The organism is Acetobacter sacchari, assembly GCF_017377715.1.
Lineage (GTDB): Bacteria > Pseudomonadota > Alphaproteobacteria > Acetobacterales > Acetobacteraceae > Acetobacter > Acetobacter sacchari.
Window position 1 is genome coordinate 1 of the sequence record NZ_JAFVMF010000016.1, and the last position, 107,631, is coordinate 107,631.

Below are 107,631 nucleotides of genomic sequence, written 5' to 3' on the forward strand. Positions count from 1 at the left end.
TGGGCGCCAATCTCATGCGCAGAAATGCTCACCCGTGATTTTCCAAACAGGCTCTAAAAGAAGCGAACCATTTACCTGCTCGAGCCACTCCGGAGATACAGCCTTGTTTTTAGTAACCGTCGCTCGACTGCGCTACGCGGCATAGTCGGCTGAGTAGCTATAATGTAGCAGCGACAATTCGATGCAAGACCAGTCGCAACGACAGATCTACAGTCTCAGCAACGTCTCCAATCGACGAAACAACCGTCGCCGTATCGGCATTCAATATCTGAATCCTTACAATCCGCGGAACGAGACCCTCTCCATGTAAAAGCGCGCGATCTCCCGAATGCAAAGCAGCGTCGGGCGCCATGACGAGCAAACTGTTGTCACGGAACACCGGTTCATAATCTGCTGTATCGAGGCGCACTGCATAGTCGTGCGGACCGCAACCAGTGATCGGCGCAGCGATCTCACCCCATGGATACGCAGAGGCGTCATGCCGACGCCGCGCTACGACATTCCCGCGAGGTCTCCCTACAGGCAGAAATGCGCGATCAAAAAGTCCTGTGACCGCGAGATGCGAGAACGACGTCGCGCGCAGCAAGGCGTATTCCGGCAACGCGGTCTGCACGCCTGGCTTGACGTTTCCTCGCGCCGCACCTTGCTCCATTGCTTCGGCGAACCTCGCCAAGGATATCTCCGCGATATCGAGCAAGCGAAACACCGTATCCATCCGCAGCCAGCGTCGACGGCCATCAGGGGCGAAGCGCTTTGACGGATTCAACGCAGTGGAGTCCAACCCTGCGGCCTTCGCCAGACCCGACACACTCAGCCCCCGCTCAGCCGCCGCCAGATCAAGCAGTTCCCAGAACGCCTGCCAGCGTACGTCTTCGTCCGCTCGCGGAGTCTCATCTCTCTCGTCACCTCCGGCGCTTCTCCCGAGCCGGCGTTCCGTCATGAAGCGAGTTTCAGAATTTCTGAGCGGCGCCGGGCTTCGCCCTCAGGCGTGGCATGAAATCGTCCATCCGCGCCCGTACACGCGAATCCAAGCCCCTCAAGCCGCTCGAGGCATGGCTGGTCCCTCAGCCCGGTCGGCCTGCCCAGAGAACCGGAGAGGCAGAGCCGATGCAGCGCCGATCGACAACAGGTTTCAAGGTAAGGTTCGTCCCACATGTCCGGAACATCCGAAATCATGCGGCGATAGGCAACTGGCAATCTCGCAGCGACAGCTTCCAACACGAAGCTCGTCTCAAAATTAAATATAAATTACAACAAAACATGTCAAACTTGGCTCAGAAATAGCAGTTGATAGTGTGAAACCGCCAACAGACCCCTGGCATCGATCCGTCGCAGAAGGAAGGGAGCCACTCTCCGTGCTTTCAAAAACATCTATCAGAACTGTTCGCCCTGGAGCCGTCGCAGCTCTGATGCTGGGCCTCGCCACGCTCGCGGCCTGCGCCTCACCTCAGGAGATCGTCTCGTCCAAGGAAGATCACCTCTCGGCCGCAGGGTTCGTCGACCAGCCTGCAAACACGCCCGAACGACAAGCGATGCTGCGCTCATTGCCGAGCCACCGGTTCGTTCGCCGCACCAAAGGTGATTCAGTATTTTACGTGTATGCCGACCCGACCGTCTGCGCCTGCCTGTATGTAGGCAGTCAGGATGCTTACGGGCGTTATCGCCAGTTTCAGCAACAGCAAAATCTGGCCGATGAGCAGGCGATGTCGGCGCAGGAATACGACAACGCGAGCTGGAACTGGGGCGCGTGGGGACCAGGATTTGGTCCGGGGTTCATGTATGGCCCCGGCTTTGGCTGGTAAAAGCGACTGGGCGTCCGTCATGCCCGACGGGCGCCGTCAGACGTCTCCGGCGATATCCCGCCAGGCCTGCTCAAGCTCCTTCGCGAAGCGCCTAAGCACGTAACGCTCGGTTAGAAGGCCAACAATCTCTCCACCACACGGCCCGCCCAATACCACGAGCGCGGGCGCGCGGATGCTTTAAAAAGTCGCAAGCGCGTCGCGAACAGATTCATATGGTCTGAGCACGGTGCCGGGGTCCGTACGCAAAAGCCCCAGCAACTCGTCTTCCGGCAGGCCGATCGCGTTGTAGGCGTCCGCTGCGACAAGCCCAGCATATTTTCCGAGTTCATCCGTGACGATGACATACCGGGGCTGAAGCCCCTCAAAACGTCGACGCGCTTCGCCAACAGACGCGGTCATGGCGATAACCGGCGGGACTTTCTGCATGACGTGCTCGACAGTCAGACTGCGCACCCGCCCCACGTCCACGGCGGAACGGATGCGCTCGCCACGCAGATGAAACCGCCAGGTCGCGAATGAATAACCAAACCAGCGCCGGGTCGCGAAAGACGACGTCAACGCCGAGATCAGCACGGCGACCGTCAGGGGAAAGCTGCCGGTCGTCTCCAGAGCCAGAAAGATCATCGTCATCGGACCGCCGATGACGGCCACGGCCAACGCGCACATCCCCGCCATTGCACAGACCTGAACCGACACCGGATCGATCCCGATCAACGCCAGAACATCGCCGTACATCGCGCCATTCAGCACGCCCAGATAGAGCGAGGCGAAAAACAGGCCGCCGCGGAACCCCGAACCTATGGACACCGCCGACGCCAGAGCCTTCAGAAGAAACAACCACGACGCCCGCCCGAGCGTCAGGCTCTCCATCAATCCGGCGCGCATGGCCATGTGACCAGACGACAGCACCGTTGGCGATAGCAGCGCCAATCCACCGATGACCGCGCCGCCCAGCGCGGGGCGGCTCCAGACGGGCAAACGGGTCCGGTTGAACCCGCTCTCGATCAGCGTAACCACACGCATCAGCGCAATGCCAGACAGCGCACAGAACGCGCCCAGACCGGCGATAGGCAGGCAATCACGCAACCGCAGCGCCGACGGAGGCGCTAAATGTAGTGGTGGAATCACGCTGCACGCGACCGTCGCAACGCCTGTCGCGCATATCGAGGCGAGCGCCACCGGAGCGAGATTGGCCATCGTGTAGCTGCCGATCACCAATTCGAACGCATAAAACGCGCCAGCCAGCGGCGCGTCGAATGCGGCGCCTATGGCGCCAGCCGCGCCGCACCCGACCAACAGCCGCATGTCCGCCCGATGCACGCGTAAAAAGCAGCCCAGCCGCGCACCTGCTGCAGAAGCCAGTTGGGTGAAACCGGCCTCCAGCCCGATCGAGGCGCCCGCGCCATTGGAGATAATTGTCTGGATCGCGATCAGCACACTCTGTCGAAGCGACATCCTGCCGCCGTGAAGCGCGTTCGCTTCGATCGGATCGACCGGGCGCGGCGGCAGGCTGCGCCTGATCGCCACGCCGAACAGCCCCAGAGCCAGCCCTCCGATCGCCGGGACAACGCAACGCCACGACGCCAGAGCCGTCAGCCCGGATAGCCGCCCTCTGGGGGCCCCGAACAGAACGGCGTGCGCCAGCAACGTCGCATGGGTCATCGCCGCCACGACCAGCCCGGCCAACGAGCCGACCAACGCCGCAAGAGCAAGCAACCAAAGAGAATCGACGCGCACCAGACATCGGATATTCCGGAGCGTGCGAGCGCCGGGGACGAAGTACCCACCAAGCACTCGCCGCAGCGCGCCTGAAAGCCGGTGGCGGCGGCCAACTGGACGTCCATCCGAACTGTCCTGGCTCTCCTCTTCAGGCAGAAGATTAGCCGCCTCGCCTGCCTCTGTTCCAGCCTTCGCGGCCATACCCGCTGCTTCCCCGCACTGCGTTCGCGGGCCATCTCAACCGGAGTTCGTAATGACGGCTCCGCCCGGCTTCCAGCCCAGCACGCCACCCCTGACATACACTCTCACTCTGACACACGCACCTTTTGTTGATCAGAAGTGAGTCAACGTCTCGACGAATGTACAATGTCGCTCCGGTTATGTGACGTGACAGACGCTCCCGGAGAGGCACAATCGCATCTTCGCCCGAACGAGAGCTCCGGGTTTTCGACGATTCCTTACCGCTGAACGGCAGGACGCCTGATCATGACAGCCACCCCCATCATCCCCCCGACCATGCAAGCCATCGTGCTCGACCAACCCGGCGGCCCCGAGGTCCTGCATCTCGGAGAGGAGGCTGTTCCAACGCCCCGCTCCGGCGAAGTATTGGTGCGCGTGTTCGCCAGTGGCGTGAACCGACCGGACGTCATGCAACGTCAGGGTATTTATCCGCCTCCGCCGGGCGCCAGCCCCTTACTCGGCCTCGAAATCGCTGGCGAAGTCGTGGCGCTCGGGCCGACTGCGGACGATGCCCCTCCCCCAGTGCTTTCCATCGGCGACCGCGTCTGCGCCCTGACCAATGGCGGCGGTTATGCCGACTACTGCGCCGTTCCGACCGGTCAGTGCCTGCCCTGGCCGAAAGGGTTCGACGCCGTGCGTTCCGCCGCCCTGCCAGAGACGTTCTTTACGGTCTGGACGAACTTGTTCATCACAGCAGGGCTTCGCGCTGGAGAGCGCGTCCTGATCCATGGCGGCTCCAGCGGCATCGGCACCACGGCGATACAAATAGCGCGCGCTTTCGGCGCTGAGGTCTACGCCACCGCTGGCAGCGCTGAAAAATGCGCCGTGTGCGAAACGCTGGGGGCTAGAGCAATCAATTACCGCAACGAGGACTTCGTCGAGCGCATCGGCGCACTGACGGCTGGAATAGGCGTGAACGTCATTCTCGACATTGTCGGCGGCTCGTATCTCGATCGCAACCTGCGCTGCCTGTCAGAAGAAGGGCGGCTCGTAATCATCGCCCTTCAGGGCGGGCCAAAGGCGTCGGAGGTCGGGCTCGCCCGTCTGATGACAAAACGTCTTACCATCACCGGCACGACGCTTCGTCCCAGAGATTCGGCGTTCAAGGCGCGCGTGGCGCAGGAACTGCTGAAAAAAGTCTGGCCCAAACTTGACGCGGGCGAAATCGCACCGCTGATACATGCGACATTCCCGCTCGCTCAGGCGGCGACGGCGCACAGGATGATGGAGGACGGAACGCATTCCGGAAAAATCGTCCTGCTGCATGAAACGGAGTCCTGAAAACCATGCTGCTTGACGTCATCGAACGGAAACCTGAATCAGACGACGGCTTGTCCAAGCCTCCGGTCGTGTTTCTGCACGGGCTGTTTGGGCGCGCCAGAAATTTCGGATTTTTTCAAAGACGGATAGGGGAATTCAGACGAACTCTGGCGCTCGACCTGCGCAACCACGGCGACAGCCCCCACGGCCCCGCAGATTATCCCACGATGGCCGAAGACGTCTACGAGACGTTGAAGGCGCACGACGCAATACCCGCCGCGATCGTCGGGCATTCGATGGGTGGCAAAACGGCCATGATGTTGGCGCTTCGCCATCCAGCAGCCGTCGAGCGCCTGCTTGTGGCGGATATCGCCCCAGGCGCCGGCGGCTTTCAACAGAGCCACACGCTGGCTGCGGATCTGGCCGCCCTGCCCTTCCCCGCATCGCTGAACCGCACCGAGGCGGACGCGCTTCTGTCCCGCGTCATTCCGGAAGCCGACGTTCGGAACCTTATGCTTCAAAATCTCCGTCTGGGTGAAAAGCCGGGATGGACGATAGGAATACATGAGATCGCGTCCGCCATGCCCGAGATCGTAGGATGGCCGCCCGTGCCGCAAGAAACGAACTTCACCGGGCGCACGCTTTTTGTTTCTGGCGGCAAATCCCGGTATATACAGCCGTCGAATTACCCGGAAATGAAGCACTTGTTTCCGCACTATCATCTGGAAACCATTCCTGATGCGGGGCACTGGCTTCATGCCGAAAAACCAATGGAATTTTTGAGTATTCTTGAAGGTTTTCTGAACGAACTCACTCTCTGAGGTTTCACGTATTCAAAAATCGAAACTCCCGATCGTTCGGGCTATACGCCTTGCGCCGCGTCATCCGGTCGCACGCTCAAGCTGAGCCGGACGATCGCGGCGCCGCGCCTAACGCGACATCAAACCTCTTGAGCTAAGTTCCTTCCAAAGCACTCCGATGAAGCTAGTGACGCCGCTTTTCAGCGATCTAACACAAATCCGTCCATATCGATGAAAGCAAAGCCTTACTCAAGGCGAGCATAGCCCTTGCGTGGACGAAGAGTATCCGCGGACGCGACCGGTTATCGTCTTTTCGCGTGGCTTCGTGGTCTAGGACACGACGCCATGCAGGCAGCTTTCATTCTTTTGGGAGAGAAAACCCTCTATTTTTTCATCAAATACATGGATTTTTACGTTGTTTCGACCGGCGCGTTTTGCTTCATAAAGAGTGCTGTCAGCTTCTGTATACAGACGCTTTATATCACCTGATAAGGTGCCCAGCGTCAGCCCCATGCTGACTGTCGCCCGAAGTCTTCCGGACATATTGTCGCGGCAGTGAATTTCAAATTTTCTACGAATTTTTTCGGAGATTCCGTAAGCTTCCGAAGGGGTGACGCCGTACATCAAAATCGAAAACTCTTCTCCGCCGAATCTCGCCGCGATCCACCGGTCGTACAGAGTATCACGCACGACGCAACCAAACGCCGCTATAACAGCATCGCCAACGCCATGGCCAAATGTGTCGTTAATGCGCTTAAAATGATCGAGGTCGGCTATCACCAGTGCGATTGGCTCATTCTTGCCTCTCTCTGCGTTCCTCAGCGCCTGCAAAGCGTGATCAAACCCGTCTCGATTCAGGAGACCAGATAATTTGTCGGTATGAGCCTCCCGTCTGAGTTCCATCATCTGATCAACTGCGATGGCAATAAGGAGATTAAGCGCCACTGCAACTGAAATCATAATTTGGGCAAAAATAGTCGTCGCCCAGTATAAGGACTCATGAAACGCCGAGAAATTGTCGGAAAACAGCACCCTCAAAAGAATTGGTCGAATAAAATAATTAGCAGAAACCAAAAAGCACAAAACAAACAATATATTGTCTATGACATGCTTTCTTTGAGCTTTACTCATTTTGAAAGCCGTCAACAGAGAAACAGAACCTAACGCAAAGTTCACATTATAAAGCCTGCAAGTCAAACAATTATCAACAAATGACGCCACCGAATAAGAAATGACCATCAACGAAAATATCAAAGAATATATAAGAAAAGGTATTCCAACTTCGTATCGAATTATTATAGACGCCGACATGAGTATAGAAGAAAGAAGAAATCCTATATTTGCGATAAGAGACAGTGCGCGATACTCTGGGCCAATCAGCTCCGCCAAAACAAACGCAGCCGTCATTACCGCGTAACAATAAGCCGCCAGCTTTGGGTACACCTGTGAGCGGTTATGTCTCCACAAGAGACCGAACGCCACGGCAAGCAGGAGACTTACGCCTGGGTTCAAGAGTGACGCGAAGAAATGCGCCCCAAGGCTAGGTGGCATGACCTGATTGTGCTCCTGCAGAACAAACCTTAGACACACGCTTCACGTCCAAAGCGCAAGACCGAAAACAACACGGAATGTCAATATGCCACAATTTAAAATCTAAAAATTCTAGATTTATATAATAAACAAATTACTTAACCGTTGATGCGATGGCGTTTTATTTTCGATTATCGTGAAAATAAATACGAACAGAAAAACAGTCGGTATAGCGTGGTTTCACTGCGCTTTGTTCGAATAAAACTACACGCGTAAATCGGAGAATTTCAATATAAAAAAAGCGGCGCATCGTAATGCGCCGCTCCAAAATCAAGGAAAAACAAAGAAAACGCCATCACACGAACATTAAAAATGAAGTGCTCCGTCGTATGCCGCCAGCACCGCCTCATGCATGGATTCGGAAATAGTCGGATGCGGAAACACCGTTTCCTTCAACTCAGCTTCCGTCAACTCCCCGCTCCGGGCGATCACATAGCCCTGAATCATCTCGGTGACTTCCGCGCCGATCATGTGCGCGCCAAGAAGCTCTCCCGTCTTCGCGTCGAACACCGTCTTCACCAACCCGTCGACTTCCCCCATGGCAATTGCCTTGCCGTTACCAATGAATGGGAAGCGACCCACCCGGACCTCATACCCCGCCGCCTTCGCCTTTGCTTCCGTGTAACCCACTGAAGCGATCTGCGGTCGGCAATATGTGCAACCAGGAATTTTTGTCGCGTCAATCGGGTGGACGTGGCGACCGGCAATAGCTTCCACACACATCACCGCTTCATGGCTGGCCTTGTGCGCAAGCCATGGCGCGCCTGCGACGTCGCCGATGGCGTACACGCCTGATTCGCCAGTCCGACACAGTTCGTCGGTGACGATGTGTGTTTTTTCGACCACGATCCGGGTGCCCTCAAGGCCGATATTCTCGACGTTGCCGACAATTCCAACAGCAGAGATCACGCGATCGAAGGTCAGGCTATGCGTCTTGCCGCCCGCTTCGATATCGACGCTGACTTCAGAAGCCCCCTTCTTCAAAGGCCCAACCTTGGCGCCCGTGAGAACCTTCATTCCCTGTTTTTCGAAGGCCGTGCGGGCAAGCTTGCTAATCTCTTCATCCTCGACAGGAAGAATACGATCAGCGACCTCGACCAGCGTCACCTCGGAGCCCATGTTGCGATAAAACGACGCGAATTCCGTGCCGATCGCACCTGAGCCGATGACCAGCAACCGCTTGGGCAACTCTTCCGGAACCAGAGCCTCTCGGTATGACCAGACGAACTTGCCGTCGGGCTCCAGCCCCGGCAACGCGCGCGCGCGCGCGCCTGTCGCAAGAATTACGTTGGTCGCCGTCAGAACGGTTTTCGCCCCATCCTTCAACGTCACTTCAATCTTGCGCTTTTTACCCGAAACGCCGGAGAGCTTCGCAAGTCCGTCGAAAACGGGAACCTTCGCCTTCTTCAGCAGATGCGCCACGCCCCCGGAGAGTTGCTTCGACACGGCACGAGAGCGCGCAACGACCTTCTGGAAGTCGAAGCGAGGATTGTCCGCAGCGAACCCGAACTGCCCGAGATCATGCAGCAGGTGGTTGATTTCCGAAGCCCGTAGCAGCGCTTTTGTCGGAATACAGCCCCAGTTAAGGCAAATACCCCCGAGGTGATTGGCCTCCACAACGGCGACCGACAGTTTCAGTTGCGCTGCGCGAAGGGCCGCGACGTAACCGCCGGGGCCGCCGCCGATGACGACAAGATCGAACTCGGTGGTGCTCATGCCTGTTTCCTGGCTGATTCTTGAGAAAACGGGATCGATTGAGATCCCCGCCCCGGGCGTCGACTACAGCACGACGCCCGGGGCCACTTCATGTTCAGATGACGAGCGCGATCGGATTTTCGACGATCGAACGCAACGTGGACATCCATTGCGCTCCCAGCGCCCCGTCCACCACGCGATGGTCCGCAGACAGGGTCGCCGTCATGACCGTCGCTACAGCCAGAGCGTCTCCCTTGACCACGGCGCGTTTTTCACCGGCGGCAATCGCCAGAATTCCAGCTTGCGGCGGGTTGATGATCGCAGAGAACGACGTGACGCCGAACATGCCCATATTGGAGATCGAGAACGAGCCTCCCTGAAACTCTTCCGGTTTCAGCTTGCCTGCACGGGCGCGGGCGACAAGATCCTTGGTCTCGTTGCTGATCTCGCGAAGCGTCTTCTTGTCAGCCTGCCGTATGATCGGGGTGATCAGACCGTCGGGAATCGAAACCGCGATCGAGATGTCGACGTCGTTGTATTGAATCAACGCGTCTTCCGTGAAGGACACGTTCAATCCGGGAACACGGCGGAGCGCGAGAGCCGCCGCCTTCACCAGCATGTCGTTGACCGACAGCTTGAACGCATCCGGCCCATCCTCCGGAGAGGCCTTGTTCAACTGCGACCGCAGCGCAAGGAGCGCATCCAGTTGCATGTCGATCGACACATAGAAATGCGGAACCGTTGTTTTCGATTCAGTAAGTCGTCGCGCAATCACCTTACGCATCGACGACAGTGGCGTGCTGGTGAAACCACCAGGCGCAGCAGGAGCAGCAGCCCCTTTTGATGCCGCGGCTGGCGCTGTTTTCGCAGCTTCAACGTCACGTTTCACGATGCGTCCGTTCGGACCGGAGCCCTTCACGTTCGCAAGGTTGATGCCAGCGTCTTTCGCAATCCGCTTCGCCAATGGCGACGCAAAGACCCGCCCTGCAGGAGCAGATTTCGTGGGCGCGTTCGACGCGACCTGCGGAACCTTGGCTGCAGGCGCCGCAGCCGCCTGCTCAACGACAGGCTTTTCCTTCGGCGCCTCGACCACAGCGTTACCCGACGCCGTAACATCAGGAACAGCTTCGCCGTCGTCTACGAGAATAGCGATCGGCGCATTCACAGCCACGCCTTCGGTGCCGGCCGGCACAAGGATGCGTCCGAGCACGCCCTCGTCAACCGCCTCGACCTCCATCGTCGCCTTGTCGGTTTCGATTTCCGCGATCACGTCACCGGAGGAGACTTTGTCGCCCTCCTGCTTGAGCCAACGCGAAAGCTTGCCCTCCGTCATAGTCGGCGAGAGGGCCGGCATCAGGATATCGGTAGCCATGATGTCTCCTCAGACCAGCTTGCGGACGGCGTCCACAACCCAGTCAGGCTGCGGCAGTGCGAGTTTTTCCAGATTGGCGGCGAAAGGCATCGGCACATCGACTCCCGCAACGCGCACCGGTGGCGCATCCAGCCAGTCGAACGCGTGCTCGATGATCTGCATGACGATTTCCGCGCCGATACCTGCGAAGGGCCAACCTTCCTCCACCGTCACCAGACGGGAGGTCTTCTTCACGCTCTCCACGATGGTCGCGATATCCAGCGGACGGATGGAACGCAGGTTGATGACCTCCGCATCAATCCCCTGTTCAGCCAGAATATCCGCCGCAGCCATGGCTGTTCCAACGGAGATCGAGAAACCGACCAGCGTGACGTCCTTGCCGGGCCGCTCGATTTTCGCCTTGCCGATCGGGAGAATGAAATCTTCATCGACGGGGCACTGGAATTTGTGCCCGTAGAGCATTTCGTTTTCCAGCACGATCACCGGGTTCGGATCGCGAATGGCCGCGCGCAGCAGACCCTTCGCATCCGCCGCCGACCATGGGGCGACAACTTTCAGGCCGGGAACGTGCCCGTACCAGCTCGCATAACATTGCGAATGCTGTGCGCCGACGCGCGACGCAGCGCCGTTCGGGGCGCGGAAGACGATGGGGCAACCCATCTGCCCACCGGACATATACAGCGTCTTCGCTGCGGAATTGATAATGTGGTCGATGGCCTGCATCGAGAAGTTCATCGTCATGAACTCGACGATCGGACGCAGCCCCGTAAGCGCGGCGCCCGTCGCCATGCCCGTGAAGCCGTGTTCAGTGATCGGCATGTCGATGACACGCCCTTCGCCGAACTCGTCAAGCAGTCCCTGCGACACCTTGTAGGCGCCCTGATACTGACCGACTTCCTCACCGATCAGGAACACGTCCGGATCGCGTCGCATTTCCAGCGCCATGGCGTCGCGCAGCGCTTCGCGTACGGTGATTTCGCTCGTCTCACCCCAGTCCTTTTCAGGTTCAGGCGCAGACAGCGCAACCGGAGCGGCTGCAGGTTTGGACGCCGTGGCGGACTCTGCCGCTGCTTCGACTTTTTCCGGCGCGGCAGAGGGCCCAGCCGACTGTGCGGCGCCACCCGCTTCGGGAACGCTCTCCCCGTCAGCAACGAGAACGGCGATCGGCGCATTCACAGCCACGCCTTCGGTTCCCTCAGGCACAAGAATACGACCAAGCACGCCTTCGTCGACAGCCTCGACCTCCATCGTCGCCTTGTCGGTTTCGATTTCCGCGATCACGTCGCCGGAGGACACTTTGTCGCCCTCTTTCTTGAGCCAACGGGCGATCTTGCCCTCGGTCATGGTCGGCGAAAGCGCCGGCATCAGAATATCGGTGGCCATTACGCTTACGCCTCTACCAGCACGTCTGTGTACAGTTCCGCCGGATCAGGCTCCGGGCTCGTTTTCGCAAATTCCGTGGCGTCAGCGACGACGGCCTTGATGCCATCCTCTACGGCCTTCAGTTCGGCTTCCTCGACGCCCGAGGCGAGCAACTGGCTACGAACGTGATCGATCGGATCATGCTTCTGACGAATTTCGTCGACTTCGCTGCGCTGACGATATTTCGCCGGATCGGACATGGAATGACCGCGATAGCGATACGTCGACATCTCCAGCAGGTACGGCCCGTTGCCTGCGCGGCAGTAGGCGACGGCTTCCCGTGTCGCTGCGTTGACGGCGGAAACATCCATGCCGTCAACCTGCTTTCCCGGAATGCCCCAAGGTTCGCCATTGCGCCAAAGATGCTGAGACGCCGCCGAAGACCGCTCGACGCTCGTCCCCATGCCATAGCGGTTGTTTTCGATCACGAACACACAAGGCAGTTTGTGCAGGGCGGCGAGATTGAAGCTTTCGTACACCTGTCCCTGATTGGATGCGCCTTCGCCGAAATAGGTCATCGAGACCTCATCCGTGCCACGATACTTGTTGGCGAAAGCGAGACCTATGCCCAGCGCAACCTGCGCGCCCACAATGCCGTGGCCGCCGTAAAAATTCTTCTCACGCGAGAACATGTGCATCGAGCCGCCCTTGCCGCGCGAATACCCGGTCGCTCGACCGGTCAGCTCCGCCATGACGCCGCGCGGGTCCATGCCAGCCGCGATCATCTGACCGTGGTCGCGGTACGACGTGATGATCTTGTCGCCTTCCTTGAGCGCCATCTGCACACCGACGACGACCGCTTCCTGCCCGATATACAGATGGCAGAACCCGCCGATGAGTCCCATGCCGTAGAGCTGGCCGGCCCTCTCCTCGAAACGACGAATCAGAAGCATGTCGTGAAAGGCGCGCTTGAGGCCTTCCGTGTCGAGCGAGGGGTCGTTCCGTCCCGCTGCCAGGTTGGACGTGGGGGTATCAGCCATAAAAAACGCTCCACTCGTCAAAATACATCGTGCGGGCGACGCAGCACGCCGCCCGCCTGTCGGGATTTTCAGGAACCCGTAAAATCGCCGGACCGTCCGCCAGATTTTTGCACAAGACGTATATCGCCGATACGCATTGAGCGATCCAGAGCCTTGCACATGTCATAAACTGTTAGTGCGCTGACGCTTACGGCAGTCAACGCCTCCATCTCGACCCCGGTTTGGCCGCAAGTTTTAGCCGTTGCTTCGACTTCGACAGCTCCAGGCGTTACCTCAAGCGTCACCTTAACCGAGGTCAACATTATGGGATGACAGAGCGGAATCAGGTCCGAAGTGCGCTTCGCAGCCATCACACCTGCGATACGGGCCGCCGCGAGCACGTCACCTTTCGGCATTTCGCCAGAAGACAAAAGCCGCGCGATTTCCGGCGCCATGCTCACGCGACCACGGGCCACCGCAACGCGCACGGTCTCCCGCTTCCCCGAAACGTCGACCATGAGGGCCCGCCCACGCGCATCGAGGTGCGTGAATCCATCGGGGTCAACCCCGGATTCCAAATCATCTGAAGACATTACGCCAGCGCTCCGCCTGACAGGACGTGGGAAACGTCGCGCCGGTCAGCCCTGACCAAGCAACGCTCGTGCGGCGACGCCTGGATCCTCGTGACGCAACAACGATTCACCTACGAGGAAACCGCTGGCTCCGACCGATCCAAGACGGACGACATCCTCATGCGTGCCGATGCCACTTTCCGACACGATAATCTTGTCAGGCGGCACCAACGGCGCGAGCCGCATCGTCGTTTCCAGATCCGTGCGAAGCGACTTTAGGTCTCGATTGTTGATCCCGATCAGGGAGGTGTCGAGAGCCAGAGCACGCGTCAACTCCTCCTCGGAGTGCACCTCGACCAGCACATCAATGTCGAGGCCGCGCGCATGATCCACAAGTTCGGCAGCCTCCACGTCCGTGAGGATCGCCATGATCAGCAACACGCAATCGGCGCCGATCAGTCGCGTCTCGTAGATTTGCCATGGATCGAAGATGAAGTCCTTCCGCAACACCGGAAGGTCGCAGGCCGCGCGGGCCGCCTTCAGATCCTCCAAGTCACCGTGAAAGCAGGAGCTTTCCGTGAGGATCGACAGGCAGGCGGCGCCCGCCGCTTCGTATGACTTCGCGATGGCGACCGGGTCGTACGGGTCGCGCAACAGCCCGGCCGACGGCGACGCCTTCTTGATTTCAGCGATCAAGCCCGGAAGCTGGTCCGCCGTCTTCTCCTTGAGAGCTCGACCAAACCCGCGAGGCGCAAATTCCGTCTCACGCGCCTTCGCCGAGATGTCCTTCAGAGACATCAGTGTCGAACGATGCGCCACTTCGATCCGGGAGCGCGCGACAATGCGGGCCAGAACGTCTGGCAGCGAGGAATTACCCTCCCCCGACGCCTCAACAGGCACCTCATTCGGCGTCTCGTTCATCATGTCCCTGATCTCGCATTTGAAACTGTAATTCGGGTCGAACGCAGCTCGAAGCCGCTCCCACCCATAGCGAAAGTCGCGTCACCAACTGTCACGAACCGCTCCCGCTCCGGTCGCTCGCAACCTCAGTTCCGCCCCTACGGGCAGCCTGAAGACTGGATAGCGCCGCGCCATTGTCGATCACATGCGCCGCAAGCGCAACGAGTTCCCGTAAAGCCTCCGGGACTATGCGGCCTGCCTGCAGCACCACGCCGCGTCCCGCCACATGCAACGCGCACGCCGCGTTGAGCAAAACAGTGTCCCTGTAAGGTCCATGGGCGCCCTTTAGCAACGCCAACAGCGCTTCCGCGTTTTCGACCGGACCACCGCCTGCTATCGCTGATATAGGCGCAGAAGGCAGGCCCGCCATATCCGGAGTGAGAATCGTGCGAATAATTTCGCCGTTCTCCAGAGCTGCTATCTCCGTAGGGCCAGACAGCGTGACTTCGTCGACGCCCCGGGACGGAACACCCGGCCCAACACCGGGAACGTCGCCGCAAACAGCCCACACACGCTCGGACCCAAGGTCACGCAGCGTCGTCACGACCGGCTCGAGCCACACAGCCTCGGGAACCCCGACGAGCTGCCGCGTCACGCGCGCCGGGTTGGCCAGAGGCCCGACGAGATTGAATAAGGTTCGCACGCCCAGCGCCCGCCGAGCGCCTGCGGCATGGCGCATAGCCGGGTGATGGGATGGCGCCGCCATGAAGATGAGTCGCCGATCACGCAGCTCCGCCCCGAGGGTCGCGCAGTCGCTTTCAAGCGGCACCCCGAGCGCGCCCAACACGTCTGATGCTCCAGACAAGGAGGACAATGCCCGGTTGCCATGTTTGGCGACGGGAACGCCCAGGGCCGAGACGACGAACGCCACAGCCGTCGACACGTTGAGCGTCCCGTGACCGTCTCCGCCTGTGCCGCATACGTCGATAGCGCCCGGCGGCGGTTCCTCGATCGCCAACATGCGGGAACGCACCGCGAGAACAGCGCCGAGCAGTTCCTCCTGTCGCTCCCCCCGCACCCTGAGCCCCATCAGGAACGCTGCGATCTGCGCCTCGCTGGCCGCGCCATCCATGATCAGACCGAAGGCGTTTCGCGCCTCGTCCACGGAAAAGGGGCGCCCGGTGGCCACGGCGGCCAAAACCGGGCGAAAGGGATCGGCGTCCGTGGCCACAACATGAGTCGCGCCGCTCATGCAGGTTGCACGATGACGGTTCGCCGGGATCGAAACTCTGACATTACCCGCGCAGCCTCACGCCGCCTTCCGCGTCGCGCGCCATCCGCGCGCAGACGCGAGAAAATTCGCCAATATGTCGCGGCCATGTTCCGACGCGATGCTTTCGGGATGGAACTGCACGCCATGGATTGGCAGCACGCGATGGCGCAATCCCATGATGACGCCGTCGTCAGTCCACGCGGTTTTTTCAAGCGCGTCGGGGAACGTAGCCGGATCGACGGTCAGGCTGTGGTAGCGGGTCGCAAGGAAGGGGCTGGGCAGGCCTGCGAACACATCGGCCCCGTCATGAAACACCTTGCTCACCTTGCCATGCACCGGGCTCGGAGCCCTGACGACGTCTCCGCCGAAGACCTGACCAATCGCCTGATGGCCCAGACACACGCCGAATATGGGAATCACGCCCCCGGCCTGACGGATCAGGTCGCAGCAGACGCCCGCTTCGTTGGGGGTGCACGGACCGGGAGACAGCACGATCGCCTCCGGCGCCAGCGCAATCGCCTGCTCGGCGGTTAGCGCGTCGTTGCGGCGGACGTCGCAGACTTCACCCAGTTCGCCCAGGTAATGGACGAGATTGAAGGTGAAGCTGTCGTAGTTGTCGATCAACAGGATCATGCCTTTATGATGGCGATCCGTCGGCTTCCGGTCAAACCCCTCCCCAACGCAGCGCACGTCATGCCAGAGGTTGACAGAATCTGATCAGGCGATCGCATTGATTGGGATCACCTGCTTCGGAAATGAGTCCCCCCCCCGCCGTGCCGACGAAACCTAAATCCACCAGTCACCGCCCCCGCGTGTACCTTGCAGGCGATCTCGTCTTCCGCCCCGACCCGGAGAGCCTGTTCGCCACCCTGAAGGCGGTATGCGCAGCGCACGGTCTGGAAGGCGTGGCGCCGCTGGACGGACAGATCGACCTCAGCGGACTACCGCCCGGACTGGAAACGACGCTGTCCATCGTCACAGCCGATCGCAATCTCATGGATTCATGTGATGCGGGGATATTTTGCCTCGACCCGTTTCGCCGCGCCGCCGACATGGACCCCGGCACCGCCGTCGAGATCGGCTACATGGCGGCGCAGGACAAAGCGCTGGAAGGCTATACCGTCGACGGCAGATCCTATCCCGATAAAGTACGGGACTACTGCGCCCGAGCATGGGGCGAAGGCCTGCGCCTGCGCCAGACCACGGGGGGCAGCGGGTCATTAGAGGATGCTGACGGCCTGATCGTGCATTCGGAAGGGATGGTTCAGAACGGCATGACGGAAGGCTTCATTCGCCTCTCCGGCGGCTCCGTCCATGTCGCCACAACGCTTCCGGAAGCGCTGGCCCTTGCTGCCGCGGCCTTGGCGAAGCGCCTTGCAGACTGACCAAGCGTCGATACGATCTTACAACAGATTATAGCCGGTATGTATAAACCGATTATCTGTCATTGAAAAATTTCATATAAATCCTGATGCTCCTGCGCCGTCGGCTGGCGGAGGATCAGCGCGGATTTTTAACAAATGACCACCGCTCAGGACGACATCCCAAGAGGCCTGACGCTCTGCGCCCTTGGCTATCTGTGTTTTTCCATGCAGGACGCGACCGTGAAGTGGTTGGTCGCCACATACTCGGTGCCGGAAATCCTGCTCTTTCGAAGCTTCGTCGTCGTGGCGATCGCCTGCATCATCGGACGACGGCAAGGCCTAGCGCTGCTCAAGCCCCGCAACCCGAGCGCCATCCTCGCCCGCGCATCGCTTATGCTGATGGCGTGGTTCTCATACTACTCGGCAGCACGATCGCTTGGGCTCGCGGAACTGACGACGATCTACTTCGCCGCGCCAGTCATCACGGTCGCGCTGTCGGTCTTTGTGCTACGCGAGCATGTCAATGCAGGGCGATGGGCGGCCGTGCTCGTCGGCTTCGCCGGGGTTTTGACGGCGGCTGCGCCGCACGGCGACATCTCCGGCCTGAAGCCAGCGCTGGCTGCGTTTTTCGCAGCGATCTGCTGGGGCATGAGTTCGATTTTGATCCGCGTCATCAGCCGCTCTGATTCGACAGCAAGCCAGATCGCCCTTACGAACGGCTTCTTCGCAGTCACATGCGCACTTGCACTGCCATGGATGTGGCGGACGCCGGACCTTGCGGCTCTCGCCATGATGCTGGGCCTTGGCGTTGCTAGCGGCTTCGGCCAATTCCTTCTCTACGAAGGCTTCCGCTACGCGCCCGCGTCCGTGGCCGCCCCTATGGAATACACGGGACTGATCTGGGCGTTCATCTACGAGTATCTGATCTGGAACGACGTTCCTCACGCCAACGTATTTGGCGGCGCACTGTTGATCGTCGGCGCGAGCCTGACGCTGGTATGGTCAGAGCGCCAGCGCAAGCGCGGCTTTCGCGGCGCGGCGGTATCCAGTCCTGACGCGGCGCCTCAATGAGGCGCTTTTGTTTCATCCGGGAGCGGCGAGGCGCAGCGTCTGATCGGCTGCAGGCAACTGATCGGACGCCCCTTTCGCATCAGCGAACTACGGCCACGCGTCAACCAAACTCTACTTTTTCGTGAATTGATGCTGAAAAACTTGCGTGCATAGCGCACTATAAGGAGGTGAACGCCCATACCAGAACCGCATAAGGAGCCAACCTAGCCCACCTTCGCAGGGCACACACAAGCACGCACTCCCAATTCAGGACACTCTTTCGTCATCCAGCATGGCCGCCAACATTTCCATCTGCGGGGAACGGGGAGCAACAAGCCGAAACTCGTTTTTCAATTTTCTTACTCTTATATCATATAATTTCTGAACGTTACTATTGGCCTGACGAATTGCGGCAACGCCCAGCAGTCGTTCATGCTCCTGAAGGTTCAATGGAATTTGTCGCTGCATCATAACGCCACCATCCTCCTCGCCTATTTGATCGAATGAGCTTAAAAAAACATCTAAAAACGCCGACATGTCTACAATATTAACAAATATATCTTCGGAAATAGCTGGAAAATCACCTCTGTTTCTAGAGAATTTCCACAAAAACTCCTCAGCGGATTTGAGAAAATAATGATAAATTTGTGCGTGTGATGCAAGAGGCGATTCAGATAATGCGTTCCCCGAAGCTCTCTCCAACGGGATGTAAGGTTTTTTGTTCGCAGCAACCATTACGGAATTTCGACGCGGATCAGAGACAGGTTCATGTGGGCATGCCCCATAGAAATTTCGTGGTTTAAATATTGATTTTATATGAGGGTCTATCGCTCCCCAGCTGAAAAACCGACTGTAAATCGAAGCATTGTTCCGTTTTTTTTGACCGGACGAACCAACAAAACGCCAATTCACCGCGATGACATCCTCTCGTGACAGAGAGTGCCAGTCGAGAAAATCATTTACATCAGAAAACATATTTTTATCGAAACACAAAAATTCATCCATATCCACAAATATGGACCATTCGTAATTAAGAATCTCTTTATTCAGCATAAGGCAGTGCGAATAGCTCTTCCCCTGGGCATTATCGCCCTGCTTCACATGTCCATCGCACCAAGTTATCAGACCAGTATCGCTCAACGCTTTAAGAATTTCTTCAGATCCATCCGTATTATTATTGCTGTAGATAATTATCTTATCAACGCCAATTGCCCGATAATGTGCAACCCAGTCCAGTATATATATCCCTTCATTGCGGATCGTGGTCACAACGCAGGATTTCTTTATAGGCTTCACGCAACACCTTGCCGCAAAGCGTAAAAATTCTTCTGTATCCAATTTGTATTGAGGCAGACTCGTTCGCGAAATCTCTGATGACGCCGCCCTCAAGTCATAATATCCGCTCTCTGGCCTTCCCTCCCCAAGCCACCGAGCCAAATCTTTTATGTCAGACTCAAGGTCATTGTCGAACAATTGTGAAATCAGGCTCAAAAATGACGGATCGACAAGGAATCTCTGTGCAATTTCCTTGACTAAAACGTCCCGACAGTTACTCAACACGCAGGAAAAGATTGCTCGTTTCTCCAACAGATCAAGATCAGACAGGAGAAGTTCTTTGACGGCGTCGATATCATTCTCTCTGAAATCGAAGTCGTACATTGAGCGGGCGTCAAAAACCACACCTGCGGTCGAGCGGTACAACTCCCAGGCGCTGACGCTCGCTCTCGGCTCAATGTAACTGCAACCATCATGTCCACCCGTGGGCGTCGCACAAAGAAATTTCCTATCTTCTAAATACAAGATAGAGAAATTACCATCAATATGATGAACCACTTCGACTAAATGTCCATAAGACATTCGGCCGGAATCAAATATTTTTAATTTTTTACCTCTCTCACCATCATAAATAACAAAAAATTTTCCTACTTTTACACAGCCAATTTCTGACGATTTTTCTTTTGTCATCAACCTGCCATCAGAAATGGCTAAAAAAGATCCATGCTCCGTTGTAATAATCATTAACAATCCCCCCCCTAAAAACACCACCTCTTTATCGCATCAATCGGAAACTTCATTATCGGAATGAATATTGACTACACAATATTCATCAGCGAATAACGATATTAATTCCAGATAATCGTATTGAAAATATCCCGAAAAAGATAGAATTCAAAAACCGACCACGCAGCCTTGCATACATACGCCCCGTGCAGCGTACCGCCGAACATGCTTTGACGATGCTGGCTTCCCCGGCACGACAGCATTGATATTGTTCTTATTATTAGAAGCTCACCCGACCGCGTGATCGACGCCGCCCAATTAATAAGACACAGAGAAGCACGGCCAGCCTCTCCCTCTAACCTGCGACGCCACAAGCTGCCCGGCCAGCCTGTCACAACAAAAAACATTACCCGGCGAGCGCCTTCGTCCGCGACAAGACCCTCCGCAGCAATCACCCAGACTCAGCGGCGCGAGCCGGGCCTTACCCCTCGGAAACAGCACTCGGCGCGCGTTCCAGAACGGCGGCGAAGAACCCGTCGGTTCCGTTCCTGCCCGGCGACAGCGACAGGATCGGCGAACCCGCCAAGACCTCAGGCACATCGCGCATATCGGGCGGCGCGAGATAAAACGCCGGATTGCGTGCGAGAAATGCATCGATCTGGTTCTGGTTTTCAGCATCCAGAACCGAGCATGTGGCGTAGACCATACGCCCGCCCGGCTTCACCAGAGCCGCAGCGCGATCAAGAATCTCGCGCTGTTTCACAGTCAGCTCGGTAAGGTCCGCCTCTTCCAGCCTTACGCGAGCATCCGGATTGCGCCGCCACGTCCCCGTCCCGGTGCATGGCGCGTCCACCAGCACGCGGTCGAAACTCGCGGCCCGACGTTTCGCCCACTTGTCGCCCGGGACAAGCAGATGTCTCTCGACATTATGCACGCCGGCGCGACGCAGTCGACGCACCGCCCCCTCCAGCCGTGGCTCGGAAACGTCGCACGCCACGATATGCCCCTTGTTCGCCATCGTCATGGCGATGGCCAGCGTCTTGCCGCCCGCGCCCGCACAGTAATCGAGCACGCGCATGTCCGGCCCGGCGCCGAGCATCGCCACGACAAGCTGGCTGCCTTCGTCCTGAATTTCGACAAGGCCGTCCTTGAAAGCGGCGCTGCTCGTAACCGGCAGACGGCCCGGCAGGCGTAGACCCCACCGAGACAGTTCGGTCGGGTCGGCATGCAGCCCGTCTCGCGCCAGCGCCTTGCGCGCGGCCTCCCGATCGCCCCGTAACGTATTGACGCGGAGGTCGAGCGTCGCCTCCCGCGCCATCGCTGCAAGCTCCGCCTCAAGCGTATCGCCGAATCGCTGCTCCAGATGCGGCAGCAGCCAGTCCGGGATCTCAAGCCTTACGGCGCGCGGCGCACCCTCAAGTGAAGCGGCGTCGGACTGTGTCAGCTTGTCCAACGCGTGACGTTCGTCCGCGCTCAAGGCGCCAGGCGCGAACCGTCCCTCAACGAAGCCCTGGGACAATGCGCCGAGGCTATCCCCCTGTTCCATCCGCCGGGCGGCGACGCGCAAGCGCGGCGTCGCAGAAGCCCCAACCTGTTCCAGGCGCCATGCGACGCGCCGCCAATGCCGCAGCACGTCCCACACGATCACGGAAATGGCGCGTCTGTCTCCCCCGCCGATAAAGCGACGTTCGCGAAAGAACGCGTTGGCGACGGCGTCCGCCGGACGGCGCGGTGTGGCGTCCATGGCGGTCAAAAGATCAATGGCGGCGGCGAGCCGGGCGGAGGGGGTCATGAATATCCTGAAACAGAAACTGGCGCCGACGCCACAAGCGTCAGGAACGCGGCCAACGCGCGTCCCGCAAAATCCGGTTCGTCCGCACGCGCCTTACAAGACGCCGCGCGCGGACGCGCAGATCAGTCGCGCCGGTAATTCGGCGCTTCACGTGTGATGGAGACATCGTGGACGTGGCTCTCGCGCAGCCCCGCTCCGGTGATCCGGCGGAACCGCGTGCGCGTCTGCAGGTCGCGCAGGTGGGCTGAACCCGTGTAGCCCATGCCCGCCTTCAGGCCGCCGACGAGCTGATGCACCACCGCGCCCATCGCGCCCTTGTAAGCGACCCGCCCCTCGATGCCTTCCGGCACCATCTTGTGGGTGTCCTTGACTTCCTGCTGAAAGTAACGGTCTGCGGATCCCCGCGCCATGGCGCCGAGGCTACCCATACCGCGATAGGATTTGTAGGAACGCCCCTCATAGAGGAACACTTCGCCTGGCGCCTCTTCCGTGCCAGCGAGAAGCGACCCTACCATCACCACGTCAGCGCCCGCGCCGATCGCCTTGACCAGATCGCCCGAATTCCGGACACCGCCGTCGGCGATGGCGGGCGTGTCGCGCCCATGGCAGGCTGCAGCCGTCTCAAGCACCGCAGAGAACTGCGGCACACCGACGCCTGCGACAATGCGGGTCGTGCAGATGGAGCCCGGCCCGATGCCGATTTTCACGCCGTCAGCGCCGACGTCGATCAGGGCTTCAGCCGCTTCCGGCGTTGCAACGTTCCCCGCAATGACCTGCACCGAGCCGTCAACGGACTTGATCCGCTCGACCGCGCGCAGCACGCCTGAGGAGTGACCGTGCGCGGTGTCGACCACCAGCACGTCGACGCCAGCCTCTATCAGCAGGCGCGCACGGCTGAAGCCGTCCTCGCCCACGCCCGTCGCGGCAGCGCAACGCAGGCGGCCGAGGCCGTCCTTGATCGCCAGCGGATGAGCGACCGCCTTGTCCATGTCCTTCACGGTGATGATGCCGACGCAACGGTTGGAATCGTCAACCACCAGCAGCTTTTCGATCCGATGCTTGTGCAGGAGCTGACGCGCAACGGCTGGGTCCGCGCCATGCCGCACCGTGACCAGATTTTCATGCGTCATCAGCTCGGCGACGCGTTGCTTGGGATCAGTCGCGAAGCGCACGTCGCGGTTGGTCAGAACGCCGACCAGAACCTGCGTGCCGGGCTCAACCACCGGCAGGCCGCTGATTCCGTTGCGCGCCATGATCGTCCGCACTTCTGCGAGCGTCTGTTCAGGACCAACCGTAACCGGGTTGACGACCATGCCGGACTCGAACCGCTTGACGCGGCGGACATGCTCGGCCTGCTCCTCGGGGTCCAGATTCTTATGGATGACGCCAAGGCCGCCTTGCTGCGCCATCGCGATCGCCATGGCCGACTCCGTGACCGTGTCCATCGCGGCGGAGATCAGCGGGATGTTCAGATCAATGGTGCGGGTAAGGCGTGTGCGCGTGTCGGCGTGCGCGGGCAGCACGTCGGAGGCCGCCGGAACGACGAGCACATCGTCGAACGCCAGCGCTTCGGTGATACGGTCATAGAGTGAGCCGAACTGTGTGCCTCTAGTCGCCATGGCGCGGGAACCCCTCTGAGTGAAGCGGGCGACCCAACTGCATGACAGGCCCAAGCCTGCAGCCCTGTGCGTTCGGAAAATCGACAGCGCAAAACACGCCGCTCGTTTCCGGACGTCTCCTCAAGGGCAGGCCGTTTTGGCGGCTCGCCTCGGGTCCCCGACCGTTGGCGCACCCTCATAAGAGCAAGCGGGACGCCTGACAAGCAGAACCGTGCTGATGACTACGTAGCAGAGCCAGAAATGTAGAAGCCGGAGCCGGAATAAATAACAAACCGCAAACAAAGCCACTTGCGGCGCGCCCCTCGGCGCTGAACTTCACCGGCGTCGCTTTTACCGACCGAGCAACTGTCGCGACAGCTCGACGTGACGTTCTGCGTAAACCTGCGAATTCACGACCGTCTTCATCCGCGCCTGCGCATTGGCCACCATGCGCACTCGCAACCCGGGATCGGCCGCGATCTCGTTGATCGCAAGAGTGAGTTCATGCGCGTCGCCTGGCTGCACATAACGAACTGCGGTCTCGTCGAAATATTCGCGCAGGCCGCCAACATCCGTCGCAATGACGGGGAGACCCATCAACGTCGCCTCCTGAACCACCGTACAACCGGAGGCGTGCAGGTTCGGCAGCAGTGGCACGACGACGATGTCCGCCCACTCGTACTGGGCCCACAATTCGTCGTTGTTCTGCACAGTCACGACCGACGCGCCCGTTGCCCCGACGACCGCGTCGTTGGCCGCCTTCGCCCGCGATATGATCCTCACCTCGCCATGGATGCGACGTCCTGCCGCAACGAGCGTTTTCCAGTCCCTGTGCTCATCGTTGCCGAGAGAGAGGATGCGCACGTCGCGCGCAACCTCCCTGAACGGGTGCGAGCGCACCGTGTCGGCGTTGATGCCGAAGAGAACCACCTCCGTGCGGCGGGTCGGAAACATCCGGGCCGCAACGGTGCGGTTGTCCGGAGAATGGAAGGTCAACAGGTCCGCCTTGTTGAGCAGAAACCGATACAGAGCTTTCTGAAGGCTATTGCGCCGCGGCCATCGATCCACGAGCCACACCGACTGGGCGAGCAGACGCGGCTTACGTCCACGCGACAGCAGCAAAACCATCGCCGTGGCAAGACTCTGGGCCTCCGTGTGGGTCCAGACTATGTCCGCCTTGCGTATCCCGTGACGATTGCGCCAGGCGTGCACAAAATCGAAGCCGAGGAGCAGCCGCACTGCATAGCGGACCGCCTTGGACGGTAACGGCTCGACCAGATCCTCGGACTGCTCGATGACGACGTTCGGCCCAGCTGCGCGGTAATATCCATAGGCGTATTTCTCGTTGACGCCGATGACCTTGCCCCGGGTCCAGAGGTCGTGCCAAACCCGCGCCCCGTAACCGTAACTCAGCTGGACAAAAACCTGCATCGCGCTCTCGATCATCTGCCACGCGCCACGCCGGTTGCACCGTAACGTCGCGCATAGGTAACGTCGCGAGGTCAAAAAAGATCAACAAGGCCAATAATTAGACTTACCTTCGAGCAGCATCGGGATTTTCCGCGAGATTTAAACCGCATGCTATGCCAGATTACCGGCGATCGACCCCGAACGACGAAGAAAAATAAAAGCAGCCACAAAACGATAACCCGGGGCGCCAGCCCGAAACGGGGCGGAGATTTCAGAGTGACGAAGCTCTTTCACGATCGGAACCGCAGCAACGAACCAACGCTGCCGCCTGACAGGCCCGACGCCCTGATCGGCGTCGTTCTCGCATCTGCGCTGGACACCGCCGCCGACGCAAATCCGGCGCGTCAACGCGACCGTGAACAGGCGATCGTGGACCTCTGCCAGACCGCGCATTTCCGGCCTGTTGGACTTACCGGACCGTTCATTCTGCACCTTTCCGTCAGCGGCCATCAGGGACTGGTCTTCGACGTCCGCAGCGAGGAAGATCAACCGCTACACGCACAGCTCATATCCCTGACGCCGTTCGGGCGGCTTCTCAAGGATTACGCGCTGATGATCGACAGCTTCGAAGCCGCCATGGAAGAAGGCAATCGCAGCAAGGTGCAGGCGATCGACATGGGGCGCCGCGGTATCCATGACGAAGCCGCCGATCTTCTGATGGAGCGCCTCGACGGGAAAATCGCCATGGACCGACCCACCGCCCGGCGGCTTTTCACGCTGATCTGCCTGTTGACGCAGCGCGGCTGATTTCCACGTTCGGCCTGGAACGGTCGGAACGCCACGCCAGCGGTTCCTAGACCTGATGGCTGCGCCGATCGGGCTGGATCGGACTGCGCCAATTCGCTAGAGCATCGTCCGATCGGACGGAAACATCTGACAAGACAACGATATTCGTCAAAACAACAGTTTTAAGGCGTTGTCTGCGTAGACGGACGAGACTCTGACGCCGCTTTGCCGGTTGCGTCGGCCAGACCTGAACCCGGCGGAGGAGCTTATGACAGTGCAACGGCCTGAAGGGCTTTCCGATCCGGACAAACAGGAAATCCCGTATGAAGAGGCGCTCCACGACGACGCCGAGGCCGAGACGCGGGCCTCCGAGGCGGACGCCGAAGACGACGCATGGTTCCCCCTTGTCCTGCGTCTTGGCGGCGGCGCCCGCGCCCTAGTGGTCGGTGGAGGCGCCATAGGCGCGAACAAGACTGCGCTGCTCGTCGCCGCCCGCGCGCATGTCGTCGTCCTGGCGCCTGAACTCTGCCCGGAGCTCGCGAGACTGCATCGGGACGGACGCATCGAGCACGTCGCGCAGGCGGTGAGCGAGACCCTGCTGGAATCCCTGCTCCCCGGCGCCCGCGTCGTCTTCGCCGCCACCGATGATCGCAGTGTAAACCGTGCGGTCGCCCGGATCGCCGGTGCCGCGAACATACCGGTCTGCGCCGTGGACGACCCGGAGGCGTCAACCTTCATCACGCCCGCCATCGTGCGGCGGGGACCGGTGCAGGTCGCGATCTCCACCTCCGGCGCAGCACCCGTTCTCGCGCGACGTCTGCGCGAAAAGATCGAAGCGATGCTGCCCGGTCGCCTCGACGCGCTCGCGCGCTTCATGCGCGCCCGCAGGCCCGAGATGAACGCCATCCATCCCGGAGCGGATACGCGACGACGTGTCTGGGAGGCGTTTCTCGACGGGCCGGGAGCCGAACAGGCGCTCGCCGGACAGGAAGACCTCGCCACGCAAACACTGGAGCGACTGGCCCGTGGCCAGGGCGAGCGGATGGGCGAGGTCTGGCTTGTCGGCGCCGGGCCGGGGGACCCGGACATGCTCACCCTCGGCGCACTGCGACTGATGCAGAACGCCGACAGCGTGCTCTACGATCGTCTGCTTCCACCCGAAATCCTTGAACGCGTGCGACGCGACGCCGAGCGAATCTTCGTCGGCAAGGCGCGTAGCGACCATGTGCTGCCGCAGGACCAGATCAACGAGGAACTCGTGCGGCGCGCCCGCGCCGGAGAGCGCGTCCTTCGCCTGAAAGGCGGCGACCCGTTCATCTTCGGACGCGGGGGGGAGGAAGTTGAGGCGCTTATGGCGGCTGGCGTCCCGTTCAGGATCCTGCCCGGCGTGTCGGCTGCGAACGGATGCGCTGCGACCGCCGGCATTCCCCTCACCCATCGCGATTGTGCGCAGTCCTGCCTGTTTCTGACGGGACACGCCCGCGCCGACGGCGAACTGGATCTGCCATGGGACACAATAGCCCGGCATGGACAGACAGTCGTAATCTACATGGGCCTCGGCGGCCTCGCCTCTCTCTCAGCGCAGTTGCAGACGCACGGCCTGCCCGCAAACTGGCCCGCCGCGCTGGTGGAGAACGGCACACGTCCCGAACAGCGCGTGATCGCCGGCGACCTAGCCACCCTTCCTGCGAAGGCTATTACGGAAAATGTGAAGAGTCCTGCTCTGATCATCGTCGGTGAGGTCGTGCGCCACCGCGTCATCTCGCCGCGCGGCGAGAGCAGTCGCGCATCCTGAAACCAGCCGCCCGCGCGCACGACGAGCCGCCGCGCGCCCCCTTAATCTTTTCCAGGTGGTTAGCTAAAGTATGGCGTCTGCTCCGATGGAGCGGAGCCAGCACCGGAGCACGATTATTTCCGACATGTTTTCCCTCGCCGCCATCACCGCTCTCGCTCAGGTGGTGCTGATCGACGTCACGCTCGCTGGCGACAACGCCATCGTCGTCGGCCTCGCCGTTCGCCGCCTCGCCGCCGAACAACGACGTATCGCGGTCATCGTCGGCGTCGCGGCGGCCGCCATCATTCGACTGGGCCTGGCGCTCATCGCCACGCAGATGCTTGCGATCATTGGCCTGCGGCTGGCGGGAGGATTGCTGCTGTTATGGGTCTGCTGGCGCATGTACCGCGAATTGCGCGGACCGGATCATCACACTGACGACGCGACTCCGGCGCCCGGCGCACTGCGGGCGGCGATATTCCGAATTATCGTCGCCGACCTGTCCATGAGTCTCGACAACGTGCTCGCGGTCGCAGGCGCTGCAGCGGAGCACACCTGGGTGCTCGTCACCGGCCTTGCTTTCTCGGTCCTGCTGATGGCCGTCGCGGCGTCGCTGATCGCGCGCCTGCTCGAACGTTTTCGCTGGATCGCGTGGCTGGGACTGCTGGTCGTGCTCGGCGTGGCCATTGAACTGATTATCCGTGGCGGCAACGACGTCTGGGGCGTGATGCATTGAAGAAATCGTTCCTGCACGCCGGGGTAGCCAGCGCAGTCCTTCTGTCGTCCTGCGCCGGAGCGCCCGACCCCGCTGATCCGCCCGCCTACTCCGCTCCCGCCATAACGACCGCGCCGACGGTTCCGACACAGCCAGTCGCTGTCGTGTCGATGAAGCTGACAGATCGGCTAACCGTCTGGCGGCAGCTCGTCGCTCCGTCTCCCGGCGAGATTCCCGCGTCGACATATGCGCAGTTTCTCGCCACCAAACCGGTCTGGCCGCACTGGAAGCTGATCGAAACGCGTTTCCAGAAAGCGCTGGCCGACGAACCTGACGACGGCGTCGCCCGCTCGCTCTGCGCTTCGGCCTCGCTCAACGCTGCGCGCGCCCTGTCGCGGTGTGTCGCGGTGCTCGGCGCGACGCCCTCATTGCGGGCGGCCGGACGTGCGGCGTGGCGCGATGCGAACGACGGCGCGCAGGACGCGGCCTTGCTGCGCTCCCTCTTCGCGGCCGATCTGTCCACGCAGGATAACTGGGCTCGGTTTCAACGCGAGGAAAGATCCGGCCAACTGACGGCGGCGAGCCAGACGGCGCAGCTTCTTCCCGCCGATCTGGCGGCGCTTGCGACCGCCCGGGTCGCTTTCCACCGCAACGATCCCGGCGCGGAAGCGCTGCTCGCCAACGTGCCCGCAGCAAGGCGCAGCGACCCGGTTCTCGCACTCGACCGCCTGCGTTGGCTGCGTAAGGCGGAGCGCCTCGACGATGCGCTGGCCCTGTGGAAATCCGAAGGCATGACGGCGGAGCGTCGCGCCAGCGAGGCTGGCGCTGCGACGGCCTTCTGGACTGAACGAGACGCCCTCGCCCGTGCGTTGCTGGCGCAGGGTCGCGACGCGGACGCTTTCGCAATCGCCGACGACGCAATGCCCGCGACGGACGTCCACAGCGCTGACGCCGCATTCCTGAGCGGCTGGATCGCATTGCGACGACTCCACGACGCGACGACGGCCACACAGCACTTCACAACCGTCGCGCAGTCTCGATCGCTGATCGTTCGCAGCGGAGGCTATTACTGGCTCGGCCGCGCGCGTACGGCGGCGGGCGACGCTGCGGGAAGCGAGGCCGCATGGCGGCAGGCTTCGCAATGGCCGCAGACGTTCTACGGACAGATGGCGATCTCGGCGCTGGCCCATGATGGCGCCACCCTGCTTTCTCCCGGCTCAGTGCCCGCGTCCGTCAAGACGGCCCTGCAGCGGTTCGATGCGTCCGGAGATCCGGTTGCGTCGTCCGTCGCCGTGCGGACAATCGCCAGCAGCGATCTGGCGCAGGCCGCGCGCATTCTCGTAGCGTGGGGCGACAAAAGACACGCGCGCGAATTTCTGACGATGCTGCTCGGGCAGACGACGAACGCGGGAGAGCGCAGCGCTCTGGCCGCTTTCGCGACGCGGCTCGGGTTGCAGGACGTTGCCGTCGCCGTGGCGCGGCGGGACGGGCGAGAGGGCCTTGCTCTTCCCGCTCTGGGCTGGCCCGCGCCAGTGACGCCGCCGCCCTCCTCCCTTCCCCCCGGTTTCGCGCTCGGTCTGATGCGGCAGGAAAGCAGCTTCGACCCCGAAATCGCCAGTGGTTCCGGGGCTATCGGCCTCATGCAGCTTCTGCCCGGCACGGCGCGCGACATGGCGCGGCTCGTCTCGCGCAATGGCGGCGGTTCGATCGCCGTCGATGGCGGCACGCTACGCGATCCATCGATCAATATGCAGCTTGGCACGACATATCTCGGGCAGATCTATGACAAGTTCGGCGGGGTCGCGCCTTACGCCGCCGCCGGTTACAACGCCGGTCCGCACCGCGTCAGCCAATGGCTGGAATCGGCCGGAGACCCCGCGCGAACGGGCGGCGATCAGGACGCGATGCTCGACTGGATCGAGACCATTCCTTACACGGAAACGCGCGGCTACGTCATGCGCGTGTGGGAGAACATGACGATATACGCCGTCAAGAACCCGTCATGAAATCGACGCGCAAGACAAGGGCCGCTCGGGAAGCGGCCATGGTGGATGCTGACGTTCATACCGACACTGCGCCGGAAAGCGCGACATCGCGTTCAGGCCAGCGACCATTCGGGCGTCCTTCCGGCCACGACGAGGATCGCGCCCTCGATCGTGCTCCTGAGGACGTCCCACCGGTCGCATACCCTCCCGGACGTCCGAGCGCCGAGGGCGCGTCGCCCGCGATGGCCCAGTGGTTCGCGCTGAAGTCTGAAAACCCAGACATGCTGCTGTTCTTTCGCATGGGGGATTTCTACGAACTGTTCTTCGACGATGCGGCGGCGGCGGCGGCGGCGCTGGATATCGCGCTGACCGCGCGCGGATCTCACGCAGGAACCCCCATCCCCATGTGCGGCGTGCCGGTGGGCGCGGCGCCCGCCTACCTGTCCCGGCTGATCCGGCGCGGCTTTCGCGTCGCCATCGCAGAACAGACGGCGGAAGCGCCAAAAGCCCGCGCGGGCAAAGCCCCTGCCCAGAAAGGCCCGCTGCCTCGCGCGGTCGTCCGTCTGGTGACCCCCGGCACTCTGACGGAAGACGAACTTCTGGAAGCAGGACGCTCAAACCTGCTGGTCTCGCTTGCAACCGTCGCCGGCCGCAAGGGCGCAGTCGCCGCCCAGTGGGGCTCTGCATGGATCGACATCTCGACCGGACAATTCGAAACCGCCGCCTGCGAGGCCACGGATCTGGAACATCTTCTCGCCCGGCTCGACCCGGCGGAAATCCTCGCCCCGGCTGATCTGTCCCTTGGCGATTACGAACCGCGCCGCGCCAGCGCATTCCCGGCTCCCGCCGCCCACACCGCACGGACGCGGCTCGCCGAAGCCTTCGGCGTCGCCAGTCTTGACGCCTTCGGGACGTTCGGAGACGCCGAGGCCGCCGCTGCGATGGCCGCCGTCGATTATGTCCGCCGCTCGCAGGCGGGCGCCCTGCCCCGCCTCGGCCACCCTGTTCCTCAGTCCGAACGCGGCTCGCTCGGCCTCGACCCGGCGACGCGCGCCAGCCTCGACCTGCTGCGCGCACGCGACGGCGGGCAGGAGCATACGCTGTTCGCTGCGGTCGATCGCACCGTCACCGCGGCGGGCGCCCGTCTTCTCTCGCAGTGGATCGCTTCGCCGCTGACCGATGTCGCGTCGATATCCGCCCGACAGGAATGCTGGGACTGGATGCGCCACGCGACAGGCAAGCCCGAAGCATTTCGCGCTGTCCTTCGCGGCGCGCCCGACATCGATCGCGCGCTTGGCCGCCTTTCTGTGGGGCGCGGACAGCCACGTGATCTGGCCGCCCTGCGCGACGGAGTCCGGGCCGCACATGAGGCGGCCGCCTTGACGCCGGAAGGCAAGCACGCAGGCAAGACACTTCCGCCGCTTCTGGCCGAAGCGTTCGAGGCGATGCGCGGATGCGTCGCGCTGTTCGACCGGTTCGAAGCCGCGCTGTCGGACGAACTGCCCGCACGGATCGACGACGGCGGCTTCATCGTCACCGGGTTTGACGGAGAGCTGGACGCCCACCGGAGCCTGCGCGACGACTCACGGCGCGTCATCCTGTCGTTGCAAAACGAGTATGCGCAGCGTTTCGGCGTCGCCAGCCTGAAAATCCGCCACCACGCCCAACTGGGCTACGTGATCGAAGCGCCCACCGCTGCAGCCGCGAAACTGCGCGACGTGCCTGAACTTTCATTCCGGCAGGGCACGGCGAGCGCCGCACGGTTCTCGACCGCGGAACTGGCCGACCTCGACTCCCGCATCTCCGAAGCCGCCGAGCGCGCCGCCGCACGGGAGCGGCAGATTTTCGCCGCCCTGACGCAGGAAGCTCTGATCGATCCGGGCCTGCCAGCACTCGCCGCAGCACTCGCCCTGCTCGACGTCGTTCAGTCCTGCGCCAGCCTCGCTGCTGGCGGCGCATGGAGCCGGGCGAAGGTCGAGGACGGAGAGGCGTTCGAACTCGAAGCGTGTCGCCACCCGGTGGTGGAGGCGGCGCTGGGCTCCGGCGTCCGCTTTACGGCCAATGCGTGCTCCCTTGCCCCGGAACGCCGGGTCATGCTGCTGACCGGCCCGAACATGGCGGGCAAATCGACCTTTCTGCGCCAGACCGCGCTCGCGGTCATACTGGCGCAGGCCGGGTTGCCCGTTCCCGCGAAATCGGCGCGGATCGGCGTCGTCGATCGTCTGTTCTCGCGCGTCGGCGCCGCCGACGACCTTGCGCGCGGACGATCAACCTTCATGGTCGAAATGACCGAGACAGCGGCGATTCTGAATCAGGCAGGCCCACGCTCTCTGGTCGTGGTGGACGAAATCGGGCGCGGCACTTCCACGCTGGACGGCCTGTCCATCGCCTGGGCTGTGCTGGAGGCCATGCATTCCACGCTGCGCTGCCGTGCCATTTTCGCGACGCACTTCCACGAACTGGCCCAGCTCGCGGAGACGCTTCCGCGTCTTTCCCCGCACACCATGGCCGTGCGCGACTGGAAGGGAAACGTCGTGTTCCAGCATGAAGTCGTAGCCGGAACCGCCCGTAAAAGCTGGGGCGTCCACGTCGCGAAACTGGCCGGCGTGCCCGGCCCCGTAGTCGATCGCGCGGCCCGGCTGCTGCGCGAACTGGAGCAGGATCACTCCGTCGGGCAGCGTCCCCTGCCGCTGTTCGAAGACCTTTCGCCGACGCCCGCAGCCCCCCCGGCCAGTTGCGAGGACGACGACGAAAGGGCAGATGAGGTCCTCGCGTTGCTGTCGCGCATCGACCCGGACTCCATGAGTCCGCGGGAAGCGCTGGACGCTTTATACGAGATCAAGAAAGCAATACTTGAAGCCAAGGGCCATTTGACCCGAGGATAACTTTCCACCGTGCGCACCGGGCATTCGCCCACCCCCGCCGATAGCCCGAGACCGATCCCACCTTGACGTCGACCTCCCTGAGCGATCCGTTCCCAGTCGCCGACATTGCGTCGGCCGCCCGCGACACGCTGACCCCGCAAAGCTTCGCCGCTGGCCTCGCCTCGGCCTTGCGCGAGGCTGCGCCTGGCGAACAGGCGACGCCCGGCCGCGAAGCCGCGCTGGCGATCTTCCGCCGCCATCTCGGCCGCTATCAGGCCGAGATCAGGACACGGTTCGAAAGCCGGGAAATCAAGGGCGTGCCCGCCGCGAAACAACTCGCGGCGTACGCCGACGAACTGGTGCGCGCGCTCGCACGCTTCGCCAGCGAAACACTGGCGCCGGACGACGACCTGCTGGGGCAGATCGCCATCACGGCCACTGGCGGCTACGGCAAGCGTCTGCTTGCGCCGTTCAGCGATATCGACCTTCTGTTCCTTACCCCCGAAGCACCGTCGCCCGAAGTGCTCGCGCTGGTGGAATACGTCCTCTACTTCCTTTGGGATCTAGGCCTGAAAGTCGGGCACGCCACACGGTCGATCCAGCAATGCATCGAACAGGCCGAAGCCGACACCACCGTCCGCACCGCCCTGCTCGACGCACGCCTGCTGATCGGCAATCCCACGCTGTTCGCGATGTTCGAAGCCCGCTTCATCGTGGCATGCGTCGAGGCAGGGTCCGCCCGCTTCGTCGCAGACAAACGCGCGGAACGCACCGAACGGCACCGCCGGTTCGGCGACAGCCCGTACATGGTCGAGCCGAACATCAAGGAAGGTCGCGGCGGCCTGCGCGACATGCAGACGCTATACTGGATGTGCCGGTACAGCTTCGGCACCCGCCACGTCTCTGACCTGCTGGCCCCGGATTTCACCCGCCTCGGCCTGCTGACGGAACAGGAAGCCGCACGCGCCCGCCGGTCGTGGGACTTCCTGTGGACCGTGCGCCTGCACCTGCACTACGTCGCCGGGCGCGCCGAAGATCGCCTCACTTTCGACATGCAGCCCGTCGTCGGCGGACGCATGGGATACACGCGCCACGGCCGCCAGAACGGCGTCGAACGCTTCATGCGCCACTACTTCCTGACCGCGCGCGAGGTCATGCGCCTGACCCACGTGCTGGAGCCGACGGTCATGCGCCTGTCGCTCGGCCCCGCCGCCAACACCATGAAGGCGGACGAGGCGATGCGCGACGCCGGGTTCACGCTGCTGGACGGGCAGATCCTGCCCGCGAAAGGCGTGTCCTTCGACGAAGAGCCTATCCGGATGCTCGAACTGCTCGAATGGTCGCGCAATCGGCACATTCCGATCCACCCCCTCGCCCGGCAGCAGCTGATCCGCTGGGAGCGCCGCGCCGCGTCGCTGCGCGAAGACGCACACGCCTCTGACATTTTTCTTACGCTGCTGTGCGGCGACAGGCCGGACGAGCGCCCGCATCGCGCCCGACGCCCCGGCGCAAAAGAAGAAACACCGGATCAGCCGGAGAAAAAGCAGCTCGACCACGCGCACTGGCTGCGCATCCTCAACGAAACCGGGCTGCTCGGCGCGCTGATCCCGGACTGGTCGCGCATCGTAGGCCAGATGCAGTTCGACACGTACCACGTATTCACCGTGGACGAGCACACGATCGAGGCGATCCGTATCCTCGGCTGCCTCGAACGCGGCAAGATGGCCGACGAAATCTCCGTCGCCTATGACCTTGCGCGCGATATCCAGTCGCGGCGCGCGCTGTATATGGCCGTTCTGCTGCACGACATCGCCAAGGGACGCGGCGGCGACCACTCGGAGCTTGGCTCCGAAGTCGCGCTGGAGCTTTGCCCCAAGCTGGGACTGTCGGGCGAGGAAACCGAGACCGTCTCCTGGCTGGTCCTGCATCATCTGCTGCTTAGCCACACGGCGTTCCAGCGCGATATCGACGACCCGAAAACCATTCTCGATATTGCAGACGTCGTGCAGTCGCCGGAGCGTCTGCGCCTGCTTCTGCTGCTGACCATCGTGGACATGCGCGCCGTAAGTCCGCGGGTGTGGAACGCATGGAAAGCCACCCTGCTGCGTGAACTCTACACGCGCGTCGCCGAAGTGCTGGAAGGCGGCCTGGCCACGCCCGAGCGCGATGCCCGCGTGGCCCACAGCAAGGCGATGCTGGCCGAGCTGATGGAAGAAGACGGCGTCTCCCAGCCCGATATCGAACACTTCCTCGGCCTCGGTTACGCCAGTTACTGGCTGTCCTTCGATCAGGAGACGCAGCTTCGCCATGCGCGCCTGATCCGCGAAGCCGACGCGTGCTCCGCCCCCTTCGTCATTGAGACGCAGCCCCTGCCCGCGCGCGGCGTGACGGAAGTGACGATCCACACTGAAGACCATCCCGGCCTGTTCTCGCAGATCGCAGGCGCGATGGCGCTGGCGGGCGCGTCCATCGTCGATGCGCGCATCCATACGCTGACCAACGGAAGGGCGCTCGACACGCTGTGGATTCAGGACGCGTCGGGAGAGGCGTTCGACAAGCCGGAGCGTCTGGCGAAGCTGTCGCATAGCGTGGAGCGCGCATTGCGCGGCGATCTGGACATCCGCGCCGCCATCGCCGAGTCCGCGCCCGCGCAGATGCATATGCGCACCCGCGCCATCCATGTGCCGCCGCGCGTAGTGATCGATAACCGGGCCTCGAACTCCTACACCGTTATCGAGATCAACGGGCGCGACCGACCCGGCCTGCTGTTCGACGTCACCGGCGCGCTGAATGAACAAAAGTTGCAGATCGCGTCAGCGCACATCACGACCTACGGCGTGCGCGCGGTGGACGTGTTCTACGTCAAGGACCTGTCGGGCATGAAGGTGACGGACGAACGGCGCCTGCATGATATTCGCGAGCGGTTGCTGACGGGGTTGCGGCATGTGGAGGCGAAGTTGACCACGGGGTATGCGGCTTATGATATGGTTCGGGCGATGCAGGCTTGAGGAAGCATTAAACATTTTTATTTGACGTAAGCGCAGGCGGTAATTCAGCCATTAAAATGACATCGGGGCAAGCGTGACTTAACTTAACCAATCAAAACAAAATGGTTATTATGACAAATATCTCGTTCTCTAATCTTGAAAATGCACCCCTCATAGTCGACGCCACATACGAGAGCGATAGAAATAATACAAAAGTCATATCGTCTGAACCTTTATCCCGGCTGACGAAAACCGGGAACCAAGGTGGGTTTCGTTTTTCAGGAACAAAAGCGTCTCCAAAATTGGTCGTTCTCTATACAACATTAAATGAAATCGACTGGCCAGATTTTATAGATTATGAAAATGGCCTTCTCTATTACTATGGAGACAATCGAAAGCCGGGATCTGAATTACACACGGGCGGTCGTGGCGGAAACGAAATACTGCGCACTATTTTTGCTCTATCTCACGGCACTGCGGCGGATCGAGCGCAAGTTCCACCACTGTTGGTTTTTTCGAAAGGAAATAAACATAGAGACGTAATTTTCCGGGGATTGGCCGTACCGGGAGCGAGTCACCTAGACTCCACCTCGGACTTGGTAGCAATTTGGAAGTCCATAGGCGGCAAACGATTTCAAAATTATAAGGCTGTGTTTACGATTTTAGATATATCTCGCATCAACAGAAAGTGGCTCAACGCCATAAATAATGGCGATACATTGGGAGAGGATTGCCCAAAACCATTTAGGGCGTGGGTAAAAAAACACCATTTTGCGCCACTTAAAGCGCCACCAGTCACTAGAATAAGAACTCAGCAGGAACAGGCTGGAACAGATTTTCAACAAAGAATCGGACAGGCGATATACGAACACTTCAAGGACGATCCTATAAAATTTGAGGAATTTTCTGCCTTTATCGTAGAAAAGATGGATTCTAACGTCACATCCTTAGAGTTAACAAGACCCAGCAAAGATGGGGGACGAGATGGGATTGGACAATATCGTATAGGAAAAACACAAAATTGTATCCACGTTGACTTCGCCCTGGAGGCAAAATGTTACGAACCCAGTTCCGGTCTCGGGGTCAAAATTCTCTCGCGCCTTATTTCGCGTTTAAGACACCGACAATTTGGAGTTTTGGTTACGACAAGTTTTTTGGGAAGCCAAGCTTACCAGGAGTTAGTCGAAGATCGTCACCCCATTGTCATCTGCTCCGGTGGAGATGTCGCTGACATCCTCACTAAAACTGTACGCTTAAGAGGCGCTCGCGACACATCAGCGTGGCTACGGGAGCATTTTCCAATCAAGAAATAAAAAACTCTCGTCACTCAATAATCACAAGAAACTCGAGCCCCCACAAACCGGGGCTCACCCGGCGTATACATATACACCGTCAGCGCCTGCCCGCCGGTCTCGTAATAATGCCGGTTCAGGATATTGCTGGCGTAAACCGTCGCCTGCCAGTGGCCAGACGCCGGGCGGAACGTGGCGTGCGCGCCCAAAAGGAAATACGGCGGCAGGCGATAAAAGCCCGTGCCGCCCGGCGTCATCGCCTGACTGCCGCGATAGGACCAGTCGGGGCCGAACTCCAGCGCGTAGTCGCGCGTCAGTTGCTGCCGCCATTCCGCCGAGCCGTTAAGCGTCAGTTTCGGCTGCCCCATGTCCACACCGGAGAAATTGTCGTTGATGGCCTTCCACACGCCGTATTTCTTGTAATAGGCGTTGGTGGCGGCGCGGTTGGTCGTCGGGAAGTTCTGGAACGTTCCGCGCTGCCAGCCGATATTCTGCGTGATGAACAGTTGCGGCAGAGGCCGCGCCTCGATCGTGGCCTCGAACCCCCAGCTTTCGGATTTCGGCGCGTTGGTGATCTCGCTCAGCGGCCCGTAATCGGGGATCAGCACCGTGCCAAGAATCTGCTGGTTGTGATAATCGTTGTAGAACGCGGCGGCGTTGATACGCAGTTTGTTCGGAATCGGATCGCTCTTGATCCCGACTTCATATGTCAGAACCGTTTCCGGCTTGAACGGGTCGAGCTGCGCCTGAATCTGCGTATTGTTCGCGGTGAATCCGCCGGGTTTGAAGCCCTTGCTCATCTTGTAATAGAGCATGGCGTGGGCTGCGACCTGCCACGACACGCCGACCTGTCCTGCGAACTGGTTGGACGCCGTGTTCTGGCTGTGGAAGTTCAGCGTGCTTCCACCTGCGCCATAGATGACGGATTGCAGGCCGGTGACGCCCCGGTCATCCAGCGCATGCAGCAGACCGGCCCAGATTTTCACGCCGTGCGGCAGGCGATAGCTGACATTGCCGAATTCCGACGTGCTTTCCTGATTGATGCCGAAGCTGGTGCCGGACATGTAGCCACGCGCGGAATAATCCGTGTAATCGAAAAAGAATTCCTGATTCATCCGGCTGCGCTGATAGATCGCGCCGACGACCCATTGCAGCCGGTCTTCGGGGTGGGAGGATTGCAGGCGCGCCTCCTGCGTGAACGTGTTTGCGTCGATATTGCGATAGGCGTCGCCCTCCGCCCGCGTCGTCGCGTCCTGATCGGTGTATTCGCCCTCGCGCTCCGTCTCGAACGCGCTGATCGTGGTCAGGGTGACGGGGCCGAAATCGTGGACGATATGCAGGTCCGCGCCCCAGAACTGGTCATGTTCGCTGGGCTTCAGGCTGGCGCTGCGCCCGACCAGTCTGGCGAAGGCGGGGCGGATGTCCCATTCCGACTGTTTCCAGCCGACATTCGGCAGGGAGCCGGAGCCGAGCAGGCGGTCGATCGGGATCGCGCCGACGACCTGGCTGTCGTCCTGCGTGAAGTGGCCGGACAGGGTGACGGTCGTGTGGCTGTCGGGTTTCCATTGCAGCTTGCCGCGCAAAGCCCACAGGTCGGCATCGCCCAGATGCGCGCCGTTGACCGGGTTGGTCTGCCAGCCGCCGCCTTGCTGCGTCTGTCCCGAAAGGCGGAAGGTCAGGCCTTTGGCCAGCGGCCCGGAGATATAGGCCACGCTGCGGCTGCGGGCGTAGGAGGCGATGTCCTCGCTCGCCCCTGCATGCCATGTGCTGGTGGGGTCGGCGGTGCGGAGCATGACCTCCCCGCCCGTGTCGGACAGGCCGTGCGTCGTGCCGACCGGGCCGGGCGTGACGGTTGCGCCGGCCAGGTCGAACATCATGCCGTTCGTCATGGTGGAATAGATGAACGGCACGTCGTCGTAATAGGTCAGGACGGGGCCGGTGTTGTTCTGCGTGAAGTCGTTGAAGCCGACGCCGCGCAGGTAGAAATTGGTGGAAGCCGTGCCGTTGATGCTCTGGATGGTCAGGTTCGGCGCGACGCGCTCCAGCCCGCGCAGGGTGACGACGCCGCGTTCGATCAGGCGCGCGGCCGTCAGGTGCGTGGAGGCGTCTGCTTCCTGCTGCGCTTCGGGATAGTTGAAGTCGCGGCGCTGCCCTGTGACCTGCACCGCTTCATGTGCGGCCGGCGGCCGGCGGGCTGCCGTGGCGGGCTTTATCGCGCGGGCTGGAGATTGCATCCGTGCGGCGCGGGGTGTGGGCTGGCCTGCAGGCTGTTGGGCTGCGTGACTGCGGGCCGAGTGTTTTCGAGCGGCCTGAACGCTGCGGACGGTGGCGTTCGGCGACGCCGCAGGCGGGTTCGTCGCGCTCGGAGCGTCCCGGTTCGCAACGCTTTGGGCGACAGCTTCCCCTGCGATCGCGGGCGCCCCGGCGAAGACAGCCGCAGTCAGAAACAGGATGTGACGCTTCAGGTTTTTGCGGGGTGCTGACGTGACGGAGCGGCGCCGCTCGTCCTCAATGCGATAGGGCGCTGGCGTCACAGTCGTTTATGTCCTTATTCACCGCTCGGAAAGGCGCGTTGCGCGCGCGTGTCGGAGCGGCCTTACACCATATCCGGCGCGCCGTCAGCGGCGCGCCGTCACTATGGCGTCCAGGTGTCGCATCTCCGCCTCGGTCGGATCAGAAATCGACGGTCATGGAGAGCTTGAAGGTTCTGGGCATGCCTTGCAGCAGATAGCCATTGAAGGCGGACGACCAGTAGCTTTTGTTGGCGATATTATCGACGCCAAAGCGCGCCGTGATCGGCTTTTTCCCTGCGAGGAACGTGTAGCGCGCTGCGACGTCGAAGGTCGTCCAGACCGGCAGGTGCATGGTGTTGCCGACATTGACCATCTGCTTGCCGGTGTTGACCACGCGCCCGACGACTGTCGCGCCTTTCAGGAACGGCAGATCGTATTCGATGTTGCCGTTGATGGTGTAGTTCGGCACGCCGATAGCGGTGTGGCCGTTGTTCGCGCCGTTCGCCGTGCGGCGCAGGTCTGCGTCGGTCAGGGTGAGGCCGCCGTTGAAGCGCAGACCAGGAAGCACCTCGCCGTTCAGCATCAGTTCCATGCCGCGATTGCGCTGCATGCCGTCGACGCGGAAAATGTTGTAACCCGTGTTTCCGTAGGCCTCTGTGTACGAATTGGGTTGCGATATCTGGTAGAATGCGATGGTCGCGGCCAGACGACCGATGTCGTATTTCGCACCAACTTCGTACTGCACGCTCTGATAAGGCGAGAAGACCTGTCCCATATTGATCAGGTTCGTGCCGGTCGCCTGCGGCCCTGCGGACAGTCCTTCGATACGGTTGAAGTAGATAGCAGTCTGCTTCGTCGGGTGGATCACAAGCCCTACGGCCGGCGTGAACGCGCCTTTGTCGTAACCTGTGCTCAGACCGCCTTTTTTCGCGTAGTAATAGCTGTTTTCAAGAATGTTCTGATAACGAAAACCAGCGGTCAGGGCGATACGGTCATGCCAGAACGTCATCGTGTCCGAGAAATACAGGCTGTACAGCTTCGTCCAGGCTGATTTCAACGGATCAGAAAGATTGCCGCCGACCAGATTCTCTCCGGGTTGAGCTATCTGCTGCGTGGAGTACAGATTGCTGCGCAGGGGCACGGCGTTATTGTAATACATGGCGTAGGCCGTGTTCGCCTGCTCCCAGAGAGCCGAACCGCCTGCGTTGATCTCATGGTGAATCGGGCCAGTGTCCACATGGGCGCGCACACCGGCCCGAGTGCTTTCATTCTGTTCCTGATACGGCACGTACATGCTGCCGATTGTGCCTGCGCCCGTAGTTGCGTCCGTGACTGTCAGTGACGAGTAGTTTCCTTTCTCACTGCTGCCGAGAGACCCGAAAGCGCCATATACGGTCACATGTTTACCGAAATCATGTTCAATGTTCATCATACCGAACAGGTAATTCAGATCCGCATATGTCCAGCGCTGGCTGAAATTATGCGACACCTTCGCCGGACGCGGAACCGACGTCACGCCGGAGCCAAGAAACACGCCCCCCCTGCCCCACTGCACGTTCTGGTTCTGGAACGCCATATCGAGCGTTATGCGGGTCGCGTCGTCATGCCAGTCAAAATCACCGCCGACGACAGCGTCATGCCGGTGTTCGTGGTCGATGGAAGTCTGGCCGTCCATGCCTGCGGCGTTCAGACGAAAACCGTACGCCTTGTCCGCCCCGAACCTGCGACCGAAATCGACCGCGCCGCCGCCCTGCCCGCTGCTGGTGTAATCGGCGGTCAATCTGTTCAGCGGTGCGGCTTCGGCGTGTTTGAACATCAGGTTGATGTTGCCGCCGATCGCTGATCCGCTCGGCGCCGCTCCGTTCAGGAACGCGCTGGCGCCGTTGAGAACCTGCACCTGATCGTAAAGCTGCGGGGAGACGAGCTGCCGGGGGATGATGCCGTAGAGGCCGTTCGCCGCTACGTCGTCCCCGTCCACAGGAAAACCGCGGATGACGAACATTTCGGAGAAATTGCCGTAGCCCATGGTCGTGCGGACCGACGGATCGTTCTGAAGCACCTCGCCCAGTGTCTGCGACTGCTGGTTCAGGATCAGGCTGGAGTTGTAGCTGCGGATATTGAACGGAACATCGATGCCCTTCTTGTTGCCCAGCGCGCCGAGTTGCCCCCCGCTACTGACCAGCATGCGGTTGCGTCGTTCAGCCGTCACAAGAATGTTCTCGCGAGCCGTCGCAGCAACGCCCGCGCCTGTCGGGCCGCCCACAGGCGTTGCCGCAGTCGAGGCGTTCGGGGACGGGGCGTTTGCTGGCGTAGCGGCGGGAACAGTCGGCGCGGGCGCCGCTTTCGCCGCGTGCGCCTTTGATTTCGCGTGATGATGATGCGTATCAGCGGCCCATGCCTGCGTGACGCTCGCCCCTGCGAGCAGGAGGCTCGACAGGCAGAGGCGTCTCAGGGGGCTTCGGCTGGACATCGTGGACATGACTCGACGCGCTTTCGGAAAGGGGACCAATCTGCGCGATGCGTTAATAAGAATAACTCTCACTTGCAAGCGCAGTCTGCCCCATATCCGACCGACGACGTCCGCAGCCCTGCGCCTGCGGCATGAAGGCAACACTTCGCCCCCGGTGACGCCTGATCTTTCGAATGGCGCGCGTCCTTCGCCCCACGCCGACGTTATGCTCGCTCATGTTGAGGCTTGTGCGCCGAGCCTCTATGAACCGGACGGCTTCCTGCCGACGCTCACGGACTCAACCCCAGCGTGCCAGCAAAAGGGAACGCATCATCATGGCGAAAATGATCCACTCGATGATCCGGGTGCTTAACGAGCAAGCATCTCTGGAATTCTATGAAAAAGCGTTCGGCCTGAAGGTCGCCGAACGGTTTGCGTTTGAAAGCTTTACCCTCGTCTACCTCTCAAACAACGAGCAGAGTTTCGAACTGGAGTTGACGATCAATAACGACCGCGACCGCCCTTACGAACTCGGAGACGGTTACGGGCACCTAGCGGTTTCGGTCGACGATCTGGAAGCCGAACACGCGCGCATTGAAAACGCCGGGCTGAAACCTCTGCCCATCAAGGAGCTTTCCTGCGGCGATCGGTTCGTGGGGAAATTCTTCTTCATTGCGGACCCCGACGGTTACAAGATCGAGGTTCTGCAACGCGGCGCGCCCGGACGCTCTCTCTGAGAGCGTATTTTCCGCTAAAACCGTTACTTGAGATCTCGGATCACCAAGCCTCAAGCATTCGGCATCTCCCGGCAAACAGAGAGACTACGTCATCGGCCAGGCGACGACGTCGGGCGGTTGCCGGCGCCACCTGACAGACGCTTCCTTAGAACTCAGCCGACAGAGTGAAGTGATAGACGCGCGGCAATCCCGCGTAGAGGCTGGAGGACGCGCCAGATGTGCCGCTTGGCGCGCCGGTGTAAACAGACGCCCAATACCGTTCGTTTGTGACGTTGCTGACGCCGAAACGCACAACCCAGGGGAAACGATACACGTTGAACGCGTAACGCGTGCCCAATTCCAGCGTCGTGTAAGACCCGGTATGCAATGTGTTGGTGACGTTGGCGGCGCGGTTGCCCATGTAATGGACGCCGGCGTTGAAGGCCCATCCGGATGCGAAAGCGCCCATCGAAGCCGGCAGTCGGTAATCCAGCAATATGTTCGCCTGAAGCGGAGCCGCGCCGACAATTTCCTTTTTGTTGAGAGACCGAGAGGACGCCTTGACCAGTTCCGCGTCCAGCCATGTCATGCCTGCAAGAACAGAAAGGTTTGGCAGAATTTCGCCGGAAATCTGGGCTTCGACGCCGTAATTCCGCTGCGTGCCGCCATATTCGTAAGTCTGGCAGTTGCTTCCTGCCGCGCAGCCCGTTGGGTTCGATGCGGAAACATACAGGGCGTACGGCGATGTCATCCGAAACCCGTCAATGTTTACCTGCATTTTCTTGTATCGCAGCTTGTAGCCCACTTCGTACTCTTCCGAGTGCGCGATCGGGAGAGCGATATTCGTGTTGGTGTAGCTGGCGCTGTTCGGCGTGACAGGGCCAGCTTCAACTGATTGCCCGTAGGTAAAATAGAGAGTCTGATTTTTGGTCGGCTTGTAAATCAGACTGGTTGTCGGACTAAAAGCCGCAGACGTGTCAAATGTTTTTCTCAGAGCGCTTTGGGCGTTAAGCGCGCCTTCCTGGTTGATCCAGCTCCAGGAAAGGGTGCCCATAATCGACCAGTGTTCGTTGAATTTTATGGTGTCGCCCACGATAAAAGACTGACTGGTCACACTGCTGGATTTGTAGCGTCCACGGTAATAGGGCTGCGAACCCCTGTTTGACGTGGTTTCATACAGATTTCCCAAACCCAGGTTCTGCGCGCTGGTCACGGCGGCCACCGGGTTGTAATTCCCCATCATATAACCATTGGTGCCTATGACGAGGTCATGCTGGATGGGGCCAGTGTGAACGCGCCCATTAATATAGGCCATGTTACTGCCAACACGAAAATCATCTGCGGTCGTGGTGGCGGTCGCCTTCGAGCTGTACCAGCCATCGCTGCCTTTTCGTCCGCCACAGGTGCTGCTGCCGTCGCACAGCGTATCGGTTACGCCGAAAGATTGCCGCGCCGCATCCTGATAGAGACCGCCGAGCGTAAAGCTCCAGTTCTCGTTGAATTCATGCTTGATTTTGGCAAGAAACGTGTTGGTCTCCATGTGGTACCCGCTCCAGTCTGGAGCCAGACGCTTGCTGAGGTCCGGGGCCTCGGGCAATTTATCTCCACCAACGCCTGTCGCCAGAATACCGAACGCAGGCGCCCCGCCGCGCTGATCATAGGTGTAATGACTGGCGTCGATTTCGATAACCGTTTTATTGTCAAGGTGAATATCGAAATCGCCACTCACCATATCGCGACGCAGCCAGCTACCCTGTGCGTAGGAAGTGCCGTTTGCGTGCAACAGGTTCAAACGATATCCGAACCAGCCATTCCGACCCACGCGACCAGAAATATCGCCGTTGACCGTTGGGGTGCCTATGGAATCAACGCCTATCGAGAACCTTTCCGTCTGACGGTCGGTAGGACGTTTTAGTGTATACTCGAAGACGCCAGCCGGATTCTGGGGTCCGTACATTGCGCCGGCAAGCCCGTTGAGAACCTGCAGGTTATCGACCTGTTCGGCGGGATAAGGCGTGGTCGACACCACGTTCAGGCCGTCCAGACGAGAGTTGGCGACAACATCGGCCTCAAAGCCGCGCGATTGCGGACGAGAGGTGTTGGGGTCGCCCCGGATCTCCAGCTGCACGGACGGCAAATATTGCGCCATGTCGTTCAGGTTGCGGATCTGCTGATTGATGATGACGTCGTGCGGGACGCCCATGATGGAATAAGGCGTGTCCAGCGTGTCGCGGTTACCCAGCGGCCCAAGATAGACGGTTTTATTCATATACCTGGCATGGGCGCCGTCGGCCACATGATGACCATGAACCGTGACCGTTTCGCCGCCTGAACCGTCAAGCGTCCCCGCGATCGGGGTCGTGGAAGCGGATTTTGGTCCCTGGGCGGCCTTGTTCACGCCGACTTTTGCCGTGGCTGACTTGGCTGGTTGTATCTTCTTCTCAGGAGCGGAAGCCGGAGCCGGCGCAGCAGCCAGCGCTGACGTTGTCAGCAGGAACGTGGCAAGCATGCCGATACAAAACGGATTGTAAGAACGGTCGTGCATAAGTGGGCAGAGTCCGCGACTGAGCTGGGAAAGGAACAGTTCAACTCTCTGCCAAGCGCGCCCCGGGATGTCTATATACAAACAGACACATTTCTGTATCGGACCGTATACAACCGCAGGGTGATGCAAAAATAATACAGCCGACCACACGTCTCTTGTGACGTTCCGTCAGTTAATTCCGACGGTAGCTCCGGCGGACGCCGTCCCTGCCTAAAGATTGTTTTCTCCGCGCGGTTATGTTCCGGCCCCCTCCCTCGGATCAATGAGAAAACACTCGATGATTTTTATATTTTACGAAACAGACAGATGTTTTTCCGAAGATTCCCGCAGTCCGTTTTTGACGAAATAGCCAGCCTTGTCCGCCGCTCCGAGAGCTTATCGATACGAGGATCATCGCTATGCGCCTCACCAACGACGACAGTCGGGAACCGACTCCATCAGCGAGGTTCATCTTTCATGAGGTCCGCCCTCAAACCGAGCGGTCAGCGACGCCGCTTGCCCTCGCCATAGACAGCGACACAAACTTCCAACGTTATTGCGATAACGGAATCGTATCATGCACAGGACTGATATCGTTGTCGCCTGATGACCTCAGGCCTCATTTCCGGCCTGCGCTAACCGGCCATGTTCCCCATCCAGAACGGACGCCACGTCAGGTCAGATGACACCCGGAAACCATAGGCGAGCGAAAAACGCCGCCGTCACTAAAGCCGTCGCGGTAATGGTCATCGCGCGAACGACGCCTGACGGCAGACGACGCCCCAACCGTGCGCCCAGAACGCCGCCCAGCAATCCACCGAGCAGGGCGACGATCACGCCGGGCCAGCTTATGGCATGCGCAACGACGAAGGCCGCAATAGCGGCTGTGTTCGCCAGCGTAACCATCAGGGTTCGCGGCCCGTTAAGCGCTTTGATGTCCCGTTCGCCGAGCAACGACCATGCCGCCAGCATCATCAACCCGACCGCGCCTCCGAAATAGCCGCCATAGACGCCCAACCCGAATTGAATCAGCAGAATCGGACCGCGAGGCAGCTTGCCGTGCAGCGAGTCCCCTACCCTTCTGCCAAAGGCCAGAGCGAGCGTCGCTAGCAGCAGCAACCACGGCACGATCTCGTCGAACGCCCGACCCGGCGTGAAAAGCAGCAACAGGCCGCCAGCCAAGCCGCCGACAAGGGTGACGGGCGCGAGGCGCTGAAGCGAAACCCCACATACCGGATGGAGACCGGCGCGATAGGTCCAGGCGCTTGCGGCTCCTCCCGGCCAAAGGGCGACCGTGCTGGAAGCGTTGGCAGTCACGGGCGGAAGACCCGCAGCCAGAAATGCGGGAAACATGACGAACGAGCCGCCGCCCGCCAGCGCGTTCATCGCGCCAGCCAGCGTCCCGGCTATGAACAGCAGCGAAAGATGGTCCATCTCCCGACGCTGCGCCCGACGTCGTCGCCGTTCAAGGCCGCGCGGCTCGGACGCGCGACAACGTGAAACCGGTGGTTGAACCCGCTATCAGCGATCCATCTTGAGGGCTGCGAGGAACGCGCTTTGCGGAATCTCGACCTTGCCGAACTGCCGCATGCGTTTCTTGCCCTCTTTCTGCTTCTCCAGCAGCTTGCGCTTGCGCGAGATGTCGCCGCCATAGCACTTGGCGGTGACGTCCTTGGACATCGCGCCAATCGTCTCGCGCGCGATGACGCGCGAACCGATGGCCGCCTGAATCGCGATCTTGAACAGCTGACGCGGGATCAGGTCCTTCAGACGCGCGCAGATCGCCCGTCCCCGGCTTTCCGCCGCCGAGCGATGCGCGACGAAGGACAGCGCGTCCACCGGCTCCTGATTGACCAGAATGGAGATGCGGACGAGATCGCTCTCTTCGTATCCGTCCATCTGGTAGTCAAAGCTGGCGTAACCACGCGTCAGGGACTTCAGACGGTCGTAGAAATCGAACACCACCTCGTTCAGCGGCAGGCGATAAACCGCCATCGCGCGGTTGCCGACATAGGTGAGGTCGACCTGCGTCCCGCGCCGCTCAGAACACAGCGTCAGGACCGACCCCAGATACTCGTCCGGCACCATGATCGTCGCCTTGATCCAGGGCTCGTCGATCCGCTCGATCAGCGACGGATCCGGCATGTCCGCCGGGTTGTGCAGATCTTCGGTTTCCCCGTTCGTCCGCGTGATGTGATACACGACTGACGGTGCCGTCGCGATCAGATCGAGATCGAACTCGCGCGACAGACGCTCCTGAATGATCTCCAGATGCAGCAGCCCGAGGAAGCCGCAGCGGAAGCCGAAGCCCAGCGCGGCTGAAGTCTCCGCTTCATAATGGAACGACGCGTCGTTCAGGCGCAGCTTCGCCAGACTGTCGCGCAGCTTCTCGAAATCGTCGGCGTTTACAGGGAACAGACCGCACCACACCACAGGGATGGAAGGCTTGAAACCGGCCAGAGGCTCATCGGCAGGCTTGCGGTCGTCCGTGATCGTATCGCCGACATTGCAGTCCGCGACGGTTTTGATCGCGGCGTTGATGTAGCCCATCTCGCCCGGCCCAAGGTCATCCACAGCGACCATGCGCGGGGCGAAGACGCCGACCTGATCAACCATATGCACAGCGCCGCTGGACATCATCCGGATGCGCGCGCCCTTGCGCAGGCGACCTTCCTTGATGCGGACCAGAATCACGACGCCAAGATACGGGTCGTACCAGCTGTCGACCAGCATCGCCTTCAGCGGCTTCTCCGCATCGCCGACCGGAGGCGGCAGACGCGTCACGATGGCCTCCAGCACGCCTTCGATATTCAGGCCCGTCTTGGCCGAAATCTCGACCGCATCGTCGGCGGGAATGCCGATCACTTCCTCGATCTGCGCCTTCACCTTCTCCGGCTCGGCCGCAGGAAGATCGACCTTGTTGAGGATCGGCACGATCTCGTGGCCTGCGTCGATGGCCTGATACACGTTGGCCAGCGTCTGCGCCTCGACGCCCTGCGAGGCGTCGACGACCAGCAGCGATCCCTCGCACGCGGCGAGAGACCGGCTGACCTCATAGGCGAAGTCGACATGGCCGGGCGTGTCCATCAGGTTGAGGACGTACGTGTTGCCGTCCTTCGCCGGATAGGTCAGGCGCACGGTCTGCGCCTTGATGGTGATTCCACGCTCGCGTTCGATGTCCATGTTGTCGAGGACCTGATTGGTCATCTCGCGCGCGGACAAAGCCCCACAGGCCTGAATCAGACGGTCGGCCAGCGTCGACTTGCCATGGTCGATATGGGCGATGATCGAAAAGTTACGGATCAACTGGAGCGAGGTATCGGTCATGCGCGTCCCATAGGCGATAAACTGGGAAAAGTCAGCCATCCAGATGAGCAAAGATTCGCTCAAAGAACCTACGCCCGCCCCCGCGCCTGCAAGGAATGACGGCGAGCCGCGCAGGGTGCTCTCGCCTCATGTTTGAGGCCGCGCTACAGTTCCCACATGGTTTATGAATTTTCGCGCCCCTATCGCGGATCAACCGCTGATTCCCGCTTCTCCCCAGACGGCGCGAACGGCCCGTCGGCGCGCCTGAACGATGGTGAGCCGCCGCGCTGGGATCTCTCCGATCTCTACGCGGCCCCCGACTCGCAGAAGCTCGTCGCCGACAAAACGCACGCAGCCGAGGACGCCCGCGCGTTTCAGGACACCTATCGCGGTCGCGTAGCCAGCCTGAGCGGCAAGGAACTCGCGGAGGCGATCGAAACCTACGAGGCGATCGACGAAACCCTCGGCCGGATCGGCTCCTTTGCATCCCTGTCGTTCTCAGCCGACATGGCGGACGCGGGCGTCGCCAAATTCAACCAGTCAGTGACGGAGACCCTGTCCGACATCTCCTCCAGCCTGCTGTTCTTCACGCTGGAACTGAACCGGATCGAGGACGCTGACCTCGAACTGAAACTGCAGACTCCCGAACTGGCCCGTTGGAGCCCGTTTCTGCGCGACCTACGCATGTTCCGCGCCCATCAACTCGCCGACGACATCGAACAGGTGCTGCTGGAAAAATCCGTCACCGGCGCAAGCGCGTGGCGCCGCCTTTATGACGAGCATCTCGCTGCCCTGCGCGTGCCTTTCGGCGGCGCCCCCCTGACGCTGGGCGATACTCTCAACCGGATGTCCGATCCTGACCGCTCCGTGCGCGAGCGCGCAGCCAAGGCTGTCGGCGCCACGCTGCAGGACAACCTGCGCATGCTCTCTCTGGTCACCAACACGCTGGCCAAGGACAAGGCGATCTCGGACAAGCTGCGCGGTTACGCGCGCCCCGAATCCTACCGCAACGTCTCGAACATGGTCGAAGACGAAGTCGTCGACGCCCTTGTCTCCGCCGTCGTCGCCGATTACCCGCGCCTCTCCCATCGCTATTACGCGCTCAAGGCGAAATGGCTCGGGCTTGAGAAACTGGAGCATTGGGACCGTAACGCGCCGCTGCCGGACGTGAATGAGAGCGACATTTCCTGGCCCGAGGCGACGCGCATCGTGCGACAGGCGTATGACGGCTTTGATCCCCGGCTTGGACGGATCGTCGGCGAATTTCTCGACAAGCCATGGATCGACGCAGCGCCCGTGCCGGGCAAATCCTCCGGCGCCTTCGCGCACCCGACGGTGCCGTCCGCGCATCCCTATATCCTGATGAATTTCCGCGGCCGCACGCGCGACGTCATGACCCTTGCTCACGAAATCGGACACGGCGTGCATCAGACGCTTGCGGGGGAGCAGGGTTATTTCATGTCTGCGACCCCGTTGACGCTGGCCGAAACCGCCAGCGTCTTTGGCGAGATGCTGACGTTCCAGCACCTACTCGACGCCGAGAAGGACCCGACGCAACGGCGGCTGATGCTGGCGTCCAAGGTCGAGGACATGCTGAACACGGTCGTCCGACAGATCGCCTTCTACCGGTTCGAGAGCCTCGTTCATAACGAACGTCGCGACGGGGAGCTTCTGCCGGAGCGGATCGGCGAATTGTGGCGTCAGGTGCAGACGGAAAGCCTCGGCCCGGCTTTCAACTTCACGCCGGATTACGACACGTACTGGTCATACGTCCCGCACTTCATCCATTCGCCGTTCTACGTCTACGCATACGCGTTCGGCGACTGTCTGGTGAACGCCCTGTATGGCGTGTATCGCGAAAACGGCTCGGGTTTTCAGGATAAATATATCGCCATGCTGCAGGCAGGCGGCACGCTGCGCCACAAGGAACTGCTGGCGCCGTTCGGGCTGGACGCCAGCGACCCTGCCTTCTGGCGCAAGGGACTGGACGTTATTTCCGGCTTCATAGATCAGTTGGAGAGTGCCTGACATGGCCGGGCGCGATCTGGACGACAGCGGCCTTTTCGGCGAGCTGCGACGTATGGTGCGCACGACCGGAACGGTTGGCGGCATAGCGGCGCGCATCGCCGGTCATCGCATCGGCATTACCGGCGGCAGCGCCGCGCACGCTGAGGATCTGAAAGGCGTCCTCGGCGGCCTCAAGGGTCCGCTGATGAAAGCGGCTCAGCTTCTCGCAACAATTCCAGGCGCACTGCCCGACGATTACGCGCTTGAGCTGTCACAGCTCCAGTCGAACGCCCCGCCCATGGGGTGGAGCTTCGTCCGCCGCCGCATGAGCACGGAACTCGGCCCGAACTGGCAGCAGCGCTTCAAGCAGTTCGGGCAGGAAGCCGCCGCCGCCGCCAGTTTGGGACAGGTCCACAAGGCCGTCCTGCCTGACGGGAAAATCGTCGCCTGCAAGCTGCAATATCCCGACATGACGACGACGGTCGAAGCCGATCTCAAGCAGTTTCGCATGGCGATGGGCGTCTACCATCGCCTCGACAACGCCATAAGGCAGGACGACGTCATCGAGGAACTGACCGAGCGCCTGCGCGAAGAGCTGGACTACACGCGCGAAGCCGCGAACCTGCGGCTTTACGGTGTGATGCTCCGGAACTCCCAATCCGTCACGATACCCCGCACGGTCCCGGATCTCTGCACGCGACGCCTGCTGACGATGCAATGGGTGGATGGGCGTTCTTTACAGTCGGTGCTCGACACAAACCCGTCACAGGAAGAGCGCAACGCCATGGCGCGCGCGTTGTTCGAAGCCTGGTATGTGCCGCTCTATCGCTACGGGGTGATCCATGGCGACCCGCACATGGGCAATTTCACCGTCCGCGACGATTTCGGATTCAATCTTCTGGACTTTGGCGCAATCCGTGTGTTTCGTCCGCGCTTCGTGCGCGGCATCATCGAACTTTGCGAAGGCCTACGGGTCGGCGATATCGACAGGACCGCACATGCCTACGAAATGTGGGGCTTCAGCAATCTGTCGCGTGACACGATGACAGTGCTCAACGAGTGGGCCAGCTTTCTCTACGAACCCCTGATGCAGGATCGTGAGCGCGCCATTCAGGAGGACGAAGGTACGATCTTCGGTCGCGATATCGCCGCGCGAGTGCACGCAGGACTGCAACGCACGGGCGGCGTAAAGCCGCCGCGCGAGTTTGTTCTGGTGGATCGTTCCGCCATCGGGCTTGGCTCCGTATTCATGCGTCTGGGCGCGAAATTGAACTGGCACCGAATGTTCCAGGACCTGATTGCAGATTTCAATGAGGACGACCTCGCACGCCGTCAACAGGCGGCGCTTCAGGAAGCCGGGGTAAAAGTCGGCGTGTAAGTCAGTGCGCTCAGGCGTACACGGCAGTTTTCTTCTGTCCCTGCCACGCCATGCGCACACGCGTACAACCCTCGTGTTAACGCACCCCTGAAGTTATGTCCGTCAGCGTCCCGATGGGCGCATGTTCGGAGTATCCCTTCTCCACCACGATCAAGCGCAATCGCCACGCTGGCTGGGCCTTGGCATTTTTTCACCCGCCGCAATTCAAGTTTCGGCCCGTGCGCTTGTGCGACGCGCCGAAACTGTTCGTAACGCGTCAAAAGAAAAATATGTGATATACAGGACGCACAGGACATTCCTGTTTGTCTCCCATAACAGGATACACCCGATGAACGCCCACCGGACGTCGACTCGCGGCGCGCTATCGTGCTGCCCGGCTGGGCGCGCGCGTCTTAATTTTCTAGAAAATTCTCCGAAATATCGTGTGAATTCATGAGTGCAGACATCACGCCGTCCCGAAGCCGCCGCTTCCGGGCCTATATGACGGAAATGAGTTTCAACGGCGCAGTCGGCCTGATGCGCCTTATCGGCCCGGCTCAGGCCTCTCATGTCGGCGCGAAACTGGCCGGATTTATCGGTCCTTTTCTCTCATCCACGCGAACGGGGATGCAGAATCTGGCAATCGCTTTCCCTGACATGGAAGACAGGGAGAGAAAGCAGGTCGTGCGTGGAGCCTGGAACAATCTTGGCCGCGTAATCGGAGAGTTTTCCCATCTCCGAAACTTCGCTCGCACATCCAGCGGACCGGGATGGGAAATCGCGGGAGAGGAACATATCGCAGCCGCGTGGCGGAATGGACAGCCTCCGATTTTCTTTTCTGCCCATGTCGGAAATTGGGAAATGATTCTTCCGATTGCTGGCGCTTTGGGATTGCCGGTCAGCGGGGTTTACCGCGCGGCGTCGAATCCGATCGTCGAGCGCCTCGTTCAGGGCATCCGCGATGAAGCGGGGAATGGAACATCTATGTTCCCCAAGGGATCGCGCGGCGCCCGATCCATCGTCGGACACATGGCTTCAGGCGGGACAGTCGGTCTTCTTGTCGATCAGAAAATGAACGATGGCATCGCCGTCCCTTTTTTCGGCAGGGATGCGTGGACCGCGCCTGCCCTCGCGCAGTTGGCAATGCGCTTTCAGCGCGACATCGTGCCCATCCGCGTCGTACGGCTCGGCGCCGCGCGTTTTCAGCTTATTTGTGAACCAGCCCTGACAATTACGAAGACAGGAGAGCGCGCAGCGGACGAGCTCTCCATCATGAAACTTGTCAACGCGCATGTCGAACGATGGGTCAAGGAAGAGCCGCATCAATGGTTGTGGTTTCATCGCAGATGGCCCAAGCACGAGGCCACCGCAACCTCGCGCTGAGGGACGCGACCACCCCTTCGCTCCTGCGCTTATCATGAGCAGGTTTTTCGCAAAGCTGTCCTGATAAACTCGAGTCCATGTTTGCGGCTGCGCGGCCTCATGCGTAATCTCGGCGAATTCTGAGTCCGCCGTGTCCTGCCAACGTCAGGTTTCGATCCAAATGGCGGCCTCTGCCCACAACACCGCGCGCGAGGCGTCAGACCATGGCTTTTTCAGACGACGCCATCGAACATCTCGCCCGACGATTGCTCGATTACAGCCTTCCCAAACACGAGTGGACGCATGAAGCCCACTTTGCAGCGACCTTGTGGCTTTTGAGAAAGCGCCCTGAGCTCACGACTCCGGACGCGTTACGCGCCATCATCACCACTTACAATGACGCCACCAACACGCCGAACACCGATGTCAGCGGCTATCACCACACCATCACGCAGGCGTCCCTGAGAGGCGCCCGGCATCATCTGACGACACACCCGCCGGAGACGCCGCTGCATATCCTGCTCGGTCACACCATGGCGTCACCCCTCGGACGCTCGGACTGGCTTCTGTCCTACTGGACCCGCCCGATTCTTTTCAGTCCCGTCGCCAGACGCACGTGGGTAGACCCCGACTTTTCCGCTCTTCCTTTTTGAACCCTCCCTCGCGCCAAGCGGTGTTGGCGCGATCCCTCTCATTTTCTTGATCTCACTCTGCTGCTTCGTAACTTGTTTAATTAGACGATCGTCTACAATATTGCGCCATGGACGCAACCGCCCCTACCCGGCGCAGAGGACGCCCCCCCGGACGCGCCAACACGCACGCAGCTACGCGCGAACGACTTTTGCGAGCGGGCGTGGCGGCCCTTACTGAACAGGGGTTTCTTGCAACGGGACTCGACACGATCCTTAAAGACGCAAGCGTGCCCAAGGGCTCGTTTTATTACTACTTCGACAGTAAAGAGGCATTGGGGCTGGCCCTGATCGACTCCTATGCTGACTATTTCAACGGCAAACTGGACAAATGGCTGACGGACAGAGACGTCCCTCCCCTAAGGCGGGTGGAGAACTTTGTCGCCGACGCAGCCGCCGGCATGACGCGGCATGACTTTCGACGCGGTTGTCTGATCGGGAACCTCACACAGGAATTCTCCTCTGTTCCCGAGAGCCTACAATTGGCGTTGCAGAACGTCATGCGCGAGTGGGAGCGACGTCTGGCAGCCTGCCTCACAGAATTTGATGCCGGACGAGCTCAAATCTGGGCGAATTTTTTCTGGATCGGCTGGGAAGGCGCCGTGCTCCGCGCGCGTATGGAACGTTCTTCACGACCCCTCGACATTTTCGCAAACGGTTTCTTCGTGCTCGTTCGCGGCGGGCGGTCGCCGTCCGATTAGACAAACGACGCTTCACCAACCTTCTGAAGAGAACCTCTCAATGTTCGACGCCCTGTTGATAGAAAAATCTCCCGACGGACAGCAAAGCGTTCATGTACGACAAGTCGATGAAACGTCTCTCCCCGATGGGGACGTAACCGTTCGCGTCGAATGGTCGACGCTCAACTACAAGGACGCGCTCGCCATCACAGGACGGGGACCGATCATTCGACAATTCCCCATGGCGCCCGGCGTCGATTTCGCAGGCGTCGTCGAAAAGTCGTCCAACTCCGCCTTCGCCCCCGGCGACCGCGTGCTGCTCAACGGCTGGGGAGTTGGGGAGAAGCATTGGGGGGGGCTCGCGCAAAAAGCCCGCGTACCCGGCGAGTGGTTGACTCCGCTTCCATCTGCGTTCTCCACTCGCTCGGCGATGGCGTTGGGAACAGCGGGCTACACGGCGATGCTCTGCATTCTCGCGCTTCAACAGCAAGGCGTTACGAGGGAGAGCGGGCCCGTACTGGTCACGGGCGCGTCCGGAGGCGTCGGAAGCGTCGCGGTCATGCTTCTCGCTCGCCTTGGCTATCACGTCGTCGCCGTGACGGGACGGGAGGCGGAACGCGACCACCTTACGCAACTTGGCGCTTCTGAGATTCTTCCCCGGGAGGACTTCAGCAAACCCGGAAAGCCACTGGAGAAAGCGCGGTGGGCTGGCGCTGTCGACGTCGCCGGCGGTCAGGTGCTGGCCAATGTCTGCGCCTCCATGAAGCCTGGCGGCGTAGTTACGGCGTGCGGCCTTGCCGCCGGAATGGATTTTCCAGCGACCGTCGCCCCCTTCATCCTGCGCGGCGTCACTCTTGTCGGCATCGACAGCGTGATGTGCGATCATGGCCGCCGGGTGAAAGCATGGGACGCACTCGCGGAACTTGTCGACATGGACAAACTCGACAGTCAGACAAAAGAAATTACGCTACAGGATGCAGTCGAAGCGGCGGCGGCGCTGCTTGACGGAAAACTGCACGGACGGGCCGTCGTGAAGCTGGACTGATAGCGGCGTTTTTTTCCAACTGATCTTGCAGATACTCAAGCGGAGCAGACGGCAAAAGGCGATCAGCCCCCCCTCTCCTGCCAGTTCAGCGTAGACTGATATCCGGCAAAGGTTGACCCGTCGGGATCGTTCCGCCACGGCAGGTAAGCGGCAGGACGCATCGTAACCTTATTCCCCAGATGGACTTCAGGCACACCGATCGTCGCAAACGCTTCTCATCGATAGCCAAATTGAACGCACGAGCGTTACAATAGTGCGCCCTGTAAGGAACGCCATTCGTGCATCGCGCGCGCATAGTTACAGAGATGCGCTTTGCAACTATGGTCGTGTGTGTTGTTACGCAGTTCTTCTTGCCCACCCCCTCTGGCTGAGCTTTGATCCGCGCATGAATTCCCGTCTCGCCCTGCCGACACTCGCACTGGCCGCACTCCTCTCAGCGTGCGCGACCACTCCGGATGGTCCGTCCGTTCCCGTGATGCCGCCACCGGGTAAAAGTTTCGCGCAGTTTTCGCAGGAATCGGACTTCTGCAAATCCCAGGCGACGAACGCCGTCCATGGGCAGGCCGAAAACGCAAACCACCGCGCCATCGTCGGCGCCCTGATCCCTACCGCTATCGGAGCTGGTCTGGGCGCCGCAATCGGATCGGCTTACGGAGATCCGTGGCACGGATCCTATGCGGGCACAGGCGCCGGGATCGGCGCAGGGTCTGGCGCCGCCGTTGGAGGCGCAATGGGCATGGCCTCGTCCAGTCGGGCTCAGGGCGGCATTCAGCAGCAGTATGACAACGTCTACGCGGCATGCATGCTGACTTACGGCAACCTAATCCCCGGCATGACCCAACGGCCGTCCTACGCACCGGGCGGCGCAACCCCTCCCATGGGACCGCCCCCCGGATCGGCGCAGCCTTATGGCGGTTATGGCTATGGCGGAGGTCCAGGGGGCTACTAGCCTGCTGGATCGAGACTGTGGCGGCAGGTTGAGGCCGACTCAGGCGGATTGCTCGCGTAAAGCACGCGCAAGGTCAGCGATACGCTGACGTGCAGAGGGTAATGGGCGATGGAGTGGACCGAACACGTCACGCCATAGAAAATGTCCAGTGAGCCGCAAACCTTCGCTCCACTGCTCCGGCGTTCCAAAATCCGACGGGTCCATGAACAACGCCGGCAACGGTAGAAGACGCTGCGCCCATATCCCCGCTGCGTCCCGCGATACCGCGCGGCCCGTCCGCGGAGAGACGTAGGCCAACCCCTCTCGCTCGCCCGTTACTGCGCAAGCCGAAAGATCGAGCGCAAACCCCAAATCAGCCAGAAGCGCCACTTCCCAACGGAGCAGATTTGCAAACGCGTCTTCCTCCCGAGGAAGAGCGGACAGCACCGCTACCGTATCGTCGAACAGATGCGGATGCGGTTGTCGCTCCGGCAGCGCCAGATCCGCGACGGCGCAAATAGAGGATAGGCATGAGAGGGCTATACGGGACTGGATGGCGCGGCCCGCGATTGCCGCTACGGTCTCACCGACAAGCGAACCGAGTTGTTCGGCGGAGCGCGCCCGCCATTGCGCATGAACCAGATTGCCCGGTTGCCACATGGCCGCATTGCGCCGGGCGCCGCCACCACGCGCAAGGCCATGCACGACACCATGTTCTGCTGAAAACAGGTGGACGAGAAGATCGACCTCGCCAAACGGGGCCGTAGAAAGAACAAGGGCGGGCGCCTCCCATTCCAGGGAAGCCCCGCCCTCCTTCGTCACCGGAGTGAGCCCGACCTCAGCCGCCAGCAGCCTTAGCCACTTCCGCGGCGAAATCGCTCTCTTCCTTCTCGATGCCTTCACCGAGGTGGAAGCGGTCGAACGCAGCAAGCTTGACGCCAGCCTTGTCGAGGATCGCCTTCACGCGGCTCTCGCCGTCATGCACCCACACCTGCTCCAGAAGAACGACTTCCTCGTAGAACTTCCGGATACGGCCTTCGATCATCTTCTCGATGATCGCTTCCGGCTTGCCGGACGCACGCGCCTGCTCCTTGAGGACTTCACGCTCACGCTCGACCGAAGCCGGATCGATGCTGGAGACGTCCAGAGCAGCCGGGCGGGTCGCCGCAACATGCATGCCGACCTGACGGCCCAGAGCGACGATCGCGTCGCCAGCCGTCGGCGCTTCGACCGCAGCCAGAACGCCAATTTTGCCGAGGCCCGGCTTCAGGGCGCCGTGGACATAGGTCGCGACCTCGCCCGACGGGACTTCCAGAACACGCACGCGGCGGATCGACATGTTCTCGCCAATCGTCGCGATCAGGTGCGTCAGCTCTTCGGCGACCGTACGACCGGTCTCCAGAGCAGCGGCCTTCACGGTCTCAAGGTCATCGCCAACCTTCAGAGCGACCTTCGCCACGGACTCGACGAAGCCCTGGAAGGCCTCGTTGCGCGCAACGAAATCGGTCTCGGCGTTGACTTCGACCATCGCGCCGCGACGACCTTCCGACACGACGCCGACAAGGCCTTCGGCCGTGACGCGACCGGACTTTTTCGCTGCCGCGGCGAGGCCCTTCGTGCGCAGCCAGTCGATGGCGGCTTCAATGTCGCCACCCGCCTCGTTCAGCGCCTTCTTGCAGTCCATCATGCCTGCGCCGGTCTTCTCACGAAGATCCTTCACCAGCGCTGCGGTGATTTCCGCCATAGTCCCATCTCCAGAATAGCGGCAAGCACGTCGCCATTTCGGGACGTGCTTGCGTTCATGCTCAAAATCGTGCGGCGCTCCGGGTCATCCCGGAGCGTCGTCATCAGGCTGCGGGAGCAGCCTCTGCGGCGGCCAGCTCGGCGGCGTCGATCGCGGGATCGATCGGCGCCTCTTCCGACGCGCCGATGTCGCGGCCAGAGGCGCTCAGCTCGGCGGAAATGCCGTCAAGAACGGCGCCCGACACGAGGTTGCAGTACAGCTCGATCGCGCGGATGGCGTCGTCGTTGCCCGGGATCGGGAACGTCACGCCTTCAGGGTTCGAGTTGCTGTCGAGGACCGCGATGACCGGGATGCCAAGCTTGTTGGCTTCCTCGACCGCCAGCTTCTCCTTCGTCGTGTCGATGACGAACAGGATGTCCGGAAGGCCGCCCATCTCCTTGATTCCGCCGAGGGAGCGCTCAAGCTTCTCCTTGTCGCGGGTGATGTCGAGGACTTCCTTCTTGGTCAGACCATGGGTGTCGCCAGCCAGCATGTCTTCGATCTGACGAAGACGCTTGATGGAGCCCGTGATGGTCTTCCAGTTCGTCAGCATGCCGCCGAGCCAGCGGTGGTTGACGTAATACTGGCCGCAACGCTGCGCAGCTTCGGCGACCTGATCGGCCGCGGCGCGCTTCGTGCCGACGAACAGGACACGACCGCCGCCAGCGACGGTGTCACGCACAGCCTTCAGGGCGCGGTCGAGAAGGACCACCGTCTGCTGCAGGTCGATGATGTGGACCTGGTTGCGCACGCCGAACAGGTACGGCGCCATGCGCGGGTTCCAGCGGCGAGTGTGGTGACCAAAGTGAACGCCGGCTTCGAGGAGCTGACGCAGGGTGAAATCGGGCATCGCCATGATGCGGTATCCTTAGGTTCCGGTTATTCCTCCGCAGCGCATCGGCCCGACAATGTCGGACACCAGGAATCGCGCCGCGTGCGTAGTCCCGCGCGTCTCCACGCGGACGCGCCGCATATGGCGGTTTCAGGCCGAAAAAGCAACCCTTCGCGTCACTCCGTCCGGGCGGCGGACATGACCAGTCAGCGTCATCGTGTCAGAGGGCCGTCCTGACCGTCGGGGCGCCGGAGCGGATCAACAGATCCCTCAGGTTGCGAACCACCGGAAACACCTCGACATTATGGTCGCCTCCCAGTTCGCGCCACGCCTGCTGCTCCATTTCCACGACTTCCTTGTCTTCGTGGAAAATCCGATCGGTGAATATGCCAAGAACCGGCCACGCCAGATCCAGCAGAAACTTCCACTTCGGGCGCTTCACGGACAGCAGGCCGAATGTCTGCGTTGTCAGTTGATCCTGCCCCTGAGGCACGTAGGCAACCCAGAGATCCATCACCAGATCCCCATCCTTGTCGTGAATTTGCAAGGTCTGGTAAGGGTAAGACGTTCGCACGGTCACGATTTCGTCGACCGGCTGCTGGCTGACGTCGATATCCTTGTGCTTGCCGAACAGCAAACGCTCCGCGAGCGGCTGGTCGCCGCCCTTGCGTGCAAAGCTGTAACGCGCCTCGACAAAATCCTCGCCCCTGCCCTGCCCCATGAAACGCGCAGTGATCTGCCCCATCTGGCGGCGGTGCAGGAACTGATGGTTCATATCCATCAGGTTCTCGTGCATGAAGCTGTAGTGACATTCCACGCGCGGATCGAAACGACGCGTCTTGAACTCCGGATTGTCCACCTGGCATGGCTGCGGCACGGGCGTGCGGGCTGCAAGTTCCGGATTTCCGGGAAACACGAACACGAGCCCCCCGCTTTCACGGCACGGGTATGCACGCACGCCGCGTCCGTTTCCGGGCTTATTGAGATAAGGGACCGTGACGCAGGAGCCTTTTCGATCAAAGGCCCAGCCGTGATAGCAACACCGGATCGTCTCGCCTTCGATCTTGCCTTTGCTCAGCGGAACCTGACGGTGGGCGCACCGGTCTTCCAGCGCATAGAGCGGACCAGTCTCAGGGCGTATGAGAACCAGAGGTTCACCCGCATAACGCGCAGCGAACGGCCTGCCCCGCCTGACCTGATGCGACCAGGCCACCGGGAGCCAGAAATCCGGATTGAGATCGACGCGCCGCAGATCGGGACCGCTACGCGCGACATGATCGCTGGTCACGCCTGAACGTGGATCGTTCGGCGCGTCAAAATGACGCTTTTCCTGCAGCATGGCTTCAGATGTCCCTCCACGCGACGTCACGGCGCTGAAGGGCGAGGATCGAACCTGTTACAGGATGTTGCAAGTGCGCCGGGGCATGGCAGCCACGCAAAACATTCGAAGGCCGAGAGGAAGACTACCTATAAAGAAAAATTCAGGACGCCTGATGCAGTCCGTAGAGGCTGTACTGCTCCATCATTCTGGCGGTCGGGTACTGGTCTTCGACAACGCCGTTCGTGCCGTAAGTCTCGACAACCACGATGCCCAGCGCCGGATCGATATGAGAGGCCGGATTGAAAAGCGGCGTGTCTGCCGAAACCGACGTCTTTTTCTCCGCAGGTGCGCCCGAAACATGCGCCGTCGCATGGCCCTCGGAACCCTCATAGGTTGCAGACGTCGTCTGGGCTAAAGCGCTGCTTAAGATTTGCATGTCACACCTCGGACAAATACAACCATAAAAATATTATTCCGGCAATAGTTTTTCAACTCTGGATTGAAGATCCCATTTCCACTTTCGTAACACCCATCACGCTCTTCAGCGCCTGACCCACTACCGGACTGACGCGGTAACCGCCGCGCAGGCGAAGCTCCACGTCCCTGCTGTCTCCAATCGCCGGAACCAGCACCACCCTCCCAACGCCGCCGCGTTGCCGGGACAGGATCGCCTGCACGCCCGACACCGCGTCTTCACGATCCAGCCAGATCCGCATTTCCCCACCAGCCTGCGAGGCTACATCCTCCAGCGACTGCAGGTCGGTGGCCGTTATCCGAACGGCTTCCCCCTCGACCTTGAGTTCGGCAGTCACCATCACCGCCTTGCCCGCGACCAGCAATTCACGGGTCCGTCCCAGAATTTCGGAGAACAACGTCACTTCGCATCCACCGGTGGCGTCCGACAGCCGCACCCACGCCATCTTGCCTCCACTACGCGTCGGGCGCTCCTTGCGATCGATCACGCAGCCAGCAATTTTCGCGCGCGTCACCCCGCTCTCCGCCGAAGCCGTCAAGCGGGCCATGGGAATTGCGCCAAGACGACGCAGCGTCGCTCGATACGCGTCGAGCGGATGGCCAGACATATGGAAGCCGATCGCATCGGCTTCGTAAGAAAGCTTGTCGAACTCCGGCCATTCAGGGTCCTGGCTCAACCGCAATGGCTCTGCTTCCGGCGCATCTCCGAACAGCCCGACCTGCCCGCTCGCCGCTTCCTGCGCGCGCATCTGGGCGCGACGCAAAATGCTCTCGACCGACCCGAAAACACGCGCCCTGTTGGGCTCTAGCGCATCGAAAGCCCCAGCCCTGGCCAGATTTTCCAACTGCATCTTGTTGAGTTGCTTCGGATCGACCCGCGCTGCGAAATCGGCGAGGCTTTCGAACGCCTTGCCTCCGCGCGTGTCCACGATGCCGCACATGGCGGCGAGACCCACTTTCTTCACGGCCGCCAAAGCGTATCGAATGCCGAGTTTGCCGTCAGGCAGATGCTCGACGGTAAAATCCGGTCCAGACCGGTTAATGTCGGGCGGCAGCACCGCGATGCCCAAACGCGTCGCCTCCTGCCGCAACGCCGCCAGTTTCTCCGTGCGCTCCCGCGCCAGCGACATGCAGGCGGCAAGAAACGACACCGGGTGGTTCGCCTTCATCCACGCCGTCTGGTACGACACAAGCGCATAGGCTGCCGCGTGCGACTTATTGAAGCCGTAGTCAGCAAATTTTGCCATGAGGTCGAAAACTTCGACCGCCTTGTCCTTGTCTACGCCTCGCCCTGTCGCGCCCTCGGTGAAAATCTCACGCTGCTTGTCCATCTCGGCGCGGATTTTCTTACCCATCGCGCGACGCAACAGATCGGCGCCGCCGAGGCTGTAGCCCGCCATCTTCTGGGCGATCTGCATGACCTGTTCCTGATAGACCATGATCCCATAGGTCTCTTCCAGGATCTCACGGATTTCCTCGTGCGGCGGCTCCCACGCCTCTCCATGTTTTCTGCGGCAATAATCAGGGATATTCGCCATCGGCCCAGGACGATACAGCGCCACGGCGGCGATCAGATCCTCAAGCCGCGTCGGACGCATCTGCTTGAGGACGTCGCGCATGCCTGCGCCTTCGAACTGGAACACGCCAGCCGTATCGCCACGCGACAGCATTTCGTACGTCGGGGCATCGTTAAGAGGAATTTTCGAAAGGTCGACTTCTACGCCAAGCCCTTTCAGAAAATTTACGCCGCGCTGCAGAATCGTGAGCGTCGTCAGGCCGAGAAAGTCGAACTTCACCAACCCAGCTTGCTCAACGAACTTCATGTTGAACTGCGTGACCAGCATGTCGCTTTTCGGATCGCGATACAGCGGCACCAGTTCGACAAGGCGCCGATCGCCGATCACAACGCCCGCGGCGTGGGTCGAGGCATGTCGGTAAAGCCCTTCAAGCTGCTGCCCGATCTCGAGCAAACGCCGTAACGCCTCGTCCGTATCGCGCATTTCCTGCAAACGCGGTTCGCCGTCGACCGCCTGCTTCAACGTCACGGGGTTCGCGGGATTGTTTGGAATCAGCTCGGCGACCTTGTTGACCATGCCGTACGGCAAGCCCAACACGCGCCCGACGTCGCGCACCGCCGCCCTGGCCTGCAATTTTCCGAACGTGATGATCTGCGCCACCCGATCCGCGCCGTATTCGCGGCGCACATAGGCGATCACCTCATCCCGGCGGTCCTGGCAGAAGTCGATATCGAAGTCGGGCATCGACACGCGTTCCGGATTCAGGAAGCGCTCGAACAGAAGGTTGAACGGAATAGGGTCGATGTCTGTGATCGTCAGCGCCCATGCGGCGAGAGACCCTGCGCCCGATCCACGTCCCGGCCCCACCGGGATGTCATGCGCCTTCGCCCACTGGATGAAGTCCGCGACGATCATGAAATAACCGGGGAAGCCCATCTTCGATATGATGTCGAGTTCGAACTCCAGACGGTCTTCATACACCCGCCGTGTCGTCTCGTCGGGCGAAAGAACCTCCATGCGTGACGCCAGCCCCTCGCGCGCCATGGCGCGCAGGGTCTCGTCCTCCGTCGAGCCTTCGCGCACTTTCGGGCAGATCGGCAAAAGAGGCTTGCGCGTCTCAACCTTGATGGCGCAGCACTGAGCGATCGCGAGCGTGTTGTCGCAGGCGTCGGGCAGATCGCTGAAAAGCTCGCGCATCATGGCCGGAGGCTTGAACCAGTGCTCCGGCGTGACCTTCCAGCGATCCTTCTCCGCCATCGTTCGCCCCTGCGCGATGCAGATCAGCGCGTCATGGGCTTCGTAAAATTCCGGTTTAGGAAAGAAACATTCATTCGTCGCAACCAGCGGCAGGCGCATCCGGTCCGCAAGCGCGATCACGCCCGGCTCCACCGCCTGCTCTATCGGCAAACCGTGGCGATGCAACTCCACGGCGACGGAATCGCCGAACGCCTCACGCATCCGCGCGAGCCACGCTTCGGCTTCCGCCTCCTGCCCCTCCGCGAGCATGCGGTACAGTGGGCCGCGCGTGCCTCCCGTCAGCAGGAAAAGCCCCTCCGCATGATCGGCGAGAACGTCCAACGCCACGAACGGATCGCTGGCGTCGCTGTCCAGAAATCCTGCTGACGAGAGAAACTGGAGGTTCGCAAGCCCGGTGGCGTTTCGCGCCAGCAGCGCTACGGGCTCCGACTGCGCGCCGGGACGGTCATCACGCGAAGGCAAACCCACCTGACAACCGATGATCGGCTGCACGCCCTTGCCACTGCAATATTGGGAAAATTCTAGAGCGCCGAACAGGTTGCCCGTATCGGTGATCGCCACGGCGGGCATGTCCATGCCACGCGCGAGAGCCGCCATTTCGGGGATCCGGATCGCTCCCTGACTGAGCGAGTAGGCTGAATGGACGCGGAGATGGACAAAATCGGCGTAGGGCATCCTGCAAGGATAACACGCCGTCGCCCCATCCGACATCCGGCAGGTCGGCGATTCCGCCGGCACGACGAAACCGCCCGAGCCTCAACCGCCCCGGATACCTCCCTGGCAGAGGAACCGGGGCGGCTGCATGGTCACTGCAGCAACGCGCGACGAACCGCGACGTGCCAACCGTCAATCATGGCCTTGCGTTGGGCCGCATCCATTTTCGGCTCGAACAGGGCGTCACGCTCCCAGGCGTTGGTGACGTCGTCCAACCCGGCCCAGAGCCCGACCCCGATTCCAGCCAGATAGGCTGCGCCAAGCGCCGTGGTCTCGATCTGCTTTGGACGCTCGACCTTGGCCTGCAACATGTCCGCCAGAAACTGGCAGAACCAGTCATTCGCCGCCATGCCGCCATCGACGCGCAACGTATCCGCCGCGCCGCCGCCGTCCTGCGTCATCGCCGCAACAAGGTCCAGAGTCTGGAAAGCCACTGATTCCAGCGCCGCACGCGCGATATGCGCCTCCGTGGCGTCGAGCGTCAGGCCGCAGATCAGGCCGCGCACGTCAGGCTCCCAATGCGGCGCGCCGAGCCCCACGAAACCCGGCACCATATAGACGCCATGGCTGTGCGGAATACGCGTCGCCATGTCGTCCGTCTGAGACGCATGCGTGATCAGATGCAGTCCGTCGCGCAACCACTTGATGGCGGCGCCGGCGACGAAGATCGACCCTTCCAGAGCGTAGGCGGTCTTTCCGCCGATACGATAGGCGATGGTGGTCAGCATCCGGTTACTGGACTTGACCGGTGTGTCGCCAGTGTTCAGCAGCAGGAAGCAGCCCGTTCCATATGTCGACTTCGCCGTACCGGGACGGAAACATGCCTGCCCGACGACCGCGGATTGCTGATCACCCGCCATACCAGCGACAGGGATCGCCTCCCCGAACAGCGCCGGGTCGGTCTCTCCGAACACGCCGCTGTTGTCCTTGACCTCGGGGAGCAGGGACTCAGGCACATTGAAGAGCTTGAGCAGGTCCTTGTCCCAGACCTGCTTATGGATATCGAACAGCAGCGTGCGGCAGGCGTTGGTGATGTCGGTCGCATGAACCTTCCCGCCGGTAAGACGCCAGAGCAGGAAGCTGTCGATCGTGCCGGCGGCAAGTTCGCCCTTCTCCGCACGAGCGCGGGCGCCGTCGACGTTGTCGAGAATCCAGGCCAGCTTGGTGCCAGAGAAATACGGATCGAGCAGAAGGCCCGTCCGCTCCGTCACCAGAGCTTCTGCGCCTTCCTTTTTCAATTGCGCGCACAGCTTGGCCGTGCGGCGGTCCTGCCACACGATCGCGTTATGGATCGGCTTCCCGGTAGCCCGGTCCCATACGACGATAGTCTCACGCTGGTTCGTGATGCCGATCGCAGCAATCCGGTCAACGCCGCCGGAACGCTCGATAGCCTCGATCGCGGTGCTCTTCGCGTCTTTCCAGATATCCTCGGGGTCGTGTTCGACCCATCCCTGCTGCGGATAGTACTGGCGGAATTCTTCACGCGCCACGGACAACTCGGCGCCGGTAGCGTCGAAAACGATGCTGCGCGTGGACGTCGTGCCCTGGTCAATGGCCAGGATGCGATCCTTCTTGATCATCTTTTCAACTCCTTTGGGTCTCAGAGACGGTTCGGCTGCTCGCCGATCACGCGACCGGGCGAGGCATGAAGGGTTTCAGAAGAGACTGGTAAAGTCCGGCGCCGACCAGACCGCCGATCAGCGGCCCGGCGATAGGCACCCACCAGTAATTGCCGGGAGAGGGGATCGCCGAGGGGCCCCAACCAGCGAGGTAGCAGAACAGACGCGGACCAAAGTCACGAGCAGGGTTGATCGCCCATGCGTCAAGGTACCCGGCGGAGGCGCCAATGATCGCGACCAGCAGGCCAATGATCAGCGCGCCCGCATTGGCTTGCGGGGCCATGGTGTTGAACTCGCAGGTAATCGCGAAAATACCGAACACCAGAATGCCAGTAAGCACAATCTGCACGAAGAACGAATGCATCGGCGTCACGTAGTCACCCGGATGGGTGAAGAACACGCCGGCGGCAGCCCCGTCATGCATGAAGTCGAGATGCTGCGCCGCGGCAAAGTGCTCGATGACCGGAGCGAACAGCGCGTATACGACCGCAGCCCCGATAAAGCCGCCGATCACCTGCGCCACGATGTAGGGAGCGACTTTACGCCATGGGAAACCGCGATAGGTCGCCAGGGCGACCGTTACGGCCGGGTTCGCGTGCGTGCCGGACACCGCACCGGTGGCGTAAATTGCAACAGTGACGCCAAGGCCCCAGACGATGCATACGCCCCAGTAGGCGGTCTTGTACGGGCTTGGGTCATACAGGCTGTACATTGCGGCGACTGAATCGCCGAAAAGGATGATGATAAAGACCGCCACACACTCGGCGATCAACTCTCCCACATACTTCTTCTGTTCGCTCATGACAGGTCCGCTTTTCATTATTTTGTTTCGGAAACCTTGAACGACGACGCAACACCCGGCGGGACGCCGATTTAGTGTTTGCGATCGGCGATATACCTCTCCACCTCCGTCCTCTGTTCCTGCGTCATATGCAAGCCCAACTTGCTGCGACGCCAGAGCACGTCCTCCGCCGTGACCACCCACTCGTTGTCGATCAGATAATCGACCTCCCGCGCGGTAAGATCAGCGCCGAAATTCTCTCCCATATCCTCCAGTGTTCTGGCCGCACCCACAACGTCGTAGGCGCGCGAACCATAGGCCCGCGTCAGACGCCACGCATGCGTCAACGACAGGAACGGCGCGGCGTCGCACAGGCGCTTCAGGGCCGCCTCAAATCCGCCGACGCCGAGATCTCCGCCTGGCAGAGCCGCATCCGCCGTCCAGGATTGGCCAGCAAGAATCGGCATTTCCGGGATCAGCTTCTCGATCGCGTGCTCGGCCAGCTTGCGATACGTCGTAATCTTGCCGCCGAAGATCGACAGCAGCGGCGCGCCGCCCGTCGTATCAAGATCGAGCACGTAATCGCGCGTCACGGCGGACGCATTGGCCGCAGCGTCGTCGTAAAGCGGACGCAGGCCAGCGTAGGACCACACGACGTCGGACGGAGAAACCGGCTTTTCGAAATAGCGGTTCACGCTCTCACAGAGATACGAGACCTCTTCAGGCGAAATGTCCACGCGTCCCGGAGCCTCGCCCCACGCTTCGTCCGTCGTGCCGATCAGCGTGAATTTCCGCTCATACGGGATAGCGAAGACAATGCGCTTGTCGGGGTTTTGGAAAATATAGCACTGCGGTCCCTCGAATACGCGAGGAACGACAATATGGCTGCCCTTGACCAGTCGGACCGACTTCGAGTGCGGCACGGCAAGTTCGTCGGACAGCAGGCGCGCAACCCACGGCCCCGCCGCGTTGACCATCGCACGGGCGCGAACGGTGCTCGTCTCGCCCGAACGCTTGTCTTCGATCTGCGCTTCCCACACGCCATCGACCCGCTTGGCCGAAACAAGGCGCGTGCGAACGCGGACGTCTGCGCCCCGCGCCGCAGCATCCATCGCATTCAGGACGACAAGGCGGCTGTCTTCGACCCAACCGTCCGAATAGACGAACGCCTTGGAGTATTCAGACTTCAGCGGCTTGCCCGCAGAGTGATTCCGCAAATCGATGCCGCGTGATTTCGGCAGCTTCATGTGCGGCGCGAGGTGATCGTAAAGGAACAATCCCGCGCGCAGCATCCAGGCCGGGCGCACCAACTTCGAGTGCGGCAGGACGAAACGCAGCGGCCACATGATATGCGGCGCGATCGCCAGCAGGCGGTCACGCTCTATCAGCGCCTCGCGCACAAGGCGGAATTCATAATATTCCAGATAGCGCAGGCCGCCATGGATCAGCTTCGTGGACGAAGAGGACGTGTAGTTCGCCAGATCGTCCTGTTCGACGAGAAGCACCGAGGCGCCGCGCCCGCTTGCGTCGCGCGCAATGCCCGCCCCGTTCACGCCGCCGCCGACGACCAACAGGTCGAACACATGCGACGACTTCTGTTCCTGAGCGACCATACCTCGCACCTCGTCCGTAAGATGATGACGCCGCACATTCGTATCCGAACATGACAACATTTAGCAATGGTTCCCTATACCCAAGAACCATACCTCGCCATCATTATTACGTCACAGCACTATGTTCGTTTCCGAACATTCGTATCGACCACATGCAGCCCCACCCCGTTCGCCGTCAGCATGTCGCGAATGCGGGTCGGAGGCGGCGCATCGGTGAAGAAAGCTGTAGCTTCATTGATATGACCAGCGCGCACGAGCGGTCGACGTGCGAACTTGGCATGGTCGGCCAACAGGAAAACACGCCGCGAGTGCCGGCGAATCGTCTGCGACGCCAGTATTTCCTCCGGATCGAAATCCAGAAGCGTCCCATCGTCATCGATGCCGCTTATTCCGATCACGCCGTAATCGGCCCGGTACTGCTCCAGCATCGATTGCGCCGACAGCCCGAGAATGCCGCCGTCACGCACCCTGACAGCCCCACCCGCCACGACGACGCGGCACCCGTCCCCTCCCGCGAGCAAAGAGGCGACGTGAAGATTGTTCGTGATGACCCGCAGCCCCCGCCGCCCGATCAGCGAGCGCGCGAAGGCTTCCGTCGTGGTGCCTATATTGATGAACAGCGAAGCCCCGTCCGGAATTTCGGCGGCGGCGCGGCGGCCGATCGCCTCCTTCTCCCGGTGATTGAGAATCTGCCGTTCGGAATAGGCGATGTTCTCAACGGAGGACGGGGCGCTGGCCCCGCCGTGATGGCGCACCACCTCCCCCGCATCGGCCAGACGACGGATGTCGCGGCGGATCGTCTGCACGGCGACGCCAAATGTCCGCGCCAGATCTTCGTTCGCGACATAGCCCTGCTTGCGGACAAGCGCCGCGATCTCCATCAGCCGGGCGGACGGTCCGTCCTCGCCCGAAACGCCGCTCACGCCGCGAGTCCCACATCCAACAGCGTACGCAGCACAGCCTCTCCATAGCGATCGAGCTTGGAGCCGCCGACGCCTTTCACGCGCCCCAGTTCCGCAAGCGAGCCGGGCTGCTCCAATGCGATGTCGCGCAACGTCGCGTCGTGGAAGATCACGTAAGGAGGAATCTCCTGCTCGCGCGCCTCCGCCCGGCGCCACAGCTTCAAGGCGTCAAAAATGCGACGCGCCTCTTCTGGCAAGTCGTCCGCAGGTGAATCATTACGGCGCTCCCCTTTGCGCCCGCTGGCGGTCTCCGCTTCGATCGCGTCTTCGCGCAACATCACAGGCTCATCGCCGCGCAGGATCGGACGCGCGACCTCGTCATTCAACGCCAGACCGCCATGTTCGTCGCCCATCCGCAGGGCCCCGCGTGCAATGAGCTGCCGCACGACGCCACGCCAGAACGTCTCACTGCCATCCTTGCCGATGCCCCAGACCGACAGCTTGTCATGCCCATTGCGGCTGGCGGAATCCGACGGCTTGCCCCGCAACACAGAGATAACGTGAAGGGCGCCGAACCGCTGTCCGGTGCGATAGACGGCGGACAGCAGCTTGCGCGCAGCCTCGGTCCCGTCGAATGTCGGCGCCGGAGAGCGACAATTGTCGCAATGACCGCACGGCTCGGGCAGAACTTCCCCGAAACACGCCAGCAGCGCCCGCGTGCGGCAAGACGTGGTCTCGGTCAGGGCGATCATCGCCTCCAGCCGCCCCCTCATTACCCGCTTCTCGCTCTCCGGAGCCGCCGACTGGTCCAGCCAGTACCGCGCGCGGGTCATGTCCTCGCCGCCGTAAAGCAGCAGCGTGTCGGACGGCAGGCCGTCACGACCCGCGCGACCGATCTGCTGGTAATAAGCCTCCGCCGAGGACGGCATGTCGAGGTGAACGACGGCCCGCACGTCGGGGCGGTCGATCCCCATGCCAAAGGCGATGGTCGCGACCATCACGATCGGCTCGCCCGAGCGAAAACGATGCAACGCCGCACGCTTTTCCTGCGGAGAGAGCCCCGCATGGTAAGCGCAGGCCGGAAAACCCTTGTCCCGTAACGTCGCAGCCGTGCGTTCCGTTCGGGCGCGGGAGCCGCAATAGACGATGCTCGCGTCGCCGCGCCGCCTGTCCAGCGCGGCGATGAGCTGCTTCGTCTCGCCGCCCTTGGGGCGTGCGGAGATTATCAAATTCGGTCGGTGAAAACTGGCCGAGAGGACCTCAGCATGCGGCATCGCCAGCGCCGCGAGAATGTCGTCGCGGGTGCGGGGATCAGCTGTGGCGGTCAGCGCGATGCGCGGCACGCCGGGAAAATTACGCGGCAGACTTTCGAGGGCGCGATACTCTGGACGGAACTCATGGCCCCAGGCGGAAATGCAATGAGCTTCGTCGATCGCGATGACCGAAATGGACTGCCGCGTCAGCCGGTCGAGCGTCCCAGACGAAAGCAATCGTTCGGGAGATACGTAGAGGATGTCCAGACGACCGTCCGCGAGATCGGCGCGAATCCGGAACGCCTCGTCCTCGCTCAGCTCCGAATGCAGCGCCGCAGCGTTGACGCCAAGCTGCCGAAGGGCGGCGACCTGATCGTCCATCAAAGCAATCAGCGGCGATACGACAAGCCCCATGCCCCGACGACACAGGGCGGGGATCTGGTAGCAGACGCTCTTGCCTCCGCCGGTCGGCATCAGGACCAGCGTGTCCGCGCCAGCCATCACCCGCGCAACAGCGTCGCCTTGCAGACCGCGAAAGGCCGGAAAGCCGAACACGGTCTTCAGGACGTCAATCGGCTCAGCGCCGACGAAACGATCCCGCCCCCCTACGGATGGCGCGACGCTCCCGCCCTCCTCGTCACGAAAGTCAGGATCGTAGATGTCGTCGTAGGAGATATCCTCATATGGAATATCCGCGTCCGGAACGCCCCCGACCGGCGACGCTTCCTTCAGCCCGGACACGTTGAATGTCCGAGCTGCAACATCAGCGGCTTCTGAGCGTACGTTGACGGGTTCGTTCCCAACATCCCTGCCTTCAGTGTGAAACGAACTCGATCTCCACGCGGCGGGCGCCGACCGTGCCATCCGCGTTGGAAGGCGCGCGCGGGTGCTGAGAGATGCGACTCGCCGCGACGCCATCGTCGGAGAGTTGCTGCGCGACGAGCTTGGCGCGGTCGATCGCCAGCGCAGAATCGGCGGAAAGGTCGCCGTTGGCGCGGGCGTACCCCTCAACGCGCACGTCGGCCTGCGGATACTTCGCCGCCATCGCAGCGGCCTCCGAAATCACGTTCTTTGACGCGTCATCGAGCGTCGTCGAGCTTTCGCTGAAAAACACGACATATTTTCGCCCAGGTCCCGTGGTGCAACCGGCGAGCAGGCAAAGAGCTAAGGCAGGAAACAGGCGGCGCATCAGGCGAACTCCGAAAAAACGCGAATCGTCGTCCCGATCAGGATATTCCGGGACACGAACCTGAAAAATATTTCGTGCCCCCATCGGTCGGGCCCCGTCAACTGCGCAGAACTTCCCGGGCGCTCAGGCGGTGGCCGCCGTCGCCTCTCCGCCCGAAATTCTCCACACTCGGTCCAGTTCCTCAACCCCTGTCAGACGATGGGCGATCAGGAGCACTGTCCGATGCGCGGCGACAGTGTTGAGCGTCGTCAAAAACTCCTGCTCGACAGTCGCGTCCAGTCCGGTTGTCGGCTCGTCCAGCACGAGAATCGGCGCGTCGGCGAGTAGCGTTCGCGCCAACGCGATGCGACGTCCCTGCCCGCCCGAAACCTTGACCCCGCCCTCGCCGAGCCATGTGTCCAGCCCCTCCGGAAGAGCGCGCACGAAATCGCTGATAGCGGCGGCGTCCAGAGCGCGCCAGAGCGCCGCCTCGGACGCGTCAGGGTTCGACAGCAGCAGGTTGCTGCGAATGGTGTCGTCGAACAGGTGTGTCGCCTGCGACAGCCACGCGACCCGGCGGCGCAACCACTCATCCGGGATCGTCGCGATATCGACGCCGCCAAGCAGCACGCGTCCGTTCTGCGGTCGCACGGCCTTGAGAAGCAACGCCGACAACGTGGATTTGCCCGCACCGGACGCCCCAAGCAAAGCGACCCGGCTGCCCTCAGCGATATCTAGAGAAAACTCTTCGAACACGGAAGCTCGGTTCGAAGCCCAGCGAAAACCGATCGCCTCGAACCTGATGTCGAAATGCGTCGGAAGTGTTGTCTGGGAAGGCGTCTCCGCTGATCCGACGGACAACTCCTCGGTGGTCGAAACGCCCGCAGCCGACACCACGCGCGACGCGGCCGCACCCATGGCGCCGGCGAGCATGCCCGCACGGGTCAGGCCAGCCACGCCCTCGAACGCCGTCAGTGTCAGAAACAGCAAGCCAACACCCTCGACCGCCGGTATCCGCACAAACCCGGCGCCCACGATGGCGGCCAGCAGAAACAATATGGCCAGTTGCGTGCAAAGCTGCGAGACGCCGCCGACGAGGGCCATGCGTGCGGCCAGCCGTGTCTGACGACCGACCAGCGTGTCATTCGCCTCCTGCACACGCTCCAGCATCCTGCCGCCAGCGCCAAAGGCCCGAATTTCGCGCATGCCGCCGATCAGATCGAGCGCGTCAATCCGCAACGCAGCCAAGGCACGCAGCAGCCCGTCACCGGACTCCCGGCTCAAACGGGCGGCCAACGCAGGCGCGAGAAACGCCGCGATAACGAACAGCGCGCCAACCAGCGCGGCAAGCAACCCGTTCGCCCGCGCAAGAGCGATCAGCAGCACGGGGAAGGAGATGCAGGCGCCTGCGAGAGGAAGCAGCAGCCGCAGATACAAGCCGTCCAACGCTTCCACGTCAGAAACCAGACGCGACAGCAGATCCCCCGCCCGGCGAAACCCGAGACCCGCCCCCGCGCCGCTTGCAAGAGAGCGGAAGAACCAGACACGCAGCGTCGCCAGCGCGCGGAACATGGCGTCGTGCGCGTAAAGCCGCTCACTGTATCGCAGCAGCACGCGGCCGCCGCCGACGAGCCGCAAGGCCGCAGTCGTGACGACGACGGCCCCGAGCACAGCCCCCGCAAGCCGAAGTCCCGCGCCGCTCATCATTGCGAGGCCGGCCAGAACCGCCAGCACGGAAAGCAGGAGCCCGACAAACAGGCGCGGAGCGTGCGGCCGCCATACGGCCAGAATACGCTTCATCGCCGCGACGTCGTCGATCGGCGCGGTCTCCGTCGTCAGAGGAACCGCCGCCCACTGGTCGGCTGTCGAACGCTCCGCGCGCCTTGCCGAGCTGCTCATGCCACGCCCTGCCTTATCTTGACGCGACCATGAGAGAGGTCGACCCGTCGCCCGTTGAACATGTGAACCGCAGTGGAATGGCTGGCCAGCAGCACCGTGCGCTTTAGCGCCAGACGCCTGAGGCTTTCGAACACGTCGGCCTCGGTCATCGGGTCGAGATGCGCCGTCGGCTCGTCAAGCAGCAATATTGGTGCGTTCTTCAGATACGCCCTTGCGATCGCAATCCGCTGGGCCTGCCCGCCCGACAGGCCGAACCCGCCTTCACCAATGCGCGTCTCCAACCCTTGAGGCAACTCGGCGAGAAAACGGTCAACGGCTGAGGCCCGGACTGCCGACGCCAGATCCTCGTCGGTCGCATCGGGGCGAGAAAAGAGGATGTTCTCGCGAATCGTGCCTGCGAAAAGCACAGGCCGTTGCCCTATCCAGGAGGTCATCTTCGCCAGCGCGTCGGGCACTACGGTCGCAAGGTCCGCGCCGTTGAAGGTAATACGCCCACTGTCCGGCCGCGCGAACCCGAGCAGCAATTCCATGATCGTCGATTTGCCGGAGCCGGACGGACCCGCCAGCACCACTGTCTCTCCAGCCGGGACGACGAAAGACACATGATCAAGAGCCTGGCCACGCGACGCGTCCCACGAAAACGAAACGTCCTCGAACGCTATGGTCACGCCATGCGCCTCGACCGTGCGGATCGGCAACGCCTCGGATAGCGGCGGCGGTGGCGGAAGAGCGAGAATGTCGGTCGCGGCGCCCTGAATATGCGCACGATCCTGATAGGCGAGAGCCAGCCCCCTGAACGGGGCGAAAAACTCCGGGACGATCAACAGCGCAAACAGGCTGCGCGCGACGAAAGAAGCGAAATCCGCGGACGCGCCATCATGAACGGCAGCGAGCGCCGCATGTCCGTCCATGACTGCGATGACGATCAACGCCACGATCATCGCGATATCGATGGAGGCCGAGGACAGGAACGCGACGCGCAGGATTTTCATCGTCCGCCGCCGCAGATCGTCGGCCGCCTCAGCCAGACGCGCGGCCTCGTCCTCGGCGCGACCGGCCAGAACGATGGTGGCGATCCCCCGGATGCGATCAAGAAAGCGCGCCTGAAGCCGCGTCATGGCCAGAAACTGGTTGCGCGACGCGACGGCGGCGCCGATGCCGAAGACCGCCTGCAGGACGGGCACGGCGGCGCCGCAAATGGCCAGCACAACCGCCGCGCGCGGTTGCGCCAGCGCGACGAGCGCCAGAAGACAACACGGAACAGCCATCCACAGCACGGACGCGGGAGCCCAGCGCGCGAAATACCCGTCCAACGCTTCGATCCGATCAACCACCAGTGCAGCGAGAGCGCCGCTATGCGTCTGCCTCAGCAATGCCGGACCACCTTCGGTGATCGCGCCAAGCACCTCTCCGCGCAGGCGCGTTCTGGCCCGGGCGCTGGCTCGCGCCGCAAGCGTCTCGCCGCCAATGCCGACCGCGATCCTGAGCGCGCCAAGGGCAGCGAAGGCGATCAGCGCACGCCAAACGTCGGACGACGCTGACATGGCCGGCGCCTCAGACGTCTCCGCCGCAGTCAACGCCTGCCCGAGCAGCCAGGCCGCGCACCACATTTGCGCCGCACCCGCCAGCCCGGAAAACACCCCAAGGGCGATTGAAGGCCGCGCTGCGCGCAAGCCGCGCCGCGCCTGGGCGCGCACCCATGTGCGGGTGGCTTCCTTGCTTTGTGTCATGCCTCCCTATAGCCGAGAGACACATCCTGAAACAGCCCCGCAAGGAAGGGTCGCCACACGGCAGGCGCATAGGCGCGCCGGACACGACCGCGTCCGAAAAACTGACCCCCTATCCAGTCTCCGCTCTGCGGGCGCCCAATGTCGTCCTCACAGTGTAACGGGTTCCTGCCCCTTCATCGATTTGCAGAACCGCGCCCATCTGCCGCGCGAACCCGCGGATCAACTGCAGGCCAATCCCTTCCCGGTCGTTGATGCCCTGCGACGCGGACAAGCCAATCCCGTCATCGGCGACGACGAGGATGACTTCATCTCCGGTCTGCGTGAGAGAGATAAGGATCGTTCCCGACCTCAAATCCGGAAACGCATATTTTAGCGAATTGGACACCGTTTCTGAGACGATCAGAGCCATGGGCGTCGCGAGATTGGACGGGAAGACAATGTCGCTCGCCTCAACCTGCAGCGTTATGAGAGCACGCGCCTCTTCTCCCGCCGCCTCCATCAACTGAGGCCCCAATTCGGCGAGGAAACGTCCCATGTTGAGGCTCTCGACCTCTCCCTCCACATAGAGATGGCGGTGTAGCGTCGCTAGCGTCCGCACGCGGTCGCGCGCCAGCATGAACTCCTCCTTCATGTCCGCTGCGCGAATGCGGGCGCCCTGCAGGTTCAGCAGAGAGGCCACGATCTGAAGGTTATTTTTGACCCGGTGATGAATTTCGCGGATCAACAGATTCTGGCGGGCGATCGAACGCTCCAGCTCCGCCTCCCGCCGGGCCAGGCGCCCCGTCGCCCGCCGGAATACATTGGAGAGCGTACGAAATTCCACCGGCGTAGAGCGCGCGTTCACCGGTTCGAACCGGCCGCTCTGGTCCCACATTTTTACGTCCTGCGTCAGCTGTCTCAAAGGAGAGACAACCAGCCGGTGCGCCGCAACCATCACGCCGATCAGCCCCGTGACGAGAAGACCGAAGATTGTGAGTATCCACAGTCCAAGCATCCAGAGCGAGTGTGTCTCGCGTGGAAGGCGCGTCGTCGCCACGAGTATCGCGCCGACCCCCGCAACCGGCCCATACGTGTAGGAAGAATACGTTGTGATGAGGGACGCTGTCTCGGATTTCGTCTCCTGCGCCTCGCTCGTGAGCGACGCCACGACGCCCGCCGGAGGCCGGGACCAAGCACACTGAGCGCACAACGGTGAAAGCTCGCCGCCGGGAGCTACGTACCAAGCCGCCGCATCCGCAAACACGTCGCCGCCGGTCGAATCAAGGGGCCCCGCCAGACTCACCGCCTGATCCAGCGGCTCCACGGCGACAAGAAAGCGCACTCTGGTCGGAAAACCGCCACCCCCGCCGGCTATCGGCGCCACGACGCGCGCATAAGCGCGCTTTCCGGATGTCACCACTTCTGCGAACGTTTTGTCTCCCGTAGGACGCCCGCCGACCCCTTCGCACCCCCCCCCGGACGCCGCCGTGGAAGTGACCTGATTGACCACTGATCCAGCTTGATCAAGTTCGGCGAGGAAACAATATTTCATCCCGCTGGCGGATTGGGCCAGCGAAAGGAACCGCATCGTGCGGTCCCCATCGGCGTCGAACTCGCCAGTTGTTTCCAGCATCGCCGTCGTTCGGTCGATATCGTGCCGGAGCCGCCTGTCGGCTGTCAGCCTTACGGCCTCGCCACGCCGCAAGCTGGCTTCGGACAGATGGACGTAATCCTGCCACACCAGAACGCCGCCGAGCACCGAAACAGGCGCGACGGACCCCAAGATAACTCCACCCATCCGCGCGCCGACAGAGTCGAAAACCCGCCGAGACTGAAAAAGGCGCGCGCCTAGATCGCGCAGCATCTGAAGAATTTTTCCATCGGAAGCACGAAACATGGCGGCACGCCAAACCGCCCCCTATCCTGAGGAAAAGTCCGGGAGACTCGAAAAACCGATCTCCTGCGACGTCGTCGATACAGTTCAAGATCACGCGGGATAGAAGACGTTCCCGTTAGCGTAAGCGAAACGACTGACAGTGAGGTTTCTAGAGCTGCGTTGACGGACTTTGGGCAGTCCTGCAGCGTTACGGACCTGCAGCCCGGCAAAACGCTACGCTTCCCGCTTCATGGCTGTAGTCTCGTCTTTCTTTTTTAAGACCCGTTCGACGAAGTTTACGTTCTTCGTCGCAAAAATCTACCCCTCGCCACAAAACGTTGTGAAGCGGAAACAGACGCGCTCTCGGCGCGTCAACCGACCGGAGTCAGCTATCCCGGTCCTCTTCAATCAGTCTGAGCAGTTCCTCGGGAATCGGCTCCTGCGCGACGTCGTCGAAAAGCTGATGCAGGCCCCGCTTCAACCAGATTTCGAACGCATCTTCCCGCTTTCTTCTTGCCTTCCTTGCGGAACCGGACTTTGCGTCCTTGGCCGACATCCACAACCACCACGGGATTTGTTCATAACGGTCCGGGTTCGACGCCGGCGGCGAATTGATCGTCACAACCTCACTCGCCCCGGATACGTCGCCCACAACGATTGCTAACGCGGCTCAACCAAGAGCCACGCCGGAACCGTTCGATACGCCCGCCCTGGCGAGGGAGGTACGACGGGTGGCCTCGTCGCGCAGCGCCACAGCGCGCTGACGCAGCTTGTCATCCGCCGGAAGATCACCAATCATCCAGGCCTCCAGCTGACGCCGGGCGCGGAAAACCCGGCTTTTCGCCGTGCCGACCGCGCAGCCCGTAAGTTCGGCAAGCTCCTGATAGCTCATCCCCTGAAGAACCACCAGCACCAGAGCCTCACGTTGATCCTCCGGCAGACGCGCCAGCGCAAACGCCAGATCTTTCACCGCGAGCCGGTCCTCATGATCGGATTTGGTGCTGAGGAGCGAGGCAGGCACATCCTCAATGTCCGTCACGTTGCGCTGCTTGCGCAGGTCCGAAATGAAACGATTTCTCAGTATCCGGTGCATCCACGCCCCAAAATTCGTTCCGGGCACGAAGCTCTCACGAGCGCTGAGGGCATTGCAGACCGCATCCTGCACAAGGTCCTCCGCCGCGGCCCGGTTGCGCGTCAGCGCCAACGCCTGCACGCGGAGTTTCGGTAGGATTGCGATTACCTGGGTATGAAACGTATCAGCCATGTCGCTTTTCCCCTTCTTTTGACCCACCAATGAACGGGGACGAAAGATGGTTGCATGCGAATTGCACCGGACGATCACGAAAAAGCGAGGACGTCACCGTCACGTCGGCGAAACGTCTCACGGAGCCCGAGGCTGACCTCAACCTCCACCTTTGGCAGGCGGCTGATCGTTCTGCATTTGCTGATCAAGGGCACTACGTGCGCGTGAAACCCGGGCTTTGATCGTCCCGACCGCAACGCCGCATACGGCGGCGGCCTCCTCGTAAGACATGCCGTGTGCGCCCACGAGCGTCAGCGCCTCCCGCATCAACGGAGGCAAAGACCAGAGCATCCGATCAAGGTCCCATATTTGCGAAAAATCGGCGGACGCAGCGGCAACGCCGACGTGATCGGCGCCATATTCGTCAAGAACTTCTCTCTCGCGCTTGCGACGTCGCGACTGCTCGTAAAACAGGTTGCGCAATATCGTGAAAGTCCATGCGCGGAGGCTGGTGGCGGGATCGAACTGATCCCGCGCGGCGATGGAACGGACCACAGTTTCCTGAACAAGATCGTCGGCCCGCACGCGGTCTCTGCAAAGAAACCGCGCAAACGCCCGCAGGTCGGGCAACAATGCCACGATTCCCCCGCGCACCGCGACCTCTCCGGCAGATGCCGTCTGTCCGTTCGATTGTTGCGCGAACGCCCCATCCGGTCGGTGGTTGCGCTCGTTCAGAGTTCCGCCCCTTTCCGTGAGGGGCTTCGCCATGCCATCGTAACGATGCTTGTCATTTCGGTTTCCGCCGCGAAGGATTGTCCTCTATGCCCGATTCGCAAAGAAGCGAACTGATCCGCGCCCTACCTTATGCGCGTCGATACGCTCGGGCCCTGACCGGAAGCCAATCCCGAGGAGACCTGCTGGTTGCGGAGAGTCTGCGTGCGCTCGCCATCCGCCCCACCGACAGGCTTCCCGCACGCCTCAGTCTTTATCGCGCCATTTCCGAGAAAGCGGCAAGCCTCGCCGACGGCGACGTCCCGCACTCCCTCAGCTTGCTGCAGCGGCAACTCCTGCTTCTGACCACTCTGGAGGACGTTCCCGTCGAGCGCGCCGCCGACGTGCTCGACCTTCAACCCGAGACAGCGGCGATCGAAATCGCCAGCGCGCATGAAGCGCTACGGTCGTCGGCGCAGACGTCGATTCTCATCGTCGAGGACGAGCCGATCATCGCCATGGACATCGAAGACATCGTGGCGCGGTGCGGGCACACGATCGCGGGCGTCGCCCATACGCAGGCGGAGGCCGTGACATTGGCCAAGAGCACAAAGCCCGGTTTGATCCTGGCGGATATCAACCTTGGCGAAGGTGGAGACGGAATGGCCGCCGTCGCGGAGATCATGCAGAGCATGGACGTACCGGTCATCTTCGTCACCGCGTATCCAGAGTGCCTGTTGACCGGCAATACGGTCGAGCCGTCTTTCGTCATCACCAAACCGTTCGAGCCGCTAGCCCTCGCCATCGCTACTTATCAGGCCACAACAGGCGGCGTACCAACGCCCTGAAATTCCGACCAGGCCGAATCAGGACGACTTTCACGCCATTCTTCACGCCGCGACTTGCATCCTGGGCCGCGCCGACACAGCATCCGCGCCATGGCCACCCCTCCCCTCCTCCTTCTTCAGGACATCACGCTGACGCTCGGCGGCAAACCGCTGCTCGATTCCGTCGGTTTCTCAGTCTCCGCTGGCGAACGGCTCTGCCTCGTCGGCCGCAACGGCTCCGGAAAATCGACCCTTCTGCGCATTGCTGCCGGAGAGATCATGGCCGATTCCGGCACGCGCTTCCTCCAGCCGGGATGCAATTTGCGCTACCTGCCTCAGGAACCGGACCTCACCGGCTTCGCCACCACTTACGACTATGTCGTCGCCGGGCTGACGGACCCCTCCTCTGAATGGCGCGCGACGGCCATGCTGTCGGAACTCGGCATGAGCGGTCAGGAAAATCCAGCGACGCTTTCGGGAGGAGAGGCCCGCCGCTGCGCGCTCGCGCGCGTGCTCGCGGCCGAGCCGGACGTGTTGCTGCTCGACGAACCCACCAACCATCTCGACATGCCGACCATCGAATGGCTGGAAAAAGAGTTGCTGTCGCTGCGGACCGCCATGGTCATCATCAGCCATGATCGCCGCCTGCTGGAGACGCTGTCGCGCAACGTCGTGTGGCTGGATCGCGGCGCGACCCGCAGGCTCGATCAGGGATTCGCCCGTTTCGAGGCGTGGCGCGAGGAAGTTCTGGAGCAGGAAGAGCGCGACGCGCACAAGCTCGACCGCCAGATCGCGCGCGAGGAAGACTGGATGCGCTACGGCGTGACAGCCCGACGCAAGCGCAATGTCCGCCGCGTGGCCGAACTCGCCGCGCTCCGCACCGCCAAGCGGGAGGCCGTGCGCGTGCAGGGCTCCGTCACCCTCGCCGCACAGTCGGCGGGGTCGTCCGGCAAACTGGTCGCCGTCGCGGAAGGCGCGAACAAATCCTGGGGTGACCGGCGGATCGTCAGCGATCTTGATCTGCGCGTGTTGCGCGGCGATCGCCTTGGCGTCGTCGGCGCCAACGGCGCAGGCAAGACGACGTTGCTGCGCCTGTTGACCGGCGTCGACCAACCCGACAGCGGCACGGTTTTCATCGGCCCGTCCGTCGCAATGGTGACGCTTGACCAGCAGCGGCAGGCGCTCGACGCCACACGCACTCTCGCCGACACGCTGACGGGCGGCGGCGGCGACATGGTGCAGGTCGGTGAAGAGAAGCGCCACGTCATCGGCTACATGAAGGACTTCCTGTTCCGCCCGGAACAGGCGCGCACTCCGGTCGGTCAACTCTCGGGCGGCGAACGTGGGCGGCTGATGCTCGCCTGCGCGCTGGCGCAGCCGTCCAATCTGCTCGTGCTGGACGAACCGACCAACGACCTCGATCTGGAAACCCTCGACCTGTTGCAGGAAATGCTTGCGTCCTACGAAGGCACCGTTCTGCTGGTCAGTCATGACCGCGACTTTCTCGATCGCGTCGCGACCTCCATTCTCGCAGCGACGGGCGGCGGCGTCTGGACGGAATACGCGGGCGGCTACAGCGACATGCTGGCGCAACGTGGCGGCGCGGCTCTGGCCGAGCGCTCGGTCGAAGCCTCTCCTCCGCCTCCGTCCGCCGCGCCCGCCACCCCCGCGCCCCCCGCAATAGCAAAAGGCGGCGCGACAAAAAAACTCAGCTACAAGGACCAGCACGCGCTGGAGAAGCTGCCGGGAAAGATCGCGGAGCTTGAAGCCAATATCGTCAAGTTACGCGAAAAACTCGCCGATCCAGGCCTCTATACGCGAGACCATGCGGCGTTCATGCGTCATACCGCCGCGCTGGAGACCGCCGAGCGCACCCTTACAGACGCCGAGGAACAATGGCTGGAACTGGAGGTCAAAAGGGAAGGTCTTGGGGCCGGGTAATGGAAGAACGCTCCCTGCATAAGCGTTAAAACCGACTTCGGACCGACACAGCGCTCAAGCAGTTGGCCATGAGAGCGCAGCGCCCTCAGGTGGCGTGACGCGCCGAGCGCCGCGCAATCAGGAGGACGCAACCCTCATCGCGGCGCCACTCTCTCAACACAGGCAGACACAAAGAGGAAGACGCCGCGATCATAGCGACGTGTGCCGCCCACACTATTGCCCCCCCTGCAATATCGTTTCCACGACACTCCATTGCATCGTAGACCCTGCGCGCCATGCGGTCACGCGCGACGCCGTCGTCCGCCCTTTTCTTCTCCATGACGCCACCCATTGAACCCGCCCGAGTCTGACGAAAAAACGCCAGACCTCGCACGACACTGTCGCAATGCATTCCATCGAAATAGAGAATTTTAGAATACCGCGACACGATGAGCCAAATTCGTCGTGATCGCGCGGGCGTGGCCACACCTATAAGAAACATATGCTCGGGCGTTAAACCTGCACACAGTTACAAATGGACTGTATTTCCGACACAGCCCTATTCTCCGCGCTTCTCAGCCGAACGAAGGTGTTTTCGGAACAATGAGCGCAAAAGATCTGTGTTTTGTCATCCCGACATATCGACTTCGGGATGTTAGCGAAACAGTCAAAATATACGATGAAAACTTTCATAACAGCGGCCAGTCGGCCGATATTATGATCTTCGACGATTCCTACATGGCCAATTACGAGAGATATTATCCAAATCTTGAAAAAATAAAAACACACAATGATCTTTTTTATGTGGGGCCACAAGAAAAAGAGCAATTTATAAAATACATATGTAAAAGACTACGCGATAGAAATCTCGAATCAGTGGTTCGCAACCTGTTTCGTCCCAGCTATGGAGGAAACAGAAATTTTACGCTGATGTACACTCTGGGCGACCTTATGGTCAGCTCGGACGACGACATGCGGCCCTATGGCTTGATAGAAAACAGTCCAGAATCTCTTCTGCCCGGAGAAATCAGCCGAGGGAAGCTGATTCACGGCGAAAAAAATGGATATACACGCAAGGCGTTTGACATTCTCCAGTCGTTTCGAGACGTTCTCGGACGTCCCGCCAGCGAAGCGCCTGAAAACTACGAACGGGGCGAACTCCTGCGCGATACGTCAATGGACCTGGAGACCAATACGTCCATTGGTTTTCAAAGAGAAAACTCTCTCTACCTGCAAGACGGAAAAATCGGACGCAGCGCAATCGTCAAGATCGCCCAGACTTTCAGAACCGGAACGAACGACATCGATGCGGTGGACTTCGTGTCGATGTTCATCGAAGACAAGGACAGATCCGATATAGACGCGTTGAACGATCGCTACGTTCTGGTCAATTTTCGTCCGTGCATTACAACGATGAACTGGCGCATGGATTGCGGCGTCGGCGGATACGACAACACGATCGGACTTCCGCCATTTTTCCCAACGCGACTAAGATTTGAAGATTATATCTATCGGTTGTGGATTCAAAATTCTACTCACTCCGCCGCGCACGTTGATTCCGTGCAGACGCACATCAAGAACAACTATATGCGCGCGCCCCTGGCGTCCGAGCTGTTTAACGAATCCATCTGCACCCTTCTGAAAAAGAAGATAAAAAACACACTGGGGAAAGCTACGGATTTTGGAATCTCTTTCGACTACGACGGATCAATCACACTGGCGGACGGCGAGGAAATGCTGAGCACGGCGCAGCGCCTGCATGCCGATGTTCTGACGGCGGCGAATGACGCCCATTCAGAAGACAGGAAGCTGGCCCTACGTGCCTTCGCCCAGAATCTGCATCGTACGTTCTACGACTTCGAACCTGATTTCTTTCGACAGAACGTCAGCCGGATTGTCGATGACGAGATATCGCTGATCAAATCGTCTCTTGAGCTCTGGCCGACCCTGCTGGAAATCGTGTATTTTCGCAAGAATGTTAACGAACTGCCCATTCGACGTGTCCGTCCCAATGTCATCGTGCAGGTTCCACGCAGGGCAACTGAAGCGACGCCGGAAAAAATCATAGGGCGCGTCGCAAATGAGGTTGTGGGAACCTGAAACCTGCGACATCACATGAATCAGTAGTATTTTTGAATACACTCACATAATTCATCGGCGCACCATCAAATACGGCTAAAGCGGACACGAACTTTTTCTCCGCGTTCCGAAACCGGGACACCCCGAAATAAAGAAAACTCCTCTCCGCCGGCTCCTGATCACTGCACGCAGGGTCCTATGGCGAACTCCACCGGTCGCCCTGCTCGGGGACGATAAATCTTACGCCCAGGTCACGACCGTCACCTAACTGTCGAAGGATCAGCTTCCGATATGCCGCTTCCCCACCAACTGGGTATTTGACGTGCGACACAATCACCGTCACGCCCAGCAAAGCATTCGGTCGGCCGACCTCCTCCGCAAGGTCCCGCAACGACGCAATCAGATATTTGGGCGTCATGTGGCCGAACAGTTGCGATTCAGGTCGAGGGTCGGAGTAAGACGCTTCGGTGATGATCGTGCGAAGCTGACCCGACCGCACAAACGGCGCCAGAGCCCGCCATAACTGATGTCCCCTTTCCCCGCCAGACGCGCCATCAGGACCGTGGTCGCCCAGACAGGCGACGGCGGAATTTCCCGCCTGCACCAGGAACGCAGTAGACTGCACGCCCCCATGCTCCAGCGGCCACGCCGTCGCTGTCATCGCAGTGCCTGCCACCGGGGTAGCGACGCCGGGCGCCATGTCGCGCAGATGCAGACTGCCAAGCCGCGGCGCCTTTCCCCTGTCAGAAAAATTCGGCCACGCCGCCCAGTTCAGATAATCTTCGCCAAGAACTTCATTTGTTGACGGAAGCGCATACACCGCCTTGCCCGGATAATCCGTCGCCGCGATAAGCATTCCTGCTACATGATCGAGATGAGCGTGCGTGATGAGAAACGCCTTGATATCGGATCCCAGCGTCTGATCCGGCGTCCGCCCGCCCAGATTGCCGCGCTTCGTCGCGACCAGCAGACCATTTCCCAACGTGCCTGCGTCACACATGAGAGACCGGAAATCGCCAGACGGATGGATCAGAAAGGCGGAGAGATCACCGTCGACAATCCCGCCACGAACGCCCAGAGCCACGATTTCCAGACCGGACGGAGAGGCAGCAGCGGACGCCGACGCATCTGGCGCCCGGACGAGCGGCAGGAGGGACAACAGCAGCAACAGCCCCGCCGTTCGCCAGAGACGTTTTGGGCGAACGGATATCCTGGCGTTGGTCACAATCGAAGCGCGTCGAATCATCCGGCGACCAACCGCCCGCCCTTCAGGGCGTCCTTGAACGCCCGCCAGTCCGCTTCGCTCTGATCGGCATAGGCGACAGAGAAACCTGCAATGGCGTCAGCGAACACACCGCCTTTGCCAATATAACCCGTAAGCATCGCAACATCCGCCGAACGGGCATGCGCGCGCGCCAGCGTGCGGCCGCACAATGCTGCATAGAACGGCAGCTCGTCCTGCTGCATCACCGTTCCTATCTGCGCCAGGCGCGCATCCTTGACGCGACGAACGTAAAACTCCCGTCCAGCGGCGTCGCCTTTTCCCGTCTCATCCGTATGGGTCCAGCCGAGGAAACGATCCGGCGTGACCTGCATCACGCGTTGACCCGTCACAACGCGTTCACCTGCGTTGACGTAGCCGGATCTACCTGCGTAAGGGGCCAGAACTGAATCCTGCGCCTCCTTGATCTGCAAAAGCAGCGTCTCGCCATCCGCATTTGTGAACAGGCCGATGGCGCAAAACGTGCCGACGCTGCCAACGCCCACGACCTTGAAGATCACGTCTTTCAGGCGATAGCGCCCGAGCAATACCGCGCGCTCAGCAGGCTGTGCCGCGAGATAACGACCGAACGCAGCCCGGATCGCGTCGTCATGATCAGGCAGACGCACGATAAGCGGAGGCTTCTCGCGCAGGCTCGGCCCCTTGCTCTCAGTCGTCACGAGGCCGAAATTGCCGCTCGCGCTTTCCAGCCGCGCGTCAAGAATGCCGCGCACCCTCTCCCGCACGGATTTTTTTTCGATGGCGTCGATTGTCGCCAGAAGATCGACCTTCTCGCTCCACGCCTGCAACGGCGTCATACGGTTCAACCGCAGCAACGCGCGCTGGTAGGCTTCGGCGGCGCTCACGGCCAGAGCGCGGCAGGCTCCGTCGCCGAGATCGTTTTCCCGCCCAGCCAAGACCAGCGACGTCCCCAGCCGTTTGAGGTCCCACTCGAAGGGGGCGACGCTCGTTTCATCAAAATCGTTGATGTCGAAAACAGGTATTCCGTCTGATGACGCGAAGCTGCCAAAATTGGCTAGGTGACAGTCGCCGCAACTCTGCACGCGCAGTCCCGCCGCGGTCGTCACAGAAAGGTCGGCCGCCATGACTGCCGCAGCGCCACGCAGAAAAGCGAGAGGCGACGCCGCCATGCGCTCGTAACGGATCGGCAGGAGGCTTGCGATCCGGCGCTCTCCCTGCGCGATAAGAAGCGCTATGGGGTCGGCCCGGCGCAGCGCGGGATTCCACTCGGCCTGACTGCTGCGTTTCGCGTTCTCGCGCAGCCGCCGCCCAACGGCGTGGCGCTCCTTGCGCGTGGTCAGAGCGGATGCGGCGGCTTCACCGGTCGCGAGAAAGGACATGAACGTCATGCCCGCATTTTACGCGGTTTGCGCTCGCCTGCCCATGAAGAAGAATCGGCGCTTTCCGCAGAAAGCGCCAATAAAACAGGCCACCACCGAAAGGGACCGATGGGTGGCGTAAGACCTCCCGGATAAACCGTGTTGCGACGGATTATCCCATCGCGACGCGCCTACAGCTTTAAGCCTGCGCCGCCAGAAGCGCCGTCAGACGTTGCGCGAAGGCAGCCGGATCTTTCGGGGCTTCGCCATCCTGAATGCGCGCGATATCGAGCGCGACCTGCGCGAGTTCCGCGATCGGCTCTTTCTCGGCGGCGCGACGGGCCAGCGTGCGGATCAGCGGGTTGCGTGCATTCACCTCAAGGATCGGCGCGCTATCTGGAATCTTCTGCCCACTGCGACGCATCAGCTTCTGCAACTGCAGATCCGGCCCATGCTCCGGCGCCGCCAGCACCACGGCGCTGGACACCAGACGATCCGTGCCGCGAACCTCCGACACGGACTCGCCCAGAGCTTCCTTGAGCGCAGGGATCAGGATGTCGAGATCGGCGGCGTCGCCAGCATCGGCTTCACCCTCGATTGCGAACTTCTCAAGGTCGGCGTGGCCCTGCGTCACGCTGCGCAGCGTCTTGCCCTCGAAGCTGGACAGACGCTCCGGCCAGAACGCGTCGACCGGATCGGACAGCAGCAGCACTTCGATCCCACGCGCGCGGAAGCCTTCGAGTTGCGGCGACTTCGCCAGCGCGTCCTCGTTATCGCCAGTCAGGAAATAGATCGCGTCCTGCTCGGGCTTCATGCGCGCGACGTAATCGCCAAGCGTCGTCCAGCCTTTCGCCGCATCTTCCCCATCAGTCGGGAGCGCGCTCGAACGGAAACGGGCAAGACCGGCCAGCTCCGTGCGGTGCTCGGCGTCTTCCCAGACGCCCTCCTTCACGATGGCGCCGAAATTCTCCCAGAACGGCAGGAAGGTTTCCGCGTCCTTCGCGCGATTCTTCAGATCGGTCAGCACGCGGCCCGTAACGGCCTTGCGAATGCGGGCCAGAACCGGCGTCGCCTGCAGCATTTCACGCGAAACGTTGAGCGGCAGGTCTTCCGTGTCCACCACGCCCTGCACGAAACGCAGCCAGGACGGCACGAGGTTTGCGTCGTCGGTGATGAACATCCTGCGCACATGTAGACGGATGCGGCTTTCGCGCGACTGCTCGCTGAACTCGAACGGGCGCGATCCGGGAATGAAGAGCAGCGAGGTGAACTCGATCGTGCCTTCCGCGCGCCAGTGCAGCGTGGCCCAGGGCGTGTCGAAATTATGCGTGACGTGACGGTAGAAGTCGTTGAGCTGCTCTTCCGTGACCTCGCTCTTCGGCTTGCGCCACAGAGCCGTTCCTTCGTTCGCCGGGCTCTCGCCGTCTTCCTTCAGGATGGTGATCGGCCAGGAGATATGGTCGGCCCATTTGCGGATGATCGCCTGCAGACGCCACGTATCGAGGAACTCGTCTGCGTCCTCCTTGATATGCAGCGTGATGTCCGTGCCAGCCTTCTCACGCGTCGCAGGCTCAAGCGTGTACGCGCCCTTGCCTTCCGACGCCCAGCGCCATGCCTCTTCAGAACCTGCGCGGCGGGAGACGACCTCGACCCGATCCGCCACCATGAACGCGGCGTAGAAGCCGACGCCGAACTGTCCGATCAGGTTCGGCTTGTCTTCCGGCTTCGCGCTCTCAAGCTGCTGCCCAAAGGCGCGCGTGCCGGAGCGCGCGATGGTACCCAGGTTGCTGACCAGTTCTTCCCGGCTCATGCCCGAACCATCGTCGCTGATGGTCAGCAGACGCGCTTCCTTGTCCGGATTGATGCGGATCTTCGCGTCTTCCGGCAGCGCGCGCGCGCCATCGGTCAACGCCTCGAAACGGCGGCGGTCCGTGGCGTCGGCGGAGTTCGCGACCAGTTCGCGAAGGAAGATTTCACGCTCCGAATAGAGTGAGTGAACAACCAGATCGAGCAGACGCCCGACCTCGGCGCTGAATTCGTGCTGCTCTGCTCCGCCCTGCGGCGCGGAAGACTGGGTGCTGGTGGTCTGCTCGGTCATGCCGACGCTGTCCTTTTTGCGCTCTGGAGCCATTCCCCACCACCCGTCGGCGGCATGGCAAGGCTCCTGTATTATCGACAGGCGACGCTGCGAATCCGCCGGGGTGGCCGGGCTGCGCGCCGCCTTCGCCGGCCATGATTTGGCCCGGCATTACGGTGTGGTCATATTGGCGTCCACGTCGACGATTTCAACCAGGCCGATGATATTGGACCAGGCAAAAGACGTCGTCGCAGGTTTCTGCCTGCGAGAACGTGCGTTACGTATGCGCCCTGAAACCGTCGCACGTTTTCAACGCCGCGTGCATGTTTCCCGCGTCGATCCTGCCCCCCGGATACTTCGATAACGCATGTCCCGTCCGGTTCGGGTCTATCGACGGATAACGAGAACCGGAATCTGCTAAGGTCGAGGCGCATCCTGCATGATGGCGTTGACGCAATCTCTGCTCGTTTCTCGCTTCGGTCTGGCGGAATCGCTGAAAACGGTGTCGGATACTCCCCTCTCGTCACGATCGTTTCCGGCTTCAGGCCGTGACGTCGCCGCCCGCCGGAGTCCGATAACCATGACCGCATCGCCATTCACCGAACGACTGGCCAACCGCTTCGCGCGCATCGCCCTTGGTCATGTCCGACGCGAATACCCCAACAAGCCCGGACATGTGCTCAGCGACGATGCAGACGCCCGGACGCCCGCCACGCTTCACCCCGTGTTTTACGGAAGCTTTGACTGGCATTCCTGTGTCCACAGTTACTGGCTCCTCGCCAGAATCTTGCGACGGCACCCAAGCGCGGACGTCGCCCACGATATCGAGGCTCTGTTCAACGAACAGTTGACCTCGGAGAAAGTCGCTGGCGAATGCGCCTATTTCTCGGACCCGGCAGCACGGGGGTATGAGCGCCCTTACGGCTGGGGATGGCTGCTGAAGCTCGTCACGGAGCTAGGGGCGCTGGAGGAGAACCCGTGGCGAGACGCACTTGCGCCACTGGCGGACGTCATCGTCGCACGTTTCGTCGATTTTCTTCCGCGCGCGACCTATCCGGTGCGTGTCGGCACGCATTTCAATACTGCGTTCGGCCTGCGGCTTGCAGCCGATTACGCCGCCGCTCTGCCCGACAAGACGTTCGCCGCGCTGCTCTCCGACACGGCGCTGCGCTGGTACGGTGAAGACCGAGCCTGCCCAGCATGGGGCGAGCCGAGCGGCGACGACTTCCTGTCATCGGCGTTGATCGAAGCCGAGTGCATGCGTAGCCTCGCGCCATCGGCGATGTTTTCAGGCTGGTTCGACGCATTTCTGCCAGAACTCGGCGCCAGCATGCCCGCGACCCTGTTCCTGCCCGCCACGGTCAGCGACCGCTCCGATGGCAAGATCGCGCATCTGGACGGCCTGAACCTCAGTCGCGCTTGGTGCTGGCTGGCATTGGCGGCGGCGCTTCCCGACAATGACCCACGCAAGACGATCATGAACGAGGCCGCCATGCGCCATATCGACGCGGCGTTGCCGCATCTGGCTGACGACTACATGGGCGAACATTGGCTCGCCAGTTTCGCCGCGCTGGCGCTGGACGGCGCGTAACGCCCCATCCAGCGCCTTCAGATCAGGCCGCGCTCTTTTCCTTCAACGCGGCGAGTACGTCTTCCGGGCGGATAGGCTGATGACGAATGCGGACGCCAACAGCGTTAAAGATCGCATTGGCGACTGCCGCGCCGACGACCGTCACGCCCGGCTCGCCCAGACCCATCGGCTTTTCCGTGCTTTCAATGAACTCTACGTCCATCTCGGGCACGCTTGCGATGCGCAGCGGCGTGTAGGTGTCGAGGTTACGATCCTTGCATGTCCCGTCGACGATCTCGCTGCCTTCGCACAGGGCCATGCTCAGGCCCCAGAGCGCGCCGCCCTCGGTCTGCGCCAAAGCGCCGTCCGGATCGACGATGGTGCCTGCATCCAGTACCAGCCAGAGCTTTTCGCACGTCACAAGACCTGTCGCCCGGTCCACATGAACCCGCGCCGCGCCTGCGGTCCAGGTCGGCATACCCCGCTCCTGTCCGAACGTCGTCGCGATCCCAAGACCGGTGTCTTTCGGCAGGGGCTGACCCCAACCGGCCTTTTCGGCAAGGCGCTTGAGGACAGCAGCCTGACGAAGAGCGCCACCGTTGGAGTCCGGCGCCTCACCCTTGTTACGGCCGTCAGGTCCTTCGCCGTTGAGCATCGACAGACGCAGGGCCACCGGATCCTTGCCGGTTTCGTGCGCCACTTCGTCCCAGAACGCCTCCAGAGCCCAGCTCGTCCAGCCAGCGCTGACCGAACGCAACCAGCCCGGACGGAACGTGTCATTGGCCAGGTCATTGCTGATCGCCCGCACGCGCAGGGGGCCGCAATCGTACCAGTGATCCGCGCCCGCGATCGCAAACTGATCGTAGGGCTTGCCATCGACGCCCTTGGACATCGCCGCCGCCGCCATCACCTGCGTCGGCCATCCTGCCGCCGCGTGATGCTGCATACCGTGGAACGTGTCCTTGCCGGTCATCGCGACACGCAGGGTCTGCACCGACGGAGAACGGATGGAATCGAACATCATGTCGTCAGAACGCGTCAGGATCAGCTTGACCGGCTTGCCGCCCAGAGCCTTCGACGCCAACGCCGCCGGAACCGCGTAATCGCCGTTCAGGCGACGCCCGAAGCCGCCGCCCAGCATATAGGTCATCATCCTGACCTTGCCCGACGCGACGCCCAGTGACTTTTCAATGACCGGCAGAAACAGGCTCTGCCACTGATTGCCGCAATGGATTTCCCAGACGCCGTCGTTCAGACGCGCAAGCGCGTTCATCGGTTCAAGCTGGTAATGCATCACCGAGGCGCAGGTATAGGTGCGCTCGAACACACTGGACGCCTTCGAAAACGCGTCGTCCACGCCATGATCGTTCACGACCATCACGCCGCCGTTCTTGTCGGCGATCAGCGAACGCGCGTGATCCTGAATGTCCTTTTCGCTGACATGCGCGGTCTTGCCCGGCGTCCACTCGACCTTGAGCCTGTCAGTCGCGCGGATGGCCGCCGGATAGGACGACGCCAGCACGACAACCCAGCCGGGAACCGTGTCCGACGGGTCATCAAGCACAATGTACCGCAGGTAGCCCGGCACCTTCTTCGCCTCGGCGTCATCGACCGAGACAACCTTCGAACCATATCGGGTGGGCGGCATTTTCGGGCGGCCATAGACCATCCCGTCGATTTTCGCGTCGATGCCATACATCGCCGTGCCGTCGATCTTGGCCGGAATGTCGAGCGCCTTGACGTCCTTGCCGACCATGCGACGTTCGGACGCAGGCTTGAGCGGAAGCTTCGTCAGTTCGGCAGGCGTGAAGCTGCGCGTCGGACGCGCCTGGCCCACGATGTCGCCATAACCGAGAGAGCGGTCGCCCGCCGTCACCACGCCGTTGCGCGCGACGCATTTGTCCGGCGTCACGCCGAGAATTTTGGCAGCCTCTTCGACCAGAACGGTGCGCGCGGCGGCGCCAGCCTGCCGGAACACGTCCCATGTCTGCCAGACGGACCAGGACCCGCCCGTGACCATCATCCCCCATTTCGGATCGGTGTCGACATGGGTGATCTTCACCTTGTCCCAGTCGGCTTCCATTTCATCGGCGATGATGCGCGCGAGCGCAGTGCCGACATGCTGCCCCATCTCGGCGCGGATGATGTTGACGTTAACTTCGCCGTCCGACCCCACCGAACACCATATGGTCGGCTCGAATTGCTCCGGCGGCAGCGGCGCGCCAGCAGGGAAAACCTGCGTCGCGCGCGCCTGCCGGGCGAAACCGAACAGAAGCGCCCCGCCGACGCCTGCAGAGAGAAAGCCGCGACGGGAAAGTCCCGTCGCGCTGGCCAGCGCCCGATCCTGTTCGGCGGCGATGCGCTCGAGCCTACCCATTGGACGTCTCCCCGGTCTTGGCGGATCGCATCGCGACGGCGGCCTGTTTGATGGCCTTGCGGATGCGTATGTAGGTCATGCAACGGCACAGGCTGCCGCCCATGACCGCGTCGATATCTTCGTCGGTGGGCGACGGGTAATCCTTGAGCAAGCTGGCCGCCTGCATGATCTGGCCCGACTGGCAGTAACCGCATTGCGGCACCTGAAGGTCGCGCCACGCTTCCTGCACGGGGTGCGTTCCTGCCGGGTCCAGGCCTTCGATCGTCGTGATTTCAGCACCCGCAATCGCCGAAATCGGAGTGATGCAGGATCGCGTCGCCCGCCCGCCGACATGCACGGTGCAAGCGCCGCACTGGCCGACGCCACAGCCGAACTTGGTTCCGGTCAACCCGAGATCGTCGCGGATCGCCCACAGGAGCGGCGTGTCCTCCGGTCCATCGACCGAAACTTCACTGCCATTGAGTTTGAACTTGATCATCATCCGGCTCCGTGACCGCGGCTCAATGGGAGGAGTTCACAGGAGGAATCTCGACAAGCTTGCGCGCTTCCGCGGCTTTCTTCTCAAGGTCCGTCCACGGCGGCCGCGTCGTCCGCGTGCGGCGCAGATAGGCCGCGATGCGCGCCATGTCGTGGTCGCTGAGAGCATTATAGAAGCTCGGCATCGCGACGCCGCTCTGTCCCTCAGGCGCGGTGAGACCACGCAACATCACCATGAACAGGTCGTTCGGTTCGTCGAGCCACAGGGCGCTGTTCAACGCCAGTTCCGGACGGCCGAGCACCGGAGACGGCGCGGCGTTGTAGTGGCAGGCCGCGCAGGCTCCCTGATAGAGTGTGGCGTCGGCGTCCGTCGTAGGACCGAGCAGATCGCGCTTCGACTGCTGCATCGCGAGTTCAAGCGCCGCCCTGTCGCCCGAGACACGCTGCGCCGCGTGGTCGATGTCGGCGAAGTAGTGCGCGATGGCGCGAACGTCGGATTCCGGGATCTTCGACAGGAACTGATGCGGCACCGGCGACATGGGGCCGCCCGCCGGACCGTGCAGCGGCGCTACGCCGTAGCGCAGGTAAGCGAACAGTTCATCTTCGGTCCAGACGACCGGCGTCGGATTGTGCTCGTTAAGCGGCGGAGCGATCCAGCCGTCCACAACAGCCCCGTCGTAACGGGAGCCGGTTTTCTCGGCGCCCAGCAGATTGCGCGGCGTATGGCAGGAGCCGCAATGGCTCGCGCCCTCGGCGAGGTAAGCCCCGCGATTCCACTGTGCATCATGATTCGGGTCCGGCTTGAAGTCGCCGGGACGGAAGAACAGCATCTTCCAGCCCGCGAGCACGATGCGCGGCGTGATCGACAGAGGGAACGTGTTCTCGCGATGCGTCATGTGGACCGCAGGCTGCGTCATCAGCCACGCGTACAGGTCCGAGATGTCGCTGTCGGTCATCTTCGTGAAGTGGTCGTACACGAAGGCTGGCAGCAGGTGCGCGCCGGAGCGCGACACGCCCAGCTTCATCGCCCGAGCAAGCGCCTCTTCCGACCAGCCGCCGATGCCCGTTTCGGGGTCAGGCGTGATGTTCGGAGAATAGATCGTGCCGAAGGGCGACTGCATGGCGTAATCGCCAGCAAGAGTCGGACCGCCGCCCAGATCCTGACGGGTATGGCATTCCGCGCAGTAACCCTGAGCCGCGACGATACGGCCACGTTCTATCTGGGCGGCTGAAAACTGCCCGGATTTCGGCAACGCGACTTTCGGCAAAGCCGGGTACCACGCGTACCAAAGAAAGCCGAGGCCGCCGACGACTACGAGTCCGACAACGGCCGCGAGTATGCGTTTGATCACTGCGCCCCCACTACCCGAAAACAGGATTTCGCGATCAGAACGACGACAGACCGACGCCGTACACGCGATCGCGAGCACCTGAAGCGATGCATTAAATGCATATCAAAAGGGTAAAAACCACGAAAACGACATATGATTTATGTCATGGCGGAAATGGTAGCAACAGACTCACGGCTTGCCAGCATTGTTTAGCAATTGAAAGTATTGTCTATATTCATTCATATACAGACAATACTTGTTTAATTGTTGAGAATTGTTCTTATTTCTCCAACATTCGCATGAAAGAGACGCCCGAAGAACAAAGACTTATCTTCAGGCGTCTACCCCTTAACCGATCACGCCTGCATGTCGGCCAGAACCTTCGCCGCTCCGCGTTCACGAATATCTTTACGAAACGCGACAAACCGGGAAGCGAACGACTCGCTGCCAGCGACTCCCCAACCGTCAAAAAGCGTCAGCGAGAGCGGCGCCGCCAGATCGTCAGCGCGCAGTGTCGCCAGATCCGCGTCGCTGGCGTTTGGCTCACGCAGGTCAAACGGCGCGCCCTTGTCGTCGACGTTGGCTGCATTCTCCGCCCAGCAGGCAAGCGTAAACGCTTCCAGACTGATGTCGCGCCCGGCGTCGATCAATTCGCGCACAGTCGTCCCCAGAAAGACCGGCAGCTTGGCAAAACTGTCGGAGGCGATGCGTTCAAGCTGGTCGCCTACCGCTGCGCTTCGAAAACGCCGCAGCACATTGCGCGCATACTCGCCCACATCGACATCATCTGGTGGCGTGAGAAGCGGCGCCACATCGCCATCCAGAAAACTTTCCAGCAAGCTGACGACACGCAGATCCTGCATCGCGGCATGCACCGTTCTGTAACCAATACGAAGGCCCACATGCGACACCACTGTGTGGGCCGCGTTCAGCATCCGCAGCTTCACCTGCTCGTACGGCGCGACATCCGCCCGAAGTTGAACGCCCACGGCTTCGAATTCCGGCCTGCCTGCGCAGAACGCGTCTTCAACCACCCATTGCTTGAAATCTTCCGAGTAAACCGGCGTCAGGTCTTCCACGCCGCTCGCATCGTTCAGGCGCGCGACATCCGCATCCGTAACCGACGGTGCGATGCGATCGACCATGCTGGATGGAAAAGACACGTTTTCGCGTATCCACGCGCCCAGCGACGGGTCGCGCGCCTCCGCGAACCCGCAGAACGCGCTCTGCGCCGCCGTCCCGTTATGTTGGAGATTATCGCAAGATAGGACCGTAAACGGGCCAACGCCCTCATCGCGCCGCAGGCGAAGCGCTTCACACACCAGGCCAAACGCGCTTTGCGGGATGTCCCGCTTCAAATCTTCAGCGATGAACGGGTCGTCCAACATGAACGCGCCGTCGGCGTCGACGAAATATCCGCCCTCGGTAATGGTCAGGGTCACAATCCGGATCGCAGGGTCGGCGAGGCGACGAATCAGCGCATCATAACCTTCGTTGCAGCTGACATAGTCCACGATCGAGCCGACGACGCGAACGACGGCCGGATCGTCCGGCGAAAATTCCGTCAGCGTGAACAGGCCGTCCTGTTTGTCGAACGCCTCGGCGCGCCCGGTCTCGCGTTTTCCCTGCCGGATGCCGACGCCCAGAATTCCCCAGGCTTCCTGGCCAGGGAGCGCCAGAATGCGATCCAGATAGAGCGCCTGATGCGCGCGATGAAAATTGCCGACCCCGATATGTGCGACGCCTGCCGAGACCTTCGTCCTGTCGTAATCCGGCGTGACCACGGTCACGGGCAGTTTCTCAAGGGTTGCGTTCGACAGGAGGGTCTTCATACCCAGGCTCCTAATAACTAATGTGTAGACGGAGAAACCCGACGCTTTGGGCGAGCCTCGATGCGCGCACAACGCCCTGAGTTATGGGTCGTTGCCGGAGAATGTCGGGATCGGAACGCCGACATGCCAAAACCGGACTTGAAACCGGAACGACGGTTGGGTATGACCGCCGCTCATTCACGCGCCCGGGCCTGTGGGGCATGCCCGGCCGTGCTCTGCCTTTCCGCCATGTGGAGGGGCCATTCGTCAAGGAGACCGAAATGCCCAAGATGAAGACCAAGTCGTCGGTCAAGAAGCGGTTCAAGATCACCGCGACCGGCAAAGTGCTCTGCGGCCCTGGCAACAAGCGCCACGGCCTGATCAACCGCCCGCAGAAAATGAAGCGCACGAATCGCGGCCCGCAGACCATGACGGACATGGATGCGAAGACCGTGAAGCAGTGGGCCCCCTACGGACTGGCTTGAGGAGCATCTGAACTATGGCACGTGTTAAGCGCGGCGTTACGTCGCACGCCCGTCACAAAAAGGTCCTCGAGCTCGCCAAGGGCTATCGCGGCCGGTCATCAACGAACTACCGCATTGCGCTTGAGCGCGTCGAGAAAGGCCTTCAGTACGCCTATCGCGACCGTCGCAACAAGAAGCGTGAGTTCCGCGCCCTGTGGATTCAGCGTATCAACGCCGCTGTCCGCGAGCATGGCCTGACCTACAGCCGTTTCATCAACGGTCTGGACAAGGCTGGCATCGAAATCGACCGTAAGGTTCTCGCCGCCATCGCTTTCGATGACGCGGCGACCTTCGGTGAAATCGTGAAGAAGGCGCAGGCCGCTCTCGCAGCAGGCTGAAGCCGGTCTGGTCCTGAAGGGCCAGACACACAAAAAAGCCGCCTTCGGGCGGCTTTTTTTATGCGGGTTTTTCATACCCAAATCATGCGGCAGCACGGCCGCCGCCTCAGACAAGCCATCGCTTCGGACGCCCAGTCGCGCGATCTGACCTGGATGATCCGGGCGAGTCGGCTCTTTCGGGCGGTCGGTCGTGTATTGCCGCCCCTGAGCGCGCAACGCGAACCTGCGGCAAGCAGCTCCCTCCCTGCGGCACAGCCAGAGCATCATCCGGGCAAACGGAATCGGCTGATCGGATAAAGGGGCCCGGCAAAACAATAAACCAGTGCAGTTTCCGTGAATCAGCGTGAACGGATAAGGCTCTAGCCGGGACGTGGCGACACCAGCGGCAGAAAAATATCCTCGACAATCTCACGGATCGCAGCGTCTGAGAGCGGGGCGAACGTCATCAGTAACTCGTGGCGAACAAGGTCCAGAGGCAACGCGGCGATCCGGGGCGTCAGCCGTGTCGGGTCGATCTCCCCACGCCCCACAGCCCTCGCCAGAACGGCGCGAAACTGATGTCCGTCCACGATGCACGCGTGCAGATCGGCAAAACTGGATCTTTCGGCTGCAAGATCCCGTTGCATATCGAACACCAGTTGCAGCCCGTCTCCCTTGGAGCGATCCGACATGAAGCGGAGAAGCAGGCTGAGTTCCTCGCGCAAGTTGCCCAGATCAGGAATGACGATGGTGTCCCGCGCGAATTGCCGCGCCAACGCAGCCGTCACCAAAGCCAGACGTCCGGCCCAACGCCGATGCAACACAGGTCGACTTGTTCCGGCCCGGCGAGCGACATTTTCCAGGGTCAAACCTGCATAGCCACTTTCAGCAAGCTCGGCCCATGCCGCGTCCAGGATGGCCTCCTCCAACTCAACGCCGCGTCGTCTCCTCCCGTCCTGAACTTTCATCGTCGCCCCTTTAGATGCACGAAGAATCTTATTGTCTTCCAGATCGCAGCATATAAGATGCGCTGAGAATCTTATCGTTCGGAAATAGCATGACCACTGACCAGACCCCAGCCGGAAAACGACGCGTGCTGATTTCAGGAGCGAGCATCGCTGGGCCCGCACTGGCGTTGTGGCTCGACCGCTACGGCTTCGACGTCACCGTCGTTGAGCGCGCCCCCACCATCCGCACCGGCGGTTATCCAATTGACGTGCGCGGCACGGCGATTGACGTGATCGAACGGATGAAGCTGCTGCCCCAGGTGCGTGCCGCGCACGTCGAAAGCCGCATGATGACTTTCGTCGACGCTCAGGGCGATGTAATCGGCTCCGTCCCGATCTACGAGGCGATTGGCAGCGACCTTTCACGTGACGTCGAATTGCCGCGAGGCACGCTTGCCAGCCTGCTTTATGACGCCACCCTTGGCGGCGCGGTCGATTATCGTTTCAATGAGTCCATAGAAACGCTGCGTGACGATGGCGACGGAGTCGACATCCGTTTCACCAGCGGACGCCAGGAGCGATACGACATCGTCGTCGGAGCGGACGGGATGCACTCGCTCACCCGGCGTCTGGTTTTTGGGCCGGAGGCGCAGTTCACACGTTTTCTGGGCTTTTCCTTTAATATTTTTACTCTACCGAATGACAGGGGACTGTCCCACGGCGGCGTGTTTCACGCCGAGCCGGGCAAAGTCGCCGGGCTGTTCGCCGTGAAGGAGAGCGATCAGCTGTTCGCCTTTCTCACATTTGTTGCAGACGACGCGTCGATCTCCGGCAACCGCGACCCGCAAGAGCAGATCAGGCGCACGCGGGCGGCGTTTACAGGTATGGGATGGGAGCTTCCGCGCCTGCTCGATGCGATGGAGGACGCCGACGACCTGTATTTCGACACGGTGAGCCAGATTAAGATGCCCTCATGGTCGAATGGCCGGGTGGCGCTGCTCGGCGACGCGGCTTACGCTCCATCGTTTCGTTCGGGGCAGGGTACAAGTCTGGCGCTTGTGGGCGCGTATGTGCTGGCGGGCGAACTGGCCACGCATGACGATCCAACAGACGCATTCAACGCTTATGACCGCCTTATGCGGCCCTTCGTAGAGGCGAATCAGGCGCTGGCGACGGACGGGCGTGGCGAATTTTTCCTGCCCCGCACCCGGCAGGACATCGAAGCGCGCGACCGGATGCTTGCCGAAATTGCGAAGAATGGAACGGCAAATCTGTTCGGCGATGGACGGACGGATGCGCATACCGCGTTGCAACTGCGGGATTATCCGTTGCCGCCTTTATGAACACATATACCGAGCGACTTCAATCGCGGACCTCGCAGAGCCATTTCGAGCTTTTCGTCAGGCTGCACAGTAAGGGGGTGTTCCTCCCACCGGACGCCCCCGTCTGGAAAGAACTTTCAATGAGGTGTTTGCGCAGAAGCGCTCATTCTCTTTGTTTCTACGGACACTTCCCGCTCAAACGAGTTCATTTGGGCAAATTACGCCTGTGGCGCCGAACTGGCGTCACAGGCATGGTTTGAAACCCGGACTGCGGTTTCGCCTGAACATCTCGCCTCAGAACGATTTGCTACGCGTCGGCGTTCTCATTCTGAACCACAGGCGTTGGGCGGTTATTCTCGTCAAGAGCCACAAACACGAACCGCCCGCGCGTGACCATCTGGGTCTCGGGCGTGTGCCGCAAGCGCCGCCACGCCTCAACATCAACCGTGATCGACGTACGCCCTACCTTCGCAATCTTGGTGTAGACAGAGAGCTCGTCCCCCACGATCATGGGCGCCAGAAAAGACACCTTGTCGATCGCGACGGTGGCGCATTTTACGTTAGCAATCCCAAAGGCCGCCGTGCTGGCCGCAAGATCCATCTGCGACATGACCCAGCCGCCGAACACGTCGCCGGCAGCGTTGGTGTTGCTCGGCATGGCGATCATACGAATGGTCAGATCGCCGGTCGCTTCCTTGGCTTCGTTATGTAGCATCAAATCATCGTCCCAAACTGCTCAAACCGATTGATCTGACCATCGCCCAAAGCGCTGACGCCAACAAATCACATGCTGGGCGCCACGCTCATTGGCAGGCGCCTTCAGTGCCCGGACGCGCCGTATAACTGCTCAGGCGAGACTTCCGGTTCCGAGATAATTTTCAGGCCATTTTCATCGAATGACCGAAAAAAACAGGACCGGCGCCCGGTGTGGCAAGCCACGCCCGATTGATCCACCAGCAGCAGCACCGCATCTCCGTCACAATCCAGACGTGCTTCGACAAGACGCTGGACCTGCCCCGAGGTCTCACCCTTGCGCCACAGCTTCTTTCGGCTGCGCGAATAGTAGCAGACCCGTCCACTCTCCAGCGTCTCCCGCAACGCATCCCGATTGAGCCACGCGACCATCAGGACCTCGCCAGTGTCCACCTGCTGCGCGATGCCGCAAATCAGGCCGGATTCGTCGAACGCCACGGACTCAAGGGCCCGTTCGATCGCCTCGGAGGGCAATCCCACCATTGCCTGCGTCATCATGATCCCACTTCATTTCCCTTGGCCGCTTCCGGCTCCTGCCCCGCTCTCAGAGCCTCACGCAGCCATTCAGGAGCGCGCGGAGTGATCGTATGTCTCTCGACCGTCATCGGCGTCTCGCCCGCCGCGAGAACTGCGGCGGGGCGCACCATGGCCAGCCCACAATGGTCGCGGCTGGAGCGAACCTGCCCGACCTCCACGCCCCCAGCCATTACCGGCGCGCCTGGCGTCAGCGACGGCGCGACCGACGCGAAGGGGACCAGTCGGCGCTTCACCAGACCGCGATAACGTGTCCGCGCGGTCAACTCCTGCCCCATGTAACAGCCTTTGGTCCACGACACGCCGTTCAGCAGATCGAAATTGGCCTCAAGCAACAGAGTCTTGTCCGCCTCGCAATCGCGCGGACCATCGGGCAGGCCAAGCGCCAGGCGATGGAGATCGTATGCAGCGGCGTCCGCATCGGCCCGTTGCGCCACATCCGGCAGGAGTAACCTCCACCCCGCCTCAGGCAAGCGCGGATCGGCGAAGACGATGGCGTTTTCAACGGTCGCTGCGTCAGGGAGAGCGCCCCAGGCGGCGTGAACCGCAAAACTGGCCGGGACCAGCGATACGTCCGAGCGCAGGCGGAACCGCTTGAGTGTCGCGATCACCAACTCCACCTGAGACGTCGGGCAGTCCAGCAGAAGCTGTTCCCCGTCCAGATCGGCGACCATGAAAAAATCGGCCTTCCACCGCCCCTGCGGGGTCAGCAGCGCCGCCCACACGGCCCTGCCGTCGCGAGCCTCGGCCACGTCGTTGGAGACCAGCCCCTGCAGGAACCTGACCCGATCCGCGCCGCTCACCGCGATGACAGCCCGATCGGGTAGATGCGCGAAATAGGACATCGACATTGCTCCTCGCCCAAGGACGGAATCCGAAGGCGGGCAATCTAGAGCATGGTCGGTCCCGAAGGAAAGCTGGCGGCGTGTCCGTCTTATTCCGCCGACACAGGGGCCGCCGCGCGGCGACGCTCGCTCTCCGTCTTGAGCTGTCCACAGGCGGCCAGGATGTCGCGCCCGCGCGGTGTGCGGATCGGCGAGGCGAAGCCAGCATCCATCACGATCTGCGCGAATTTCGCCTGCTGCTCGCGGGTGGAAGGCTTGTAGTCGCTGCCAGGCCACGGGTTGAACGGGATCAGATTCACCTTCGCGGGCAGGCCGCCGATCAGGCGCACCAGTTCGCGGGCGTCGGCTTCGCTGTCATTGATCCCGCGCAGCATGATGTATTCGAAGGTGATGCGCCGGGCGTTGCTGGCCGACGGATAACGGCGGCAGGCGGCCAGCACTTCGGCGATGGGGTATTTACGGTTCAGCGGCACGATCTGGTCGCGCAGATCATCGCGCACGGCATGCAGCGACACGGCGAGGTTGATGCCGAGTTCCTCGCCACAGCGATCCATCAGCGGCACGACGCCGGAGGTCGACAACGTAATGCGACGGCGAGACAGGGCGATACCCTCCCCGTCCATCACGATGCGCATCGCCTTGGCGACGTTCTCGTAATTATACAACGGCTCGCCCATGCCCATCAGAACGATGGTGGACAGCAGGCGGGGCGTCTCGCCCTTCGGGCTCGGCCACTCGTTGTAGGAATCACGGGCCGCCATGAACTGCCCCACGATCTCGGCGGCGCCGAGATTGCGGACAAGCTTCTGCGTGCCTGTGTGACAGAACGTGCAGGAGAGCGTGCAGCCAACCTGCGAGGAGATGCACACGGCGCCGCGGTCCTCTCGCCGGTCGGGGATATAGACCGTCTCGGCCTCCTGCCCGTCGCGGAAACGGAAGAGGAATTTCCGGGTCTCGTCCGTCGAGGTCTGCACGGTCGCCGCTTCCGGGCGCCCGACGATGAACCGCTCCGCCAGCTTTTGCTGCAACGGCTTGGCGATGGAACTCATCTTCGTGAAGTCGGTCACGCCCTGATGGTAGATCCAGTGCCAGAGCTGCTTGGTGCGGAACGGCTTCTCGCCGATTTCCGCCAGCTCCGCCGTAATTTCCTCGCGCGACATGCCCACGAGATCGCGCCGTCCGTCCGCAAGCTGCGCGGGCGGCGGAGAGAACAACGCCGCCTTGGCGAGAATCCGCGCGCGATCCGCCGCATCCAGATCCGCAGGGGCGGAGTCAGAAGGCTGATGGGAGATGGCGGAGGATTCGTGCAGCGACATGAGTGTTTGGGTCCGACGGCGTGGGGCTGAAAGGTTGCTCTGTGGGTTCGGGCGAGCAGTTACCACGGACGGCGCGGGATTAGGAGAAAAATCGGGTGACCCTCCCCCTGGAAGATTTACCGCGCCCGAGTGCTGATGAGTGGGGCGCAGGTAAATCTGGAACAGTGCCGGGACTTCCCGTCATTCGTACTGCCGCATTTGAATTCGTCACCCTGTCCACTATAGTGGCGGAATGTCCTCAATCGATATTGATAACAGCCTTGGCGCCCGAATTAAGTATGAACGCGAGATCCGGGGATGGTCTCTAACGGAAATGGCTGAGCGCGCGTCCGTTTCCCGCGCCATGATCCACAAGATCGAACGTGGTGAGAGCAGCCCAACCGCCAACCTGCTCGGCAAGCTGTCTGGCGCGTTCGGACTGACTATTTCCGCCTTGATCGCCAGAGCTGAGGCGAACCAGAATCGCCTTTTGAAATTTGCGGACCAGCCCGTCTGGATCGATCCCGAAACCGGCTATGTACGACGTCATATTTCACCGCAATCCGACTTACCGATCGACCTGGTGCAAGTGACGCTTCCCTCAGGAAAAGCGGTTCCAATGCCGCAGTCAGCCTTTGCGTTTCTGAAGCAACTCATTCTTGTGACGCAGGGAGAGCTGATTTTTGTCGAGGGAGACATCCGCCATCGCATGACCGTCGGCGATTGTCTGGAACTTGGGCCGCCCGTCGATTGTGTGTTTGTGAACGAAAGTTCCTCTGACTGTGTCTACCTGGTTGCTGTCCTGACCTCAAAATAACGCTTTAGACGCCGAAAATTGTTGCGTCGCAAAAATCCACTATGTTAGACGAATTCGTCAACATAGAGGACGCAGCAACATGGTCGACATTCGTGATGCGACAACCAGCGACATCCCTGAAATTACGAAAATATATAATGACGCCGTGCTGAATACGACTGCGATCTGGAACGAATCCGTGGTGGATGAAGCCAATCGATTGGCATGGCTCAACGACCGCACCAGGGCTGGGTACCCGGCTCTCGTTGCGATTGATGACTCCGGTGAGGTTATCGGTTACGCCTCTTTCGGCGACTGGCGCGCGTGGGAAGGCTACCGCTATTCCATCGAACATTCCGTCTACATTCGAAACGATTATCACCGGAAGGGCGTAGGCGCATCCATAATGCGCGCGCTAATCCACCGGGCGCGCAACTGTGGAAAACACGTCATGATCGCTGCGATAGAAGCTGAAAATATCGCTTCCATTCGCATGCATGAGAAACTCGGCTTTGAAAAAGCCGGTCACTTAAAACAGGTTGGCGTCAAGTTCGGGCGATGGCTCGATTTAACGTTTCTCCAACTCGTCCTGGATTCCGACTCCCCGGTTTCCAGATGAATTATGGGGCGTCCGGCATCCTGATCGCGGCAGGCATTGCACTTGTCGCTCAAAATTTGCTGATGACGAGCATGACACGCTCAGTTTCGACGGTGACAATAGTTCTGGCGACAAATTCGGCAGTCGGCCTGCTCGCCTGGCTCGGTCTTCTTGTCATCCAAGGCGGGTTTTCGGGCGTTATTGAGGGCGCCCGCGCTTTTCGCCTCACATGTTTCTTGCCCGGACTTCTGGGATCGTTTTCTGTTTTTGCCAGCATATACGGGTATCAACGCCTTGGCGTATCGGCGACCGTCTCGACTCTTGTCGCAAGTCAACTGACTTGCGGCCTTTGCATCGACTTGATCAGATCCCCCAATCTCAACACCCCACAGACTGTTTCGCTTTTTGTTGGTGTCGCCCTGCTTGTTTCAGGAGCGATTCTGGTCAGTTCCCATACAGGCCATTCCTGAACAGCTCACTTCCGCACGAAAAATACAAAAACTCATTCATATACAAAGTGAAACAGAAAATTATTATGAAATTTCGAAACAAAATTCATCCACGCTGTTAAATAATCCGTCGCACTCCGATCAGAAATCCTTGTCTCCACGTCTGGTCCAGTGAGCGGGCTGCCCCCCAACCGGAAAGATCGCGCTAGCTTACGGGAACAATCTCGCGGAGCACGTGGCATCCGCCGAGTTCGGCAGGGACGGGCCGACTGTTACATACACACACCCAACGCCGGACGACTCAGGAACCCCCGTCCGCAACATACTTGGCCTTCTTGCCGATTGCCGCACAGGCCGCCTCCAGTCCGTGATGGCACTGTTCATGCGCCTGATCGACAATTTTGGTCATAAGCGAACCATCGCTTACGGAGCTTACATTACGGACAATGAACGGCAAAAACGCTTTATCTTCGGCAAGCAGGCTCTTCATCGCAGCAAAACCGGACCACTGATCACCCAAAAGTTTCTCTGTGACGTCGGCGAACTGCTCACCCACCTCCCCCTCTTCGCAACCACGATAGGCGCGATACCATGCAAGGTAATCCGACCACGAAGCGACCTTGAAAGAAGCGTCTTCCGCCGCCTGATAGGTCTTCGCCTTACATTTTGGTGGCGCAGCAGAGGCGTTTACGGCGCCAGCCAGCAAAAACAGGCACGCTACGCTATTGCGGATGTGTCTTGAGCCAGGCTGCACCACTTTGCGCGGTCTCCCGTGAGTTGGACTGAACCGTTATCGTGGTCAGAGGATCTGTTTTCACGGTTTCTACGATGACCGCCATCGCATCGTCGCTCGTTCTGACACAACCCAACGTTGGATGGATGACGCCGGGATTGCGAGTCGCGTTCGCACGACCTGGGTTCGACGCCTCCGACGCCGATGATCGCAGAGAAAGGCGGCTCCGAATTAGAAAAATGCGTCTATACTTGCAATCTGCAACCGCCATTTCTTGAATTTTGGATTTTATATACTGAAAATGAAACTTACGCCTCTCTTGAAAAAAAGAGGTTTTACACTGGAATGCCACAACAATGTCGTGATTTTCACATTGGTTACCGTTCTTGACTGATATTGATCGTCATGCGAAAATTCTTAAAAATTAATCAATGACAATTAAAGAGAAAACAGGTGCCTTACATAGCTGACCTAACAAAAGCCGAAGCCATGATCGGCACGCTCGTCGGCAACGGGCAGTGCGTAACGTTTGTCCACGCTGCCATTGCTACGCCCCCGAGTTCTCTATGGAAGGCCGGAATCAAGGTTAAAGGAAATTTTCTTCTGAAACCGGGCACTGTCATCGCAGTTTTTGATGACAATGGACGCTATGGCAATCATACCAACGGCAGTAGCCACGCTGCGATCTATCTGAGCCAGACCGCTGCAGGCATTCAGGTGCTCGACCAATGGAATGGTCATACGGCGCAACCCGTTCATCAGCGCACAATCCGCTTTCGCGCAGGACACGGCGTCAAGGTTAACGACGGGGATCAATTCAGTGTCGTGGAATAAACTCTCCGTACCCTTCCTCGCCCTTACCGTTATCGCTTGCAGCGCGGCGTCTCCGGCGGTGTGTCCTGCTCATGTGACGGACTCAAGCGGCGATCATCCTCTCTACAACGCATCCTTATACGATGGGCCGCCCGAACAGATGGTCGATCTGACCCCCGTGTCCGGCGCAAACGTCGACAAATGGGATCTGGGTGGCGTCGACCCATATCTGGTCTGTAAATTTCAAGGAACGACAAAGGTCGTTACGATGCACGCCGCTGGCGCAAAGACGTGCGAAGCTGGCAAAAAGCCGTTTCAGGCTTATTGCAAACCCTGACGTCGTTTCAGACGCGTTTCCGCTTTATCCGACCCGCCGCGCGCCGATCAGAAATTCCCGGTTCCCCTCCGGCCCGGTGATCGGGCTGGCCTCGACACCCAGCACCTCCCAGCCGGGAAGATCGCGCCACCATGCGGAAATCATCTCGCACACCTGCTCATGCACGACGGCGTCACGGACTACGCCCTTGGCGCCGACATGCTCCCGCCCGGCCTCGAACTGCGGCTTGATCAGGGCCACGGCCCAGGCGTCGGGCGTCGTCAGGGCGAGCGCCGCCGGAAGAACGGTCCGCAGACCGATGAAGCTTGCGTCGCACACCACAACGCCAGCGGACTCCGGGATCAGCGTCGCGTCCAGCGCCCGGGCGTTCTGCTTTTCCATGACCACGACACGGGGATCGGACCGCAACTTCCACGCAAGCTGTCCGTGGCCGACATCAACGGCGTAGACGCGTTCAGCGCCGTTGGTCAGCAGCACGTCCGAGAAGCCGCCGGTCGAGGCGCCGACGTCGATGCAGATGCGACCTTGCGGCGAAAATCCGAAGAACGGCAGCGCATGCGCGAGTTTCAGCCCCCCACGCGACACCCACGGATGATCCTGCCCCTTGAGCGCCAGCGGCGCGTCTTCAGGCAGCATGTCACCCGCCTTGGCCACGCGCCTGTCGCCTGTGTAGGCAAGCCCCGCGAGGATCAGCGCCTGCGCGCGGGCGCGGCTTTCGACCAGCCCCCGGTCAACGAGAAGCTGGTCGGCGCGACGTTTCGCCACGAATTACGCGCTCTGGGTTATGTTTGAGTTGATACCGAGAGCGTTGAGTGCGGTTTTGACGAT

87 protein-coding genes are annotated in these 107,631 nt (G+C 61.2%); 33 read left to right on the forward strand and 54 right to left on the reverse strand.

Annotated elements, in window-relative coordinates; translation table 11 throughout:
- Nucleotides 1-157 precede the first annotated feature (157 nt).
- A complete protein-coding gene (locus J2D73_RS14245; RefSeq protein ID WP_207882346.1) occupies nt 158-940 on the reverse strand; it encodes a hypothetical protein in 783 nt (260 codons plus the stop codon).
- Nucleotides 937-1,155 carry a hypothetical protein gene (locus J2D73_RS20875; RefSeq protein ID WP_243429976.1) on the reverse strand — a complete coding sequence of 73 codons (219 nt, stop codon included), beginning with the start codon at nt 1,153-1,155 and terminating at the stop codon, nt 937-939. Before J2D73_RS20875 ends, J2D73_RS14245 begins: the two co-directional genes overlap by 4 nt.
- A 200-nt stretch (nt 1,156-1,355) precedes the next feature.
- Here J2D73_RS20875 and J2D73_RS14250 point away from each other — a divergent pair, with 200 nt between their 5' ends.
- Nucleotides 1,356-1,802, forward strand: a complete 447-nt coding sequence (locus tag J2D73_RS14250) for a peptidylprolyl isomerase PrsA (protein WP_233140269.1) — start codon at nt 1,356-1,358, stop codon at nt 1,800-1,802.
- 177 nt (nt 1,803-1,979) lie between these two features.
- On the opposite strand, the gene J2D73_RS14255 is transcribed toward J2D73_RS14250, so the two are convergent.
- On the reverse strand, nt 1,980-3,722 hold the full coding sequence (locus J2D73_RS14255) for a chloride channel protein (RefSeq protein ID WP_243429972.1): 1,743 nt from the start codon (nt 3,720-3,722) through the stop codon (nt 1,980-1,982).
- Between the two features lie 285 nt (nt 3,723-4,007).
- On the opposite strand from J2D73_RS14255, the gene J2D73_RS14260 reads away from it, so the two are divergent.
- Nucleotides 4,008-5,042, forward strand: coding sequence for an NAD(P)H-quinone oxidoreductase (locus J2D73_RS14260; protein WP_207882348.1), 1,035 nt, complete (start codon nt 4,008-4,010; stop codon nt 5,040-5,042).
- 5 nt (nt 5,043-5,047) lie between these two features.
- Nucleotides 5,048-5,842: an alpha/beta fold hydrolase gene (locus tag J2D73_RS14265; RefSeq protein WP_207882350.1), complete on the forward strand. Its 795-nt coding sequence runs from the start codon at nt 5,048-5,050 to the stop codon at nt 5,840-5,842.
- Nucleotides 5,843-6,151: 309 nt separating this feature from the next.
- Here J2D73_RS14265 and J2D73_RS14270 read toward each other — a convergent pair whose 3' ends face one another.
- From J2D73_RS14270 to J2D73_RS14310, 9 genes are all read right to left on the reverse strand, one after another.
- Nucleotides 6,152-7,372, reverse strand: a complete 1,221-nt coding sequence (locus tag J2D73_RS14270) for a GGDEF domain-containing protein (protein ID WP_207882352.1) — start codon at nt 7,370-7,372, stop codon at nt 6,152-6,154.
- Between the two features lie 345 nt (nt 7,373-7,717).
- On the reverse strand, nt 7,718-9,127 hold the full coding sequence (lpdA, locus tag J2D73_RS14275; protein ID WP_207882353.1) for a dihydrolipoyl dehydrogenase: 1,410 nt from the start codon (nt 9,125-9,127) through the stop codon (nt 7,718-7,720).
- 94 nt (nt 9,128-9,221) lie between these two features.
- Nucleotides 9,222-10,478, reverse strand: a complete 1,257-nt coding sequence (locus J2D73_RS14280; RefSeq protein WP_207882355.1) for a pyruvate dehydrogenase complex dihydrolipoamide acetyltransferase — start codon at nt 10,476-10,478, stop codon at nt 9,222-9,224.
- Between the two features lie 9 nt (nt 10,479-10,487).
- Nucleotides 10,488-11,861, reverse strand: coding sequence for a pyruvate dehydrogenase complex E1 component subunit beta (locus J2D73_RS14285; protein ID WP_207882357.1), 1,374 nt, complete (start codon nt 11,859-11,861; stop codon nt 10,488-10,490).
- A 5-nt stretch (nt 11,862-11,866) separates the two neighbouring features.
- On the reverse strand, nt 11,867-12,880 hold the full coding sequence (gene pdhA, locus J2D73_RS14290; protein ID WP_026397806.1) for a pyruvate dehydrogenase (acetyl-transferring) E1 component subunit alpha: 1,014 nt from the start codon (nt 12,878-12,880) through the stop codon (nt 11,867-11,869).
- 68 nt (nt 12,881-12,948) lie between these two features.
- Nucleotides 12,949-13,452 carry a cyclic pyranopterin monophosphate synthase MoaC gene (gene moaC, locus J2D73_RS14295; protein ID WP_207882359.1) on the reverse strand — a complete coding sequence of 168 codons (504 nt, stop codon included), beginning with the start codon at nt 13,450-13,452 and terminating at the stop codon, nt 12,949-12,951.
- A 45-nt stretch (nt 13,453-13,497) separates the two neighbouring features.
- Entirely contained in the window at nt 13,498-14,352 is an 855-nt protein-coding gene (gene trpC / locus J2D73_RS14300) for an indole-3-glycerol phosphate synthase TrpC (protein WP_207882495.1), read from the reverse strand.
- 91 nt (nt 14,353-14,443) lie between these two features.
- Nucleotides 14,444-15,583, reverse strand: a complete 1,140-nt coding sequence (trpD, locus tag J2D73_RS14305) for an anthranilate phosphoribosyltransferase (RefSeq protein ID WP_207882361.1) — start codon at nt 15,581-15,583, stop codon at nt 14,444-14,446.
- A 57-nt stretch (nt 15,584-15,640) separates the two neighbouring features.
- Nucleotides 15,641-16,237 (reverse strand): anthranilate synthase component II, encoded by a 597-nt coding sequence (locus tag J2D73_RS14310; protein WP_207882363.1) that lies wholly within the window; start codon nt 16,235-16,237, stop codon nt 15,641-15,643.
- A 122-nt stretch (nt 16,238-16,359) separates the two neighbouring features.
- On the opposite strand from J2D73_RS14310, the gene J2D73_RS14315 reads away from it, so the two are divergent.
- Together J2D73_RS14315 and J2D73_RS14320 are read left to right on the forward strand one after the other, a co-directional pair.
- Complete coding sequence (locus J2D73_RS14315) at nt 16,360-16,989, forward strand: nucleoside 2-deoxyribosyltransferase (RefSeq protein ID WP_207882365.1); 630 nt, start codon at nt 16,360-16,362, stop codon at nt 16,987-16,989.
- Nucleotides 16,990-17,124: 135 nt separating this feature from the next.
- On the forward strand, nt 17,125-18,039 hold the full coding sequence (locus tag J2D73_RS14320) for a DMT family transporter (RefSeq protein WP_207882368.1): 915 nt from the start codon (nt 17,125-17,127) through the stop codon (nt 18,037-18,039).
- Nucleotides 18,040-18,285: 246 nt separating this feature from the next.
- Here the strand turns inward: J2D73_RS14320 and J2D73_RS14325 are convergent, their stop codons facing one another.
- From J2D73_RS14325 to J2D73_RS14340, 4 genes are all read right to left on the reverse strand, one after another.
- A complete protein-coding gene (locus tag J2D73_RS14325; protein ID WP_207882370.1) occupies nt 18,286-20,037 on the reverse strand; it encodes a glycosyltransferase family 2 protein in 1,752 nt (583 codons plus the stop codon).
- Between the two features lie 463 nt (nt 20,038-20,500).
- On the reverse strand, nt 20,501-21,811 hold the full coding sequence (locus J2D73_RS14330) for an RsmB/NOP family class I SAM-dependent RNA methyltransferase (protein ID WP_207882372.1): 1,311 nt from the start codon (nt 21,809-21,811) through the stop codon (nt 20,501-20,503).
- A gap of 122 nt (nt 21,812-21,933) precedes the next feature.
- Nucleotides 21,934-23,430 carry an IMP dehydrogenase gene (guaB, locus tag J2D73_RS14335; protein ID WP_207882379.1) on the reverse strand — a complete coding sequence of 499 codons (1,497 nt, stop codon included), beginning with the start codon at nt 23,428-23,430 and terminating at the stop codon, nt 21,934-21,936.
- 330 nt (nt 23,431-23,760) lie between these two features.
- Complete coding sequence (locus tag J2D73_RS14340) at nt 23,761-24,855, reverse strand: glycosyltransferase family 4 protein (protein ID WP_207882382.1); 1,095 nt, start codon at nt 24,853-24,855, stop codon at nt 23,761-23,763.
- A 240-nt stretch (nt 24,856-25,095) separates the two neighbouring features.
- On the opposite strand from J2D73_RS14340, the gene J2D73_RS14345 reads away from it, so the two are divergent.
- From J2D73_RS14345 to J2D73_RS14375, 7 genes are all read left to right on the forward strand, one after another.
- Nucleotides 25,096-25,626: a UPF0262 family protein gene (locus J2D73_RS14345; RefSeq protein WP_086642799.1), complete on the forward strand. Its 531-nt coding sequence runs from the start codon at nt 25,096-25,098 to the stop codon at nt 25,624-25,626.
- Between the two features lie 247 nt (nt 25,627-25,873).
- Nucleotides 25,874-27,400, forward strand: a complete 1,527-nt coding sequence (gene cysG, locus J2D73_RS14350; protein WP_207882384.1) for a siroheme synthase CysG — start codon at nt 25,874-25,876, stop codon at nt 27,398-27,400.
- 124 nt (nt 27,401-27,524) lie between these two features.
- Nucleotides 27,525-28,115: a YjbE family putative metal transport protein gene (locus J2D73_RS14355; protein ID WP_207882497.1), complete on the forward strand. Its 591-nt coding sequence runs from the start codon at nt 27,525-27,527 to the stop codon at nt 28,113-28,115.
- Nucleotides 28,112-30,100: a lytic transglycosylase domain-containing protein gene (locus J2D73_RS14360; RefSeq protein ID WP_207882387.1), complete on the forward strand. Its 1,989-nt coding sequence runs from the start codon at nt 28,112-28,114 to the stop codon at nt 30,098-30,100. Before J2D73_RS14355 ends, J2D73_RS14360 begins: the two co-directional genes overlap by 4 nt.
- A 221-nt stretch (nt 30,101-30,321) precedes the next feature.
- Nucleotides 30,322-32,964, forward strand: coding sequence for a DNA mismatch repair protein MutS (gene mutS, locus J2D73_RS14365; RefSeq protein WP_207882499.1), 2,643 nt, complete (start codon nt 30,322-30,324; stop codon nt 32,962-32,964).
- A gap of 104 nt (nt 32,965-33,068) precedes the next feature.
- Nucleotides 33,069-35,951, forward strand: coding sequence for a [protein-PII] uridylyltransferase (locus tag J2D73_RS14370; RefSeq protein WP_408736849.1), 2,883 nt, complete (start codon nt 33,069-33,071; stop codon nt 35,949-35,951).
- Between the two features lie 110 nt (nt 35,952-36,061).
- Nucleotides 36,062-37,243, forward strand: a complete 1,182-nt coding sequence (locus J2D73_RS14375) for a restriction endonuclease (protein ID WP_207882395.1) — start codon at nt 36,062-36,064, stop codon at nt 37,241-37,243.
- A 14-nt stretch (nt 37,244-37,257) separates the two neighbouring features.
- Here the strand turns inward: J2D73_RS14375 and J2D73_RS14380 are convergent, their stop codons facing one another.
- Nucleotides 37,258-39,756 carry a TonB-dependent receptor gene (locus tag J2D73_RS14380; RefSeq protein WP_408736848.1) on the reverse strand — a complete coding sequence of 833 codons (2,499 nt, stop codon included), beginning with the start codon at nt 39,754-39,756 and terminating at the stop codon, nt 37,258-37,260.
- A gap of 139 nt (nt 39,757-39,895) precedes the next feature.
- Entirely contained in the window at nt 39,896-42,205 is a 2,310-nt protein-coding gene (locus J2D73_RS14385; protein ID WP_207882505.1) for a TonB-dependent receptor, read from the reverse strand.
- A 7-nt stretch (nt 42,206-42,212) separates the two neighbouring features.
- Between J2D73_RS14385 and J2D73_RS14390 the strand changes: the two genes are divergently transcribed.
- Both J2D73_RS14390 and J2D73_RS14395 read left to right on the forward strand, forming a co-directional pair.
- Nucleotides 42,213-42,557 carry a hypothetical protein gene (locus J2D73_RS14390; protein ID WP_207882399.1) on the forward strand — a complete coding sequence of 115 codons (345 nt, stop codon included), beginning with the start codon at nt 42,213-42,215 and terminating at the stop codon, nt 42,555-42,557.
- Entirely contained in the window at nt 42,520-42,921 is a 402-nt protein-coding gene (locus J2D73_RS14395; protein WP_207882401.1) for a VOC family protein, read from the forward strand. The genes J2D73_RS14390 and J2D73_RS14395 overlap by 38 nt, the downstream gene beginning before the upstream one ends.
- A gap of 145 nt (nt 42,922-43,066) precedes the next feature.
- On the opposite strand, the gene J2D73_RS14400 is transcribed toward J2D73_RS14395, so the two are convergent.
- From J2D73_RS14400 to lepA, 3 genes are all read right to left on the reverse strand, one after another.
- A complete protein-coding gene (locus J2D73_RS14400) occupies nt 43,067-45,445 on the reverse strand; it encodes a TonB-dependent siderophore receptor (RefSeq protein ID WP_207882403.1) in 2,379 nt (792 codons plus the stop codon).
- A 657-nt stretch (nt 45,446-46,102) separates the two neighbouring features.
- Complete coding sequence (locus J2D73_RS14405; protein ID WP_207882405.1) at nt 46,103-46,858, reverse strand: sulfite exporter TauE/SafE family protein; 756 nt, start codon at nt 46,856-46,858, stop codon at nt 46,103-46,105.
- 87 nt (nt 46,859-46,945) lie between these two features.
- On the reverse strand, nt 46,946-48,751 hold the full coding sequence (gene lepA / locus J2D73_RS14410; protein WP_026397825.1) for a translation elongation factor 4: 1,806 nt from the start codon (nt 48,749-48,751) through the stop codon (nt 46,946-46,948).
- Nucleotides 48,752-48,907: 156 nt separating this feature from the next.
- Here lepA and J2D73_RS14415 point away from each other — a divergent pair, with 156 nt between their 5' ends.
- The 7 genes from J2D73_RS14415 (at nt 48,908) to J2D73_RS14445 (ending at nt 56,819) form a co-directional block, all read left to right on the forward strand.
- The gene (locus J2D73_RS14415) at nt 48,908-50,758 is read left to right on the forward strand and encodes a M3 family oligoendopeptidase (RefSeq protein ID WP_207882407.1); all 1,851 of its coding nucleotides are present in this window, start codon (nt 48,908-48,910) and stop codon (nt 50,756-50,758) included.
- A 1-nt stretch (nt 50,759) separates the two neighbouring features.
- Nucleotides 50,760-52,115, forward strand: a complete 1,356-nt coding sequence (locus J2D73_RS14420) for an ABC1 kinase family protein (protein ID WP_207882409.1) — start codon at nt 50,760-50,762, stop codon at nt 52,113-52,115.
- A 432-nt stretch (nt 52,116-52,547) separates the two neighbouring features.
- Nucleotides 52,548-53,477 carry an LpxL/LpxP family acyltransferase gene (locus J2D73_RS14425; protein ID WP_207882411.1) on the forward strand — a complete coding sequence of 310 codons (930 nt, stop codon included), beginning with the start codon at nt 52,548-52,550 and terminating at the stop codon, nt 53,475-53,477.
- Nucleotides 53,478-53,680: 203 nt separating this feature from the next.
- Nucleotides 53,681-54,109: a hypothetical protein gene (locus tag J2D73_RS14430; RefSeq protein ID WP_207882413.1), complete on the forward strand. Its 429-nt coding sequence runs from the start codon at nt 53,681-53,683 to the stop codon at nt 54,107-54,109.
- Nucleotides 54,110-54,216: 107 nt separating this feature from the next.
- Nucleotides 54,217-54,846 (forward strand): acrylate utilization transcriptional regulator AcuR, encoded by a 630-nt coding sequence (gene acuR, locus J2D73_RS14435; RefSeq protein ID WP_207882415.1) that lies wholly within the window; start codon nt 54,217-54,219, stop codon nt 54,844-54,846.
- A gap of 40 nt (nt 54,847-54,886) precedes the next feature.
- A complete protein-coding gene (gene acuI / locus J2D73_RS14440) occupies nt 54,887-55,870 on the forward strand; it encodes an acrylyl-CoA reductase (NADPH) (RefSeq protein WP_207882417.1) in 984 nt (327 codons plus the stop codon).
- Between the two features lie 385 nt (nt 55,871-56,255).
- Nucleotides 56,256-56,819, forward strand: coding sequence for a glycine zipper family protein (locus J2D73_RS14445; RefSeq protein WP_243429974.1), 564 nt, complete (start codon nt 56,256-56,258; stop codon nt 56,817-56,819).
- A gap of 39 nt (nt 56,820-56,858) precedes the next feature.
- Here J2D73_RS14445 and recO read toward each other — a convergent pair whose 3' ends face one another.
- From recO to J2D73_RS14535, 18 genes are all read right to left on the reverse strand, one after another.
- Nucleotides 56,859-57,596 carry a DNA repair protein RecO gene (gene recO / locus J2D73_RS14450; protein ID WP_207882507.1) on the reverse strand — a complete coding sequence of 246 codons (738 nt, stop codon included), beginning with the start codon at nt 57,594-57,596 and terminating at the stop codon, nt 56,859-56,861.
- A gap of 40 nt (nt 57,597-57,636) precedes the next feature.
- A complete protein-coding gene (gene tsf / locus J2D73_RS14455; protein ID WP_207882419.1) occupies nt 57,637-58,542 on the reverse strand; it encodes a translation elongation factor Ts in 906 nt (301 codons plus the stop codon).
- Between the two features lie 103 nt (nt 58,543-58,645).
- Nucleotides 58,646-59,437 (reverse strand): 30S ribosomal protein S2, encoded by a 792-nt coding sequence (gene rpsB / locus J2D73_RS14460; RefSeq protein ID WP_207882421.1) that lies wholly within the window; start codon nt 59,435-59,437, stop codon nt 58,646-58,648.
- A 196-nt stretch (nt 59,438-59,633) separates the two neighbouring features.
- Nucleotides 59,634-60,752, reverse strand: a complete 1,119-nt coding sequence (locus J2D73_RS14465) for an aromatic ring-hydroxylating oxygenase subunit alpha (protein ID WP_207882423.1) — start codon at nt 60,750-60,752, stop codon at nt 59,634-59,636.
- 142 nt (nt 60,753-60,894) lie between these two features.
- Nucleotides 60,895-61,170, reverse strand: a complete 276-nt coding sequence (locus J2D73_RS14470) for a hypothetical protein (protein WP_207882425.1) — start codon at nt 61,168-61,170, stop codon at nt 60,895-60,897.
- Between the two features lie 52 nt (nt 61,171-61,222).
- Nucleotides 61,223-64,657, reverse strand: coding sequence for a DNA polymerase III subunit alpha (gene dnaE / locus J2D73_RS14475; RefSeq protein ID WP_207882508.1), 3,435 nt, complete (start codon nt 64,655-64,657; stop codon nt 61,223-61,225).
- 131 nt (nt 64,658-64,788) lie between these two features.
- Entirely contained in the window at nt 64,789-66,276 is a 1,488-nt protein-coding gene (gene glpK, locus J2D73_RS14480) for a glycerol kinase GlpK (RefSeq protein ID WP_207882427.1), read from the reverse strand.
- A 46-nt stretch (nt 66,277-66,322) separates the two neighbouring features.
- Entirely contained in the window at nt 66,323-67,117 is a 795-nt protein-coding gene (locus J2D73_RS14485; protein WP_207882429.1) for an MIP/aquaporin family protein, read from the reverse strand.
- A 71-nt stretch (nt 67,118-67,188) separates the two neighbouring features.
- Entirely contained in the window at nt 67,189-68,709 is a 1,521-nt protein-coding gene (glpD, locus tag J2D73_RS14490; RefSeq protein ID WP_207882509.1) for a glycerol-3-phosphate dehydrogenase, read from the reverse strand.
- Nucleotides 68,710-68,828: 119 nt separating this feature from the next.
- Nucleotides 68,829-69,590, reverse strand: coding sequence for a DeoR/GlpR family DNA-binding transcription regulator (locus tag J2D73_RS14495; RefSeq protein WP_207882511.1), 762 nt, complete (start codon nt 69,588-69,590; stop codon nt 68,829-68,831).
- A 38-nt stretch (nt 69,591-69,628) separates the two neighbouring features.
- Nucleotides 69,629-71,437 (reverse strand): DNA helicase RecQ, encoded by a 1,809-nt coding sequence (gene recQ / locus J2D73_RS14500; protein WP_341535098.1) that lies wholly within the window; start codon nt 71,435-71,437, stop codon nt 69,629-69,631.
- A 241-nt stretch (nt 71,438-71,678) separates the two neighbouring features.
- The gene (locus J2D73_RS14505) at nt 71,679-72,053 is read right to left on the reverse strand and encodes an OmpA family protein (RefSeq protein ID WP_026397840.1); all 375 of its coding nucleotides are present in this window, start codon (nt 72,051-72,053) and stop codon (nt 71,679-71,681) included.
- A gap of 123 nt (nt 72,054-72,176) precedes the next feature.
- Entirely contained in the window at nt 72,177-73,931 is a 1,755-nt protein-coding gene (gene cydC, locus J2D73_RS14510; protein WP_207882431.1) for a thiol reductant ABC exporter subunit CydC, read from the reverse strand.
- Nucleotides 73,928-75,661 carry a thiol reductant ABC exporter subunit CydD gene (gene cydD, locus J2D73_RS14515; RefSeq protein WP_207882436.1) on the reverse strand — a complete coding sequence of 578 codons (1,734 nt, stop codon included), beginning with the start codon at nt 75,659-75,661 and terminating at the stop codon, nt 73,928-73,930. The genes cydC and cydD overlap by 4 nt, the downstream gene beginning before the upstream one ends.
- A 109-nt stretch (nt 75,662-75,770) precedes the next feature.
- The gene (locus tag J2D73_RS14520) at nt 75,771-77,537 is read right to left on the reverse strand and encodes a sensor histidine kinase (RefSeq protein WP_207882438.1); all 1,767 of its coding nucleotides are present in this window, start codon (nt 77,535-77,537) and stop codon (nt 75,771-75,773) included.
- A gap of 364 nt (nt 77,538-77,901) precedes the next feature.
- Nucleotides 77,902-78,072 carry a NepR family anti-sigma factor gene (locus J2D73_RS14525; protein WP_255376440.1) on the reverse strand — a complete coding sequence of 57 codons (171 nt, stop codon included), beginning with the start codon at nt 78,070-78,072 and terminating at the stop codon, nt 77,902-77,904.
- Between the two features lie 114 nt (nt 78,073-78,186).
- Nucleotides 78,187-78,780, reverse strand: a complete 594-nt coding sequence (locus J2D73_RS14530; protein ID WP_207882440.1) for a sigma-70 family RNA polymerase sigma factor — start codon at nt 78,778-78,780, stop codon at nt 78,187-78,189.
- Nucleotides 78,781-78,918: 138 nt separating this feature from the next.
- Nucleotides 78,919-79,527 carry a sigma-70 family RNA polymerase sigma factor gene (locus tag J2D73_RS14535; RefSeq protein ID WP_207882442.1) on the reverse strand — a complete coding sequence of 203 codons (609 nt, stop codon included), beginning with the start codon at nt 79,525-79,527 and terminating at the stop codon, nt 78,919-78,921.
- Nucleotides 79,528-79,580: 53 nt separating this feature from the next.
- On the opposite strand from J2D73_RS14535, the gene J2D73_RS14540 reads away from it, so the two are divergent.
- The gene (locus J2D73_RS14540; protein WP_207882445.1) at nt 79,581-80,318 is read left to right on the forward strand and encodes a PhyR family response regulator anti-anti-sigma factor; all 738 of its coding nucleotides are present in this window, start codon (nt 79,581-79,583) and stop codon (nt 80,316-80,318) included.
- Nucleotides 80,319-80,408: 90 nt separating this feature from the next.
- Nucleotides 80,409-82,238 carry an ABC-F family ATP-binding cassette domain-containing protein gene (locus tag J2D73_RS14545; protein ID WP_207882447.1) on the forward strand — a complete coding sequence of 610 codons (1,830 nt, stop codon included), beginning with the start codon at nt 80,409-80,411 and terminating at the stop codon, nt 82,236-82,238.
- Between the two features lie 85 nt (nt 82,239-82,323).
- Here the strand turns inward: J2D73_RS14545 and J2D73_RS14550 are convergent, their stop codons facing one another.
- Nucleotides 82,324-82,569, reverse strand: a complete 246-nt coding sequence (locus J2D73_RS14550; RefSeq protein ID WP_207882449.1) for a hypothetical protein — start codon at nt 82,567-82,569, stop codon at nt 82,324-82,326.
- A 524-nt stretch (nt 82,570-83,093) separates the two neighbouring features.
- Between J2D73_RS14550 and J2D73_RS14555 the strand changes: the two genes are divergently transcribed.
- Nucleotides 83,094-84,317: a hypothetical protein gene (locus J2D73_RS14555; protein WP_207882451.1), complete on the forward strand. Its 1,224-nt coding sequence runs from the start codon at nt 83,094-83,096 to the stop codon at nt 84,315-84,317.
- A gap of 175 nt (nt 84,318-84,492) precedes the next feature.
- Here the strand turns inward: J2D73_RS14555 and J2D73_RS14560 are convergent, their stop codons facing one another.
- The 3 genes from J2D73_RS14560 to htpG form a co-directional block, all read right to left on the reverse strand.
- Nucleotides 84,493-85,542 (reverse strand): MBL fold metallo-hydrolase, encoded by a 1,050-nt coding sequence (locus J2D73_RS14560; RefSeq protein WP_207882453.1) that lies wholly within the window; start codon nt 85,540-85,542, stop codon nt 84,493-84,495.
- The gene (locus tag J2D73_RS14565) at nt 85,539-86,918 is read right to left on the reverse strand and encodes a DUF2252 domain-containing protein (RefSeq protein WP_207882455.1); all 1,380 of its coding nucleotides are present in this window, start codon (nt 86,916-86,918) and stop codon (nt 85,539-85,541) included. Before J2D73_RS14565 ends, J2D73_RS14560 begins: the two co-directional genes overlap by 4 nt.
- A gap of 178 nt (nt 86,919-87,096) precedes the next feature.
- Complete coding sequence (gene htpG / locus J2D73_RS14570) at nt 87,097-88,995, reverse strand: molecular chaperone HtpG (protein WP_207882457.1); 1,899 nt, start codon at nt 88,993-88,995, stop codon at nt 87,097-87,099.
- A 559-nt stretch (nt 88,996-89,554) separates the two neighbouring features.
- Here htpG and J2D73_RS14575 point away from each other — a divergent pair.
- On the forward strand, nt 89,555-90,565 hold the full coding sequence (locus J2D73_RS14575) for a DUF2891 domain-containing protein (protein ID WP_207882459.1): 1,011 nt from the start codon (nt 89,555-89,557) through the stop codon (nt 90,563-90,565).
- A 22-nt stretch (nt 90,566-90,587) separates the two neighbouring features.
- Here J2D73_RS14575 and J2D73_RS14580 read toward each other — a convergent pair whose 3' ends face one another.
- The 4 genes from J2D73_RS14580 to J2D73_RS14595 form a co-directional block, all read right to left on the reverse strand.
- Nucleotides 90,588-92,921 carry a xanthine dehydrogenase family protein molybdopterin-binding subunit gene (locus tag J2D73_RS14580; RefSeq protein WP_207882461.1) on the reverse strand — a complete coding sequence of 778 codons (2,334 nt, stop codon included), beginning with the start codon at nt 92,919-92,921 and terminating at the stop codon, nt 90,588-90,590.
- Nucleotides 92,914-93,399 carry a (2Fe-2S)-binding protein gene (locus tag J2D73_RS14585; RefSeq protein WP_207882515.1) on the reverse strand — a complete coding sequence of 162 codons (486 nt, stop codon included), beginning with the start codon at nt 93,397-93,399 and terminating at the stop codon, nt 92,914-92,916. Before J2D73_RS14585 ends, J2D73_RS14580 begins: the two co-directional genes overlap by 8 nt.
- Nucleotides 93,400-93,421: 22 nt before the next feature.
- Entirely contained in the window at nt 93,422-94,750 is a 1,329-nt protein-coding gene (locus tag J2D73_RS14590; protein ID WP_207882462.1) for a c-type cytochrome, read from the reverse strand.
- 335 nt (nt 94,751-95,085) lie between these two features.
- Nucleotides 95,086-96,561 carry a mannitol dehydrogenase family protein gene (locus J2D73_RS14595; protein WP_207882464.1) on the reverse strand — a complete coding sequence of 492 codons (1,476 nt, stop codon included), beginning with the start codon at nt 96,559-96,561 and terminating at the stop codon, nt 95,086-95,088.
- A 260-nt stretch (nt 96,562-96,821) separates the two neighbouring features.
- Here J2D73_RS14595 and rpmI point away from each other — a divergent pair, with 260 nt between their 5' ends.
- Complete coding sequence (rpmI, locus tag J2D73_RS14600; RefSeq protein ID WP_026397856.1) at nt 96,822-97,025, forward strand: 50S ribosomal protein L35; 204 nt, start codon at nt 96,822-96,824, stop codon at nt 97,023-97,025.
- A 14-nt stretch (nt 97,026-97,039) separates the two neighbouring features.
- Nucleotides 97,040-97,402 carry a 50S ribosomal protein L20 gene (rplT, locus tag J2D73_RS14605; RefSeq protein WP_026397857.1) on the forward strand — a complete coding sequence of 121 codons (363 nt, stop codon included), beginning with the start codon at nt 97,040-97,042 and terminating at the stop codon, nt 97,400-97,402.
- Between the two features lie 359 nt (nt 97,403-97,761).
- Here rplT and J2D73_RS14610 read toward each other — a convergent pair whose 3' ends face one another.
- Nucleotides 97,762-98,349 carry a TetR/AcrR family transcriptional regulator gene (locus tag J2D73_RS14610; protein WP_207882466.1) on the reverse strand — a complete coding sequence of 196 codons (588 nt, stop codon included), beginning with the start codon at nt 98,347-98,349 and terminating at the stop codon, nt 97,762-97,764.
- A gap of 89 nt (nt 98,350-98,438) precedes the next feature.
- Between J2D73_RS14610 and J2D73_RS14615 the strand changes: the two genes are divergently transcribed.
- Nucleotides 98,439-99,671 carry an FAD-dependent monooxygenase gene (locus tag J2D73_RS14615; protein ID WP_207882468.1) on the forward strand — a complete coding sequence of 411 codons (1,233 nt, stop codon included), beginning with the start codon at nt 98,439-98,441 and terminating at the stop codon, nt 99,669-99,671.
- 286 nt (nt 99,672-99,957) lie between these two features.
- Here J2D73_RS14615 and J2D73_RS14620 read toward each other — a convergent pair whose 3' ends face one another.
- The 4 genes from J2D73_RS14620 to rlmN form a co-directional block, all read right to left on the reverse strand.
- Nucleotides 99,958-100,365 (reverse strand): acyl-CoA thioesterase, encoded by a 408-nt coding sequence (locus tag J2D73_RS14620; protein WP_207882470.1) that lies wholly within the window; start codon nt 100,363-100,365, stop codon nt 99,958-99,960.
- Between the two features lie 104 nt (nt 100,366-100,469).
- Nucleotides 100,470-100,901: a phosphoribosyl-AMP cyclohydrolase gene (gene hisI, locus J2D73_RS14625; protein WP_243429975.1), complete on the reverse strand. Its 432-nt coding sequence runs from the start codon at nt 100,899-100,901 to the stop codon at nt 100,470-100,472.
- A complete protein-coding gene (gene ygfZ / locus J2D73_RS14630; protein ID WP_207882472.1) occupies nt 100,898-101,782 on the reverse strand; it encodes a CAF17-like 4Fe-4S cluster assembly/insertion protein YgfZ in 885 nt (294 codons plus the stop codon). The genes hisI and ygfZ overlap by 4 nt, the downstream gene beginning before the upstream one ends.
- 89 nt (nt 101,783-101,871) lie before the next feature.
- Complete coding sequence (gene rlmN / locus J2D73_RS14635) at nt 101,872-103,098, reverse strand: 23S rRNA (adenine(2503)-C(2))-methyltransferase RlmN (protein WP_207882480.1); 1,227 nt, start codon at nt 103,096-103,098, stop codon at nt 101,872-101,874.
- A gap of 232 nt (nt 103,099-103,330) precedes the next feature.
- Here rlmN and J2D73_RS14640 point away from each other — a divergent pair, with 232 nt between their 5' ends.
- The 3 genes from J2D73_RS14640 to J2D73_RS14650 all read left to right on the forward strand — a co-directional run bounded on the left by J2D73_RS14640 (nt 103,331) and on the right by J2D73_RS14650 (nt 104,941).
- Nucleotides 103,331-103,894: a helix-turn-helix domain-containing protein gene (locus tag J2D73_RS14640; protein ID WP_207882483.1), complete on the forward strand. Its 564-nt coding sequence runs from the start codon at nt 103,331-103,333 to the stop codon at nt 103,892-103,894.
- Between the two features lie 79 nt (nt 103,895-103,973).
- Complete coding sequence (locus tag J2D73_RS14645; RefSeq protein WP_207882484.1) at nt 103,974-104,492, forward strand: GNAT family N-acetyltransferase; 519 nt, start codon at nt 103,974-103,976, stop codon at nt 104,490-104,492.
- On the forward strand, nt 104,489-104,941 hold the full coding sequence (locus J2D73_RS14650; RefSeq protein ID WP_207882485.1) for a DMT family transporter: 453 nt from the start codon (nt 104,489-104,491) through the stop codon (nt 104,939-104,941). Before J2D73_RS14645 ends, J2D73_RS14650 begins: the two co-directional genes overlap by 4 nt.
- Nucleotides 104,942-105,221: 280 nt before the next feature.
- On the opposite strand, the gene J2D73_RS14655 is transcribed toward J2D73_RS14650, so the two are convergent.
- A complete protein-coding gene (locus J2D73_RS14655; protein ID WP_207882488.1) occupies nt 105,222-105,677 on the reverse strand; it encodes a hypothetical protein in 456 nt (151 codons plus the stop codon).
- 465 nt (nt 105,678-106,142) lie between these two features.
- Between J2D73_RS14655 and J2D73_RS14660 the strand changes: the two genes are divergently transcribed.
- Complete coding sequence (locus J2D73_RS14660) at nt 106,143-106,487, forward strand: BPSL0067 family protein (RefSeq protein ID WP_207882490.1); 345 nt, start codon at nt 106,143-106,145, stop codon at nt 106,485-106,487.
- Complete coding sequence (locus J2D73_RS14665) at nt 106,474-106,803, forward strand: STY0301 family protein (RefSeq protein ID WP_207882492.1); 330 nt, start codon at nt 106,474-106,476, stop codon at nt 106,801-106,803. Before J2D73_RS14660 ends, J2D73_RS14665 begins: the two co-directional genes overlap by 14 nt.
- 24 nt (nt 106,804-106,827) lie before the next feature.
- Here J2D73_RS14665 and J2D73_RS14670 read toward each other — a convergent pair whose 3' ends face one another.
- Nucleotides 106,828-107,568, reverse strand: a complete 741-nt coding sequence (locus J2D73_RS14670; protein ID WP_207882494.1) for a TlyA family rRNA (cytidine-2'-O)-methyltransferase — start codon at nt 107,566-107,568, stop codon at nt 106,828-106,830.
- Nucleotides 107,569-107,631: the final 63 nt, after the last annotated feature.

Coding starts and splice junctions, on each gene's coding strand:
- hisI (WP_243429975.1), bottom strand. CDS start 100,901: ATGATGACGCAGGCAATGGTGGGATTGCCCTCCGAGGCGATCGAACGG.
- J2D73_RS14595 (WP_207882464.1), bottom strand. CDS start 96,561: ATGAAGACCCTCCTGTCGAACGCAACCCTTGAGAAACTGCCCGTGACC.
- acuI (WP_207882417.1), top strand. CDS start 54,887: ATGTTCGACGCCCTGTTGATAGAAAAATCTCCCGACGGACAGCAAAGC.
- J2D73_RS14660 (WP_207882490.1), top strand. CDS start 106,143: ATGATCGGCACGCTCGTCGGCAACGGGCAGTGCGTAACGTTTGTCCAC.
- J2D73_RS14575 (WP_207882459.1), top strand. CDS start 89,555: ATGACCGCATCGCCATTCACCGAACGACTGGCCAACCGCTTCGCGCGC.
- J2D73_RS14375 (WP_207882395.1), top strand. CDS start 36,062: ATGACAAATATCTCGTTCTCTAATCTTGAAAATGCACCCCTCATAGTC.
- J2D73_RS14340 (WP_207882382.1), bottom strand. CDS start 24,855: ATGATCGAGAGCGCGATGCAGGTTTTTGTCCAGCTGAGTTACGGTTAC.
- dnaE (WP_207882508.1), bottom strand. CDS start 64,657: ATGCCCTACGCCGATTTTGTCCATCTCCGCGTCCATTCAGCCTACTCG.
- J2D73_RS14535 (WP_207882442.1), bottom strand. CDS start 79,527: ATGGCGAAGCCCCTCACGGAAAGGGGCGGAACTCTGAACGAGCGCAAC.
- J2D73_RS14260 (WP_207882348.1), top strand. CDS start 4,008: ATGACAGCCACCCCCATCATCCCCCCGACCATGCAAGCCATCGTGCTC.
- J2D73_RS14395 (WP_207882401.1), top strand. CDS start 42,520: ATGGCGAAAATGATCCACTCGATGATCCGGGTGCTTAACGAGCAAGCA.
- glpK (WP_207882427.1), bottom strand. CDS start 66,276: ATGATCAAGAAGGATCGCATCCTGGCCATTGACCAGGGCACGACGTCC.
- J2D73_RS14330 (WP_207882372.1), bottom strand. CDS start 21,811: ATGACCCCCTCCGCCCGGCTCGCCGCCGCCATTGATCTTTTGACCGCC.
- J2D73_RS14610 (WP_207882466.1), bottom strand. CDS start 98,349: ATGAAAGTTCAGGACGGGAGGAGACGACGCGGCGTTGAGTTGGAGGAG.
- J2D73_RS14245 (WP_207882346.1), bottom strand. CDS start 940: ATGACGGAACGCCGGCTCGGGAGAAGCGCCGGAGGTGACGAGAGAGAT.
- J2D73_RS14650 (WP_207882485.1), top strand. CDS start 104,489: ATGAATTATGGGGCGTCCGGCATCCTGATCGCGGCAGGCATTGCACTT.
- J2D73_RS14310 (WP_207882363.1), bottom strand. CDS start 16,237: ATGATCCTGTTGATCGACAACTACGACAGCTTCACCTTCAATCTCGTC.
- J2D73_RS14545 (WP_207882447.1), top strand. CDS start 80,409: ATGGCCACCCCTCCCCTCCTCCTTCTTCAGGACATCACGCTGACGCTC.
- J2D73_RS14485 (WP_207882429.1), bottom strand. CDS start 67,117: ATGAGCGAACAGAAGAAGTATGTGGGAGAGTTGATCGCCGAGTGTGTG.
- J2D73_RS14505 (WP_026397840.1), bottom strand. CDS start 72,053: ATGCGCCGCCTGTTTCCTGCCTTAGCTCTTTGCCTGCTCGCCGGTTGC.
- J2D73_RS14495 (WP_207882511.1), bottom strand. CDS start 69,590: ATGGAGATCGCGGCGCTTGTCCGCAAGCAGGGCTATGTCGCGAACGAA.
- J2D73_RS14470 (WP_207882425.1), bottom strand. CDS start 61,170: ATGCAAATCTTAAGCAGCGCTTTAGCCCAGACGACGTCTGCAACCTAT.
- J2D73_RS14315 (WP_207882365.1), top strand. CDS start 16,360: ATGAGTCCCCCCCCCGCCGTGCCGACGAAACCTAAATCCACCAGTCAC.
- J2D73_RS14285 (WP_207882357.1), bottom strand. CDS start 11,861: ATGGCCACCGATATTCTGATGCCGGCGCTTTCGCCGACCATGACCGAG.
- rpsB (WP_207882421.1), bottom strand. CDS start 59,437: ATGGCGATGCCCGATTTCACCCTGCGTCAGCTCCTCGAAGCCGGCGTT.
- J2D73_RS14405 (WP_207882405.1), bottom strand. CDS start 46,858: ATGGACCATCTTTCGCTGCTGTTCATAGCCGGGACGCTGGCTGGCGCG.
- htpG (WP_207882457.1), bottom strand. CDS start 88,995: ATGACCGAGCAGACCACCAGCACCCAGTCTTCCGCGCCGCAGGGCGGA.
- lpdA (WP_207882353.1), bottom strand. CDS start 9,127: ATGAGCACCACCGAGTTCGATCTTGTCGTCATCGGCGGCGGCCCCGGC.
- J2D73_RS14560 (WP_207882453.1), bottom strand. CDS start 85,542: ATGATTCGACGCGCTTCGATTGTGACCAACGCCAGGATATCCGTTCGC.
- J2D73_RS14420 (WP_207882409.1), top strand. CDS start 50,760: ATGGCCGGGCGCGATCTGGACGACAGCGGCCTTTTCGGCGAGCTGCGA.
- cydD (WP_207882436.1), bottom strand. CDS start 75,661: ATGACACAAAGCAAGGAAGCCACCCGCACATGGGTGCGCGCCCAGGCG.
- pdhA (WP_026397806.1), bottom strand. CDS start 12,880: ATGGCTGATACCCCCACGTCCAACCTGGCAGCGGGACGGAACGACCCC.
- J2D73_RS14550 (WP_207882449.1), bottom strand. CDS start 82,569: ATGGGTGGCGTCATGGAGAAGAAAAGGGCGGACGACGGCGTCGCGCGT.
- J2D73_RS14400 (WP_207882403.1), bottom strand. CDS start 45,445: ATGCACGACCGTTCTTACAATCCGTTTTGTATCGGCATGCTTGCCACG.
- J2D73_RS14320 (WP_207882368.1), top strand. CDS start 17,125: ATGACCACCGCTCAGGACGACATCCCAAGAGGCCTGACGCTCTGCGCC.
- trpC (WP_207882495.1), bottom strand. CDS start 14,352: ATGAACGAGACGCCGAATGAGGTGCCTGTTGAGGCGTCGGGGGAGGGT.
- rlmN (WP_207882480.1), bottom strand. CDS start 103,098: ATGTCGCTGCACGAATCCTCCGCCATCTCCCATCAGCCTTCTGACTCC.
- J2D73_RS14620 (WP_207882470.1), bottom strand. CDS start 100,365: ATGCTACATAACGAAGCCAAGGAAGCGACCGGCGATCTGACCATTCGT.
- J2D73_RS14540 (WP_207882445.1), top strand. CDS start 79,581: ATGCCCGATTCGCAAAGAAGCGAACTGATCCGCGCCCTACCTTATGCG.
- lepA (WP_026397825.1), bottom strand. CDS start 48,751: ATGACCGATACCTCGCTCCAGTTGATCCGTAACTTTTCGATCATCGCC.
- cydC (WP_207882431.1), bottom strand. CDS start 73,931: ATGAGCAGCTCGGCAAGGCGCGCGGAGCGTTCGACAGCCGACCAGTGG.
- J2D73_RS14465 (WP_207882423.1), bottom strand. CDS start 60,752: ATGCTGCAGGAAAAGCGTCATTTTGACGCGCCGAACGATCCACGTTCA.
- J2D73_RS14445 (WP_243429974.1), top strand. CDS start 56,256: ATGAATTCCCGTCTCGCCCTGCCGACACTCGCACTGGCCGCACTCCTC.
- J2D73_RS14645 (WP_207882484.1), top strand. CDS start 103,974: ATGGTCGACATTCGTGATGCGACAACCAGCGACATCCCTGAAATTACG.
- glpD (WP_207882509.1), bottom strand. CDS start 68,709: ATGGTCGCTCAGGAACAGAAGTCGTCGCATGTGTTCGACCTGTTGGTC.
- acuR (WP_207882415.1), top strand. CDS start 54,217: ATGGACGCAACCGCCCCTACCCGGCGCAGAGGACGCCCCCCCGGACGC.
- J2D73_RS14390 (WP_207882399.1), top strand. CDS start 42,213: ATGACTCGACGCGCTTTCGGAAAGGGGACCAATCTGCGCGATGCGTTA.
- guaB (WP_207882379.1), bottom strand. CDS start 23,430: ATGGCGACTAGAGGCACACAGTTCGGCTCACTCTATGACCGTATCACC.
- J2D73_RS14520 (WP_207882438.1), bottom strand. CDS start 77,537: ATGTTTCGTGCTTCCGATGGAAAAATTCTTCAGATGCTGCGCGATCTA.
- J2D73_RS14255 (WP_243429972.1), bottom strand. CDS start 3,722: ATGGCCGCGAAGGCTGGAACAGAGGCAGGCGAGGCGGCTAATCTTCTG.
- J2D73_RS14525 (WP_255376440.1), bottom strand. CDS start 78,072: ATGTCGGCCAAGGACGCAAAGTCCGGTTCCGCAAGGAAGGCAAGAAGA.
- J2D73_RS14415 (WP_207882407.1), top strand. CDS start 48,908: ATGGTTTATGAATTTTCGCGCCCCTATCGCGGATCAACCGCTGATTCC.
- rpmI (WP_026397856.1), top strand. CDS start 96,822: ATGCCCAAGATGAAGACCAAGTCGTCGGTCAAGAAGCGGTTCAAGATC.
- J2D73_RS14565 (WP_207882455.1), bottom strand. CDS start 86,918: ATGTCCTTTCTCGCGACCGGTGAAGCCGCCGCATCCGCTCTGACCACG.
- J2D73_RS14355 (WP_207882497.1), top strand. CDS start 27,525: ATGTTTTCCCTCGCCGCCATCACCGCTCTCGCTCAGGTGGTGCTGATC.
- J2D73_RS14580 (WP_207882461.1), bottom strand. CDS start 92,921: ATGGGTAGGCTCGAGCGCATCGCCGCCGAACAGGATCGGGCGCTGGCC.
- J2D73_RS14280 (WP_207882355.1), bottom strand. CDS start 10,478: ATGGCTACCGATATCCTGATGCCGGCCCTCTCGCCGACTATGACGGAG.
- J2D73_RS14325 (WP_207882370.1), bottom strand. CDS start 20,037: ATGATTATTACAACGGAGCATGGATCTTTTTTAGCCATTTCTGATGGC.
- J2D73_RS14615 (WP_207882468.1), top strand. CDS start 98,439: ATGACCACTGACCAGACCCCAGCCGGAAAACGACGCGTGCTGATTTCA.
- mutS (WP_207882499.1), top strand. CDS start 30,322: ATGGCCCAGTGGTTCGCGCTGAAGTCTGAAAACCCAGACATGCTGCTG.
- J2D73_RS14430 (WP_207882413.1), top strand. CDS start 53,681: ATGGCTTTTTCAGACGACGCCATCGAACATCTCGCCCGACGATTGCTC.
- ygfZ (WP_207882472.1), bottom strand. CDS start 101,782: ATGTCCTATTTCGCGCATCTACCCGATCGGGCTGTCATCGCGGTGAGC.
- J2D73_RS14585 (WP_207882515.1), bottom strand. CDS start 93,399: ATGATCAAGTTCAAACTCAATGGCAGTGAAGTTTCGGTCGATGGACCG.
- rplT (WP_026397857.1), top strand. CDS start 97,040: ATGGCACGTGTTAAGCGCGGCGTTACGTCGCACGCCCGTCACAAAAAG.
- tsf (WP_207882419.1), bottom strand. CDS start 58,542: ATGGCGGAAATCACCGCAGCGCTGGTGAAGGATCTTCGTGAGAAGACC.
- J2D73_RS14265 (WP_207882350.1), top strand. CDS start 5,048: ATGCTGCTTGACGTCATCGAACGGAAACCTGAATCAGACGACGGCTTG.
- trpD (WP_207882361.1), bottom strand. CDS start 15,583: ATGAGCGGCGCGACTCATGTTGTGGCCACGGACGCCGATCCCTTTCGC.
- J2D73_RS14270 (WP_207882352.1), bottom strand. CDS start 7,372: ATGCCACCTAGCCTTGGGGCGCATTTCTTCGCGTCACTCTTGAACCCA.
- moaC (WP_207882359.1), bottom strand. CDS start 13,452: ATGTCTTCAGATGATTTGGAATCCGGGGTTGACCCCGATGGATTCACG.
- J2D73_RS14425 (WP_207882411.1), top strand. CDS start 52,548: ATGAGTGCAGACATCACGCCGTCCCGAAGCCGCCGCTTCCGGGCCTAT.
- J2D73_RS14530 (WP_207882440.1), bottom strand. CDS start 78,780: ATGGCTGATACGTTTCATACCCAGGTAATCGCAATCCTACCGAAACTC.
- cysG (WP_207882384.1), top strand. CDS start 25,874: ATGACAGTGCAACGGCCTGAAGGGCTTTCCGATCCGGACAAACAGGAA.
- J2D73_RS14640 (WP_207882483.1), top strand. CDS start 103,331: ATGTCCTCAATCGATATTGATAACAGCCTTGGCGCCCGAATTAAGTAT.
- J2D73_RS20875 (WP_243429976.1), bottom strand. CDS start 1,155: ATGTGGGACGAACCTTACCTTGAAACCTGTTGTCGATCGGCGCTGCAT.
- J2D73_RS14385 (WP_207882505.1), bottom strand. CDS start 42,205: ATGTCCAGCCGAAGCCCCCTGAGACGCCTCTGCCTGTCGAGCCTCCTG.